The organism is Streptomyces aurantiacus (assembly GCF_027107535.1).
In the GTDB taxonomy this organism is placed as follows: domain Bacteria; phylum Actinomycetota; class Actinomycetes; order Streptomycetales; family Streptomycetaceae; genus Streptomyces.
The window spans coordinates 7,956,586-8,069,021 of record NZ_CP114283.1 but is presented as its reverse complement, the minus strand read 5'-3'; the positions used below and the strand labels follow the sequence as shown (position 1 = coordinate 8,069,021).

Here is a 112,436-nt window from a genome sequence, read left to right as displayed (position 1 = left end):
GGACGCCGGAACGTGAGCAGTACTTCGCCTGGCACCGCGCACACACATTCCGAAGCGCCCCAGCACCTTGAGTCCGCAGAGTTCGCGTTGCAGGCCAGGTGGCGTGCTGGACGTTCACGGACTGGCGCGTACCGCACCGGATGGAGCGGCAATCGAGACTCGAACTGAGACTAAGGTCTTTCTCAGGAACCCGAGGTCTGCTTAAGCCTCCGCCGCACTGTCGGCGTCCCCCGCCTTTCCCCTATACCGGGCGAGGTTGTGCCGGGTGGAGAGGGTGTCGGGGTGGTCTGGGCCCAGCACCCGTGTCTGGTCGCTCAGCAGCGCGACGAGCTCGTTGACCGCACCCTGAACATCCCCCGCCTCCCCCCGATACCGGGCGAGGTTGTGCCGGGTGGAGAGGGTGTTGGGGTGGTCTGGGCCCAGCACCCGTGTCTGGTCGCTCAGCAGCGCGACGAGCTCGTTGACCGCACCCTGAACATCCCCCGCCTCCCCCCGATACCGGGCGAGGTTGTGCCGGGTGGAGAGAGTGTAGGGGTGGTCTGGGCCCAGCACCCGGATCCGGTCGGGCAGCAGCGCGGCGAACTCGTCGACCGCACCCTGAATATCCCCCACCACTCCCCGCCACCAAGCCAGGTTGTGCCGGGTGGCGAGGGTGTCAGGGTGGTCTGGGCCCAGCACCCGTGTCTGGTCGGTCAGCAGCGCGACGAACTCGTCGACCGCACCCTGAGCATCCCCCACCACCCCCCGATACCGGGCAAGGTTGTACCGGGCCGTAAGTGTGCCGGGGTGGTCTGGGCCCAGCACCCGGATCCGGTCGGCCAGCAGCGCAGCGCCCTCGTTGACCGCACCCTGAACATCCCCCGCCTCCCCCCGATACCGGGCGAGGTTGTGCCGGGTGGAGAGGGTGTCGGGGTGGTCTGGGCCCAGCACCCGGATCTGGTCGGGCAGCAGTGCGGCGAGCTTGTCAACCGCACCTTGAACATCCCCCGCCTCCCCCCGCCACCAAGCCAGGTTGTGCCGGGTGGCGAGGGTGTCAGGGTGGTCTGGGCCCAGCACCCGTGTCTGGTCGGTCAGCAGTGCGGCGCACTCGTTGACCGCACCCTGAACATCCCCCGCCACCCCCCGCCACCAGGCGAGGTTGTGCCGGGCAGTAAGGGTGTCGCGGTGGTCCGGGCCCAAGTGGTGGGTGGTTGTGTCGGTGAGGGTGCGGTAGTAGTCACGGGCGGCGGTGACTTGCCCGGTCTGGCCGAGGCTTTTGCCGGCCTCGAACAGGACGGTGTGGGCGTCGGGGTGGTAAAGGGCCGGGGTCGTCCCCTCGTACAGGGCGGTGGCGTTGGCGCGCAGGGTCTGTTGCAGGGCCGGGTCGCGTCCGTGGCCCGGCCACAGGGCCGCTAGGGCGTCGGCGGTGCGGCGGGCGAGCGGGTGGCGCTGCTTCTCGGGGGTGGTGTCGCGGGCTGCTCGGGCGGTGAGGGCGTGAATGCGCACCAATCCAAGGTCCGAGCTTTCCCCGGGGGGCTGGTGGGTGGTCAGGCTGTAGCGGTCCAGCAGGAGCAGACACGTGCGTATTTGCTCGGCGTGCACCCCGCGTAGTCCGGGACTGGCACGGGGGATGTTGCGGGACGTGCGCGGGCGGCTCAGGCGCTGCCACCACCGGGGGCCTGGCCCGGTCAGGGCGGCAAGCGCCTCGGGATCGGTCCACAGGGCGGCGGGGGAGCCGTTGGGGTCCAGCCGGGCGACGGTGTCCAGGACAGCGCGGGCCAGTCCGGGGTGAGCTTCTTGGGCTTGGACGGCGTCGAGGTTGATAAGCATGGTGGTGTGCACGGCCCGCGCGTAGCCGTCGGCCCCGTCTCCGGGCAGCACCTCGGCCAGTATCCGGCCGGGTTCGGCGAGCATCCGCGCGTAGGCAGCGGGGGTGGTGTCGCGGTTGTTGTCCAGGTAGGCGGCCGCGTGCGACAAAGCCAGCGGCAGCCGCCCCAGCAGGCTGGCGACGGACGCGGCCGGGCACCGGCAGTCGCTGCAGGTGCCGGGGTGGTCGGGCAGGCCGGGGACACGCTGGTGCAGGTAGGCGTGGGCCTCGGCCTCGGTGAAGGCGTCCACGTCGATGCGGGTGCGTCCGGCGGCCAGGGCCTTGCGCTGGCGGGTGGTGGCCAGCACCCAACCACGAGGGTGGGGGCGGGGCCACCAGTCCAGTACCTGGTCCAGGTCCTCGACGTCGTCGATCACCACCAGCCAGCTGCGGTCGGTGGCCTGCAGCCACTCCAGCAGGGCCTGTGCGTCGGTCCGGTCGTCCTCGCCGTGCGCGCCCGGAGCCCGGATCCGGGCCGCGGCCTCCGCGAAGTCCGCGACCAGTTGCCCCGTTCCGCCCTTGGCCGTGGTCCACACCGCCATGTCCACGTCGGAGGCCAGGTAGTAGGAGGCGGCCAGTTGGGACTTGCCGACCCCGCCCTCGCCCACCAGCACTCGCCCTGACTCGGCCGGCCGCGCGAGCACCACGTCTTGGCCGTCCGCGAGGGCCGCCTCCACCAGCGCCCGCAGAGAGGGCCGGGGCTGGAAGGAGGATGCCAGCGGCGGCACCGCTCCCACCCTCAACGGCCACCGCCCCTCCGGCAGGACGTTGTTGACGGTGGTGCGGTTGACCACGCGCGAGCCCGGCGCAAGCGCGGCACCTTGAGCGTCACCGCCGACCGCGACCTCCCCGGCCCGGACATTCCGGCGGCTCATGAAACGGGGCACGCCGCCGGTGCCGTCCTTGTCGTCCATGCTGGTGCCCCTGCTCAAGAGCGGGTTCGCTTGGATCGCTTGCCCAACGCCGCGTCGTTCGCGTCGCCGCCAACAGCAATACCGTCCGGCCCCGACTCCACGTCCACCTGCGCCCCACCCGCACCGGGCCCACGAGCGGAAGCCGGCCCGACGACGTGCGAGTCCTCACCCAGAGCAGCGCCGTTCGCATCACCGGCAACCGCCACACTGCCACCCCGTACCCTCCGCACCGGCCCGGGAGCGGTACGGAAGAACGCCACGACCGACACCACCAGACCCGCCGCCGACAGCACGGTCCCCGCTACCCCAGCCACCTGCGAGGCCGCATTCAACCGACCCATCACCAGCATGACCGCCAACCCAGCTGTCACGAGCAGAGCCGCCACCGCGCACACCCCCAAAACCCAACGAGCCACAACCACACCCCCGAAACTCCCCAGCGCGCCCGAAATCGGGCACCACCAACGCAGTCTCCCAACCCCACCAACCCAATGTCAGCCACATGGCGCGTCCCGCAGATAGATGCCCCGCGCCTCGGGAACGACGAAAGGGCCTGCGATCAGCATTGCTGCTGTTCACAGGCCCTTTCGGTCGTGTGGCAGCGCCGCGATTCGAACCTGGGAAGGTGAAGCCGGCAGATTTACAGTCCGCTAGCTCTGTACCACCTGAACAGGCCTTTCTCTGATTCTGGGACCTTTGGGGGGACACCTGGGGGTAGCGCGCCCTCAAATCGGATAACCAGCCCGACGCCCTACGAGGGCACCGGGGGTCATTGCGGACGGGGGAGCGCCACCCGCTCACCTGCCGCACCCTGGCCAGTGCTAGTCGGAGCTCTTCGTCCCGCCGAGGTCCCTGCGGTCACCTCCCGCGCTCTCAGGGAGAACCCAGGCACCTGCACCAGGCGCGGCGGAGGCCTTGCGAGCAGTGACGATGACCCCCAAGACCGCAGCTCCGGTGCTGATTGGCGTGGCGAGTGCCGGGACAAGCCAGACGCTCAGGATCACGCCGAGAGTAACCAGACCTATCGCGAGTGCTCTGGTGAGAGGAGCGAACCTCTGGGCGCGTTTACCCCGGAGGCGTACATTCATAGAGACACCTTCTTCGTGTGACAACTGAAACGACTTGGGTGTGATCGCGGCCTCCCGTTGCCCCGGGGGGCCGCTTGTCGTTCCGACGTGCCTCAACCTTGCTGTACCGAACGCCACTCTGAGCGAATGCATCCCAAACCCTTTGGCCCGCATGTAGCTTGTTTGGTCGTACGATCAAATCCGCAGGTCAGCCCGCATATGACCTTGCGGGCCAAAGGGTTGCCACTTCTTTCGCCTACGCGGCAAACCCTTTGGCCCGCATGTAGCTTGTTCGGTCGTACGATCAAAACCGCAGGTCAGAGCCTTTCAATCATGCGGGCCAAAGGGTCGAGGAGAGCAAAGGATGCCCCGAAACGCTGAACGCCGAACGCGTCGATTAGAGGCCCTCGATGCCACCGAATCGCGTCTTGAGCAGGCGCTACCCGCGCTGCGCCGCCTTCATCGTCGTGGTGGACGCTGGCCAACTCAGGTCCGGATCAGGTCGGCCTTCTTCGCCGGCGCCCCAGGCGTACCTCCGCCGATAGCCCGTCTCTCCGCCCCTCGCGGCGTTAATCTTCAGGTTTACTTACTGGCTCTATTTGAAGCACAGACCAGGAAACGCCAAGGAGTGCCGGGGCCGTGCCCTATTCCCATTTCGGGCGCAGGTAAGCTTGAGGCATCCTGGACCGCCATGGTGGCCTCAGAAGCCGTGCAGAACACGAAAGCTAAGACGCCAGTCACCGCAACACAAAACCGATCCCGGCAGATCCGCTCATCGATAAAGCGACTCAGTGAGGAAAACCTCGCACTGAGAAATGTGGGAGACCCTAAAAACCCTTTCCCTCTGATGTTGCTGCACGAGTCAGGCTCCTCAGAGGAGGAGAAGTATGGTTACGTCATACCTGACACCTACGAAGGTCCACCATCGATCGTATCTTTGCCATACTTCTTCTTCACACGTGGATGGGTTTACCTCTTGACGGATTCAGAGATCCGTATGTATCTCATCCTAAAACACTTGGCAGGCAGGTTTCCCCGGGAGCACGAAGAAAGAGGCATTTACTGCACCGAACGCGACCGCGAATGGCTGTACGCTATTTCGCGAGACGTATACGAGTCTCACCTTGCGTTAGCGCGTTTTGGCCTTATTGAACTAATCGAGAACCCGATTCGACACAAGGATGGAAAGGTCGTCAACTTCGATTCCTTCTTGAAGAAGGGTGGATTAATCTCACCTCACAGGTTCCGGGTGCTGGATGACCAGGTTCTCCTAGACGAACCTGGACCGAAAATCAGAAGAGCCCTACTCAACTTTCCCCCTAGCCGGGCCCAGATGGTCAATCGGAAAACCCAAGTCGACGCTAGGAATTGATTCGAGTTGCATCAGTCATCCACTGGAATGCCGAGAAAGTTCCCTTTTGAATTTTCGACTTGCCATCCTGATCCGAGGGTGATCGAGTGCAGCTCGTTGCTTCTCTCTGCTGATTCCCAGTTCAGTCATAAGCACGAGGCAAAGCAACGCATAAGTGGTCTCCAAGAGCCAGTATGCCGGAGTGGATTCCGGATTCTGCGATACACGCTCATTGGCGTGCGCGAGATCGTTCCGGGCATTCCTGAGCATTTTCGCCCAGGACTTCCTGTCGGTGAGAAGCAGGTCAACTGCCTCCGAGTCAGGAATTGACGCAAGTTCGAGCATGCGCTCGTTGTACGTAGGATTGTTGCGAAGTCCAGTCTTGACAAACTCCTGAAGATCCTCAGGCTCATCGGCGATGGCCGCGAGCAACTTCCGCTTGAGGGACCTATATTGAGCTTTAGGTAGGGGTGTGCTCGCAGACCTTAGGGAAGCATGGATACTCTCCGCCGCCGATGCCACCCCTAGGAGCCGCGTCCCCACATAGCCGTTACTGATGTATCGCAGCCCGAATAGAATGTCGCATCCCATACGTGACTTCTCTTTGAGGGCAAGCCACCTGGGCGCCAATTCTGCAAAATCAACCTCAGCAAGCGTGAACAAGAAGTCCCGGGACTGCGACTCTTCTTTATCTTTCTCGGTGCGATAAACTTGACGCCCTATAACCTCGACTTCTTTCAAGCGTTGACTTGAGTTTGATGTCGCCTCAGGCAACTCGTAAACAAGAGATCGACCATGAGATCCGCACGGGGCGTAGGAGCAGAGCGTGAGAAGATCCTGCATATCCTTGTGTATTTTGTCAAAGGAGTTGTAAGGCGTCGGCTCAGGCGGACTGAATGTTAGGGCGGCGCGCTCCGTGGCCTTCAGCAACCGCTCGTTCGAGATCGGCTTATGCTGAATATTGAAATCGTCGGTGAGTAAACGCAGAGAAATATTCATGCCGTTGTGTACGGCTGTAACGGGCTCCACGGCGTGAGTGTCGACTTGCCTCTCGCCAGTTGCTTTTCCGTCTTCCAATAGACGCGACAGGTCAAAGCTAGACCGATTTGACCAATGCAGCAGACGCTCCAGCCGCATATGGCTTCGAATGAAGAGTGACTCTTCTAGGCTTGGAAGGTGCACGCCCCGTAGCGCGCGATTAGAGCTCCAGTTCTGCTCTGTAATTTCTCCGCCCAGGAACCCCGATCCGCGAGTGTGAATCGCATGATTGCCGAGCAGAGTAAATAGCGTACTGCCCGACGTTCCATGGATTATTGGAAAATCGCGGGAATCTTCGCTAATGCCATAGCCGTTGCCGCTGGGGAGTGGCGTACGAACCGTGACATCGAAGCCGCCTATGAGTTCTAGCCGCAAATAACCGCCGTCGGCACAATGCAGAGTGCCGGGGCACGTAACCTCCGGTTCCTCCGCCGACCACCATGTTCCTCGCCAACTCAGCTCAGCCATAGGTAGATACTAGTCTTGTCGCGCTCCTCGCGGGCTGAGGGCCTCGTAATTTCACTCGCCATCTCTCGCTCGTCGTTGCTATTTCCATCGAGTGGATTGGCCCTAGCGCTGCGACACGACATCGGCTTACAGGAAACACCCGTCGCACGGCCTGGCGGCAGTGCGCTCCTTGCCCGCTACGCTGGTACGCACCACCTCAGGATGGAGAGTGCCCCGGGAATGGGACCGAAGACGGCGAAGGTCTACGAGACGATTCGTGCACGGCTCGCCTCTGGCGAGTACGCCAGCGGCGACAAGATGCCTTCCGAACGCGCGCTCGTGGAAGAACTCAGCATCGGCCGCACTGCCCTTCGGCAAGTGCTGGCTCGGCTCGTGGCGGAAGGCGCCTTGGAAGTTCGTGGCCGGAGTTCGTATCGGGTGCCGGGGGCAGTGAGCGTTCAGGCGCCGGAAGGGCTGGAGCCCTGGCGTATCCACGGCGAGCGCGACGTCTACGACAACCGTTGGGTCAAACTCCAGCTCTGGGACGTGGAACCGCCCGGTGTGGAGCGCTTCGAGCATCATGTGGTGAAGCTCCACCACGTCGCCGTCACCGCGGTTCTGGACGATCAGGACCGCGTACTGATGATGTGGCGGTACCGCTTCGTCCCGCAGCAGTGGGGTTGGGAGCTCCCGGGCGGCATCGTGGACGAGGGGGAGGACCCCGCGGACACGGCGCTAAGAGAAGTCGTGGAAGAGACGGGTTGGCGACCGAAGTCCGTGGAGCACATCGTCACGTATCAGCCCATGGTCGGCATGGTCGACTCACCTCACGAGATCTTCGTGGGCCACGGAGCCGACCAGGTCGGTTCGCCGACAGACCTGGAAGAGGCAGGACACATCGAGTGGGTGCCCCTAGCTGATATTCCACGGCTCATGGCGCGCGGTGAGCTGATGGGCTCCGGCACTCTCGTGGCTCTGCTCCACATCCTGGCGAGCCGAGGCAAGCAGGGGCTTACAGCCGCGCACTGAGCAGGTCGACACGGCGGCGCTGCCGGACCGAACCGGTGCGGCTGGCCAACAGCCGCGCCTGCCTCAGGTGGGTGTTTGCGTCGTCGTACTCGGCTCGCGCCATGTGCGCCTGTACGAGGTCAGCGTGAAGTCCCGCCTGCGCTCGGACAAAGGACGGGTCTACTACGTCCAGGGCGCCGTACAGGCTGGTGACCGCCTCGTCGTCGCCCAGCAGGGCAAGGATGTTGCCGCGCCATCGAGCCAGGTGGGCACCGTTGAGGAAGATGCTCAGCATGTCGGGGTCTCGGTCATCGGAGCCGGGCGGAATCGTCGCCATGGCCGCATCGAGCGCCCGTCGGCAGTCATCAGGCATTCCGGCATGGGCGCACAACTCGGCTTCAGCGGCGTACAGCCATGCCCGGAGACGGGGAGATCCGGCCTGGCCAAGAACGCGTTGCGCATCGCGCACCAACTCGACGCCGAGAGACGGCCGGCCAGCTTCGCACAGTACGTACGCCTGCTCTGCCATCGCGTGCGCGAGGTACATCGGAGCCTCAGCGTCGTGCGCTGCCCGCTTCGCAAGTTCGTAGTGTCGCCAGGCCCGTTCGACCGCCCCCGAGTCGATCGCTTGCCATGCGGCAAGGGTTGACGCCCCCGCGAGCGCGAGCGCCACGGGGCGGCGCGTAGTGGGCAACACCGCGAAGTTCAGTGCGTCTTCGAGACGGGCGAGATGCCCCGTCATCTGGTCCACAAGGCCCGAAGCGCCCAACTGGCGGTCCATGGTGCGCAGTAGCTCGGTCTGATCGTTGAACGTCTTCACCATGGATTCGCTGACACTGCTGGCCGAATCGATCCTGCTCAGCAGTTCGTCGTACCCGTCGGCCATCGACGGAGCAACCGCGAGCGGACCACCCCTCAGCTCTGCGTCCGTGACGCCGAGAAGCTGCCGCAGGATCGTCGCGTAGCGGTCCGAGAGGGCGCGCTTGCCGTTCTCCCACTCGGACACATACACCCGCAAACTCGCTGTCGACGCGACGTCGGAGAGGTGTCGTCGGGCGTACTGCTCGATCTCGCGAACCAGTCGCTCTTGAGACCAGCCATGCGCCGTTCGTGCGCTCCGAAGTCCTGTGCTCACAGGCCACCGCCCGGCGATAGGTCCACTCACTGACCTTTCCAGCATGCCTCACATCGCCGCAGGTCAACAGGGGTTAACAAGACGGGAGTTAAGTCCTGTTGGCTACCGGCTCCCCCACCTGGACCGGTCTTCTAGAGATGCACCGCGGAGGGCAAACGCCGCTCGACTCAGTGAACGCCCTTGACTCTGGTGCGCACCAGATGCTTACCTTCTGGTGCGCACCAGATGACGGAGTCGCATCCGATTCGCGGTGTGCAAAGGGACCCGGGACAGAGCGGGTCGAGGGCACCGGACAGTCGTCTGCTTCGCGGCGGGCGATCCCTTGGCAGTCCGGATGGCAGACCGAAAGGTCAGGTCTCTGCCTACAACGGGGCCCTAGCGAGCTGTTCCTTGAACCGGCAGCCGCGTCCCCGAAAGAGACCACTCATCCACCGCAGCACGCTGCGGCCGGTTGCCTCCTTCGCCCGTCCGGTGCCGCGCCTGCGACGCCGTACGGGCGGGGCCGAGGGGAGCCGGATTCCACTGGTTCCACGACGGCGCGCGGCTCCCGGGTGGCACCCCGGGAGCCGCTGTTCGGGCCGTCCCACCTTCGAGAGGACAACGACCCATGGAACACATCGCCACAGTTCAGAAGCTTGTTACCACCGGCGAGTTCGACCGCGAGCCGACGGCCGCGGAGCTGGAGGCCATCGAGACCGAGATGCCGCTCATCACAGCGGAAGTCGAGTTGCTGGACGTCCGCATCAGCCTGCTGGACCGGCAGCCGACGGAGCTGGACCAGCGGCGTATCCGCCGCGCCCACAACAAGGTGCTGGCCGAGCGCACGGTGCTGGCCAACCTGCTGACCCCGGAGGAGGCGGCATGATCCGCATCGTCACCGCGGCCCGTCTGCGGGAGTTCCGCGAAAGCGCGACCCGGGCCCGTGCCCGTACTGCCGAGGTGCAGCGGCTGGCGGATGTCGCACTGGTCCGCCATATCCACCAGGTCTGGGAGCTGACGGCCCGAGCCGAGAAGGCCGAAACCGCCACTTCCAACGCTCGCTGGGATGTGGACCTGGCGCAGGCTGAGGCCGCGCTGCTGCGCGAAGAGCTGGAGGCCGTGCGGCGGGACGGGCGGTCGCTGGTGCTGCTGGTGCACTACGGAGTGCCGCACAGCATCCACCGGGGCCGGGAGGCCGCCGAGGCTTACGCGGCCACGCTCGGAGTCGACCGCCACGGCTGGGGACCGCTGACGGACCGTCCGGCGCGTGAGGTGGCCTGGCGGATCCTCGGCTTCACCGCGAAGGAGGGCAGCAATGACTACCTGGCTGCCTGATCTCCCCACCGGGCCCTGGACATGGCTGCTGCCCCTGCTCGGGGCGGTGCTGGCGCTTGCGCTCGCTGCCTGGGCGCTGGGCCGGCTGCGGAAGTCGTCGTGGCTGTCCGGGATCGGCCCGCAGGCCGTTGTCGCGCTCGGAGGCGTCGCGGTCAGCGTGCACGGGCTGTGGGGGTTCGCCACCCAGACCTGTGACCTGCCGACGGTGCTGGCGGTGGCGTTCATCGCGGTGTTCGACGCTGCGGAGATGACGCTGCTGGTCATGATGTACCGCTCCGCCGATCCTGAGGCCGGCTGGACGCGGGAGCTGCGGCTGATGCACCGCACCGCCTGGCTGCTGGTGTCGTTCTCCGCGGCGATGAACGGGGTGCACGCGCCGAACTGGTGGGCCCGCCCCGTGCTGGCCGCGGTGCCAGCGCTGGCCGCGTGGCTGATCGAGCTGCAACTGCGCGGCAAGCTGCACCACGCCCGCCCCGGCCGGGAGGAGGACGACAGCGCGCGTCCTGGTCCGGCCCGGCTGGTGGCGCTGCTGTGGCAGCACGCGTGGGCCGAACTGTTCGCCCTGCTCGGTCTCGACGCCCGCACCTCGTCGTCTGCGATCGCACGGGCAGCGATGGCGCAGCGGGCCGCACTGCGCGTCTACCGGCTGCGCCTGGCCCTGGAGGCCAATAGGCCCCGTCGGGTGCGGCGTTGGCGCCGCAAGGCTCAGAAGGCACTGGACCGTGCGGATATCGCGACCGACCGGAGCCAGGCGCTGGCGTTGGTGCGCCGACTGGCCGCGCTGACCCGCGCGGACGAGGTCGCCCGGCTCAACTACGCCAACCCGACGGCCGTTCTCACGCTGATCGAGGATCTCGCGGTGACGCCGTCTGTGGAGCGCCTGGAGGCCTCCGCACTTGTGGAAGAGGCGGAGGCTGCGCGGCAGCGCGCGGAAGCCGCGCGGGTGGACGCTGAGGGCGCGCGGCAGCGCGCGGCAGACGAACTGGCAGCCGCGCGCACCGAGCTGGAAGCCGTCCGCTCCGAGCATGCCGCCCTGCTGGAAGAGGGCGACACGGTGTCGGGGCGCGCGGAGGCTGCGCAGCAGCGCGCGGAGAGCGCGCGGCAGGAAGAACAGGCCGCGCGGCAGCGTACGGCCAACCTCCTCCGTGAGGCCGAGCAGCAGATCACCGAGCGGCAAACCCAGCTCGATGGCCTCACTGCGAAGGCGCAGGAGGCGGATGCCGCCTATCGCACCCGAGCGGGGTCCTTGGAGCAGCTCAACGGTCAGATTGCTGAGGCCGGCCTGCTGTACGACCGGCTGTGCGGAGACCTCGCCGCCCTGCACCCGCAGGCCCCGGAAGGTGTCGCGGACGGTGGTGAGCCGGGGTGGAAGTCGCCCGCGAAGCAGCAGGGATGGACCTACTACCTGGCCGCGCTGAGCAACAACGCCACCGAGGAGCCGACCGCATCGGACCTCGCGGACCGCTTCGGTGTCGACCCCGGAAACGCGCGGAACTGGCTGCGGGACTTCCGTGCCGCGCGCGCCGCGCAGCTTGCCGCGCGCACCAGTCCCCAGCCGCGCGCCCTGGCCACGGTGAACGGCACACCGCGCGCCTGACACGCCCACGCTTCCGGCCGAGGAGGCCTTGATGAGCCAGCCCACTCAGATCCGCTACACCAGCACGCTGCCCGACGGCACCCCGCTGACGATGGATCACATACGGGCCGATGACCTGGTCCAGATCTACGTCGGCTCTTGGCCCTACGACACGGCCTTCGCCGTGGTCCTGGAAGTCCGCGAGCGCGTGCTGTGCCGCTTCGAGGTCGGGGGTCAGACGCGGTGGACCCCGCGCAAACGCATCGCCAGCCTGCTGCGCGCCGACCCCGACGACCGGTCCGACGCCGGCCCGCTTCCGGCGTAGCGGAGCGTGTCGTGACCCGGCCCCCGATCGCCGCCTCTGCCGTATGGCAGGCCGTGATGGACAAGGCAGGAGGTCGCTGCCAGTGCCACGGCGCATGCGGCAGCAAGCACGATCCCAACCGCCGTGGCCGACAGCACCGCTGCCCGCACTTCAACGGCCAACACCTCAGCAAACAAGGCGAGGTCAAGCTGATCGCCGCACCCCGCGACCTCGCCAACGAAGGCGCCTTCCAGATCGCCGCGACGCTGCCCGCTGAGCGGCTGGTCGCGGTCTGCCCGGACTGCTACGACGCCGTGCGCCGCGCCGCGGCCCGGACAGCCAAGCAGGCACCCGCGCAGGAAGCGGAGCTGTTCGACACCGCGCCGTTCTACGTCTCGCCCGGCAGCACCAAGCAGGCCGACGTCGGCGCCGCCTGACCCTTCAACTCCCCTTGGAGATCCGCCGTGAACACCTCACAGACGCGGCGTCGCCGCATCGCGTCACTGCTCATCATCGCCTGCGCGCTCGCGGTGGGCGCTTCCACCGGCGTGCGGCTGGCCGCTTACGGTGTCCCGTTCGCCCTGCTCACCGCCTGTGTCCTGGGGATTGCGTCGTCGTCCCTGTGGCTGTACAGCCACATCGATGCAGCGCTGACGTCGACCACGCACCGCTGCAGGGCCCCCTACTGCACGGTCCAGGTGCGGATGCGGCACGTCAGCGCCGCCGATTCCCTTCGGTGGCAGGAGATCGCAGCCGCCCACCCCACCCACGACACCCGCTGACCCCGCAGCACCGTTGGAGGTTTCCGCATGCACGACAACAGCACCCGGTGGACGTCGGACCACCTGACCAAACCCGGCGGGACCGCGCTGTACGCGGCTCAGCAGCGCGAGCGGCTGCGGCAGATGGCCGACCAGGTCCAGGCCCTGCTGGGCGAGTACCAGGCCGACCTGGAAGCGGTCCGTATCGACGGTGACAAGCCGTTCGAGCGGCGCCTGCGCGCCTACTTCGCCTCCCGCCCGCTGGCCAATCTGGAAAAGTCCCTGCGCGCCGCCGTCAACGCGATCGGCAAGCTGGACCCCGAATTCCAGCGCCGGTTCGTGGAACTGCCCGCGAAGCGGGAGCAGAAGGCAGAGGCCAAGGCCCTGGAAAAGGCCCGTTCGTCCGGGGCCTCCAGTTCCCGCTCCGTGAATACTGCCGCGCACCTCCAGAGCCTCTCGCAGGGCCTGCAGGAGCCTGCAGCGGGTGGAACGGGACTGGCCGCCACTAATTCGCCGGAGGGAGCGGAGCCGACGTTCCTGGGCTTCCTGGAGAAGGGAGCGTAAGCGGTGCTTTCCCCGAAGCAAGTCGCCTACTGGGAGGCCCGGCTGGCGGCCACGGCGACGAACAAGGACCGGGCCCGCGCGCTGTGGGACCTGGCCCGGACCCTGGCCGGCGACGACGAAGCCAGGTGGGCCGATCTGGTCCGGATGCTCCAGGCTTGGACGCAGGCCCACACGTCGTAACGCTCCGCGCTCATCATCATCACTTCACCGCCCGTCATCGGGGGTCGCAAGGCGCGCGTGCGCGCGTACGCGTGCCGCTTTGCGATCTTGATAACGGGCGGTGATGAACCGAAGGGACGGCCTATGGCCGACGACGGCCCCGGAGGGACGGTCCTGCGGCTGAGGGTGCCCGGGGCGGTGGGAGACGATCCGCCGCCCGCCCCGGACGGCTTCCCCGCCCTGACCCCCCTGCCCGACCTCTCCCCGCCCGCTTCTCTCTCGCTCCCCGAGCCGGTGAATATCGCCGGCAATCTGCCCGCCACGCACCCTGATTCCGGAATGCCGGACGATTCCGATAGTCAGGGCCATGGTGTGGCCGCTATGTCGGTGGTCATGATGACCGGCATCACGGTGGCCGCGATGCGCGGCGCCTATTACGTGGCCGCCTATCTGAAGGCCCGCCAGGAACATCATCGGGCCATCGCCGATCAGCAGAAGGCGGCGGCCGGTAAAGCGAAACTGGACCTGGAAATGGCGCGCATAGCGGCCAACGGGACACGGCAGAAGGCGCGTATTCAGTCCGGACCGGAATTCGGTCGGTCCCGGAGTTCCCAGGGCGGCGCCGGCCGCCATGGCTCCGCACGGAGTGCCGCCCCGGCAGCCCTGCGGGCTCCTGCGCCGTCCAAGTCACCTACCGGTAGTACTTCCCGTGCGGGTGGCAAGACGGCCGGCGGCCCCTCAGGCGGGCGCTTGCCCGCTCCCAGGGATCGGCGCACGCCGAAGCTCGACAAGCCGCGCAGGAAGGATCCGGAGACCCCCGGCAAGAACAAGAACAAGGGCAAGACGGACAGGGGCTCGGGGATCAGATCGGCCATCCGGGACCGTGCGGCCGGCCGCATCCGCTCCGGACCGGTGGCCAAACCCGAGCGCACTCCGGGCATCACGGACGCGGCCCGTAGCCGGGTCGCCGATCGGCTTCGCAACGGCCCTGCGCCCAAGCCGGTCAAGCCGGAGCGGCGCCCCGGGATCCGCGACGCCGCACGGGCCCGCGTGGCGGACCGCATCACCAGAGGCTCCTGGAAGCCGACCGGCCCCAAACCCGACAAGGCCCCGAAGACGATCCGCGACGCGGTGCGCGCCCGGATCGCTGACCGGATCCGCACCGGCCCGAAGTCCACACCGGACGCCCTGAAAGCCGACCTCAAGAAGGGGCCCAAGGCCGGTCCGAAGGGCTCCACGACCGCCCCCGGGGCCGACACCAAGACTGCCCGCGGCAAGGCCCGCAAGGCCAAGAGCAAGCGGCCCGGTGGACCCGGCCCGGCATCAGCCGCTCCCGGCAGCAAGAGCAAACGGACGTCCACGGCCAAGGGCGCCAAGCGCAAGACCGATGGGCCAAAAGCGCGGGGCAAGGGCCGCTCGACTCGGGACCGGTGGGAGCGGACCGGCGCGCGGCGCACTCATGGCAAGACCACCGGGCCGAAGACTCCCGGCGCGTCCGGCGGCGCCTCTGGTACTGGGGCGTCTGCTGGTCCGCCGCCGGGATGGGGCCACGCGCAGGGCGTCACCTGGACGGTGACGCGAGATGACGCCGGGCCTGGAACCCAGGCCCGGCGCTGGGAGCCGCAGGCCGTCACCCGCGGCCGTGCGGCTCTTCCCGCAGGAACGACGAAAGGAGGGCCTATGACAGCCCCCGTGCCCGCCCAGACGCCCAACACCCAGTACGCGGACGCCGAATTGACGATCTATGACGTCATCGAGGCCGACGCCGACATGGCCGAGGAGATCACCCAGGGCGCGGAGGAGGCCCACCAGGCTGCGGAGGGCTGCGATGCCCTCAGGGAACGACTGGAGGCCCTACACGCCAAGATCCTGGAGCTGAAGGTTCCCGGGGTCCTGGAAGGCCTGGTGCTCCTGCTCTGGGAGAAGGCCGCCAACGTCAAGGCCCACGCGGAGGCCGTGGCGGAGAAGATCCCCGCCGCTTCCGAGGCCATCGCGCAGGCCGGCACGAACGCGGAGACACGCCACCGGCCGCTGGCCGATGCGGTCCGCGACGCCGGCCACACCGCGCCCGCCGAGCGCGACTACCACAACGAATAGGAGGACACTTCGTGTCCGATCTTGTTCCGCGTACCGCGGACGTCCTGGCCAAAGCCGGTGGCGTCATCGCCGAAGGCGTGCGCTACGGCGTCGTCATCGTCCAGCTCACCGCAGCTGGAGCCAAGTTGCGTGGCCTGTCCGAACAGGTCCGTTCCACCTACCGCTACGTGGAGAACTGCGCGCAGTCGGTGGACCGGCTGGCCGACCAGGCCGCCGCACTGAATGTGGATCCCGACACCGTCAGCGAGCACCGTGACGCGGCCACCCTCATGCGCTCGGTGCTGGAGGAGGCCGAGGCCATGGCCGAGGAGACGGAAGAGCTGTCGACGCTCTTCCAGGAGACCGCCGACGCCCACCAGGCCGACTACGGCCCGGTGGCGGAGACGGCCAGCTCGATGGACGTCCCGATGGCCGAGCGGGAGTTCTACAGCAACCGCTGACCACACCACCGCAGTTCAAGGGCGGCGGACCGCACTTCGTGTCCGCCGCCCTTGGCCTGCCCGCGCGGCAAAGGAGCCCGCTCATGATTCGTCTTGGACCTGTGCGCGGCGGCATCGCCGTGGCCCGCAACTGCATCGGCCGTCTCGCCACCCTGACCGGCGCCGCCGCCCTGACCACCTGCGCCTTCACACCCGATCTGTATGGCGCCTCGCTGGCCGCGGCGATGGCGGCGGCCGGCTGGGGAGCTGTGTGGTCGGTCACGCTGCCGCCCGGCTACATCCGGGAAGCCTCCGCCTCGCTCTACCTCGCCCCGTCCGTGTCGATGGCCGTTCTCCTGACGGTGGAGCGGATCGTGCCCGGGGTGCAGTGGTGGGAGCTGACGCTGGACGCGGTGTGGGCCGCGGCCGTCTGGTTCATCCGGCCCGCCCGCCTGGCCCGCGTCTGGGCAGGCCGCGAACCCTCCCTCAACCCCCACCTCCTCCCTGTCCCCAAGCCCGTCACCGTGGCGGCCGGCTCGCAGCACCCGATGTCGCTGTGGTGGGCGCAGCACGTGGCCGTGCAGGGCGGTGCAGCGCCGGGGACGGTGCTGGAGGCGGTGGAGCAGACCGGGCCGAAGTCGCTGCGGGCCGTCATCCGCTCCACGCTGCCCGGCCAGCCGGTGCCGGAGGTCTCCCCGCACCACCTGTCCGCGCTGCTCGACTGGCCCGAGGAGGAGATCAGCATCCGTCCCGTGCCCCGCCGCGGCGCCGGTGTGCGGCAGCTGACCGTCGGGCACGGCGCGACCGTCGTGGACCTCTACAGCCTGTGGGAGGAGCAGATCGCCCCCAAGGGCATGCCCGGAACCCGCATCACCAAGGTCCGCACCGTCAACACCGGGACGGAGCTGGACGGGTGAGCACCATCCACGAACTCACCGTGGAAGGCGCGCCCGGCGACATCATCACCTTCGACCCCGTCCGCCTGGCCGGCGCCCTGCACATCGATGATCCGTCCCGGCTGGCGGTGGAGACCGACGGCATGCACCGGGCGCTGGTGACGATCTATCCCGCCGATCCGCTCGCCCACGTGCGCCTGGACGATCCGGGCCTGCTGGTGATGGACCGCCACGGCCGCCTGCCGGTGGGCCGCTACCACAACGGCCGCCTGACCCGGATGCGGCTGTACGATCCGCACACCGGCTCCGCACAACGCTCCTTCCTGTTCGGCACCACCGGGGCGGGCAAGTCGACCGCCAACCACATCCTGCTCGCAGGGGAGAAGCGCTCCGGGGTCATCACGTTCCTGGCCGACCTCAAGGGCGGTCAGTCCGTCCCCGAGGCGCGCGGCAACGTCGACTGGTTCGTGCGCACTCCGCAAGGGGCAATGGCGCAGCTACGGACCGCGTGGCTGGTCATGCACGAACTCCAGGACATCTACGCCGGCATGGGCCGCTCCAAGTTCCTGATCAACCAGCCCTACCGGCTGCTGTCGGTGCGCATCGACGAGGCCAACCGGCTGCTGGAGAAGGGCTCCCCCTACCGGGCAGAAGCCACCTTCTACATCCGCGACCTGGGACGCACCGGCCGCTCCCTGGGCATCGGCATCCACCTGTCCGCCCAGGCCAGCCAGCTCGATGAACTGGGCGGCTCCGACACCCTGCGCAGCATGCTCAAGGACGGCGACGTGGTCCTGCTGCGCTGGACGTCCTCGATGATGCGGCAGATCGTCACCGACGGCCTGCTCCCGGCCGGGCGGACGCCGGCTCCGATCCCGAAGTACGCCGGATCGCTGCGCCTGGTCTCGCAGTTCGACGACGAGACCGACGACGAAGACCTGCCCAGCACCGCCGGCGGCGGCTACCTGCTGACCGGGCCGCGGCCCGTCTCGCGGATGCGGTTCTTCACCGTCGGCTCCCCGATGCCGACCACGGGCCTGGACCCGAACATCCTCGCTCTGTACGGCGATGGCCCTGTGGCCGGCCTGGATGCCTCCCTGCACAAGGCGGCCGGTGACGCCTACGAAGGGCGCTTGGACGGCCCGGAGGCCATGGCCGCCATCTTCCCCAGCACCGACCCCGACGCCCCCACAGCGGCCCACGGGCCTGCTCCCGCGGCGATGCGACCGGGCCGTGCGCTCACCCTCGCGGACCGCGTCACGGCTGTCCTGGAGAACGCCGACGGGCCGATGGACGCACGCGCAGTCCTGGACGCCGTCAACGCCGACGGCGGACGCACCGTGCGCCTCGGCAGCGTCCGCAACACCCTCACCACCCTCAAAAGCTGACCCTCCCCACCTGCGCAGGACTCGAAGGGAGCACGTCATGCACCACACCAACCCACCACCCGGACACCTCGCCCCGCACATCCCCGCCGACGCTTGGCGCCGCGCCGACGCCACCGGAGAACGCCTCGTCATCGTCGTCCAGCCCACCGGCCAGACCGGCATCCCGTGGCGCCGAGTTCTGGTCCCGTTCGCCATCGCCGGCGCCGCCGCCCTGGGCGGCTGGGGCCTGGTCGCCGCGCTGTGCGTGCTGCTCGATGCCGCCGCCCACACCGCAACCGTCATTGCCAGCGCAGCCGGACCCCTAGGCATCGGCGGCATCACCCTCAAACTCGCCCGCCCCAAGGGCAACTGATCACACCGACGGAAGGAAGCACATGGGCACCACTGTGAACTCCCCCTCCCTCCCGATCCCGGACGGGCCGATCGACACCGAACCCCTTCCGGCCCCGGGGACCGGCACGGCGACACTCCACTGCGCGCTGCTGAACGAACTGTCCCGGGCCGGCGTCGAACTGGGCCGCTACGACCACCGGATCGTGGACTGGTTCGCCCACTGGGACCCCGCCACGGTCGCGGTCGTGGCCAGCTTCATCCGCCGCGCCTCCCGCCACCAGGAGCGGACGCTGTGGGAGCACGTGGGCACCGTCGTGGACTGGCTGGACGCCTCCAACGGCACCAGCGCCCACGAAACCTCGATGCGCCTGCTGAAGGTCACCGAAGAAGCCGGCGAAGTCGCCCAGGTGTACATCGGCATGCAGGGCCGGAACCCCCGCAAGGGCACCACCCACACCCCCGGCGACGTCGCCACCGAACTGGTGGACGTCATCCTCGCCGCGATGGTCGCCCTCCACGAGTTCCACGACGACCCCGCAACCCTCCTCACCAGCGTCGCCAAACAGCGTCAGGAACGGCTGGCCGCACTGCTCGAAGGCCGCACCAACACCGGATCCGCCTCCACCCGCGCCTGACCTCGAAGGAGTCACGCATGGCGTGCGAAGAGCCCGAGACCAGCACCCAGGAACCGGCGGAGCATCGGGCACGCTGCCTGATCTGCCGCACCGCGATCACCTGGATCGACTGCCCCACCGGCGGCTGGTGGGCCCACGACACCCACCCCGGCGACGACCACAACGCCATCCCCATCCCCGTCTCGGACACCCCGCTGGGCGCCGCCGTGGCACGCGTGGACGCCGCCCTGACGGTGGAGGCCGACCATGAGCGGGCCGCGCGGCTCTACGCGCTGCTGATCCGTCTGTCCGCGGCCGAGTTCGAGTTCACCGACGGTGCCGCCCTCGTTCCCGCCCGCACCGCCCACCCCGAAGCCTGAGGAGTCCCGCATGTCGTTCGGAGAAACCCCGATCACTGTCATCGGCAACCTGACCGGTGACCCGGAGCTGAAGTTCACCGACTCCGGAGCCGCGCTGGCGAAGTTCACCATCGCCGCCACCCCGCGCACCTACGACAAGGACTCCGGCCAGTGGAAGGACGGCACGTCCACCTTCTTCCGCTGCGCCGCCTGGCGCTCCCTCGCTGAACACGTCGCCGAGTCCCTGACCAAGGGCTCGCGGGTGGTCGCCTCCGGCCGCATCCGGCAGCACGACTGGAAGACCCCCGAGGGCGAGAACCGCTCGATGCTCGCCCTGGAGATCGACGACATCGGCGCCTCCTTGCGGTTCACCACCGTCGGCATCAACGCCAAGCGGCCCTCCCAGCCCGGCCCGTCCGGTGACGACCCGTGGGCCGCCACCGACACCCCCGTCGGCAGCGGCAAGCCGGACGCCAAGCCCCCGTTCTAGCTGCGCCAAGGGCGGCCCCCACCTCTCGCCAAAGAACGCGGGGCCGCCCTTGCCAGCCAGCACCCTTGAGGGAGCGGCAGTATCCATACTGGCGCGGACACATACGTCCAGCCAGCCAGAGAGGGCCTGTGACGGGCGCGCATTCAGGGGGAGTTGTTCACTCCCAGGTCTGCCCGCATGACAGCGCGCATCTCTTTCCACCGCTCCCAGATCCACTGAAGGTACGCCTGGATCACGTCGAAGGAGTCGTCCGGGTCCGGGTTGCCTTCCTCCAGGCACTTGGTCCTGCGGTATCCCTCGGACAGTGCCTTGGCCACGTCATCGAGCTGGGCCAGCACGGCGGCCGAGGCGACCATCTGGGCTTCGGCGAATGCGGCGTGGTGTGCGTGGCGGGCTGCTTCCAGTGCTTCCTTGCCTGCCTCTGTGACCTCGTCGCGGTGTACGTGCCATAGGTAGTTCATCAACTGGATGCGGTAGCGGCGGTAGGCCGCATTCGTTTCGACGTAGCAGGTCCGGCGCGCAGCAAGTTCTGCTTGCCGCTGTTCGCGCTCCCACTGTGCCTGGGCTGCCTGCTGCTGGCGTTCGAACTCTGCCCTCTGTCCCTTTGCACTGGATCTCTGGGCTAGGACCGGCGCAAGCAGGGTTCCGGTGACACCCACGACTGCTGCGACCAGTGCGATGGCAGTGCTTCCCACGGCATCTCCCTGGTTCGTAAGGGCTATGAATCGGCCCTGTGCGTGTTCCAGTGCGCCGTCAGCCACAGCCGGTGCTCGGGACGCAGGCTCAGTTCGAGCGGCTTGCCGTGGAGCTCCGCATACGCGGGATAGGCGTCAAGTCCGGGGTCGGTATCCAGCAGATCCGTCTCCGGGTCGACCGCTATGCGGCCGCTGTCGAACAGCCGGTGCAGATCCCGGCGCAGGAGCAGCCCTCCGAAGTCGTGGTGCTCACCGGTTTCGGCGTAGCTGTACAGGTGCGCTGCCTCGAGCACGTCGGCAGGGGCCGGTCCGCTGATGGCGCACTGCTCGCCCTGCTCGCGCAGCAGCGCGGCCCGGAAGGCCGCCTGCCCGACCCGGGTGCGGACCTTGGCGAACCGGTGGCCGCCCGGGATGGGCACCCGCTTGTACTGCTGTCCGGCCAGGCCTGAGACTGCGTCCGCCTGCTCGGTCGCCAGCAGCGCATCGCGCAGCTTCTCCCAGCGGGCCGGGCGCATGCTCAGCTGCGAGTTCGGCGAGTCACACAGCGCCCGGAGCTCTGCCCCGGCCAGCAGGCCGCGGCCGTCAATCCAGGTTCGCCCGTGCCGGGACCGGTAGGTGGTGACTGTCTTCACCTTGTGCCCGGGTGTGTCGAAGGTGGCACCGCACTGGTTGCAGCGGCAGGCCGGGGTCATCCGAGACCGCCGCTTGAAGTCGGCTTTCTTGCACTGCGGACAGAAGTAGACGGTCTTGTCTGCCGTGCCGGTGTCGATGCCGTGGATGACCGAGACGCCGATCAGTTCCTTCTTGTCCCACAGCGCGATCACGTCCCCCACCGCCAGATGCGCGTGATTGGGCACGGTGCTGTCCCAGCTGTAGTGCTGTCGCGGGTTGTCGTCGTAGCCGTCGTTCCCGCCGTGCTGCCGCGCCTCGCCCACCGCCAGCACCAGCCACGCCGTCGTCATACCGCCCCCTCGTTCAGTCACAGACCGGGGCAGCCGCTCTCTCGCCAAAGACCGCGGCTGCCCCTTCTCCAGAACCCCTACAGGACCGGAGAGGACCAGCATGACCTACCCCACTGACAACCGGCGAGCCCTCGGCCCGCCGCCGGGGATTGTCGCCTTGTGCGCCGGCTACGGCGGACTCGAAGCAGCAATCCGGGCCCGGATCGGCGGCCAGGTCGCCGCGTTCGCAGAGAACGACCCGCACGCCTCTGCGGTGTACGCCGCACGTCATTCCGGGGTGCCCAACCTCGGGGATATCACGGCCGTGGACTGGCGCCAGGTCCGGGACCTGTACCGGCCGGACGTGGTCGCCGCCGGTTTCCCCTGCCGTAACACCTCCAACGCTGGACGAAGGGACGGGATCAATGGCAAGTGGTCGCGGGTCTGGAAAAATGTCGCTGAGGCTGTGGGCGTCCTTCGACCGCGTCTCGTGTTCCTGGAAAACGTGGCGGCGCTCCGCTCGCGGGGGCTGGACGTCGTCGCCGCGGACCTGGCCGCGCTCGGGTATGACGCGCGGTGGACATGCGTACGAGCTGGTGACCTCGAAACCGGCGCGCCGCACCAGCGCGACCGCTGGTTCTGCATCGCCCATCCCGCTGCTGAAGACCCCGACCTCTCAACTTGGGACGAATGGCGGCCCTCAGCCCCCGGCGAAGCGCAAAGCGGGCGGGCACGGTCCGACACTGGAGGACGAAGTGGTCTTCCTGCTCCCTCCGCAGGAGCTGAGGGACTAGAACTGCTGCCCACGCCGGCCGCCCGCGACTGGAAGTCCGGCGCCTCCAATCTGCTGGAGGTCAACTCCCGGCCGCTCAACGAGTTCGTGGTCAACCGGCTGCCGTGGCGTGGCGACTGGATCGCCACGAACGGAGTCGACTACGGGCCCGCAATCCGCCGCTGGGAGACCATCGTGGGCCGCCCGGCGCCCGAGCCCACCGAGCCCGGAGACCGCGGCAACCGCCGTCTGTCCCCGCTGTTCGCGGAATGGCTCATGGGTCTGCCCGCCGGCTGGGTCACCGCTGTCCCGGGCATTCCCCGCAAGGAACAGCTCAGGATCATCGGCAACGTCGTGATCCCCCGACAGGCCCACCACGCCTACGGCCTGCTCCTCAGCGCTCACACGACCGCACAGCGTGAGTGGAGGACGGCCGCATGAGCCACCTGCGGATCGCCCTGGAGCTGGCAGCGGCTGGGGTCCCGCCGTTGCCGCTGCGGGCAGGGAAGGTGCCGTTCGGTAACTGCCGCTCCTGCACCGGCGGCGCATGCGGCGGACGTCCACACATGAAAAGCGTGGGAGAGTGCCGCTGCCTGGACGTTTGCCACGGCTGGGCCGCGGCCACCACCGACACTGCTGTACTCACGTCCCCCGCGTGGGCGGCGGCATGGCGCAAGGCTCAAGCAGTCGCTTACCACCCCGCCGGGGCAGGGCTCGCCGTCGTGGACCTGGACGACGCTCATGCCGTCGCGTGGGCCCGTCAGAGCCTGCCACCGACCAGGACCGTGCTCACGACTCGCGGAGAACACTGGATCTACCTCGGGACCATGCCGTCAGCCAACTCGGTCCAGCCTGGCGTGGACATCAAATCCCGCAGGGCATACGCCCGCTGGCTCGGACCCGGCACCGGCACCATGACGCACCTGCCGTCGGCCGTCCGCGCCCTGGTCGTAAGGGAAGAGGCCACCCCCGCACGTGCGGGGGTGGCCTCTTCGTCCCCCGTGCGTGCCACCTGGGATCGAACCGTCGCGACCGGCTGCCGCCACACCGAGCAGTACGTGCGCATCGGCCTCCAACGCGGCCTCGCCATGGTCCGCAGCCACACCGAATCTGGCGCGGGATCACAGGCATTCCAGGTGGCCCGGTTCCTGGGAGCCCGGCACGCACAGTGCCCCGGACCGTGCGCACTGGACGTCATCGGGGCGCAGATCATCGCCGCCGCCGTCTCCGTCGGCGTCCCTGAGGCGTACGCGGAACGCGCCGTCACCAACGGCCTCAACGAGATCTCAGGGAGGGCCGCATGAACTTCCGTCCTCACACGCTGTACAACGCCAAGCAGGCTGTGCCCCGGACGACCGTGGGCGGCCGAAGGAAGGTCGCCGAAGGCGTCCCTTCTGGTCCTTTCCCTCAGCGATCCCCGTCCCTTTACGCACCTCGTGACGCTGGAAGGAGGAACGCCTCATGACCGCACAGCCTGTGGACAGCCCCGACTTGTGGGCCGACCTGCCGAGCCTGCTCGATGGAGCTCTGCCGGACGTATGGGAGGACCCCATTCCTCTCTCCAGTCCACGCAAGCTGGCCGCCTTCCCACTGGACGCGCTGCCGGACTGGCTTGCGGAGTTCGTGGCCGCGGTCGCGGAGGAGACCCAGACCCCGGCCGATCTCGCCGGCTGCCTGGCACTGTCCGTACTGGCCACTGCCGCCGGCGGCCGGTCGGTCGTGCAGGTGCGCGGCAACTGGCGCGAGCCGACCAACCTGTACGTGGCCGTGGCGCTGCCGCCCGCCAACCGCAAATCGGCTGTCTTCGCACTGCTTTCCGACCCGCTGTTCGACGCGGAGAAGCGGCTCAAGGAGCTGGCAGGCCCGGCCATCATCGAGGCGGAGCTGACGGCCAAGTTGGCCAAGGAAGCGGCCGACAAGGCCACTGCCAAGGCCGCCTCTGCCAAGCCGGACGAGCGAGACGACCTGATCGCCAACGCCCTCGGACTGGCGCAGACGGCAGAAAGCGTCACCGTGCCGGCCGTGCCGCAGCTCCTGGCGGACGACGCGACCGCGGAAACCGTCACCTCCCTCCTGGCCGAACAGGGCGAACGCATCAGCGTCATGTCTGCCGAGGGCGAGATCTTCGACATCATGGCCGGCCGCTACAGCAGCGGCTCACCCAACCTCGGCATCTTCCTCAAAGGCCACGCGGGCGACCGGCAGAAGGTCAACCGGCAAACCCGCAAGGAGTACATCGAACACCCCGCCGTGACCATGGGTATCTGCGTGCAGCCGCAAGTCCTGGAGGCCATCGGCCGCAACGAGGTCGCCCGCGGCCGGGGCCTGCTCGGACGCTTCCTATACGCGCTGCCCGAATCCCTGGTCGGACGCCGCGACGTCGACCCCGACCCCATCCCCGAACCAGTCAAGGAGACCTACCGGCGCAACGTCATCGACCTGACGCTGTTCCTCGCCGACTGGACCGACCCCGCCCTCATCCAGCTCGCACCCGAGTCCGTAGCGGCTCTGCGGGACTTCCAGCAGCGAATCGAACCCCGGCTCGCTGCCCGTAGCGGCCAGTTCGGACACATCCAGGACTGGGCAGGCAAACTGGCCGGCGCCACAGCGAGGATCGCAGCCCTGCTGCATCTCGCCGCGCACCTCAATCAGGGCCACGCACTGCCCGTCGGCGAGGCCACGATGCACAACGCCATCGTGCTCGCCGAGTACTTCGCTAGCCACGCGCTGGCCGCGTTCGATGCCATGGGCGCAGACCCCACCACCGAACGCGCCCGCACCGTCCTGGAAGCTCTCCAAACCCACCGCTGGAACGAGGTGAGCAAACGCGACCTGATGGTCAAGCTCTCCCGCTCCGAGTTCCCCACCGCCGCGGACCTGGACCCGGTCCTGACCCTGCTGGAAGACCACGGCTACGTCCGCGCGCAATCCGTGGCCCGCACTGGAGGACGCGGCCGGCCGCCGTCTCCCCGGTACGCCGTCCACCCTCGCCTGGCTGACCCGACCACCTAAGAACCGCCACAGAAACCACAGAATCACAGAAATACCCCCGACAAGCTCCTGACCAGCACCGACAGTCGTCTCAGGGGCTCGCGGAGCGCTGCCACAGAAACCAATTGAGAAGCCACAGAAATAGCCCGGCACCGGCCCCATCGGCCGGCCTCTTATTTCTGTGGAACTTCCCGCGATTTCTGTGGCAGCACCCGCCAAGCGGCATCGCCGCAGGTCAACCAGCCAATCCCGGGTTTCTGTGTATTTCGTGGTTTCTGTGGCGGCCTCTTTCCCTTGCTCTCTTGCTCAAGGACTCAAGGAGGAGTCGTGGCCAAGCCACGCGACGAGATGTTGACCATCCCCGAAGTCATTGAAGAGATCGGTGTGCCGCGAGCGACGTTCTACCGCTGGCGTCAGCTCAGGAAGGGCCCGAAGGCCATCAAGCTCCCAAACGGCGCGGTGCGAATCCGGCGGTCGGACCTGGAGCGCTGGATCGAGACCCTGGAGGAAGCCGCGTGAATCACCGCAAGTCCAGCGAGATCTCGGGCGCCCGCATCGGTGGGCGCCCGTCCGGCCCCGAAACGCCCACGCTTTCCACCGACGTACGGGTGTGGAAGGTCAACAGGGTGAAGAGCAAGAAGGCGCCTTACCAGATCCGTTGGACGGTTGCGGGGAAGGTGAAGACGGCCAGCTTCGCCACCGTGGCGCTCGCTGAGAGCCGCCGCTCGGATCTGTGGCAAGCCATGCGCAAGGGCGACGCATTCGATGTGGACACGGGCCTCCCGGAGTCCGAACTCCGGGCTGCAGCCGCGAAGGAGAGCACGAAGCCCGATCCGTCATGGTGGGACTTCTGCCGCGAGTACATGGCAACCCGCTGGCGGACCACAGCAGCGAAGACGCGCGAGGGCATCGCGGACAGCATGTCCACGGTAGCGCTCGCCATGATGGGCGAAGGCACGAAGGCGCCGACGCTGGAAGAGGTGCGGTTGGCGGTGCGCTGGGTTGTTGTACCGGCTCACGAGGGCGAGGATCCCCCGCCTGAGCTTGTGGCCGCCTGCGCGTGGCTCGCCAACCGCTCGCTGCCCCTGTCGGCCCTCACAGAGCCGAAGGTGCTGCGCGATGTCCAGTACCGGCTCTCCTTCAAGCTGGACGACACCCCAGCTGCGGGGGAGACGTACAAGCGGCGCCGCCGGGGCTTCAACACGGCCATGGAGTACGCGATCGAGTCGGGCTATCTGGGAGAGAACCCGCTCGCCAGCGTGAAGCGGGCGGGGTCCAGGGGCGACGACGTGGTGGACCCTCGGGTCTTGGTGAACGCGAAGCAGGGGACCCAGCTGCTCACCGCCGTCTCGTACGTGGGGTCCGTTCATCGCAACCGCGGGCGCCGACTGGTCGCGTTTTTCGGCTGCCAGCTCTACGCGGCGATGCGGCCGGCCGAAGCGGTCGGGCTACGTGAGAAGGACTGCTACCTTCCTGAGAAGGGGTGGGGAACCCTCACCCTCCGTGAGACGCGCCCCGTGTCCGGCAAGAAGTGGACAGACTCGGGCAGGCGCCACGACAAGCGGGGACTCAAGTCACGCGCGGCCAAGGCGGATCGGCCCGTGCCTGTACCACCGTTGCTGGTCGCGATGCTCCGGGACCACATCGCGGAGTTCGGCACGGCCAGGGACGGCAGGCTCTTTTTCAACGAGCGCGGCGACGTGCTCGGCACCTCCAGTTACTGGAGAGTCTGGCAGGAAGCGCGCCCCATCGCGCTACCGCCCGACAAGGTGGCGTCCCCACTCGCGCGCAGACCGTACGACCTGCGGCACACCTGCATCACGAACTGGCTGAACGCCGGAGTCCCAGTCGCCGAAGTCGCTCGCCGCGCGGGCAACTCGCCGGAGGTCATCCACCGCCGCTACGAGGGATGTATCGACGGGCACGAGGAGCTGAACAACAAGAAGATCGACAAGGCGATGGGATGGGGCAGCGATGCTGAGGAGGAAGACGTGGGGGAGCCCGATCAGTGAGCCGTGATCACGGTTGACACCTCACTCGCCACTCACTCGCGATCAGCGATAGAGAACGATAAAGAGCCGGACTCAGTAGGACTGAGTCCGGCTCTTTATGCATGGCATTCGCCCAGCTCAGCGCTTGATTCGACTGGCTGATCAGCGAGTGCCCCCGGCAGGATTCGAACCTGCGCACACGGCTCCGGAGCACAATCAGAGTTCGGCTTGCGAATGGGCCCTGACCAGTAGGTTCCATGATCCCTGGAGGTGTGTGGTGCCCTCTTGTATCGCAGATAGTGCGAAGTAGGAAGTCGCCTCCGGCTCCTGCGCCCGATGAGAGGTCGGCTTCGCCGACGGGCTGCAACATCCGGGGTGTTGCAGCCCGTCGGTAGCTGGACAGCCGGACGACATCGGGGTGCTGGCACCGAAGCGTGATTGAGCCGATCAGGACTTGCCCCAGGTCCGCGCCCTTCCCGAGGCTCGCAGGGACAGGAATGATCGGTCTGACCGATCCGGCTAGAGCTATGGAGCAGAGTGCATGACCGAGCGGACCATCCACCTTGTCGCTGATGCGAGTAGCCGGGACACACGGAGGATCCATATCCGGCCCTCACGCCAGTTCGCCATCATCCAGCTTGACCGAGACAGCTACGTCGATGCGGAATCCTCACGGGGCGGCGAAAAAGATCTGCCGGCAGACTACTTAGCAGCAGTCGACAGGGTGCGTTATGCGGCAATGAACCGGATTCGGTACGAGGGTTACCAAGGGACCTTCTTCTGGGGGAACGGCCCTCGTTGGCTCGACTTGTGCGCTCGGTTTCGAGACGTTGAGGCTACGGTCGAAGCTTTGCGGGCCGCAGAACTCGAAAATGACTACAGCAAACTGCACGCCATCGCCGAGCGGCTCGCGCTGCCCGTCGATGAGTGGCTTGCTCCTGGTGAGCGAGAGCTGATCCGCGGAGTCGACTTCGATTCACCCCCAGGAGTGTTTCTGAAGTTCCTGCGAGCTAAGGCAACGGACTCCGGCCTGCGCCTCAATGGTCGGGCGACAGCTGGCAGCGTCTGGGTTCGCCCCACACTGCCAGCGGTTCAGAAGCAGATTCGGGAGATGTTCCCCGAGCAGCATCCGGGGTGGGTAGACCGTTGGACCGGTTACGTCGAGTCGGATGATGCACCCTTCCGGCCTTGGGTAGGAGGCGGTGGCGAGGACCTTAGCCGTGGCGCGATCCCAGTCCAGTTCCAGCAGTTGGAGACACCGAGTAGCGACAAGTGCCCCTGTGGCATGCGTTTTCGGGATGTAGACGACGATGACAACGTCCACCGCGTGCATCATGCGTCTTGGGCCCTAGGTGTTCGAGTGCCGAAGGGACTTGACTGGTGGGGTGACCTGGCAGTTGTCGCGACGCAGTCACCGATTTCGTGGCGGAGATTGGCCCACCAAGTGGCGCGTATGCCGCAGAGGGAGGACAGCTACGACTTCCCGTCGTGGTCCCATGTCGGTGAACCTGAAGTGACTACGGACAACTATCGTGCGTATCTGTTGAAGGTAGACGAGTGCATCATTGGCTACGTGGCCGCCCAAGACACTAACGAGCACCGCCGTTGGGATCTCATCGACGGGTCCCCGTACGGCGATGAGGACGCCACCCTGCGCCCTCGAATCGTCCTAATTTGGGTAGCGGACGTCTACAGGCGTCGTGGCATTGGTGCCACGCTCGTACAGGCACTCGCCACTGACTTTGGATGCAAGGTTTCGGATGTGTCCTGGTCGACTCCCGTAAGCGCCGCGGGCCGGCGTCTTGCTCGCCGTCTCTCACCCGATGGCATATGGGTCAGCTGAACAGTCGTACAACACTCCGGAGAGATTGTGCCGTTCAATGCTGATGCCTCATCTGACCTGCAACGCAATGCGATCCAGGCTGCACGGTGGCCTTGGTTGTGTCGGAGGTGTGTCGCAGAAGCGAGGAGGAGACGCCGAGCGGTTTAAGAAGGGCGAGTCACACAGGGCTGCCAGCACTTGGACCAGCAGGCGGTATGGGGGGTGCGCCAGCCGAGGTGGCCGCGTTCATTACTGACTGATGTGCCCGTGCAACAGCTCGCATCTGTGAGGCGTCATTGCGGCGCAGCACAAAGACTGACGCCAGTGCAATGACGCTAGGGCCAGACAGAATGCCTGCGAGGACAGGCTGGTTGTTGCTCCCCACCACGACGGCGCCAGCCAGCATGCCGATGGTCACTACGAAACCGGCGATGAGGCCACACATGTACAACCGATGTGCGCGACCAGCTTCCGATTCTTGCGCGGCAAGGCGCATGTGTTCCATCTGCGCTTCGTGTTCTCTTTGAAGCTGCGGTTCCAGTGCTTCCAGAGCAATCTTTAGGTGCTCGGCTGGCAACTCAGCCCACTGCTTGGCTATTCCGAACCCGGCTGGTTCTTGCTTCCAGTCTCTCCAACTTGCTGTCACCGGACCCCACCCCCGTCCTTTGCGCCAACAGGCTGCACGGAGAGTGAATCAGGGGGCGGTCCGAGACGTTGGAACAGAGCCTCAAGGCCGTCAGCGATGCCCGTCGAATCAGGTGTCTCAACTGCGGCTAGGCCCACAATAGGAGCAACTTCCGTTCGAGCTGCCCAACTTCCTCGGGCGTATAGCCGCGGTGTACCCATGTCGAGATGGGCGGAGTGAGCATGGGAAATTTGGATCGCTTCCATGGTCATGTCGTGGCGCATCTCTGAGCGGCTCCAGGCGCGCTCGGCCAGCTCCCACATAGTCGTGAGATGGACAGGGTTGGTACCGGTCACTTCGGCCAGGGCGACAATCGCGCCCCTAGTACTCCAGCCGTAGATCGTGATCTTCACGTCTGGCTTGCGGCTTGCCTCCGGTAATGGCCGGCCCGAGCACGGGCCTGGTGGCGACGTCGCCAGGCGGACCAGGCGAGCCGGTGGGCCACGTCGTGCACGGGCCGGACGACCAGCATCGTGAACAGTCGCTGGATCTCGTTGCAGGTGAGGGGGATCAACCCGTCCGGGGTGGGATGGCGAACGTGTTCGTCAGCGCGGACCACGGCGAGGAAGGCGTGGGCGAGCATGGCCAGGGTGACCCAGCGTGACCACGAGGTATAGCGGCGGACCTGGTGTTCGTCCAGTCCGGCCAGGCCCTTTCCGGCCTGGAAAGTCTCTTCCACCCGCCATCTGGACCCGGCGACGCGGACCAGCGTGGCCAGGGGCACCGGGGCGGGCGAGAAGCAGCGGTAGTAGGCGAGTTCACCGGTGGTGCGGTTGCGGCGGATCAGCAGCTGGTGACTTCCGGGCCGTACTTCGGCCAGGTCGATGACGGCCCAGTCGTAGAAGCGGTGCCCCTTGGCGCCAGACCCTGCTGACAGCTTCTGCCAGGCTCGCTTCGGCACCTTCGCGGCCAGGGCGTCCGCACGGAACTTCCCGGCACCGGAGGTGACTTCGTGAGAGCAGGCGATGGCAAGCACGTAGCCGATGCCGCGCTCCTGCAGCGCGGACCGCAGCGTCGGGTTGCCGCCGTAGACCTCGTCCCCCGTGACCCAGCCCACGTGGTGCCCGGCGTCGAAGAACCGGCTGATCATGCGGGCGGCCAGTTCCGGCTTGGTCGCGAAGACGGTGTTCTCGCCCAGCCCAGCGGCCCTGCAGCGGTCCGGGTCGCACGTCCACGAGCGCGGGATGTACAGCTCGCGGTCCACCGCCGCGTGCCCGCGGCGGCCGGCGTACACGAGGTAGACCGCTACCTGTGCATTTTCGATCCTCCCGGCGGTTCCGGTGTATTGACGCTGGACGCCCACAGTGTGTGTGCCCTTCTTTACGTCCCCGGTCTCGTCGACCACCAGCACCGCATCCTCGTCGTGCAGATGCTCCAGCACGTACTCACACACGTCATCACGCACGCGGTCGGCATCCCACCTGGCCCGGCCGAGCAGGTGCTGCATACCGTCCGGGCTCGTCTGCCCAGCCCACTCGGCGATCGACCAGCAGTTCTTGCGCGGGAGGTCTGACAGCAGCCCGAACAACATGGCCTTCGCCTGGCGCCGTGGTTCAACCCGCGCGAACCGGCCCGATATCCGGCCCATCAGGGCCTCGAACGCGTCCTGCCAGCGGGCAGGGTCTACACCGTGGCGCGCGGCCACCGCACTATCTTGAAGAGTCCACACACCTCACCAAGATCACGCGGTGGCCGTCCTGTTCCCGCGGCGAACGACGAGATCACGGAGTCGTCCTGATACTTGGGCCCGGCCCCGGCGGATCCCGAGCAGAAGATTGCCGGACGCTGGCAATGTGCGAAGGTCCGCCGTACATGCATGCTGATGTCCGCCGACAGAAACGGGGGCGTCAGTGGAAGCAACCACAACCCGCAGCGTGGCACGTGCCCGCATCGGATCGGGCCTGGCGGTGACGGTTCTTCTGCTGCCTCTCGGTGGCTACGGGCTGGCCAGGGCGGGGGTAGCCCCGGACGGCGCACCCATCGTGCTTGGCCTGCTGTCCATGATCACCGGCTTCGTCCTCCTACCCGCGTTGTGCGAGGAGCGAGCCCCGTTCCGGCACTCATCGTCGCACCTGACTGCGCGCACCTTGACCGGCGAGCGGTCCGTCGATCTCAACCAGATCACCTCCGTCCGACTGCTGACGACCTTCTCGTACGGCAGCGCGTACCGGACGCTGTGGGTGCGCGACGCCGACGGTGTGCGCCTGGGTATCACGACCGAGAGAAGCCGCAGGAAACTACGCCGAGCGATCGAGAAGGCGGACGCGAACGCCGCGCGAGGTGTCACCGGGCCCCATGTGAGCCGTGCGGCCCGGGCGCATCTGGGCCTTGCTCCAGGGCGAGGGCTCGTCGCCCATACGGTTCTTTCTTTTCTGCTTCTGACCGTGGCCGGGAGCCTGTACGTGGTTGCTGTGCTCCAACTCGGCGGACAGTAAGCCCTCCCCGTAGTGCCTGACGAGCCCGCCACAGCCACGCGTGATCACGATCTACGGCTGGAGTACTAGGCGCAAGGAGCCGGCCGTTGAGATACCGCTCCCAAGACGCCTTGCTGTAGCCCGTGCGGTCGGCTACTGCGGCGATGCTCAGCCCGCTGCGATCGACGAGCCGACGCAACTGACCGGCGAATTCTTTGACCTGCGGATCAAGTTCATCCGGCAACGCCCTCCATCGAGGCACGCCCCACCTCACCTCTCAGCTCCCCCACACACTGTGGCCGACAATGCTGATCCAGGGAAGGGCGCGACACCTTGACCCTTCAGTGTTCGTACCCAAGCTGGTATCAGGCCGACCGGCTGGCCTCGCACCGTCATCGCCGACACGCGACCAGGCGGTGTGTGAATGTCTCGGAGTGATCGTGCCGTTCAGGCTTCCTAACACCTCTGACCTGCGGTGACGGTCCGTGAGGAGCAAGCTATGGCGCAAGGTGTGTCGGAACTTCCTGGATCGCCCCGCTTCGATGTCCGTCCTGTGAAGCAGGCTGAGCATGGATCGTTGTTCCGAAGCGCCCGTCAGGACACGAGGCCCGCTTCCGGCGCGGTGAACGTAGGGGAATTACAGACCCTCACTCCTACCACCGCAGCGGACAGTACGATCTTCGATCGGGTCGGATGAACCGTCGTCGCTAGGGGGTACACCGTGGCTACTTCAATCACTCCGTGGTGGGCAACGCCCGCGCTGGCTGGCATGCTCGCGCTGATCGGCGTAGCCATCGCTCAGGCCATTGCACTGCGCACGGAGCGGCGCCGTCGAGATCGAGAAGACCATCACAGGCTGGCCACGCCTCTCCGCGAGACGTCGTTGAAGTACATTTCAGCCTTAGGGTCGTATGCCACCTACATAACCAGTCTGAACGTCGGCCGCGTGTTGATCACAATGCAACCGGCAAAGGTGGACGACCCTTTTTGTGTATACAGCGAACGCTCGCGCGCGGTCCATGATGCGATCGCAGATCTGACGCTAACAGCCACCTCTAGCCTGATCGCTGCTGCGGAGAGATTCAATGAACCGTGGAGCGAGTTCAATCGTGCTGCTCAGGGTGTCCCTGTAACTGAGCAGATGAAATATGCCCATGCTGATGATATCTACAATCTGATCGCTCCGTTTAGAAATGCGGTTCGTTCCCATCTGGGGCTTGATGCGTTGTCTGAGGTTTCGCGCAGTAGTCTGGCCGCGCCAGCGCCTGAAGCGTAGCGTTTAACACGGAAATCGTGACGACCTGTGGTGTGTTGTAAAGGAGGGTTGTGCGGGAATGGTAGAACCGGGGAACGTCTCTAGTGGTGGTTCCACTACTGATGCGCTAATCGGGCATCGCCGCGAGATCGCTGATCTGTTGCAGCGCATCAAGAATCGCCGCCTTCAGGTCTTCGGGCTTTATGGCACTCCGGTTGTTCTCGTTGTTACGCTCCTAGTGTGGGCGGGTTTGAAGGTGTTCATTTGGTTGGACTCGAACATGCCATCCGCGATAAATGGAATATTTACTGGTGCCGCATTCATTTTTTTGATGGCTGCGGTAGCCCAGGCGGTGGCCGAATTCGCGGATAGCAGTCCCTGGACAGATTCTGAGACGTCTGTCAGAGAACTCAAGCTCGACCTCACCTTGGCTGAGGAACGCCACATCCTTGAAGCCAGACGGCACACCCCTCCCGCAATGGACCGGCAGGCGTCGTATAAGGAGAGAATCCCGGGCGAGATTGTGCGATTGCGTAAAGAGTCGCGTCACTATCGGCGATTACACCTGCTAATGCAGTGGCTTCTTTTTATTAGCTCTTCGGCGATTTCTGCAGTCACCGCCTGGTATGATCCGCCGCAACCGGCAAAGGGAGTTCTCATTGGCCTGGGTTTCACGGTTACGGTGATTACGGCGGCGACTGGATATTTCAAGCCTCGTGAGAGAGCCTTCAATCTTCAGCAGACCGCTGACAGTATCGAGCAGCACACTACCGCCCTCGAACTAGGGATCGCCCCATATGGTGCGGCTAGCGAAAATGAGAATCTTGGACTATTCGCTGCCACCGTTGAGGGAATGCGTGCAGAGCAGCGTATGCGAGAACAGCAACTTGATCAGCCGCAGCAAGGCCAGCAGCAGGTCATCTAGCTGCCTGAGTGTGACGCTGCACTGACCGCGGTGTTCGGAAGTCGTATCCGGCTCCTACGCCCATTGAGAGGTCGGCTTCGCCGACGTGCTGCAACACCCCGGGTGTTGCAGCCGCTTGTGCCTCAATTTGCCACTCGCGCAGTCGGGTAGATCCGCTTGCTGACAGCGTCGCTGTCAGTGCGGCATCGTACGATCCCTGAACACGTGGAGGTCAAATGCCTGAAGGATTAGGTGAGTTCAGATGGTGGTGGATCAAGATGAGGAACCCGAGAGAAGAGAAGTTCTTCCTCTACTACCCGAACAGTGGGGTTGCAGATTCCCAAGTCTTGCGAGTATGCGAGCGAGACGGCGTTGAGCATGCAATCTTGATCTGGAACATCTGCCATGTGTGCCGCTGTGGTGTGATCGCGAAAATTTCAATGATTCCTGAATGGCAGCGCCAGGGGTTGGGGCGCCGACTCGTGCAGTGGGCCCTACGCGGCGGCCCTGGTTACAAGTGGGTCACATCGAGCCAATCACCGGAAGGCCAACAGTTCTTCCCGGCTTTGGCGAGCGAGACCGGCACCGCCCTTACCAACAGGGGGGAGGCCTGCGCGCATATCGACATCGCGAACCGGTCGTTCCCCAGGCCCCAGCTCGTACGCAGTATTTGAGTTCGCCTCCGACCGGACACCCCGGACAGTCGCTGTAGTGGCTGTCCGGACCGTTTATGCAGGTGAGAGGCTTAACCGGACAGTCGGACAGGTGGGACACTATGGGTTCGTCTGCCGGGTAGTGGGACGCTAGTAGGGGAAGCAGCCGCGTAACTGGAAAGGAAGGCCACGTGCCGCAGGCCAGTCCGCGAGGTAGGTACTTGGAGGTCTCTGATTCTCTGCGCCAGGAGATCAAGGAGGGCAAGATCACCGAGAGCCTGCCGTCTCAAGCGAAGCTCATGGGCACGCACCGCGTGAGCCGCAGCACCATCGAGCGGGCTCTTGGTGTGCTTAAGGGTGAGGGCCTGATCGAATCCGTCCAGGGGGCCGGTTGGTACGTGGCGGGGAGTGGTGACCGTCGCCCGCTGGTTGAGAGGGTGACCGACCTCTTGCGGGCCGACAGCGTCGGGGTCGGGGACCGCTTCCCGACTGAGAAGGAACTGTGCGAACTGTTCGGCGCATCGCGGACCGCTGTCCGCTCTGCCATCGCGCAAATGGAAGGTCAGGGGCTCATCGGCAGGGGGGCAACACGAGGGCGGGAAGTACGCGCTCTACCCATCGGACAGGGGGACGAGACGGCATGACCACGAGTGAGCGCACCGTGTTCGACGCGGACGCGGCAGAAGACATCTTGCGGAGGGCGTGCGCCCTCGCCGATGTCGAGCCGGACGGTCTCAAGTTGCTGAGGTTCGGGGACCACGCAGTGTTCCGTATCGACGGCGGCCGGATCGTCTCCCGCGTTGGCCGTAGCCCCGACCGGCTGCCGTCTGTGCGGAGGGAGGTGGCCGTGGCGGGATGGCTCGCGGCCGAGGGGTATCCGGCGGCGCGACTTGTCACGGAGGCTGAACAGCCCGTCGTCGTCGCAGGCCACCCTGTGACCTTTTGGGAAGGGCTCGCCGATGGCGACACGTACGCCAGTACGCGCAAGATGGGCGAACTGCTGCGGAGGCTTCACGAACTGGTTCCTCCGTCCTTTTCGCTGCCTCCGCTTCGCCCTTTCGACAAGGTCGCCCAGCGCTTGGAGCGTGCCGCGATCCCGGACCGGACCCGCGCGTATCTCGACTCTCTGACGGAGGAATTGGCAGCCGAGTACGACCGTCTGCGGTTCGCTCTTCCAGCGGGCGCCTTGCACGGAGACTTCAACGTCGGCAACGTCCTGCTTGACGCTGCAGGGGGCGCAAAGGTCATTGACCTGGACGGCTTCGCCACAGGGCCGCGTGAGTGGGATCTCATGCAGACAGCGATGTACTACGACAGCTTCGGCTGGCACACAGAGGCCGAGTACGTCGACTTTGTTGAGAGCTACGGCTTCGACGTTCGGCAGTGGTCGGGGTACGCCGTACTCCGCAGCGTCCGCGAACTGCTCATGGTCACGTGGCTTTCGCAGAACGCCGGCACGAATCCGCGAGCGGCCGAGGAAGTTGAGAAGCGGGTGGAGAGCCTGCGCTCAGGCGGCTCGCGCCGCGACTGGGCGCCGTTCTAGAACTGCTTCCCGACCTGTTGCCAGAGGCGGAAGCTGCGGGCCTGTTCCGTGAAATCGCGGAACTCCGCGGCCCGCTGCATGCTGTCAGTGATGCGCCCCTGGAGCTCTCGTACGTACTGCACACAGCGCGCAGACTTCAGCCCTTCGCCGAGCCGTAGAGCGCTCAGCGCGATGTCGAAGCCTTGGCTGGCCTCGCCTTGGTTGATGTAGGCCTCAGCTTGCACCATGGTCGCGAAGAAGTCGCTGCGGTTGTTCAGGCCGTCGCCGAAGATGGAGCCCGCGCCCCGTTCCGTGGCCTGTACGGAGCGCCCGAGGTCGCGGAAGCAGTGCCCGAACTCGGCTGCCAGCTCCACTTCGTCGAAGTAAGCGATGTATGCCGGATCGCTGTCCGCGGTGCGCATGCTCAGCTGACGTTCCGCCTCGGACAGGGCGAGGTCGCAGCCCTCCGCGTCGCCCAAGCGCGCCAGAGCCCGTGCTTCCATCGCGCGGAACTGTGCAGCCATTGTAGGTGTGAGTGAGGTTCCCCCTGTCGGCCGGACAGCTTGATACTGGGACGGATGGTCCCGGAGGAAGCAGTCAGAGGTAGTGGGTAACAAGAGCAACATGAGCAAGCGGTACACGGCCGAGTTCAAGCGGGACGCGGTCGCCCTGGCGTTGTCCTCGGAGAAGACGGTCACTGAGGTCGCGCGGGATCTGGGCGTGAGTCCGGAAGGGCTGCGCGGGTGGGTGAAGCAGGCGAAGGCCGACCGCGGTGAGGGGCCCGCCGGGGCTTTGACCACTGCGGAGCGTGAGGAGTTGGTCCGGCTGCGGCGGAAGGTTCGCGAGCAGGAGGCCACGATCGAGGTTCTGGGAAAAGCGACCGCCTTCTTCGCTCAGGACAAGATGAGGTAGACACCGCGGCACGGTGTCGTTTCATCGATGCGGAGAAGGCATCGGAGGGTAATCCTGCAGGTCAAAGCATTGCGTTTCTGTGCCGTGTGCTGGGAGTGCCCCGTTCCACCTACTACGCGCACAAGGCGTCACGGCCGGCCCGGACGGTGCGGGAGCGGGCCGAGGAGGTACTGGTGGGCGAGATCCGGGTGTTTCACGCCGGATCTCGCGGTGCCTACGGGGCCCCGCGGATCCACGCCGCCCTGCGGCGGGCCGGGCGGGTGGTGAACTCCAAGAAGGTCGAGCGGTTGATGCGCAGGCACCGGATCGTCGGGATCACCCGCCGCCGGCGGCGGGGCCTGACCCGGCAGGCGAAGCGGGCGGTGTTCGCGCTCGACCTGATCGGCCGGGACTTCACCGCGCCCCGGCCCGGGATGCGGCTCGTCGGCGACATGACTGAACTCAGCACGCTGGAAGGGAAGTTGTATCTGGCGACCTGTATCGATCTCGCGACGCGGGAGGTGGTCGGCTGGGCGGTGGCCGACCACCACCGCGCCGAGCTGCCGGTCAATGCCCTGCGGATGGCGGCCGGGCGTGGCGGCCTGGAACACGGTTGCATCATGCATACGGATCGCGGCAGCGAGTACACGAGTGACGAATTCCGCACAGAAATACGCAAGTTGCGCATGAGGCAGTCGATGGGGCGCGTCGGTTCTTGTTACGATAATGCCGCCGCGGAGAGCTGGTTCGCCCTCCTGAAAGCGGAGATCGGGACGACCATGTGGGAGACCCGCGAGGCCGCCCGGGCCGACGTTTTCCGCTACGTCGAGGTCGAGTACAACCGCAGTCGGCTCCGTCGGCACCCCGACTACGGGTACGTCACCCCGCTCGAAACGAGATCCTTGCTCAGGCAGAGCCTCGTCCCGGCAGCGTAAACACCCGCTGTCCAGTTCGCGGGGGGAACTTCAGAGGCTCGCGGCCGGACCCGTGAGCGCGGCACGTGCCAGAGTTGCGGCCTCGCGGTAGCGGCCGACGAAGGTAGCTTGATGGCTCATTGCGGAGAGGATGCTGCCACCGAGTAGCCGGTCACCGGCCGCTTGGGCCATGCGCAATGCCTGGATGAAGTAGCGCTGGGCGATGCCGTGCAAGCAGCTGTCGTACGACATCCATCCGGCGAGCATGAGCGCTTCGGCTACTGCCGAGTGGAGTTGCTTGCCCACGGCGTCGGAGTACTTGCCGTCGAGCATGGGCCGTACGTCCGTGTGCAGGTACTGAATTAGCGCGCGTCGCGCGTGGCCCCCGCCGAACTTGCCGTCGAGCATGCTGAACGCGTCGGCCGTCGAGCGGATCATGTCGACGTCCACGGCGCCGACGGACCGGTTGCCCAACCGCGTGAGTTCGCCGTCCGGCGGAGAGACGAGCCACCGCAAGGAGGCTTCGTTCCACGCGGCGGAGTCCGGCAGCGCTCGAACCAGCGGTTCGGCTTCGGCGAGGTCGGCGCGCCAGAGGTCCGCCACGGTGGCGGTGACCGACTCGGGACGGTCCGCGAAGTCGAGGCCAAGGTCAGGTTGTACGGCGGAGACCGCCGCCTCGCCCATCCCGATGTCATCAATTGCGAGTTGGCACCCCAGCTTGCGCCCGATGGCATCGGCGATGAAGCGAGGCATGTCGCCGCGCGGGATAGAGCCCTTGAGCCATCGGCTCACGTAGGTGTGGTCACAGGTGATGTCGGCACCGGATCGGGCAGCAGCGACGACCACCGCGCGGGCGAGTGACTTGTGTGAGAAGCCGCCCTCATCCATGAGAGCGGCCAGTTTGGCATTCCTGTCTGCCACGGATCCCCCAGGAGCGGCCGAAGTCTCAGCTTGACTCACCGTCACTCTACGCAGGTCAGGTCAGGTGTGCAGAGGGTTCGCCCACAGGGGTGCACGAGTGCACCCCCAAGTGCACGCTCCCGAAGTCCCTCCCCTTTGGCGATGGTTGAGTCACCGCCGCGGGGCAGATCGGCGGTTCCGAGATCGAAAGCCAGAGCGCTTGACGACGCGGAATCGATCTGTCAGCTTGAGTGGTAAGTAATACACACCACGCATTGTGGGGTGTGGCCACGGCATCGGGACTCCCCAGCAAGGTCGCCCGCCGCCGCGGCTCTCCCTGTTCCTTCGACTCAGGAGAGCAACTTGCGCATCTACATCGGCCACCAACAGGCCATCTCTGTCGAGGACTTCGCGGAGTTGGCGCTGGGCACCCCGGTTGAGCTGTGGCTCGGGGTCGAGGGCGAGACGGACGAAGAGCGCGCGGCCCGTGAGGACGCGGCGCGCGACATCCTCGCCGAGAACCCGGACCTTCCCGACGGCTTGATCCGCATGGCCGCGCAGGTCATCGAGCAGAACCCTGACCTGTTCGACGTCATCCCGCTGACCCGCCCCACCCATCGCCGCACAGCGCGCAAGGGGGTGGCGGCATGACGACCGTGCAGACCATCGAGTCTTCAGCCGTGCCGCCGTTGACGAAGCCTGAGATGGGGCTCGCCGGTATCGGCGCGCTCGCGGCGGCCGGTGTCGGTGCGCTCGGTCTGATCTCCTCCTTCGACGCCGTGTCCGAGGCTGCGACCCGTTGGGGGTTCAGCGAGGCGTGGATGCTGCCGGTCGGTATCGATGTGGCTATCCCGGTATTCACTGTGGCCAACCTGCTGTTGATCCGGATGGACATGGCGCTGGCGTGGGTGCGGTTCGTGCCCTGGGTGCTCACCCTGATCACCTGCGGGCTCAACGTCGCTGCCGGACACGACGTGTGGGCGAAGGTCGCGCACGGCACGATGCCGTTGCTGTGGGTGGTGTTCTCCGAGATCGGCGCCCACATCTACGCCGTCCGGATCGGCGCCGCCACCGGCCGCCGCATGGAAAAGATCCGGTTCTCTCGCTGGCTGCTCGCGCCGCTGTCGACGTTCGCGCTGTGGCGGCGGATGACGCTGTGGGAGGTCACCTCCTACAGCGTGGCACTCGCCTGCGAGCGGGAGCGGCTGCTGTCCCGCGCCGACCTGCATGAGCGGTTCGGCTGGAAGTGGCGTTGGAAGACCCCGCGGCGCGAGCGCGTGATGCTGCGGACGGGCGAACTCGCCCCCGCCACCGACCAAGACACGCCCGTACCGCCCCCGGTGGGGAATCGGCCGGCACAACCGCCCGTGGTCACGCCGCGCCCGCGCCGTCAGCCCAAGCCGAAGGGCAAGGGCAAGGGCACTCCACAGCGTTCCTTTGAGGAGCTGCTGAGCGAGGCGCGCACGCTCACCGCGGAGTGGACGGATGCGGAGCTGAACGCGGAAGCGGTCCGTACCGCGGTGCACTGCTCGGCCGCCAACGCCCGCAAGCTGCGCGACGCGTTGAAGGCCGAGCGTGCCGACGGGCGCCCGCTGCACGCCGTAGAGGCCGCACCCGGGGCGACCGACGAAAGTGGCGAGGGGGCGGCGGCATGAGCACCCTGACCACGGTCCTGCTGTCCACGCTGCCCCTGGCCGCGGGTTGGGCGTTTCATGTCTGGTGGCTGCGCGCTCGCCTGCACACCGCCCGCCGTGACCCGCTCACCGGCTTACGCACCCGCGACGGGTTCACCCGCCGCGCTACGGCGCTCCTGAAGGACCCGCGCGCGGTGGTGGTGCTGGCCGACGTCGACCGCTTCAAGCAGATCAACGACACCCACGGCCATGACGCCGGGGACGCCCTGTTGAAGGCGACCGCGGCGCGCCTCGCCCACCACGTCGGCCCGTCCGGAGTTGTTGGACGGCTCGGGGGTGATGAATTCGCCGCCGTCGTCATCGACGACCACGGGACCGCGGCGGATCTGCTCGCCGTCCTGCACGGCGTGCTCGCGCGCCCGGTCGACGGCCAGGACCCGGACATACACACCACGGTCTCGCTCGGCTGGGTCCGCGCCGCCGACTTCCCTGCCAATGACCTGTCCGGTCTGTTGCGGCAGGCGGATGAGGCGATGTACGCGGCCAAGCAGGGCCGTGCCGGTCTGCGCCGCGCGGGACTGGGACGGCTGTTCGCCACCGTCACCGGCCGCCGCTCCGGCCGCACCGGCGCCCGCACTGCCGGCGAGCAGTATGGGGCGGTGGCCGCCTGATGTCCGCCGTCTACGGCAAGTGCTTCGACCCGACCGGCGCCCGCTACGGCGTGCCCACCTACCCGTGGCGCCTCGCCCCGGACGGATACGCCACGCGTCGGCAGCTCCGCGTGAAGGGGTTGCGGCCGGGCGGGCAACAGATACAGGCGCAGGTGATGCGGGCCAACCGGCGCGCCGGTGGCGTCCGCGTCGCGTACCTCTACCGCGTCGACCTGGCCAAGCCGGTCCGACCGATGACGTCGCGCAAGTGGGGCGCGCTCGCGCTGGCGATGCTCGCCCGCCGCACCTGCCCGCGCTGCCGGATCGATGTCGGCTACTGCATCCCGACCTCGTACGGCATCTGCGGTCTGTGCATCGCCCTCGAAGAACAGCGCGTCGCCTGACCAGACAGGAGCCCCGGCAGCCATGCCGCGAGGGCGCCGGATCGAATCCGGCCCGGGGCACGCACGAACCGCACCACACGGGCCCGACCGCTCACCTCTCACAGCGTCGGCCGGGCCCGCTCACCCTCCCTTTCGGAAGGAACCCCCTCAGTGAACCAGCCCGACGACAACGAACTGTTCAACCGGCTCGAAGCCGAGATGGGCGCCGACTCCGGCGCGGACGTGGTCGACCTCGACAAGGCTCGATCCGCCCGCGACCAGTCGACCAACCCAACCGTCGCCCCGTCGCCCGACTCCCGCACGACCGAGTCGGGTACGGGGTCGGCCGACCCGGACGATGAGGAGTCGGGCGACCGAGTCGCCCGACGGGTTCCGGTCGACCGGCCCGACCTTCCGGCGCCGGGGATCACCACCTACAAGCGGCGGCCGATTCTGCCGAGTTGGCTCACCTCGAAGCCGGGGTTCGTGTCGACCGCGCAGCGGGCCACCGGTAACGCCTTCTACGCCACCGCGTTCCACGGCATCCGTACGCCCTGGTACGCCCTGCAGCTCACCCTCAACTCGCCGACCGGGGCGGCCCGTTTCGTGCGGGACACCAACCGGTGGGTGTGGGACGCCGAGGGTGCCCCGCTGCGTGCGTACGAGGTACTGCACGAGAACACCGCCGAGTACCTGAAGCTCTCCCGCCAGCGCGACGGACGGGTGCGGCTGCGGGTCCTGGTCACCACGGTCGCGGTCATCTTCGGAGCTGCGTTCGCGCTGACCCTGTACGTGATGGCCCCGGTCTGGCTGGGGGTGCTGGCCGCGGCTGCGGTGCTGGTCGCCGGGTTCTGGGGACAGCCCGCGGATCATCCCGTGATCGGGCCCGCGGTCCTGAAGACCGAGATTCAGAAGCTCACCGGCCCGATCGTGCTGCGAGCGCTGGACAACATCGGCAACCCGAAGCTGACGGCCGCCATCAAGAAAGGCGGCGACATGAACGGCATGCGCTTCACCAGCGAGATCACCCGCGACGGACCCGGCTACCGTGCCGACCTGGACCTGCCCTGGGGTGTCACTCCGGAGGACATCATGGAGGCGCGTAAGCCGCTCGCGTCCGGGCTGCGTCGCAAGGTCGGTTGCGTGTGGCCGTCGGCCGATCCGGATGAGCACGAGGGTCGGATGATCCTGTGGGTGGGCGACAAGCCCATGAACGAGACGACCAAGCCTGCGTGGCCGCTGCTGAAGTCGGGCAGCGTGGATCTGTTCAAGCCGGTCGTGTTCGGCAACGACCAGCGCATGGGCGACGTGGACGTGACCCTGATGTTCGCGAGCGTGGTTGTCGGCTCGATCCCGCGCATGGGCAAGACGTTCCTGATGCGGCTGTTCCTGCTCATCGCCGCTCTCGACCCGCGCGCCGCGCTGTACGCGTTCGACTTCAAGGGCACCGGCGACTTCGGCGCACTCGAACCGGTCTGCCACCGCTACCGGGCCGGAGACGAGGACGAAGACATCCTCTACGTCCTGGAATCGCTGCGGGAGCTGCGCGCGGAGCTGCGCAGGCGGGCGAAGGTCATCAAGTCCCTGCCGCGCTCGCGCTGCCCGGAGTCGAAGGTCACCCCCGAGCTGGCCAACGACAAGTCCCTTGGGCTGCACCCGATCGTGGCCGGGTTCGATGAGTGCCAAGTCCCCTTCGAGCACGAGAAGTACGGCGCGGAGATCGAAGCCATCGCCACCGACCTGGGCAAGCGCGGTCCGGCGCTGGGCATGGTGACGCTGTTCGGCACGCAGCGGCCGGACGCCAAGTCACTGCCCACCGGCATCAGCGCCAACGCCGTGCTCAGGTTCTGCCTGAAGGTGATGGGGCAGCCCGCCAACGACATGGTGCTCGGCACCTCGATGTACAAGCCGGATACCGGGCCACCATGTTCTCCCGCTCCGACCGCGGAATCTGCTGGATGGCCGGCGAGGGCGATGACCCGCGCATCGTCGCCTCCGCGTTCGTCGACGCGGTCGGAGCCGAGAAGGTCGTGATCCGCGCCCGCAAGATGCGCGAGGAGTACGGCAACGTCACCGGTCACGCGATCGGCCAGGCACCCGAGAGCGGCGAAGCTGCCTTCGACCTGCTCGCCGACATCCTCAGGGTCGTTGCGGCCGATGAGGACAAGGTGTGGAACGAGAAGGTCGCCGCCCGCCTCGCCACGCTCCGGCCGGAGATCTACGGCGGCTGGAAGGGCGAGACGGTCACCTCGAACCTCAAGCCGCACGGCGTCACCGTCCAGGACGTGTGGGGCACGACCGACAAGGGCAAGGGCACCACCCGCCGCGGCATCGCCCGCGCCGACATCACCACTGCCATCACCCAGCGTGACGGAAAGCGGTCCGGAGGCTGACCGCGCACCGCTGCTAGGTCTAGCACCCGCCGCTGCTAGACCTAGCAGCCTCTCTAGCACCCCAAACCGGCTCTGATCAGCAACCTCGCACCTAGCACCCCACCTGCGAGAACACCCGGAAACCCGCCTGGAAGGGCACCCCATGACCCTGATCCTCCTTGCTAGCGCCTGCCTGCTCACCGTCACTCTTGGTTACGTCAGTCTGTGTGCGTCGAGCCCGTACGGCGACTGCCGCAAGTGCCGCGGCTTCGGCTTCGCGATGAAGACCGACCGCAAGGGACGGCTCAAGCGCGGCAAGACCTGCCGCCGCTGCAAGGGCCACGGCAAGCGCATACGCGTCGGCCGCCACCTCTACAACCTCTGGCTGCACGTCTACCGCGACGGCAGCACCACCCCCGCCCCCGCCGCTGCCAAGCGGCCCGCCCCGAAGGGATAACCCGATGGCCGTCACCGTCTCCCTGGTCGCCCTGTTCGGCCTGGTCCTGTTCTTCCTGCTCCGCTCCAAGACCCTCGGCTACGGCTCCGCGTTCATCGCCGTCATGTTCGGCTTCTACCTCGCCTCCACCGGCGCCTCCGGCCCCATGAACGAGCTGAGCACCGCCGTCGTCAACGCCCTCGGCAACATCTAGGAGCCCGCCGTGAACGAGCAGATCGTGGCGCGCCACTGGCTCGCCCTCATCGCCCCCAAAGCCGCACCCGCCATCGCCACGTCCACCGTGCTGATCCTGGCCCGGATCTGGAACGCGAATGGCGCCGAACACTCCATTGGCAACGCGGTGTTGATGACCGCGCTGTCCCTCGCCGCCGCGGCGGCCGGGGCATGCGCGAGCGTCGGCCGCGCCGGAGACCCCGTCATTGCTGGAACCGCGTTCGCCGCCTCCGGCGGGCTCGCTCTGGCGGGCGTGGGTGGGTACGCCGACGGGCTGTCGCTGCCGTTGCTGCTGTGGGTGCTCGCGACCGCCATCGCCTACGGGCTCGCCGCCCGGTACTGGCGACAGGACCGCCGCACGGCGCTGTCGTACGAGCGGCACGTGAGCGAGCGGCGCGAGGAGCACGCCCACATCGAGCGCGTGGAAACCATCCGCGGCACAACACAGATCGAGGTGGCCCGCACCGGCGCCGCCTACGCCGAACAGCTCGCCGCCGCGCTCACCGCCCGCGCGATGCTGCCCGGCTTCGACCCCACCGCGCTGGACGCGGCTGGCCTGCCGGAGCTACCGACGCACCACCGCGCCGCATGAACGCGGGCGCGATGCGCCTACTGATCTGGCGCGAGGCACTGCACTTCGACCGGTTCGAAGACCTTCCCTGCGTCCTGTGCCGCAAGCCCACGCCGATGCGCTCGCACGCCGACGAGCCCGTCCACAAGGTGTGTGCAGAGCGGTGGAACCACACCCACCCCGACGCACCCCGCCACCGCGCCGGCACTCGCGATCTCGGCACCCACCGCTTCCACGACGACACCCCCACACCCAGCAAGACCAACGTGCGGTACCTGCCCGAGCGGACCGCACCCACCTCCCTGCCACTCCAACTCGGCACCCCTGAAAGGAAGTCCGCATGAGTACCGCTCTGTGGCCCGCAACCCACCGCATCGCCACCACCCTCAACGAGGCCAACGGCACCGACGACAAAGAGATCTCCGCACGCCTGCTGAAGGTGACGGAGGAAGCAGGAGAGGCCGCCGCCGCATACATCGGCATGACGGGCCAAAACCCCCGCAAGGGCATCACGCACAGCCGCGCCGACGTGGCCGACGAACTCTGCGACGTCATCATCGCCGCCACCGTCGCCCTTCACTCCTTCACCGACGTTGCCCCCGCCGTGCTGGACGCCAAGCTGCACGCCGCAACGCGCCGTCTGCACGAGGCCGAGGTGTGGCTGACGGCCTGGCCGACACCGAAGAACGCCTACGCCACCGCCCCCGACATCACCGAAGAGATCGCATGGACCGCAGCAGCGGCCAGGACAGTGATCACCCACTCACAGGACGACGATGTGAGCCGTGAGTACTGGCTGCGCAAAGCCGCAGTGCTGGACCGCATCGTCCTGAGCTACGAGGCCGACGGAGTCCCCAACGGCAGCGACGACATCGCAGCCAATGCCGCCCGGCAGCTCATCGCGGCCGACCGGGAAGGCCACGGTGACTACTACGGCGACCCATACGGGCCCGACGACCCGGCCACCATCGCCCACCCGCGCGGCTACGTCCGCCAGGAATACGCCCGTTGGGCCAAGAACCAGTAGCAACGCCGCGGCGGCGGGACTCCCCAGCAAGGTCGCCCGCCGCCGCGGTTCTCCCTGCCAATCCGAAGTCAGAAACAGGAGAACCCCCAGCATGACCCATCCCACCGCCGTGCCACCGGAAGGCGGCAACGTCAGCTTTTGCACCGGCTCCGCCGCGCTGGATCAGGCCGTAGAAGCGGCCACCGGCCTGCCCACCGTCCTGGTCGGTGAGAAGGACCCGGCCGCCTCCCGGCTGCTGGCCGCGCGCCTGCCACACGCGCGGAACCTGGGTGACATCACCGCGGTCGACTTCGCGGCGCTGGCCGCCACGATGCCGCGCCCGGCGTCGTTGACCGCCGGCTTTCCCTGCCAGGACATCTCCAACGCCGGACCTCGGGGAGGGATCGCCGGTGACCGCTCAGGACTCTGGAAAACCATCGCCCAAGCCATTCGCCACCTTCGACCCCGGCTCGTCTTCCTGGAAAACGTCGCAGCCCTGCGAAGCCGGGGACTCGACGTCGTCGCCGCCGACCTGGCCGCGATCGGGTACGACGCGCGATGGATGTGCCTACGCGCTGGAGATCCCGAAGTCGGAGCCTGCCACCGCCGGGACCGCTGGTTCGCCGTCGCGTATCCCGCTGCTGAAGACCCCCACCTCCCAGCTCGGCAGGAACGGAGGACCGCAGCACCCGGACAAACGCAAAGCCGGCGGACACGGGCCCACGCTGGAGGACGAAGTGGTCTTCTTGCTGCCCCCGACCGAGGCTTGAGGCTGCTGCCGACCCCGACCCCGGCCGCCGCCGACGGAGCCGGCGGCCCCGGCACCTCCCCCAAACGCCAGGGCGGGATGAACCTGCGCACCGCCGTCACCCTCCTGCCCACTCCCGCCGCGCGCGACTGGAAGTCCGGCGCCTCCAACCTCCTCGGCACCAACTCCCGCCCGCTCAACGAGGTAGTGGTGAACCTGCTGCCGACCCCCAAGGCATCCGACGGACCGCACGGCGGACCCAACCCGCGCGACACAGCGGGCAACTACTACCTCCCCGGCCAAGCCGTGCGCCTGGACGGGGAATGGGTCGCCACCAACGGCACCGACTACGGACCGGCTATCCGCCGCTGGGAGCAGGTGCTGGGACGCCCCGCACCGGAGCCGACCGAGCCCGGTACCAAGGGCAACCGGCGCCTGTCCCCGGCATTCGTGGAATGGATGATGGGCGCCGATCCCGGCTGGGTCACCAGCCCGGAGCTGGGCCTCTCCCGCTCCGACCAGCTCAAGATCCTCGGCAACGGCGTCGTCATCCACCAAGCCGCCCTCGCCTACCGCACCTTGCTCGCCGCCGGCTCCGCAACCGCGGACCTTGGCCCGGCCCAGCTCGCCCTGGACATCGCCTAGCAACGCCGCGGCGGCGGGACTCCCCAGCAAGGTCGCCCGCCGCCGCGGTTCTCCCTGCCCATCCGAAGACAGAACAGGAGAACCCCAGGATGCCGTACTCCGACGGCCCTGCCCAGCTCGCCTCAGCGCTTGACGCAGCGTCGCGAGACTGGCACGTCTTCCCTCTCGTGCCTGGTGACAAGCGCCCCGCCATCTCCGCATGGGAACAGCACGCCACCACCGACTGCGAGCGCATCACCCGATGCTGGTCACGCGCCGCGTACAACGTCGGTATTGCCGCCGGGCCTTCAGGTCTGGTCACCATCGACTTGGACCGGCCCAAGCACGCCGCAGACACCCCGCCGGCCGATTGGGCCGAGCATGGGGTCACGGACGGAGCCGACGTGCTCGCCCTGCTCTGCGAGCGCCACGGCCAGCCCTTCCCCGCCGACACGTACACGGTCCGCACATGGAGTGGCGGCACTCACCTGTACTTCGCCGCGCCCGGGGGCGAGCCCCTGCGCAACACCGCCGGGGACAGCGCCCGAGGACTGGGCTGGAAGGTCGACACCCGCGCCGTGGGCGGACTCGTGGTCGCCGCAGGCAGCACCTTTGCCGGACGCACGTACGAGGTGGCCCACAACGCCCCCGTGGCGCCCTTGCCAGGCTGGCTCGCCGAACTCCTTCGGCCCGCCCCGCTGCCGCCACAGAAGCCCATCAGGGTCGCCCTCACCGGTCGCGGACGACGTGCGGCCTTCCTGCGGTCCGCGGTCAACGGTGAAGTGGCGCGGGTCGCCGAGTCCGGAGAGGACCAGCACAACAATGCGCTGTTCATCGCTTCGGTCGCCCTCGGACAGCTTGTTGCCGGGGGAGAGCTGAGTGAAGCCGACGTGAGTGGCTGGCTGCTGACCGCTGCTCTCCAAGTCGGCCAGGGCGAGCGCGAGGCGCACCGCACCATCGCCTCCGGGCTCAGGACCGGAGCACGGCGACCCAGGACGGTCGCCGCGTGAGCGCCAACCCGATCCCGCCCCTGCACCTGTACTCCGTGCCCAGCGACTCTCAGCCCTCGGCAGTGGCACCGCCGAAGCGGGAGCGCCCGCGGACCGCGTGGACGGCCGATCAGCTCATGGCCACGCAGTTCCCCGAGCCGAAATGGGCCGTGCCCGGCATCCTCGCCGAAGGCGTGAGCTTGCTCGCCGGACCGCCCAAGGTCGGCAAGTCATGGCTGTCTCTCGGGCTCGCCCTCGCGGTTGCAGCCGGAGGGCAGGCGTTCGACTCCGTGCCTGTTCCGGGCGGACCGGTCCTCTACCTCGCTTTGGAGGACACCCCGCGTCGCCTTCAGAGCCGCATGGGCAAGCTCCTGGGGGGACAGCCGGCGCCTGCCGGTCTGACCCTGGTCACCGAGTGCCCGCCCTTCCCCCAGGGCGGCACAGAGGCCATCGCGCAGTGGTTGGACCGCAACCTCGATGCGCGCATGGTCGTCATTGACGTGTTCGCCAAGATGCGCGGACAGGCCCCGCAAGGGGTTTCGGCGTACGACGCCGACTATGTGTCCGTCAGCTATGCGAAGCGGCTCGCTGATCACTACAGCGTGGCTGTCGTCCTCGTCCACCACGTGCGCAAGGCTGCTTCCGAGGACTTCCTGACGGAGGTCTCCGGGACCAACGGCATCGCGGGCGCCGCGGACGCCACGCTCGTACTGAAGCGGGCGCGCGGGCAGGCAGACGGCATCCTGCACGTCACCGGCCGGGACGTGGACGAAGCGGAGTACGCGCTTCAGTTCCAATCTGCTTCCGGAGCCTGGCACTTGCTGGACGGTCCTGCGACCGACCACACCGTTGGGGACACCCGAGCCGCGATTCTGCGCTATGTCCGTGCTCATCCCGGAGCGAAGCCCAAGGACATGGCGGGCGAGCTGTCGCAGGTCGACATCGACACGATTCGGCGGACGTGCTCCCGCATGGCCGAGGCGGGACAGCTCACCAGGGACGGCAGCGGCCGGTATTACCCGGACACCGAGACCCGGACACAGGGCGTACCGGAGGTGTCCGAGCTGTCCGACTGTCCGGCTACCTCACCTGACCAGCACGAATACCCCGGACAGTCGGAATTGGAGCTGTCCGGGCTGTCCGGGTCGACCGAGGCCGAAGGGACGGCGGTATGAGTTCCCGCGCGCTGGACGAGAAGTTGACCGTCGCGGAGGTCATCACTGATCTGAAGGTGGCTCCGTCGACGTTCTACCGGTGGCGCCAACTCGGGAAGGCCCCTCGTTCGATCAAGCTTCCCAACGGTGACGTACGAATCCGCCGATCCGAGTACGAGCGGTGGCTTGCGGCGCGGGAGGACGCCGCGTGAGCACGACAGAAGGCACCCCGGCTCGCCGCCCCCACGGGTCGGCCCGACCGGGGTACTCCCTCGATGTCCGACTCTGGAAGGTCACGAGGGTTGACCGGAAGGCGCGTCCGTACCAACTCCGTTGGGTCGTGGGCGGGAAGGTCAGCAGCGCGACGTTCGCCACCTCAGCACTTGCCGAGAGTCGACGCTCGGAGCTGCGTCAGGCCATGCGACGGGGGGAAGCGTTCGAGATCACAAGCGGGCAGCCTGAGTCCGAGGTCCGCGCGGCGGAAGCGGCGGCCACCGTGGCCGAGGCCAAGCCGTCGTTGCGGTGGTTCGAGTTCTGCCGGAAGTACATTGCCGGGCGGTGGCGTCTGAGTGCCGCCAAGACCCGAGAGGGCATGGCGGACGGACTTGCGGCCGTGGCGCTCGCCATGGTGAAGCGCGGGGAGAACACCCCTGACGACACGGATCTACGACTGGCCTTTCGGTGGGGGATCGTCCCCACGAACGCGGGGCAGGAACCGCCGGCCGAACTGAAAGCCGCGTACGAGTGGCTCACAACGCAGGACCGGCCGGTTGTCGACCTGGTCGACTCCGAGGTGTTCGAGGACGTGGTTTACCGGCTTAGCTATCGACTGGACGGCACTCCGGCGGCAGGCGAGACACACAAGCGGCGACGCCGCGCCCTGAACACCGCTCTCGAACATGCGGTGGCCGCCAAGGAACTCCCGGAAAACCCCCTCCAAGGGGCCCACAAGAAGCGCGTGGGCTCCGGCGCGGTGGTGGACCGGCGCGTCCTCGTGAACGCCGTACAGGGCCGCCAGTTGCTCACCGCCGTCTCCTACGTCGGCTCATGGGACCGCAGCCGCGGGCGGCGCCTGGTCGCGTTCTACGCCGTGCTCTACTACGCGGGTCTCAGGCCCGCCGAGGCGGTTGGACTGCGGCTGTCCGACTGCCACCTCCCGGACGTGGGTTGGGGCACGCTGACACTGCGGGAGACACGTCCTGTCTCCGGCAAGCAGTGGACAGACTCCGGGGAGCGGCACGACCGCCGGGGCCTGAAGGCGCGGGAGGCGGACACGGACCGTCCGGTCCCCATCCCGCCCGTCCTGGTCGCAATCCTTCGGTCCCATCTGAAGGAGTTCGGGACCGCCAAGGAGAACCGTGTGTTCGGGAATGAGCGTGGGGGAGTGGTCGGCTCATCCACGTACTGGCGTGTGTGGGAGGAAGCGCGGCTGTTCGCCCTCCCGCCTGAGCGCGTCGACTCGCCCTTGGCCGGACGCCCGTACGACTTGCGGCACGCATGCATTACGCGGTGGCTAAACGCAGGGGTTCCGATCGCTGAGGTGGCCCGAAGGGTTGGCAACTCCCCGGAGGTGATTCACCGCCGGTACCACGGCTGTATCGACGGGCACGAGGAAGTGGCCAACTTGAAGATTTCGACTGCTTTGGAGGCAGACGGCGATGTTGTTTAACTCGCAGGCCGCTCTTGGTCCTTGAATCGGGGGTTCGAGGACCGCCCCCGGTCGCCCGGAAAGATCCGGAGGTTTTTCGAGGGTCGACCCAACTGGCAGACTCATGCCATGTTGTTACTGATGGTCGCCACAGAGCAGCAGAGCACGCTGCCCGCCGCCGCTTTCGTCGGAGCCTGTGCCCTTGTGTTCACGGTCGCCTCGTTCTGGTGGCTCAATGCTCGACAAGGTCGGCTGAAGTCATGGGAGCCTCTCACCTTCGCTGGGGCGGTGACTGTCTCCCAGTCGCGTATCCGGTTCCCTGTTGTTTTCTACAACACGGGCGCCAAGCCGATTGTCGTCAGAGACTTGCGGATTTCCTTCCGTGACGACGACCTGGTGTCAACGACGCCTTTGCCGTGGACGTCGTCGAGGTCTCATCTCCGTCCTGAGGAAGACGATGGGGTGAAGCTGCCTGCTGCTTTTGCGGTACCTGGCAGGTCAGCAGAACAGTTGTTCATCGAGTTCGGTACGAGCAAACCTCGTTACTTCGTCCCGGAAGCGCGCCCATGTCAGGTCGCAATCGAAGCGCTCCTAGGGCACAAGGAGGGCTGGCGCGAGCTTGTTGTCTTCACATGGCACGCTGATCGCCTCGTGAACCCATCCGCCTACATTGCATACCGCAATCTCGCAGAGGCAGTAGAAGGCGATGGCTCGGATGTAGCGGTGGCGGCACTCGATGCGGTGGCTGCCAGCGTGATCGCGAAGGGCGGCACCCCAGACGGCAGGAAGCGGAAGGACCCCTGAGCACTGTGTCGGAGGCGTGTCGCGTGTATCGCAGATAGTGCGCGAACAGTGAGAGACAACGAGAAAGAGCGGGAGTCAGTGAGACTGACTCCCGCTCTTTCATGTCGGCATCCGCCCAGCTCAGCGCCTTGTTCTTGCTGGCTGTGTGGCGAGTGCCCCCGGCAGGATTCGAACCTGCGCACACGGCTCCGGAGGCCGTTGCTCTATCCCCTGAGCTACGGGGGCGTGTCGGGCGCTGTGATTGCGGCGACGGGTAGAACCCTACCAGCTCTTTCGGGGTCGTCATGAACGGGTTTTGGGGGTCGGGGGAGGCGTGTCGGAGGGTGGTTCGATCTTGTTGTGGGTGTGGAGTTGAGGGGCCGCGGTGCGTCGGGTCGGGCGTCGGCCGACGGGGCCCCGGTACAGGGACTGAAGTCCCCCGCGTGGGGTGGAAGTGGGCAAAAGCCGGACGCGGCCCCGGGCGCCGACCTACTCTCGACTTGTGCCAGGCGCGTCGGGTCGGGTGCTTGTTGTGGACGACAACAAGGTCATCCGGCAGCTGATCAGGGTCAACCTCGAGCTGGAGGGTTTCGAGGTCGTGACCGCGGCCGACGGTGTCGAGTGTCTGGACGTCATCCACCAGGTTCGGCCCGACGTCGTGACCCTGGATGTGGTCATGCCTCGGCTGGACGGGTTGCGTACCGCCGCCCGGCTCCGGGCCGATCCACGGACGCGCAACCTTCCCCTCGCCGTCGTGAGCGCCTGTACCCAGTACGAGGTCGAGAGCGGCCTCGACGTCGGCGTCGACGCCTTCCTGGCAAAGCCCTTCGAGCCTGCTGAACTGGTGCGGCTCGTACGCCAGTTGATGGAGCGGCGGGAGTCCGCGGCCACCCGTTCCGGCAGTGGCTCCGGCGCGTCCTTCGAGAGTGCCGAGAGCCTCTACGGATCCGGCGGGGCAGAGTGCGCCGGCCGGCCCAGCGGCTGAGGGAAGAAGGCAAGGGGAGGAGAAGGGGAAGAGGGAGTGCGTTCGAGGGCCCGTCCTGTCGGCGTCTTCGTGGATTTCTCTCTGCGGAGCCCCCTGTGCGGTCCCCCTCATTGAGTTCGCTCGTGAGGTGACCCCAGGGGCGTCACCCGTCCACATCCCGGACCCCCTCCCAAACCAGTTCGCCTACCCACCCCCCTCCTCCCCTACGCTTGTCCCGTGACCCCCGTCGAGCTCTCCCGTACCGTTCTGCGCGCCGTGCGCCGTGCGGTGGACGCCGGTGAGCTCTCCGTGCCCGTGCCCGAGAGGGCGCAGGTCGGGCCGCCCGGGCCCGGCGGGCGTGGTGACTACGCCACGAATGTCGCCCTGCAGCTGGCCCGCCCCGCCGGCCGGCCGTCGTGCGAGGTCGCCGAGATCCTGCGGCCGCACCTCTTCGACGCGGCAGGGGTGACGCGGGTCGACATCACCGGGCCCGGTTTCCTCAACATCAGCGTCAGCGGCAGGAGCCAGGCCCTGGTCGCCGAGATCCTGCGCTGCGGGGAGCGCGGGAAGCCGTACGGGTACGCCGCGCGGCCCACCGGTGAGCTGGTCCAGCTGCACCATCCCGGTGAGGTGCGCGCCGCCGTGACCGGGCAGGTTCTCGCCCGGATCCTCCGGTCCCAGGGCGCCCTGGTCCGTACGTCCTGCGAGACAGAGCCGGATCCGGCCTGGGCGGGGCCCCTCGGTGTCACCGTCGACGCCCATGGCAGGCCCGGCTCGCCCGTCCCCCTCGAGATCAACGTGCGGCCCGTGCCCGCCGGCCAGGACCCCACCCCCCTCGGCCGCGACGCCGCCCGCTGGGCCCTGCTGCACCCCGCACCCCACGACCGCCCCCGCATCACCGGCGAGCACCTCGTCCAGCGGGAGAGCAATCCGCTCTTCAGGGTCCGCTACGCCCACGCCCGCGCCCGGGCCCTCACGCGTAACGCCGCCGATCTCGGCTTCACCCGCACCACAGGAGACGCGGACGGAGGCGGAGCAGGGGCCGGGGTCGGTGACGGAGGCGTACCGCTGGACGACGGCGGTCTTGTCGACGCTCTCGACACGTATCCGCGTGTCCTCGCCGCCGCGGCGCGGCACCGCGTGCCCGACCGTCTCGCCCGGCACCTGGTCGTCACCGCCGACGCGATGCTCGCCTTCCAGCACACCGTGCTCCCGCTGGGGGGCGAGAAACCCTCGGCCGCCCACCGCGCCCGGCTCGCGCTCGCCGAAGCCGCCGGGACGGTGCTGGCCGGCGGCCTGACCCTGCTCGGCATCGACGCACCAGAACATCTGTAGAAGATCTCTGGCACACCTCTGAGAAAGCCCAACAGACATGAGCCGTTCCGCACACCCCGCCGGGCCCCGTCACGCCGATGTCCTGCCCGAGGGCCACTACTCCGCTCCGGCGGCCGACCTCAACGCCCTCGACCCGAAGGTCTGGGCCCAGACCGTCACCCGTACCGAGGACGGGTCGGTCAGCGTCGGCGGGATCGACGTGGCCACGCTCGCCGAGGAGTTCGGCACCCCCGCCTACTTCGTCGACGAGACCGACTTCAGGGCGCGGGCGCGCGCCTGGCGCACCGCCTTCGGCCACGACGCCGACGTCTTCTACGCCGGCAAGGCGTTCCTGTCCCGCGCCGTCGTGCGCTGGCTGCACGAGGAAGGCCTCAACCTCGACGTCTGCTCCGGCGGCGAGCTGACCACCGCCCTCTCCGCCGGCATGCCCGCCGACCGCATCGCCTTCCACGGCAACAACAAGTCGACGGAGGAGATCACCCGGGCCGTCGAGACCGGTGTCGGACGCATCGTCCTCGACTCGTTCCAGGAGATCGTCCGCGTCGCGCACATCGCCCAGTCGCTCGGCAAGCGGCAGCGGGTGCAGCTCCGGGTGACCGTCGGCGTCGAGGCCCACACGCACGAGTTCATCGCCACCGCGCACGAGGACCAGAAGTTCGGGATCGCGCTCGCGGACGGGCAGGCCGCCGAGGCCGTACGGCGGGCGCTCGCCCTCGACGGGATCGAGCTCATCGGGATCCACTCCCACATCGGGTCGCAGATCTTCGACATGGCCGGGTTCGAGGTCGCCGCACGGCGTGTGGTGTCCCTGCTCGCCGAGATCCGTGACGAGCACGGCGTGGAGCTTCCCGAGATCGACCTCGGCGGTGGGCTCGGCATCGCCTACACCAGCGACGACGACCCGCGCGAGCCCCACGAGATCGCCAAGGCCCTCGGCGAGATCGTGACGAGGGAGTGCGAGGCGGCCCGGCTGCGGACCCCCCGCATCTCCGTCGAGCCCGGGCGGGCCATCGTCGGGCCCACCGCCTTCACCCTCTACGAGGTCGGCACCATCAAGCCCCTCGAAGGACTGCGTACCTACGTCTCCGTCGACGGCGGGATGTCCGACAACATTCGTACGGCGCTCTACGACGCCGAGTACAGCGTCGCCCTCGCCTCCCGGACCAGCGACGCCGAGCCCATGCTGGTGCGCGTCGTCGGCAAGCACTGCGAGAGTGGCGACATCGTCGTGAAGGACGCCTTCCTCCCCGCCGACCTCGCGCCCGGTGACCTCATCGCGGTGCCGGCCACCGGTGCGTACTGCCGCTCGATGGCCAGCAACTACAACCACGCCCTGCGCCCGCCCGTCGTCGCGGTCCGCGACGGCGAGGCCAGGGTGATCGTCCGCCGGGAGACGGAGGAGGACCTCCTGCGTCTCGACGTCGGCTGACGGAAGACAAACAAGCCATACGGAGGAGGGCGGAAGATCTCCTGTCTTCCGCCCCCGCACAAATGAAATAGACATCTCACGATCCGGACGAAGGGCAGAAACTCCCGTCCGGTGAGTGAGACTGGTCCCACCGTGACGGTATGAGGAAACGAGGTCGGATGATGCGTACGCGTCCGCTGAAGGTGGCGCTGCTGGGCTGTGGGGTCGTCGGCTCAGAGGTGGCGCGCATCATGACGACGCACGCCGACGACCTCGCCGCCCGCATCGGTGCCCCCGTCGAGCTGGCGGGCGTGGCCGTGCGGCGGCCCGCCAAGGTGCGCGCGGGCATCGACCCCGCGCTCGTCACCACCGACGCGACCGCCCTGGTCAAACGGGGTGACATCGACGTCGTCGTCGAGGTCATCGGCGGTATCGAGCCCGCCCGTGCCCTCATCACCACCGCGTTCGAGCACGGCGCGTCCGTCGTCTCCGCGAACAAGGCGCTCCTCGCCCAGGACGGTGCCGCGCTGCACGCCCTGGCCCAGGAACAGGGCAGGGACCTCTATTACGAGGCCGCCGTCGCCGGTGCCATCCCGCTGATCCGGCCGCTGCGCGAGTCCCTCGCCGGCGACAAGGTCAACCGGGTCCTGGGGATCGTCAACGGAACCACCAACTTCATCCTCGACAAGATGGACTCGACGGGCGCCGGCTATCAGGAAGCGCTCGACGAGGCCACCGCCCTGGGATACGCGGAAGCCGATCCCACCGCCGATGTCGAGGGGTTCGACGCCGCCGCCAAGGCCGCCATCCTCGCCGGTATCGCCTTCCACACGCGCGTACGCCTCGACGACGTGTACCGCGAGGGCATGACCGAGGTCACCGCCGCCGACTTCGCCTCGGCGAAGGCCATGGGCTGCACCATCAAGCTGCTCGCCATCTGCGAGCGGGCCGCCGACGGGGGATCGGTCACCGCGCGGGTGCATCCCGCGATGATTCCGCTGAGCCACCCGCTCGCCTCCGTGCGCGGCGCGTACAACGCCGTGTTCGTCGAGTCGGACGCCGCGGGGCAGCTCATGTTCTACGGGCCGGGCGCGGGCGGCGCCCCCACGGCGTCCGCCGTCCTCGGCGACCTCGTCGCCGTGTGCCGCAACAGGCTCAGCGGCACGACAGGGCCCGGCGACTCGGCGTACGCCCAGTTGCCCGTCTCGCCCATGGGCGAGGTCGTGACCCGCTACCACATCAGCCTCGACGTGGCGGACAAACCGGGTGTTCTCGCCCAGGTGGCGACCGTCTTCGCCGAGCACGGCGTGTCGATCGATACGGTTCGCCAGCAAGGACGGCAAGACGGAGGCGGCGATGCCTCCCTCGTCGTCGTCACGCACCGCGCGTCCGACGCGTCCCTCAACGGGACCGTCGAGGCGTTGCGCAACCTCGACACCGTGCGGGGTGTCGCCAGCATCATGCGGGTTGAAGGAGAGTAACCAGCAATGACCCACCAATGGCGCGGAATCATCGAGGAGTACCGGGACCGGTTGCCGGTGTCCGGCACCACGCAGGTCGTGACACTCCGTGAGGGCGGTACGCCGCTCGTGCCCGCGCAGGTGCTCTCCGAGCGCACGGGCTGCGAGGTCCACCTCAAGGTCGAGGGTGCGAACCCCACCGGGTCCTTCAAGGACCGCGGTATGACCATGGCCATCACGCGGGCGAAGGAGGAGGGCGCGAAGGCGGTCATCTGTGCCTCGACGGGCAACACGTCTGCCTCCGCGGCCGCCTATGCCGTCCGGGCCGGGATGGTCTCCGCCGTCCTTGTCCCGCAGGGCAAGATCGCGCTCGGCAAGATGGGCCAGGCCCTCGTGCACGGCGCGAAGATCCTTCAGGTCGACGGCAACTTCGACGACTGCCTCACCCTGGCGCGGAGCCTCTCCGACAACTACCCGGTGGCACTGGTCAATTCGGTGAACCCGGTGCGTATCGAGGGCCAGAAGACCGCGGCCTTCGAGATCGTCGACATGCTCGGCGACGCCCCCGACATCCATGTCCTCCCGGTGGGCAACGCGGGCAACATCACCGCGTACTGGAAGGGGTACACGGAGTACGCCGCCGACAAGATCGCCGGGCGCACTCCGCGGATGTGGGGCTTCCAGGCGTCCGGGTCCGCGCCCATCGTGCGCGGCGAGGTCGTCAAGGACCCCTCGACGATCGCCACCGCGATCCGTATCGGCAACCCGGCCTCGTGGCAGTTCGCGCTCGCCGCGCGGGACGAGTCGGGCGGCTTCATCGACGAGGTGACGGACCGTGAGATCCTGCGCGCCTACCGGCTGTTGGCCGCTCAGGAGGGTGTCTTCGTCGAGCCCGCGTCCGCCGCGTCCGTCGCCGGTCTGCTGAAGGCCGCAGAGCAGGGGAAGGTCGACCCGGGGCAGCGCATCGTCTGCACGGTGACGGGGAACGGGCTCAAGGACCCCGACTGGGCCGTCGCGGGCGCCCCGCAGCCGGTCACGGTCCCGGTCGACGCGGCCACTGCGGCCGAGCGCCTCGGTCTCGCGTAACCGCACCACCCGACAGGGGGTGCACAGGGGGCTTACGACACGCATCGTGCGCCTCCTGTGCGCCCTATGTCGCCACAGAACCTTCCTTCGATAGGCTGTACCGAACCCGCCCGCCGCATATGCCGCGGTGCCGCGCCGTCCCTGCGGCCTCCGGGTCTTCCGCATTCTCCGTACGTCTCGCAGGATTTCGAAAATCTCGCAGCTCAAGCTCAAGGAGAGTCATCGAGCGATGGCCGGTCCAGCGTTCCGCGCCGCCGCCGTCCGGGTGCGCGTCCCCGCCACCAGTGCCAACCTCGGCCCGGGCTTCGACGCCCTGGGTCTGTCACTGGGGCTCTACGACGACGTGGTCGTCCGGGTGGCCGACTCCGGGCTGAACATCGACATCGCGGGCGAGGGAAGTGAGACGCTCCCGCGCGACGAGCGTCACCTCCTCGTACGATCCCTGCGCACCGCCTTCGACCTGCTGGGCGGACAGCCCCGCGGCCTCGAGATCGTCTGCGCCAACCGCATCCCGCACGGCCGCGGCCTCGGCTCCTCGTCCGCCGCGATCTGCGCCGGCATCGTCGCCGCACGCGCAGTGACCATAGGCGGCGACTCCAAGCTCGACGACACGGCGCTCCTGGAGCTCGCGACCGAGATCGAGGGGCACCCCGACAACGTCGCTGCCTGTCTGCTCGGCGGGTTCACGCTGTCCTGGATGGAGGGCGGCGCGGCGCGCGCGATCAGGATGGAACCCGCGGATTCCATCGTTCCGGTGGTTTTCGTACCGGGGAAGGCCGTGCTGACCGAGACCGCCCGCGGACTGCTCCCGCGCACCGTCCCGCACGTCGACGCCGCCACCAACGCGGGCCGCGCCGCACTGCTCGTCGAGGCCCTGACCAGGCGCCCCGAGCTGCTGCTGCCCGCCACCGAGGACCGGTTGCACCAGGAGTACCGCGCCCCGGCCATGCCGGAGAGCCTGGCGCTGGTGGAGCGGCTGCGTGCCGACGGAGTTCCCGCGGTCATCTCCGGAGCCGGTCCCACCGTGCTGGCGCTCGCCGACGAGGCGACGGCCGACAAGGTCGCACGACTGGCGGGCGAGGGCTGGGCGGCCAACCGGCTGGACCTCGACGCCACCGGCGCGAGCGTGCTCCCGCTTGCTCCGGTCAGCGTCCATTGACTACGTAGTGTTGCCGGATTTCGAGAGGGGGAATGTTTGTTGGATCCGGTAGTGTTAACCTCAAGTCTGCACCCGACCCCACCATGGCGAGGTGCTTCACGTCCCCGTCCGGGACAACCATTCTTCCGGGAGCCCCCCAAACTGCTTTGTGCCATGCATTGGGTGCTACGCGCTGAGCGGTGCTGAGCACGCTCCGGAACCGGCGTGACCGAGCCGATGGACACCGCACCTCAGTGCCACGGCCACGGGAAACGTCATCCCAGAAATTCCCTCCGCCTTTTGGCGGACCACCGCCCCGGCACGGTCCACACATGACGGACCACTGTCGGACAGCACAACCGGTCGCCGAGCCAGACAGGCCGACGTCCGCTCCAGGGAAGGACCCTTCGTGAGCGACACCACCGATCTGATGGGCGCACGTGTCGAGGAGACCGCTGCCGCGCCCGCCACGGACGCCTCCGCGCCTGCCACCGGTGCCGGCTCCCGTCGGCGCCGCGGTACCGGCCTCGAGGGCATGGTGCTGGCCGAGCTGCAGCAGGTCGCATCCGGCCTCGGCATCAGGGGCACCGCGCGGATGCGCAAGAGCCAGCTGATCGAGGTCATCAAGGAGGCGCAGGGTGGGGGTACCTCCCAGGCCGCTTCAGGCTCTGGGGGAGGGAGTGCCCCGGCCAAGGCCGCGGACGCCACCGAGACGAAGCCCAAGCGCCGGGCCACCTCGAAGGCTCGTACGGGTGACGAGGCCGCCTCCGCCGCCGACAAGAAGGCGGACGCCAAGGCCGAGAAAGCCGTGGCCCAGCAGCAGATCGAGATTCCGGGCCAGCCCGACGGAGGCCCCTCGCGCGCGAGCGAAGCCGACCGTGGGGGAGACGACGCCCCGGTCGAGCGCCGCAGGCGGCGCGCGACCGCCGACGCGGGCAGCCCCGAGACGGTCACCGCCGAGGCGAAGAGCGAGCCGAAGGCCGAGACGCCCGCCCAGTCGCAGAGCGACGCCTCGGACGGCGGCGCCGACGGCCGTCAGGGCCGCCGCGACCGTCGTGACCGCGGCGACCGTGGTGAGCGCGGCGACCGTGACCGTGGTGGCCGCGACCGCGACCGCCGTGGCAAGAGCGACGAGCAGCAGGGTGGCCAGGGCGGTCAGGGTGGCCAGGGCGGCGGCAATCAGCAGCGCCAGGACCGTCAGGACCGGCAGCAGCAGGGCGGCGGCCGTCAAGACCGCCAGGACCGCCAGGACCGCCAGCGTGACAACGGCCCGCAGGACGACGACGACTTCGAGGGTGGCCGCCGCGGCCGCCGCGGTCGTTACCGGGACCGCCGTGGCCGCCGTGGCCGCGAGGAGTTCGGCCCCAACGAGCCGCAGGTCGCCGACGACGACGTCCTGATCCCCGTCGCGGGCATCCTGGACATCCTCGACAACTACGCGTTCATCCGCACCTCGGGCTACCTGCCGGGGCCGAACGACGTGTACGTCTCCCTCGCCCAGGTCCGCAAGAACGGTCTGCGCAAGGGTGACCACGTCACCGGCGCGGTCCGTCAGCCCAAGGACGGCGAGCGCCGCGAGAAGTTCAACGCGCTGGTCCGCCTCGACTCGGCGAACGGCATGGCTGCCGAATCAGGGCGCGGGCGGCCCGAGTTCAACAAGCTGACGCCCCTTTACCCGCAGGACCGGCTCCGTCTGGAGACCGACCCGGGCGTGCTGACGACCCGCATCATCGACCTCGTCGCGCCGATCGGCAAGGGCCAGCGCGGTCTGATCGTGGCCCCGCCGAAGACCGGCAAGACCATGATCATGCAGGCGATCGCCAACGCGATCACGCACAACAACCCCGAGTGCCACCTGATGGTCGTCCTGGTCGACGAGCGTCCGGAAGAGGTCACCGACATGCAGCGGTCGGTGAAGGGCGAGGTCATCTCCTCGACCTTCGACCGCCCCGCCGAGGACCACACCACGGTCGCCGAGCTCGCCATCGAGCGTGCCAAGCGCCTGGTGGAGCTGGGCCACGACGTCGTCGTGCTGCTCGACTCGATCACGCGTCTGGGCCGTGCGTACAACCTCGCCGCCCCGGCCTCCGGCCGCATCCTGTCCGGTGGTGTCGACTCGACCGCGCTCTACCCGCCGAAGCGCTTCTTCGGTGCCGCGCGCAACATCGAGGACGGCGGCTCGCTGACGATCCTGGCCACCGCGCTCGTCGACACCGGCTCGCGCATGGACGAGGTCATCTTCGAGGAGTTCAAGGGCACCGGCAACGCCGAGCTCAAGCTCGACCGCAAGCTCGCCGACAAGCGCGTCTTCCCGGCGGTGGACGTCGACGCGTCCGGTACCCGTAAGGAAGAGCTCCTGCTCGGCAGCGACGAGCTCGCCATCACCTGGAAGCTGCGTCGCGTGCTGCACGCGCTCGACCAGCAGCAGGCGATCGAGCTGCTGCTCGACAAGATGAAGCAGACGAAGTCGAACGCCGAGTTCCTGCTGCAGATCCAGAAGACGACGCCGATGCCGGGCAACGGCAACGACTGAGGTCGCAGCCGGCTCGGCCGGACAGCGGTACCGCGAAGGGCCGCCCCCGTCACACACGGGGGCGGCCCTTCGCGTTGCCGTGTGCCGGGGGACAAGCCGGTGTCGCCAGGGGCCGCACGCGAGACCTTCACCACAGGTGTGAAGGGCGTCACGGGGCGTGGGAACCATCGCGTCCGCCCCCGAAAGCGCAGGTGAGCCGTCGGTGACCGCCTGCGCCACTCACTCACCGTTGCCATCGGCGCACCGTACGGTCACAGCCTGTTGTGCAACCCTTTTTTCGGTTTCAACGTCTGAACAGACGGGTCCTGACAGAGACGTCACGGCACTTGACCACGCCTGACCCTGACCGCAGGGGGTAACCGAGCCAGCGAGGACTGAGGAGCACATGTCTGCCGAGAGCATTCCGGAACCCGGTATCCCGGACGATTCCGGTACCACCGTCCCGCGCCACCGCGCCACGGGCCGCCGCCGCAAGCCGCGCAGCAGGCGCCACAAGGCGCTCCTCGTCACGGCCTGGTCCGCTGCGGGCGTCCTCGTCCTGGGCGGTACCGGTCTCGGGTACATGTACTTCAGCCTCAACGACAACATCAAGAGCGTCGACATCAACCAGGCACTCGGCACCGACCGGCCCCTGGACGTCGACAACGGCTCGCAGGACATCCTCGTGCTCGGCTCCGACACCCGCTCCGGCAGCAACAAGAAGCTCGGCGGCGGCATCGACGACGGCAGCGCCCGCTCGGACACGGCGATGATCGTGCACGTCTACGAGGGCCACAAGAAGGCCAGCGTGGTCTCCATACCCCGCGACACCCTCGTGCCCCGGCCCGAGTGCACCGACAGCCAGGGCGTCAGGCACGACGCCGCGTCCCTGGCGATGTTCAACTCGGCGTACTCGACGGGCGGCGCCGCCTGCGCCGTGAAGACCGTCGAGTCGATGACCGGCATCCGCATGGACCACTACCTGGAGGTCGACTTCAGCGGCTTCCAGAAGCTGATCGACGAGCTCGGCGGTGTCGAGGTCACCACGACCAAGAGCATCACCGACAAGGAGAGCCACCTCGACCTGGAAGCCGGCACGCACCAGCTCACCGGCAAGCAGGCGCTCGGTCTGGTCCGTACGCGCCACGGTGTCGGCGACGGCTCCGACCTCGGCCGCATCCAGCTCCAGCAGGCGTTCATCAAGGCCCTCGTCAACCAGGTCAAGGACATCGGCGTGCTGACCAGCCCGACGAAGCTGTACGACCTCGCCGACACCGCGACCAAGACCGTCACCACCGACTCCGACCTCGACTCGGTCAAGGACCTGGCGTCGTTCGCGGGCGGGCTCAAGGGGATCAGTTCCTCGAAGATGAACATGGTCACGATGCCGGTCCAGTACGACCCGGCCGACGCGAACCGCGTCCTCCTCCAGAAGACCAAGGCCGAGCTGGTCTGGGACGCCCTGAAGAACGACCGGGCGATCCCGAAGTCGGCGACCGAGAAGACGGCGAGCGGCGACGCCAAGGGCGTGATCGCCTCGTAGTCCCGCAAGGGGCACGGGCACACCGCACGACGGCCCGGGACCGGGCCCGCACCGGCCCACGGCGACACTCGGGCACCCCGGGGCGCACCACTCCCACCCCCGGGGAATACCCGACGCCGTCCCCCGGTTTTGGGAGATGGCACCAGTCCTGGCAGACTGGACAGTCGGCCCCGGTTCACGCACCCGCATCCCGCGGCGGCGACCCGGCGCCCTCCCGAAACTAGGAGACACCTTGAAGCGCGACATCCACCCCGAGTACGTCGAGACGCAGGTCAGCTGCACCTGTGGCGCGTCGTTCACCACCCGCAGCACGATCTCCAACGGCACCGTCCGTGCCGAGGTCTGCTCCGAGTGCCACCCGTTCTACACGGGCAAGCAGAAGATCCTCGACACCGGTGGCCGTGTGGCCCGCTTCGAGGCCCGCTTCGGCAAGGCCAAGGCTGCCGCTGACAACAAGTAGCGAGCTCGCAGCGCCGGTCTCCGGCGCCTCCGACCAGGGGGCGCCGGGACCGGCGCTTTGCGGTGCAGCCCCCTCCCCCGAGCTCTCGACCCCGATCGAGCGGGGGGAACCCCCAAGCCGTACCTACGTCCCCGAGCCCGTGACGAGCCGGGGGCAGCCCATTGGAGCCGGAGATGTTCGAGGCGGTCGAGGAACTCATCGGCGAGCACGCCGATCTGGAGAAGAAGCTCGCTGACCCGTCGGTCCACGCCGACCAGGCCAACGCGCGCAAGCTCAACAAGCGTTATGCCGAGCTGACCCCGATCGTCGCGACGTACCGCTCCTGGAAGCAGACCGGGGACGACATCGAGACGGCCAAGGGGTTCGTCGCCGACGACCCCGACTTCGCCGCCGAGGTCAAGGACCTGGAGAAGCAGCGCGAGGAACTGACGGAGAAGCTGCGGCTGCTCCTCGTCCCGCGCGACCCCAGCGACGACAAGGACGTCATCCTCGAGATCAAGGCGGGCGCGGGCGGCGACGAGTCGGCCCTGTTCGCCGGCGACCTCCTGCGCATGTACCTCCGGTACGCCGAGCGTGTCGGCTGGAAGACCGAGATCATCGACTCCACCGAGTCCGAGCTCGGCGGCTACAAGGACGTCCAGGTCGCCGTGAAGACCAAGGGCGGCCAGGGTGCCACCGAGCCCGGCCAGGGTGTCTGGGCCCGGATGAAGTACGAGGGCGGGGTGCACCGCGTGCAGCGGGTCCCCTCCACCGAGTCGCAGGGCCGCATCCACACCTCGGCCGCCGGCGTGCTCGTCACGCCCGAGGCCGAGGAGGTCGACGTCGAGATCCTCGCCAACGACCTGCGGATCGACGTCTACCGCTCCTCCGGGCCCGGCGGCCAGTCCGTCAACACGACCGACTCCGCCGTGCGCATCACGCACGTTCCCACCGGAGTCGTCGCCTCCTGCCAGAACGAGAAGAGCCAGCTGCAGAACAAGGAGCAGGCGATGCGTATCCTGCGCTCCAGGCTGCTGGCCGCGGCGCAGGAGGAGGCGGAGAGCAAGGCCGCGGACGCCCGCCGCAGCCAGGTCCGCACCGTCGACCGCTCCGAGAAGATCCGTACGTACAACTTCCCGGAGAACCGCATCTCGGACCACCGCGTCGGCTTCAAGGCGTACAACTTGGACCAGGTCCTCGACGGTGACCTCGACTCGGTGATCCAGGCCTGCGTGGACGCCGACTCGGCGGCCAAGCTCGCCGCGGCCTAGGACGCGCACCAGCACAGCCGCAGTACCCATCCGCTCGACGGACAACAGCTCAGCCCCGGAGGACCAGCGTGCAGCAACATTTTGGGGGGCGAACCCCAAACCCCCGCGGAGTGCTGCTCGCGGAAGTGGCCCAGGCCACCCAGCGGCTGGCCGACGCCGGCGTGCCCTCGCCGCGCAACGACGCCGAGGAGCTCGCCGCGTTCGTGCACGGCGTGAAGCGGGGCGAGCTGCACACCGTCAAGGACTCCGACTTCGACGCCCGGTACTGGGAGACGATCGCGCGCCGTGAGGCCCGTGAGCCGCTCCAGCACATCACCGGACGGGCCTACTTCCGCTACCTGGAACTCCAGGTCGGGCCCGGCGTGTTCGTGCCCCGGCCCGAGACCGAGTCGGTCGTCGGCTGGGCCATAGACGCCGTCCGTGCGATGGACGTCGTGGAGCCGCTGATCGTCGACCTGTGCACCGGTTCGGGCGCCATCGCGCTCGCCCTCGCGCAGGAGGTGCCGCGCTCCCGCGTGCACGCCGTCGAACTGTCCGAGGACGCGCTGCGGTGGACCCGTAAGAACGTCGAGGGGTCCAGGGTCGACCTGCGGCAGGGGGACGCGCTGGACGCCTTCCCCGACCTCGACGGCCAGGTGGACCTCGTCATCTCCAATCCGCCGTACATCCCGCTCACGGAATGGGAGTACGTCGCTCCGGAGGCCCGGGACCACGATCCCGAACTCGCCCTGTTCTCGGGGGAGGACGGCCTCGACCTGATCCGCGGCCTGGAGCGCACCGCGCACCGGCTGCTGCGGCCGGGCGGTGTCGTCGTCGTCGAGCACGCGGACACCCAGGGCGGGCAGGTGCCGTGGATCTTCACCGAGGAGCGGGGCTGGGCCGACGCCGCCGACCACCCCGACCTCAACAACAGGCCGCGGTTCGCGACCGCCCGCAGGGCGATGCCATGACCGCGGCGACTTCTTGCGTGGACGACGTGGACATCGTTAGACGCGCGGCCAACGGGGCCCGCGTGTTCGAGGAGGCTTGCTGATATGGCACGGCGATACGACACCAACGACGCGACCGACCGCTCGACGGGTCTGCGCGAGGCCGCGTCCGCCGTCCGCCGGGGCGAGCTCGTCGTCCTGCCGACCGACACCGTGTACGGGGTCGGCGCCGACGCGTTCAGCTCGGAGGCCGTGTCCGACCTGCTGGAGGCCAAGGGCCGGGGCCGGAGCATGCCCACGCCCGTCCTCATCGGCTCCCCGAACACGCTGCACGGCCTGGTCACGGACTTCTCCGAGATGGCGTGGGAGCTCGTCGACGCCTTCTGGCCGGGCGCGCTGACCCTCGTCGCCAAGCACCAGCCGTCGCTCCAGTGGGACCTGGGGGACACCCGCGGCACCGTCGCCGTGCGCATGCCGCTGCACCCGGTCGCCATCGAGCTGCTGACCGAGGTCGGCCCGATGGCCGTCTCGTCCGCGAACCTCACGGGACACCCGTCCCCCGAGGACTGCGACGCCGCGCAGGAGATGCTCGGCGACTCCGTCTCCGTGTACCTGGACGGCGGCCCCACCCCCGGCATCGTCCCCTCGTCGATCGTCGACGTGACGGGCAAGGTGCCGGTGCTGCTGCGCGCGGGGGCCCTGTCGGCCGAGGAGCTGCGGAAGGTCGTACCCGACCTCGAGGTGGCGAATTGACAGCCCCTGACGCGGGGCGTGGCATAGGTACGGGGACGGGGAACACGGGGGCTTACGGCGACGGGGCCTCGGGCGACTCCTTCTTTCGCATCCTCCACGTCAGCACCGGCAACGTGTGCCGCTCGCCGATCACCGAGCGGCTGACCCGCCATGCCCTGGCGGACCGCCTCGGCGACCCCCTGTGGGGCGGCCTGATCGTGGAGAGCGCCGGCACCTGGGGGCACGAGGGCGCCGCCATGGAGGCCAACGCGGAGACGGTCCTCGCGGACTTCGGCGCGGACCCCTCCGGCTTCGTGGGCCGCGAGCTGCTGGACGAGCACGTCATCAGGGCGGACCTGGTGCTCACCGCCACCCGCGACCACCGCGCCCAGGTCATCTCCATGGGCCACTCGGCGGGCCTGCGCACCTTCACGCTGAAGGAGTTCACCCGCCTGGTCCGGGCCATAGACCCCGCGACGCTCCCCCCTCTGGAGGAGGGCATGGTCGCGCGCGCACGGGCACTGGTCCGTGCTGCGGCGGCTCTACGCGGGTGGCTCCTGGCGCCGACGGCGGAGGCGGACGAGGTGTACGACCCGTACGGGGCGCCCCTGCCGTTCTTCCGGTCGGTGGGGGACGAGATCCAGCAGGCACTGGACCCGGTGGTCACGGCGCTGACAGGGGTGCCCGCGCGCACCTGACCGGGGCCCCGGGACGACGCGAGGGGCCAAGCCGTACGAGGCGCGCGCCGGGGGACGGGACACCGGCTCGGACGTAACACCGGGCGCGGTGGAGAACTCGGTTCTACATTGGACGTAGGTCCCCCCCGCCGAGGTCCGGAGTCAGCCATGCCGGTCACACACATGCTTGAAGGTCCGCCGTCGGCCGACGTGCTCGGCCGGCAGGATCCGGAACTGGCCGAGATCATCCTCGGCGAGCTGGAGCGGCAGACGACGACGCTGCAGCTGATCGCTGCCGAGAACTTCACCTCGCCGGCCGTGCTGGCCGCCCTGGGCTCGCCACTCGCCAACAAGTACGCCGAGGGCTATCCCGGTGCCCGGCACCACGGCGGCTGCGAACTGGTCGACGTCGCCGAGCGGGTCGCCATGGAGCGTGCGAGGGCCCTCTTCGGCGCCGATCACGCCAACGTGCAGTCCCACTCCGGGAGTTCGGCCGTGCTGGCCGCGTACGCCGCCCTGCTGCGCCCCGGTGACACCGTCCTCGCGATGGGCCTGCCGCACGGCGGGCACCTGACGCACGGGTCACCCGCCAACTTCTCCGGCAGGTGGTTCGACTTCGTCGGATACGGCGTCGACCCGGAGAGCGGGCTCATCGACCACGAGCAGGTTCGGGCGCTGGCCCGTACGCACCGCCCGAAGGCCATCGTGTGCGGGTCCATCTCCTACCCCCGGCACATCGACTACGCCGCCTTCCGCGAGGTGGCGGACGAGGTCGGCGCGTACCTCATCGCCGACGCCGCCCACCCCATCGGGCTCGTCGCCGGGGGAGCTGCCCCCAGCCCGGTCCCGTACGCCGACGTCGTGTGCGCGACCACGCACAAGGTGCTGCGCGGACCGCGCGGCGGAATGCTGCTGTGCGGGAGCGAACTGGCCGAGCGCGTGGACCGGGCGGTCTTCCCCTTCACCCAGGGCGGCGCGCAGATGCACACCATCGCCGCCAAGGCCGTCGCGTTCGGCGAGGCGGCAACACCGGCGTTCACCGCGTACGCCCATCAGGTGGTCGCGAACGCGCGGATGCTCGCGGGGAGCCTGGCCGCCGAGGGGCTCGCGGTCACCACCGGCGGCACCGACACCCACCTGCTGACCGTCGACCCGGCGCCGCTCGGCGTGGAGGGCCGCACCGCCCGCGGACGTCTCGCCGCCGCCGGAATGGTCCTCGACACCTGTGCGCTGCCCCACCCCGACGTGCGCGGACTGCGCCTGGGCACGGCCGCCGTCACCACGCAGGGCATGGGCGAGGCCGAGATGACCCGGATCGCCGCGCTGTTCGCGACGGCCCTGCGGGACGAGGCGGCCGGCCGTCGCGTGCGTGAAGAAGTGCGGGATCTGACCGGGAGATTTCCCCCCTATCCCGGCTAGCGGGGGGTAGGCGGCCACAGGGGCACAGCCACTCGTGCAACCATCGGCTCTACCCGGAAGTCCCCAACCCTATGCGCGCAAAGCTAGGGTGTGGGGCTGAGATGGCCAGCGAGACCTGTGGGGAAGCCCGTGCGTGAATACCTCCTGACGCTCTGCATCACGGCCGCGGTGACGTACCTGCTGACCGGGCCGGTGCGGAAGTTCGCGATCGTGGCCGGAGCGATGCCGGAGATCCGGGCACGTGACGTGCACCGAGAACCCACACCGCGGCTGGGCGGCATCGCGATGTTCTTCGGACTGTGCGCCGGCCTGCTGGTCGCCGACCATCTGACGAACCTCAACGAGGTGTTCGAGAACTCCAACGAGCCGCGCGCCCTGCTCTCCGGCGCCGCGCTGATCTGGCTGATCGGTGTCCTGGACGACAAGTTCGAGATCGACGCCCTCATCAAGCTCGGCGGCCAGATGATCGCCGCGGGCGTCATGGTCATGCAGGGTCTGACGATCCTGTGGCTGCCGATCCCCGGCGTCGGCTCGGTGTCGCTGACCCAGTGGCAGGGCACGCTGCTGACGGTCGCGCTCGTCGTGATCACCATCAACGCCGTGAACTTCGTCGACGGCCTCGACGGCCTCGCCGCCGGCATGGTGTGCATCGCCGCCGCAGCGTTCTTCATGTACGCGTACCGCATCTGGTACGGCTACGGCCTGGAGTCCGCCGCCCCCGCGACCCTGTTCTCCGCGATCCTCATGGGCATGTGCCTGGGCTTCCTGCCGCACAACATGCATCCTGCCCGGATCTTCATGGGCGACTCGGGCTCGATGCTGATCGGCCTGGTGCTCGCGGCCGGTGCCATCTCCATCACCGGGCAGGTCGACCCCGACGCGATGAACCTCTTCGCCGGGTCCGAGAAGGAGGCCGTGCACCAGACGGTGCCGGTCTACATCCCGCTGCTGCTGCCACTGACGATCATCGCCGTCCCGGCGGCCGACCTGCTGCTCGCCATCGTGCGGCGCACCTGGAACGGCAAGTCCCCGTTCGCCGCCGACCGCGGCCACCTGCACCACCGTCTGCTGGAGATCGGGCACTCGCACAGCCGGGCCGTCCTCATCATGTACTTCTGGTCGGCGCTCATCGCCTTCGGCGCCCTCGCGTACTCGGTGAACTCGGGTGCCATGTGGATCGTGCTCGGCATCATGGCGCTCAGCGCGGTGGGCCTGGTGCTGCTCCTGCTGCCGCGCTTCACGCCGCGTGCCCCGCGCTGGGCCGAGCACTTCGTGCCGCCCCGCTACCGCCGGCGCAAGGCAGTCGACGTACCCGCGGAGGCCGCGACGCCGACCGCGTGCGCGGCCGACGGAGGGCCGCACGGCGAGGCGGACGACGCCGGCGCCCAGGGTGAGGAACACCGCACTCCGGTGGCCGTGGGTGTGTCAGGAGTCAACGGGGCGACCGCCGTCGGCCCTCGTTCACGCGTCCTGGAAGAGCGCAGGACCGGAACGTCGCGCTGACGCCGGGTAAGAATCGCGCAAGAGCCGCCTGCTGGGCGGCTCTTGGAAAACGCCCTAATACCAGACAAGACGGTCGCCGGAGTGCACAGACGCGCGCGTTCACTCTCATGTGTGACTCCAGGCACACCAACCAGGTAAAGACCTCATCAAATAGTTTGTGATACGGTTCACGAGAACCCAGGACGGAGCCGAAGGACCGCAGTGCGACGGTTCATCGGCGTGAGGTTCTCTCTCTGTCCGGGACTACGCTCGTCCATGACGACACCTGCCCCCTTGAACAAGCGGAGTTGCCGCCATGCCCTCCAACGACGTCCGGATCCTCCTCCAGGCCGCTGTGCCCACAGCTGTCGTCGGCGCAGTCGCAGCCGTCGTCAGTGGTGTGGTTGCCGGTGGTGAGGGAGCGGTCGGGGCGCTCGTGGCGACGCTGGTCGTGATCCTGTTCATGGGTATCGGGCTGTACGTTCTGCAGCGCACCGCCAAATCGCTTCCGCACCTTTTCCAGGCGATGGGTCTGATGCTCTACACGGCACAGATTCTTCTGCTGTTCATCTTCGTCGCGGCCTTCAAGAACACGACGTTGTTCAACCCCAAGGCGTTCGCCATCACGCTTGTCGCCACCACGCTCGCGTGGATCGGCGCCCAGGCGCGTGCCCACATGAAGGCCAAGATCCTGTACGTCGAACCCGACTCCTCGAAGGGCGACAAGCCCGAAAAGACGGGGCACTCGTCGTGAGGGGTAGGGCCGGGATAAGCGCACGTTGGGGATCCTGCTATCGTCCGGTGCCAACTGCGGCATCGCGGGCGCGGGCATCTGAGCTGACGCCTGCTCTAGCGCGAGGCTCGATGCCCTCTTGCCGCCCCCACATCCGTAACACCAGTCCAGTGCCGAACCGCGGCTGTTCGCCGCGCCGACACAACGAGGTTGCCGTACCCATGCGCCACGCTGAAGGAGCCCGCGGTGAGTGCTGACCCGACGCAGGTGCTCGCCTTCGAGACCGACTGCCACATCTTCGACGGCTGTGGCTTCCCGGCTCCCGGCCTGCATTCGTTCCTGTTCGAGCCCCTGGTGGGCGATGCGGACAGCAGCGTCTATTTCAACAAGACGATGCTCCTGGCGCTGCTCGGCTCCGTCATCATCATCGGCTTCTTCTGGGCCGCCTTCCGTAAGCCGAAGGTCGTCCCGGGCAAGCTGCAGATGGTGGCCGAGGCGGGCTACGACTTCATCCGTCGCGGTGTCGTCTACGAGACCATCGGCAAGAAGGAAGGCGAGAAGTACGTCCCGCTGGTTGTCTCGCTGTTCTTCTTCATCTGGATGATGAACCTCTGGTCGATCATCCCGGTCGCGCAGTTCCCGGTTACGTCGATCATCGCGTACCCCGCGGTCCTCGCTCTGATCGTCTACGTCCTGTGGGTCTCGCTGACCTTCAAGCGGCACGGATTCGTCGGTGGTTTCAAGAACATCACCGGATACGACAAGTCGCTGGGCCCGGTCCTCCCGCTGGCCATGTTCATCGAACTCCTCTCGAACCTGCTCGTGCGGCCGTTCACGCACGCGGTGCGGCTCTTCGCGAACATGTTCGCGGGCCACACCCTGCTGCTGCTGTTCACGATCGCCAGCTGGTACCTGCTCAACGGCATCGGGATCGCCTACGCGGGCGTCTCGTTCGTCATGGTGATCGTGATGACGGCCTTCGAGCTGTTCATCCAGGCCCTGCAGGCGTACGTCTTCGTGCTCCTCACCTGCACCTTCATCCAGGGCGCGCTCGCCGAGCACCACTGAGCCACCCCTCCAGTAGAACCCCCTAAGCGTCCGGTGGCCAACCCCCGCCGGTCCGTACAGAGAAGGAAGAATCAGCATGGCTGCCACTGAGACCCTCGCCGCTGTCTCCGGCTCCCTCGGCTCCATCGGCTACGGCCTCGCCGCCATCGGCCCCGGCGTCGGCGTCGGCATCATCTTCGGTAACGGCACCCAGGCCCTTGCCCGTCAGCCCGAGGCCGCCGGCCTCATCCGCGCCAACCAGATCCTCGGCTTCGCCTTCTGTGAGGCGCTCGCCCTCATCGGTCTGGTCATGCCGTTCGTCTACGGCGTCTGACGTCGGATTCACGACAGACCGCCCACTAGACGAAAGGCACTGATATGAGCCAGCTGCTCACTGTCGCGGCCGAGGAGATGGAAAATCCCCTCATCCCGCCGATTCCCGAGCTGGTCATCGGCCTGATCGCCTTCGTCATCGTCTTCGGCTTCCTCGCCAAGAAGCTCCTCCCGAACATCAACAAGGTTCTGGAGCAGCGCCGCGAGGCCATCGAGGGCGGTATCGAGAAGGCCGAGGCCGCTCAGACCGAGGCCCAGAGCGTGCTCGAGCAGTACAAGGCTCAGCTCGCCGAAGCCCGGCACGAGGCCGCGCGTCTGCGCCAGGAGGCGCAGGAGCAGGGCGCCACGCTCATCGCCGAGATGCGCGCGGAAGGCCAGCGGCAGCGTGAGGAAATCATCGCCGCCGGTCACACCCAGCTCGCGGCCGACCGCAAGGCCGCCGCGTCCGCGCTGCGTCAGGACGTCGGCCAGCTGGCCACCGAACTGGCCGGCAAGCTCGTCGGAGAGTCCCTCGAGGACCACGCCCGGCAGAGCCGCACCATCGACCGGTTCCTCGACGGTCTCGACGAGACCGCTTCGCAGGCCGAGGCCACGCGATGAACGGGGCGAGCCGCGAGGCCCTGGCTGCCGCACGTGAGCGTCTCGACGCGCTGACGGACAACACGTCCGTGGACGCGGCGCAGCTCGCATCCGAGCTGGCCGCCGTCACCGCGCTGCTCGACCGCGAGGTGTCACTGCGCCGGGTCCTCACCGACCCGTCGCAGGCCGGAGAGGCGAAGGCCGAACTGGCCGGACGTCTCCTCGCCGGCCAGGTCAGCGGTACGACCGCCGACCTGGTGGCCGGCCTGGTGCGTGCCCGCTGGTCGCGCTCGCGCGACCTGGTGGACTCCATCGAGGAGCTGGCCGACACCGCCGATCTCACGGCGGCGCAGCGCGCGGGCAAACTCGACGACGTGGAGGACGAGCTGTTCCGGTTCGGCCGGATCGTCTCTTCCAGCACCGGACTGCGGGCCGCGCTGACCGACCGCGGCGCCACGACCGCGGCCAAGAGCGAACTGCTGCGCAGTCTGCTCGGCGGCCGGGCCGACGCCGTCACCGAGCGGTTGGTCACGCGCCTTGTGACCGCGCCCCGGGGACGTAGCCTGGAAGCGGGACTCGAGTCCCTGTCCAAGCTCGCCGCCGAGCGTCGTGACCGCATGGTCGCCGTCGTCACCTCGGCGGTCGTGCTGAGCCCGTCGCAGAAGCAGCGCCTCGGCGCCGCCCTCGCGAAGCTCTACGGCCGTCAGATGCACCTCAACCTCGACGTGGACCCCGAGGTCCTCGGCGGAATCCGGGTGCAGGTCGGCGACGAGATCATCAATGGCTCGATCGCGGACCGGCTCGCGGACGCCAGCCGCCGCATGGCGGGCTAGCAGCAACTCAATACGCGTACACGGCAGTACCTAAGAAGTACTTACGGCCCTGGTTGGGCCGTGCAGAGGATTCCTGGGGGCTGACCCCAGACCCCCCAAGAAAACTTCGGGCCCAACAAGGAGAGCAGGGAACCCAGATGGCGGAGCTCACGATCCGGCCGGAGGAGATCCGGGATGCGCTGGAGAACTTTGTCCAGTCGTACAAGCCGGACGCGGCCTCGCGCGAGGAGGTCGGTACGGTCACCCTTGCCGGCGACGGCATCGCGAAGGTCGAGGGCCTGCCCTCGGCCATGGCCAACGAACTGCTGAAGTTCGAGGACGGCACCCTCGGTCTCGCACTGAACCTGGAAGAGCGCGAGATCGGTGCGGTCGTCCTCGGCGAGTTCAGCGGTATCGAGGAGGGCCAGCCGGTCACCCGTACCGGCGAGGTCCTGTCGGTCGCGGTGGGCGAGGGCTACCTCGGCCGCGTGGTCGACCCGCTCGGCACCCCGATCGACGGTCTCGGCGAGATCGAGACGTCCGGCCGCCGCGCCCTCGAGCTGCAGGCCCCGGGCGTCATGGCCCGTAAGTCGGTGCACGAGCCGATGGAGACCGGCTACAAGGCCGTCGACGCGATGACCCCGATCGGCCGTGGCCAGCGTCAGCTGGTCATCGGTGACCGTCAGACCGGCAAGACCGCTCTGGCCGTCGACACGATCATCAACCAGCGTGACAACTGGCGCACGGGCGACCCGAAGAAGCAGGTCCGCTGCGTCTACGTCGCCATCGGTCAGAAGGGCTCGACCATCGCCTCCGTGCGTGGCGCCCTCGAAGAGGCCGGCGCGCTGGAGTACACGACCATCGTCGCCGCCCCGGCGTCCGACCCGGCCGGCTTCAAGTACCTGGCGCCGTACACCGGTTCGGCCATCGGCCAGCAGTGGATGTACGAGGGCAAGCACGTCCTCATCATCTTCGACGACCTCTCGAAGCAGGCCGACGCCTACCGCGCCGTGTCCCTGCTGCTCCGCCGTCCGCCGGGGCGCGAGGCCTACCCGGGTGACGTCTTCTACCTGCACTCCCGTCTCCTCGAGCGCTGCGCGAAGCTCTCGGACGAGCTGGGCGCGGGCTCGATGACCGGTCTGCCGATCGTCGAGACGAAGGCCAACGACGTCTCGGCGTTCATCCCGACCAACGTCATCTCCATCACCGACGGCCAGTGCTTCCTGGAGTCGGACCTGTTCAACGCCGGTCAGCGCCCCGCGCTGAACGTCGGTATCTCCGTCTCCCGAGTCGGTGGTTCCGCGCAGCACAAGGCGATGAAGCAGGTTTCCGGCCGTCTGCGCGTGGACCTCGCCCAGTTCCGTGAGCTGGAGGCGTTCGCCGCCTTCGGTTCCGACCTGGACGCCGCGTCGAAGGCGCAGCTGGAGCGCGGTCAGCGGATGGTCGAGCTGCTCAAGCAGGCTCAGTACCAGCCGATGGCCACCGAGGACCAGGTCGTCTCCGTCTGGGCCGGCACCACCGGCAAGATGGACGACGTACCGGTCAACGACATCCGCCGCTTCGAGAAGGAGCTCCTCGAGTACCTGCACCGCAAGGAGCAGGGCCTCATGACCTCCATCAAGGAGGGCGGCAAGATGTCCGACGACACCCTGCAGGCCATCGCCGACGCGATCGCGGACTTCAAGAAGCAGTTCGAGACGTCGGACGGCAAGCTGCTCGGCGAGGACACCCCTGCCGCTGCGGGCAAGTGACGACGGAAGGGACCTGACTCATGGGAGCCCAGCTCCGGGTCTACAAGCGTCGCATCAAATCCGTCACCGCGACCAAGAAGATCACCAAGGCGATGGAGATGATCGCCGCCTCGCGCGTCGTCAAGGCGCAGCGCAAGGTGGCGGCCTCCACGCCGTACGCGACCGAGCTCACCCGCGCGGTCACGGCGGTCGGGACCGGTTCGAACACCCAGCACCCGCTGACCACGGAGGCTGAGACGGCGACCCGTTCCGCGGTGCTGCTGCTCACGAGCGACCGCGGACTGGCCGGCGCGTTCAACTCCAACGCCATCAAGGCGGCGGAGAGGCTGACCGCCCGTCTCGAGGCCGAGGGCAAGGAGGTCGACACGTACATCGTCGGCCGCCGTGGTCTGGCCCACTACAACTTCCGGGAGCGCAAGGTCTCGGAGTCGTGGGCGGGCTTCACCGACGAGCCCTCGTACGGGGACGCGAAGAACGTCGCGGTCCCGTTGATCGAGGCCATCGAGAAGGAGACGGCGGAGGGCGGCGTGGACGAGATCCACATCGTCTACACCGAGTTCGTCTCGATGATGACGCAGACGGCGATCGACAGCCGTCTGCTGCCGCTCAGCCTCGACGAGGTGGCGGAGGAGACGTCCAACAAGGACGAGATCCTTCCGCTGTACGACTTCGAGCCGTCGGCGGAGGACGTCCTCGACGCCCTTCTGCCGCGGTACGTCGAGAGCCGTATCTACAACGCGCTGCTCCAGTCGGCTGCCTCCAAGCACGCCGCCACGCGCCGCGCGATGAAGTCGGCGACCGACAACGCGGGAGACCTGATCACTTCACTCTCCCGATCTGCCAACGCGGCCCGCCAGGCCGAAATCACCCAGGAAATCAGCGAGATCGTCGGTGGCACCGCAGCCCTCGCCGACGCGACCGCGGGGAGTGACAGGTAATGACGACGACAGTTGAGACGGCCGTTGCCACGGGCCGCGTCGCCCGGGTCATCGGCCCGGTCGTCGACGTGGAATTCCCCGTCGACGCCATGCCGGAGATCTACAACGCCCTTCACGTCGAGGTGGCCGACCCGGCCAACGCCGGCGAGAAGAAGACGCTGACCCTTGAGGTCGCCCAGCACCTGGGTGACGGTCTGGTCCGCACCATCTCCATGCAGCCCACCGACGGTCTGGTCCGCCAGGCCGCGGTGACCGACACGGGCACGGGCATCTCCGTCCCGGTCGGTGACTTCACCAAGGGCAAGGTGTTCAACACCCTCGGCGAGGTGCTGAACTCCGACGAGACGTACGAGGGCGACCGGTGGACCATCCACCGCAAGGCCCCCGCGTTCGACCAGCTCGAGCCGAAGACCGAGATGTTCGAGACGGGCCTGAAGGTCGTCGACCTTCTCACGCCGTACGTCAAGGGCGGCAAGATCGGTCTGTTCGGTGGTGCCGGTGTCGGCAAGACCGTGCTGATCCAGGAAATGATCATGCGTGTCGCCAACCTCCACGAGGGCGTCTCCGTCTTCGCGGGTGTCGGTGAGCGCACCCGTGAGGGCAACGACCTCATCGCGGAGATGGAAGAGAGCGGTGTTCTCGACAAGACCGCTCTTGTCTTCGGTCAGATGGACGAGCCCCCGGGCACCCGTCTGCGTGTGGCGCTGGCCGGTCTGACCATGGCGGAGTACTTCCGCGATGTGCAGAAGCAGGACGTGCTGTTCTTCATCGACAACATCTTCCGCTTCACCCAGGCCGGTTCCGAGGTCTCCACGCTGCTCGGCCGTATGCCGTCCGCGGTGGGTTACCAGCCGACCCTGGCCGACGAGATGGGTCAGTTGCAGGAGCGCATCACCTCGACGCGTGGTCACTCGATCACGTCGATGCAGGCGATCTACGTCCCCGCGGACGACCTGACCGACCCGGCCCCGGCCACCACGTTCGCCCACCTCGACGCGACGACGGTTCTCTCCCGTCCGATCTCCGAGAAGGGCATCTACCCGGCCGTGGACCCGCTGGACTCCACGTCCCGCATCCTGGACCCGCGCTACATCGCGCAGGACCACTACGACGCCGCCATGCGCGTCAAGACGGTCCTGCAGAAGTACAAGGACCTCCAGGACATCATCGCGATCCTCGGTATCGACGAGCTCGGCGAGGAGGACAAGCTCGTTGTCCACCGTGCCCGTCGCGTGGAGCGCTTCCTGTCCCAGAACACCCACGCCGCCAAGCAGTTCACCGGCGTCGACGGGTCGGACGTCCCGCTGGAGGAGTCGATCGCGGCCTTCAACGCGATCATCGACGGCGAGTACGACCACTTCCCGGAGCAGGCGTTCTTCATGTGCGGTGGCATCGAGGACCTCAAGGCCAACGCCAAGGAACTCGGCGTCTCCTGAACCTCGTGTTCTCGATGAGGGGGCGGGCCCGTCCCGCCCCCTCATCCACACCTGCGCTGCATATCCCGGGGACCACCCCCGGACCCCCGGCCGAGAGGCCGGGCGGGGCCCGGCACCTCCGGTGCCCGGAGCCCTATTAGACTTAGACCCAACACCCGGCGGCAACGGCCGGGTGGTGACCCGAGGAGCCCACCTTGGCTGCTGAGCTGCACGTCGAGCTCGTCGCCGCGGACCGCAGTGTCTGGTCCGGCGAGGCCACCCTGGTCGTCGCGCGTACCACGTCCGGCGACATCGGCGTCATGCCCGGTCACCAGCCGCTGCTCGGTGTGCTGGAGTCGGGCCCGGTGACCATCCGTACGAGTGATGGTGGAACGGTCGTCGCCGCGGTGCACGGCGGTTTCATCTCGTTCGCTGACAACAAGCTGTCCCTGCTGGCCGAGATCGCCGAGCTGTCGGACGAGATCGATGTCCAGCGTGCGGAGCGGGCGCTCGAGCGCGCGAAGTCGGACGCGGACGCGTCCGCCGAGCGTCGCGCGGACGTCCGACTGCGGGCGGTGTCGGCGCACTGAAACCGGCGCGCCACAGGAACTGACTCAGCCGCGGCCAGGACCGGAGCTTCTCCGGACCGGGTCGCGGCTGAGGCGATGCAGGTGCTTTTTTCCTTTCCGTTACCTAGGAGACGAGGAGGTCGGTGTCGATGGTCCTCGCTCTGACTGTGGCCGGGTCGGTAGTAGCGCTGGTGGCGATCGGACTCTTCGTCTTCGGCCTGCGTCGCAGAGTGATCCAGCGTTCGGGCGGCACCTTCGACTGCAGCCTCCGCTGGAACGTCCCGGAGAAGAGCGACACCAGCGGCAAAGGCTGGGGCTACGGCATCGCCCGCTACAACGGTGACCGGATCGAGTGGTTCCGTGTCTTCTCGTACGCCCTCCGGCCGCGCCGCGTCCTCGAACGTTCGGCGATCGAGGTGGCGGGCCGTCGCGCCCCCGACGGCGAGGAGGAGCTGGCGCTGCTCTCCGACGCGATCATCCTCGCCTGCGTCCATCGTGGTACGCGCCTGGAACTGGCGATGAGCGAGGACGCGCTGACCGGCTTCCTCGCGTGGCTGGAGGCGGCCCCACCCGGACAGCGGGTGAACGTGGCGTGACCACGTGCACCCGCTGAGTGGGGGTCCCGGGACGAGCCCCGGGGGAGCGTGCTACTTCAGGCCGTTGCTGACCGCGCTCACCAGCTCACCGCCCGTGGTGTCGCCGCTGAACTCCCAGAAGAACGCGCCGCCCAGGCCCTGGTTCTTGGCCCAGGTCATCTTCGTGCCGATGGTGGCCGGGGTGTCGTAGCTCCACCAGTTGCTGCCGCAGTGCGCGTAAGCCGTGCCGGCGATGGTGCCGGTGGCGGGGCAGGAGTTCTTGAGGATCTTGTAGTCCTCGATGCCCGCCTCGTACGTGCCGGGTGCCGCGCCGGTCGCCGTGCCGCCGGGGGCGGACTGGGTGACCCCGGTCCAGCCGCGGCCGTAGAACCCGATGCCGAGCAGCAGCTTCTTCGCCGGTACGCCCTTGGCCTTGAGCTTGGCGATCGCGTCGGCCGAGTTGAAGCCGGCCGCCGGGATGCCCGCGTACGAGGTCAGCGGGGAGTGCGGGGCGGTCGGGCCGGCGGGGGTGAAGGCGCCGAAGTAGTCGTACGTCATCACGTTGTACCAGTCGAGGTACTGCGAGGCGCCGCCGTAGTCGGCCGCGTCGATCTTGCCGCCGGACGAGCCGTCCGCCGTGATGGCCGCCGTGACCAGGTAGTTCGGGCCGAACTCGGTGCGCAGCGCCTGGCTGAGCGTCTTGAACGAGCTGAAGCCGGAGGTGTCGCAGCTCAGGCCGCAGGCGTTCGGGTACTCCCAGTCGATGTCGATGCCGTCGAAGACGTCGGCCCAGCGCGGGTCCTCGACGACCGCCTTGCAGGACTTGGCGAAGGCTGCCGGGTTGGCGGCGGCCTCACCGAAGCCGCCCGAGTAGGTCCAGCCGCCGAACGAGTACAGCACCTTGATGTGCGGGTACTTGGCCTTCAGCTGGCGGAGCTGGTTGAAGTTGCCGCGCAGCGGCTGGTCCCAGGTGTCGGCGGTGCCGCTGACGGACTGGTCGGCGGTGTACGCCTTGTCGGTGGCCGCGTACGCGTCGTCGAGGACGCACTTGCCGCCCTTGACGTTGCCGAACGCGTAGTTGATGTGGGTGATCTTCGACGCGGAGCCGGAGGTGACCAGGTTCTTCACGTGGTAGTTGCGGCCGTAGACGCCCCACTCGGTGAAGTAGCCGAGCTTGACCTTGTCGCCGGTGGGTGGCGGGTCGGTGGTCCCGCCGGTGGTGCGCACGGCGGTCGAGCCGCTCACCGGTCCCGTCTGGTCGGCGGTGTCACGGGCCTGGACGGTGTACGAGTAGTCGCTGCCGGCGGTCAGGCCGGTGTCGCTGTACGAGGTTCCGGTCACCGTGGCGACCTTGGCGCCGTCGCGCAGGACGTCGTAGTTCTTGACGCCCTTGTCGTCGGTGGCCGCGCTCCAGGCGAGCTTCACCGAGGTGTCGGTGATGCCGGAGGCGGTCGGCTTGCCCGGCGCCGAAGGCGGGTTGTCGCCCGGAACCGTGGGGCCGCCGTCACAACTGCCGCCGTTGAGCTTGCAGTTGGCGGGGGACCCGGAGCCCGAGCCGTTGAAGCCGAAGGAGAGGGAGGCGCCCGGTGCGAGGGTGCCGTTCCAGGACTTGTTCCTGGCGGTCCAGTGGGTGCCGGAGCTGGTGACGTCGGCGTCCCAGGCGGAGGTGACCGAGGTGCCCGAGGGGAAGTCCCACTCGACGGTCCAGGAGCTGATGGCCGTGGTGCCCGTGTTCTTGACGGTCCACTTGCCCTCGAAGCCGGACCCCCAGTCCTGGGTCTTGGCATAGGTGGCGGTCGCCGACGTGGCGGCGGAGGCGGGGCTCGCGAGCCCGACCAGGGCGGCGAACGGCAGCAGCAGGGTGGTGAGCCCTGCCACGGCTCTGTGTCCAAGTCTGTGTCCGAGGCGCATCCGCGTCTCCTTGGGGGAGTTTGATGAGGTGCGCAGGACAATAGAAAGGTCTGGACCATAGGTCAATAGGTCCAGACCATTGAGGCGTTCCGGGGTGGCTACTTGTTACACGCCCAACTCCTGCGCCAGCACGGCCGCTTGGACCCGGCTGCGCAGCTCCAGCTTCCCCAGGAGGCGGCTGACGTGGGTTTTCACCGTGGCCTCCGCCATGTCCAGGCGTACTCCGATCTCCGCGTTGGACAGGCCCTCGCCGAGGCAGGAGAGGACCTCCCGCTCCCGTCGGGTCAGCGCGTCGAGGACGGCCGGGTCGACCGACGGCTCGCGCACCGGCTTCGCGGCGAACTCCGCGATCAGACGCCGGGTGACCGCGGGCGAGATCAGGCCCTCGCCGCGCGCCACCGTGCGGACCGCTTCGAGGAGTTGACGGGCCTCCGTGTTCTTCAGGAGGAAGCCACAGGCGCCCGCGCGCAGCGCGCCGAACACGTACTCGTCGAGGTCGAAGGTCGTCAGTACGAGGACGTCGGCGAGGTTCTCGCCGACGACCTGACGGGTGGCGGAGACGCCGTCGAGCCGGGGCATCTGGACGTCCATCAGGACCAGGTCCGGCCGCAGCTCCCTGGCCAGGGACACCGCCTGCTCGCCGTCCGCGGCCTCGCCGACCACCTCGATGTCGGGGGCGCTGCGCAGGATGAGGACGAGGCCCGCGCGAACTGCGGACTGGTCCTCGGCGACGAGCACACGGATCATTCGGTCTCTCCTTCGGTGATCGGCAGGGTGGCGCGGACCGTCCAGATCTTGCCGCCCTCCAGGTCTTCGGGGCCTTCGGGGCCGGCCTCGAACGTGCCGTGCAGCAGGGCGACCCGCTCGCTCATCCCGACCAGGCCCGCGCCGGATCCCGGAGCGCGCGGGCCGCTGTCCCGGGCGCCGCCGAACGGGCTGGTGACGCGCACGTCCAGGGCGTGCTCGCGCTGGACGAGGGCGACGGTGACCCGGCCGGGGGAGGCGTGCTTGAGGGCGTTGGTCAGGGATTCCTGCACTATGCGGTAGGCGGCCATCTCGACCGGGGCCGGCAGCGACGTGTGCGTGCAGTCGAGGTGCACGTCGAGGCCGTTGGCGCGGGCGTGGTCCACGAGCGCGCCGAGCCCGCCGAGAGTGGGCGCGGCGACCGGCTCCGTGTCGCCGCTGCTGTCGCGCAGGATGCCGATGAGGCGGCGCATCTCCGCGAGCCCCGCGACGCTGTTCTCGCGGACGACACCGAGGGCCTCCTTCGAGGTGTCCGGGTCGTCGAGGGAGAGCGCCGCCGTGGAGTGGATGGCGATCGCCGACAGGTGGTTGGCCACCATGTCGTGCAACTCCCTTGCCATGCGCGCGCGTTCGGCGCTGACGGCCTGGCTGCGGTCCATTTCGGCGAGCAGGGCGGTCTGCTGGGCGCGCAGGCGGGCGGCCTCGGCGGCGTCGCGGTGGTTGCGGACGATCCAGCCGGTGGCGGCGGGCGCGAGCGTCACCAGGCCGATGATCACGCCGATCAGCACCGCCTCCGGGACACGCCACACGGCGGTGGGCACCACGGTGCCGATCACCGAGAGCAGCCCCATGATCCAGGGGATACGGCGGGCCGAGGCGGGCGGCCCGTACAGCACGGACGCGTACACGAGGTCCGTGAACATGACGACGGTGACCAGGCTGCCCTGCGTGACGGTGTCGCAGGCCAGGGCGACCGTGCCGACCAGGAGGACCGTACGCGGGCGGACCCGGCGCAGCAGTTCGCAGCCGGCCATCACACAGAGCGGCAGCAGGACCGGCCAAGAGCCGGCCCAGAGCACGATCGGCTCGTCGTCCGGCCGGGTGCCGAGACCGATGGCCCACAGCAGGAGGCCGCCGAGCAGACCCGCGAGCGCGATCCGCACGTCGTCGCGGTGGGGGCGGGGGAGTCGTACGGCCATGACTCCATCCAACACGCAGTGCGCGCCCGGCGCCTGATCCCGGGGGACGGTCCTCCGCTACATCGAAGGATGCAGTGCCGTTTCGTCACTGGCGACGACGAGCAGGGCCCGGATCGACGGGAGCCTGGAAGGGTGACCGAGAGGAGCGAGTCGTGATCGTCACGCTGATCATCGTCTGTGAAGTCGGCTTCTGGGTGCTGCTGGCCGCGGGTCTGGCCTTCCGCTACCTGCTGAAGATGCCCCGCACGGGTATGACCCTGCTGCTGTGCGAGCCACTGCTGGAGATCGTCCTGCTGGTGGTCACCGCACTGGACCTGAAGGACGGCGCCGAGCCGAGCTGGAAACACGGACTGGCCGCGCTCTACATCGGCTACACCGTCGGGCACGGCCACCGGACGGTGAAATGGCTCGACGGCCACGCGGCCCACCGTCTCGCCGGCGCCGAGCGGCCGGCCGGCCCGCCGAAGTACGGCATGGCCCGGGCCCGGCACGAGGGCAAGGTGTGGCTCGGCACGGTGACGGCCGCGGCCGTTGCGACCGCCCTGCTGCAGATCGCCATCTGGTACGTCGACGACCCGGGCAGCACCGGATCGCTGGAGAGCTGGCGGTACATGGCGTGGCGGGCCGCGGGCATCCACGGCCTGATCGCCCTGACGTACGCGATCTGGCCGAAGAAGGCCCCCGCGGGCACGGCTCAGGAACAGCCGGCCCGGACGCTGACCAAGCGCTAGCGCTCACCGCCCGGGACCCACAGCACGTCCCCGACCTCCTTGTTCGCCGTCCTGGCCAGGATGAACAGGAGGTCGGACAGGCGGTTGAGGTAGGTCGCCGTCAGCGCGTTCATCACCTCGCCGTGGGCCTCCAGCGCCGCCCAGGTCGACCGCTCGGCCCGGCGGACCACCGTGCACGCCTGGTGGAGGAGGGCCGCGCCGGGCGTGCCGCCGGGGAGGATGAAGGAGCGGAGCTTCTCCAACTGCCCGTTGAAGTGGTCGCAGTCCGCCTCCAGCTTGTCGACGTAGAACTGCTCGACGCGCAGCGGCGGGAACTCGGGCTTCTCGACGACCGGGGTGGACAGGTCGGCGCCCACGTCGAACAGGTCGTTCTGGACGCGGGTGAGGACCTTCACGACCTCCTCGTCGAGGCCGCCGAGAGCGATCGCCGTACCGATGACCGCGTTCGCCTCGTTGGTGTCCGCGTACGCCGAGATCCGCAGATCCGTCTTCGCGGTCCGGCTCATGTCGCCGAGGGCCGTCGTGCCCCGGTCGCCGGTCCTGGTGTAGATGCGCGTCAGATTGACCATGCGGCCAGCGTAGTTACGCCCCCGTCGTCCGGAGCGCAGGTGTGCCCACCGTCACGGCGAGGCAGCCGCCGCCGACGACGCCGAAGCGGACGGGGGACCGGGCGCCGCTCCTCCGTCCGAGGTGTCCCGGGGGTGTCGGTCCTCCTTGCGGACATGGGGGACCTTTTGCGTGAGAAGGTCCTCAACTACGCCGTACGGGCGGCGCAATGAGCCTCTCGGTGTGATGTCCGTCAGATGAGACGTGACGCGCGTTACTTCCCGGTCACACAGCCCCTCACGGACGCTAGGGTCCGCCGAAGAGGCAATTTGAACAGCGTGTTAAGGGGAGTCGGACTGTGGCACGGAAGCTCGCCGTCATCGGAGCCGGACTCATGGGTTCCGGTATCGCCCAGGTCTCGGCGCAGGCCGGCTGGGACGTCGTCCTGCGGGATGTCACCGACGAGGCGCTGACCCGTGGCACCGACGGCATCAAGGCCTCGTTCGACAGGTTCGTGAGCAAGGGGAAGCTGGACGCGGACGCGGCCGGGGCGGCGCTGGGGTGCATCACCACGACCACCGATCTGGACGCGGCCGCCGACGCCGACATCGTCGTCGAGGCCGTCTTCGAGAAGCTGGAAGTCAAGCACGAGATCTTCCGGACGCTCGACGGGCTGGTGAAGGACGAGACCGTACTGGCCTCCAACACCTCCGCCATCCCGATCACCAAGATCGCGGCGGCCACCGGGCGCCCGGAGCGCGTCGTCGGCGTCCACTTCTTCTCGCCGGTCCCGATGATGCAGCTCTGCGAGCTCGTCCGCGGCTACAAGACGAGCGACGAAACGCTCGCCACCGCCCGGGAGTTCGCCGAGTCGGTCGGCAAGACCTGCATCGTCGTCAACCGTGACGTGGCGGGCTTCGTGACCACCCGGCTCATCTCGGCCCTCGTCGTCGAGGCGGCCAAGCTGTACGAGTCGGGCGTGGCCACCGCCGAGGACATCGACCTCGCCTGCAAGCTGGGCTTCGGTCACGCCATGGGACCCCTCGCCACCGCCGACCTCACGGGCGTCGACATCCTGCTGCACGCGACGGGCAACATCTACACCGAGTCCCAGGACGAGAAGTTCGCACCGCCGGAACTGATGCGCCGGATGGTTGATGCCGGTGACATCGGGCGCAAGAGCGGGCAGGGCTTCTACACGTACTGATGCACGTACTGACTCTGTTGGTGATCTTCGACCGGTCACGGCGCCACTCGTAGGAGTGAATTCGGTATCGGTTCGCTCACAGAGGGCAACTTCTGCCCCGGTACGGCAGTCAGTCCTGGCAACACAGGGCACGACGAAGACGCTGAGTACGAATACGCACTCTCGGGGAGCGCATATGCACATCAGGGGCGACCACGCCGAGCTGGTCGTCGGGGGCCGCCTCGACGTCCGCAGCGCGGCGGACGCCCGTACGGTCCTGCACTCGGCCGTCGACGACGGAGCCGGCGACCTGGTGCTCGACCTGTCAGAGCTGGACTCCTGGGACGCCACCGGGCTCGGTGTCATCATGGGGGCCCACCGGCGGGCGGGGCGGTGCGGCCGGAGGCTTGTGCTGCGCGGCGTCCCGCCGCAGATGCAGCGCCTGCTGGTGGCCACCCGCCTCCACCGGATCCTGGCGATCGAGGGCGGAATCGGCGTCGAATCGCTGCCCCGTGTGTGATTCCGCCCCTCTCCGGATGTGACACGGCGTCACTGTCGCAAACGGCGAAGATCGGATAGGAAGCCGCGTACGAACCCGTACCCGGTGAACAATCCTCACGAAGCTGTGACGTCTCGGACGGCGCGGTACCCCGTGTGTTCGTAGATACTGTGCGAAGGTTTAGGGTTCGGCTGCCCGCGTAATGACGAACCCGTGAGCGGGCACCGGACCAGAAGCGACAGCGCAGTGTGCGGCAAGGCCGGGAGGGGCTCGGCACACGACGCTTTTGGGGGGCTTGGACCTATGGACCCGATGAACCGGGGACCCGAAGAGTACGGCCACGACGACTCGGCGCCGCGACAGCGCCCACCACGCGATCCTCTGACGCACGTGCTGGGGCAGGGGAGCGCCCCGCACACGCCGGCACTGGCCCGCACCGTGCAGCTCGTCGCGGGCGATCACCTGCTCACCGTCAACCCCGTCGACGGCAGCGAGATCGAGCTCTGCCCGCCGGGCGAGCGGCCGCCGCGGCCCACGAAGTTCAGCGCAGCCGAGCGGGCCGAGGCGGCCCGCTCGAACCGACCGCCCGTGCCCCCCGGGGCCTCGCCGGCCAGACTGCCGCTCCTGGAGCGCCAGGAGGAGCGCGAGAGGCTCGTACGCCTGCTCGCGCGGGGACGCTCCGTACGGCTCACCGGGCCCTCGGGCTCGGGCCGGACCGTGCTCCTGGACGCCGTCGCCGACGACTGCGCGGACCTCGCGCCCGACGGCGTGGTCCGCCTCAGCGGCCACCGCCGTACGGCGGACGACCTGCTGCACGACCTCTTCGCGGCCGTCCACAACGCCCCGCTGCACCGGCCGGAACAGGACGAACTGCTCGCCCTCGTCCACGAGATCGGCGCGGTCGTCGTCCTGGACGACGTGGAGTTCGGCGGCAGCGCGCTCGACGACCTGCTCGACGCGACACCCGAGTGCGCCTTCCTGGTCTCCGCGACACCCGAGATCGCCGCACCGTCCACCGACTCGCTCCTCGAAGAGGTCTTCCTGGGCGGACTCGGCCGCGGCGGCGGTCTCGAACTGCTGGAGCGGGCCGTCGGCCGCGTCCTGACCGAGGACGAGGCCAACTGGGCCGGTGACCTGTGGTTCGAGTCCGAGGGGCTCCCGCTGCGCTTCGTCCAGGCCGGCGCCCTGCTGCGCCAGCGCGACCAGCTGCGCGCCGACCCGAGCGCCTTCGACGAGTTCGGCTACTACGAGGACGCGCCCGTGGACGCGCCCTTCGACGCCGAGGACGGCCACGACGTGCCGCTGCCCTCGCTCGCCGAGGGTGCCGCGCCCGCCGCGCTGCTCGCCTCACGGCTCAGCGAGTCGGCGCGCGCGACCCTGCGCTTCGCCGTCGCGCTGGGCGGCGAGGTCCCGCACCAGGCGCATCTGCCCGCCCTCGTGGGGGACACGCACGCGGACGCCGCGCTCGCGGAGCTCGTCGGCTGCGCGCTCGTCACCCCGGTCGGCTCGCACTACCGGCTCGCGGCCGGCGTACAGACCCAGCTGGAAGCGGCGGGCTACGCCTCCGACGTCGGGGAAACGGTCCACAGCGCCGCCCGGCACTACGCCTGGTGGGCCGGGCATCCGTCCGTCACCCCGGAGCGGGTCTCCGCAGAGGCGGACGCCGTGCTCGCCGCGCTGACCGCCCTGGCGCCGGTCACCGTCCCGCCCGCCGAGGACGAGGAGAGCTCCACCGCGGTGGAGCTGGCCCGGACGGCCGCGCCCGCGTTCGCCGCGGGACTGCACTGGAGCGCCTGGGAGCGTGCGCTGCGCTCCGGCGCCGAGGCGGCCCGGCTCTCCGGCGAGGTCTCGGATCAAGCCTATTTCCACCATGAGTTGGGCATCCTGGCGCTCTGCGGCGGACAGCTCGACCGGGCCCGCGCCGAACTGGAGGCCTCCATCGGCCTGCGCGGCGCCCTCGCGGACAAGCGCGGCGCCGTCGCGGGCCGACGTGCCCTCGCCCTGGTCGCGGACCGCTCGGGCACCACACCTCCGGCGGGCGCCACACCCCCGGCGGGCATCGGCCCGACCGCGGGCGAGGAGGTGCCCGACGCGCGGTACGAGGAGTCGGCGTCACCGCCCGGAGGCGTGCCGGCCGCGTTCGCACCGGTCCCCTCGCTGCAGGGGCCCGGCGAGCCCGCCACACTGATCACGCACCGGACCGGGTCCTCCTCCTCGGCGAAGACCGGCGGGGTCAAGGGCCTGGTCCACGGCACCCGGCGCAATCTGGTGGCGGCCGGGGCGGGCGCTCTGCTCGCCGCCGTGCTCGGCACGGTGGTGACGCTCGGAGCGACCTCCAACCCGGACGACAACACCCCGTCGGAGAAGGTCGGCGTCAACCCGTCGGCCAGCGCGGGCGAGGGCGGCGACGGACTCGGCGCGGAACGGCCGAGGAAGGGCAGCAGCGACGCGGACTCGACGAACCGGCCGGCCGACCCGGGCGAGGACGGTGTCCTCGGGACCGACGACGACCCGACGCCGACTGCGAGCACCGAGCCGTCGGACGACCCGAGCGGGTCGAAGGAGCCGAGCCCGAGCAAGTCCACGACGAAGCCGCCGACCTCACCCAGGCCGCCGACCTCGCCGAAGCCGACGCCCACGCCGACGCCCACCCCGACCCCGACGCCGACTCCTACGCCGACCGGGCCCTCCGGGGAGCCCAGCGAGACACCGCCGTCGACCCCGGAGACCTCGGACTCGGCCAGCGGCCCGGCATCCAGCCCGGCCGAGACCGGCAGCGTCGCGAGCAGCCCGGCGGACACCGGCGCACCCGCCGGCTCCGGCACGGTCGGCACGTCGCCGGTGATCTGAGCGGCGGGGCACGACGACCGCGTACGTACGGCATGACAGTGGGCCGGGTCCCTCCACAGGACCCGGCCCACTGTCATGCCGTACGAGCGGCCTCGTGGCCGTCAGAACAGCCGCAGCTTGTCGTCCTCGATGCCCCGCAGCGCGTTGTAGTCGAGGACCGCGCAGCCGATGCCCCGGTCCGTGGCGAGGACGCGCGCCTGGGGCTTGATCTCCTGGGCGGCGAAGATGCCGCGGACCGGCGCGAGGTGCGGGTCGCGGTTCAACAGCTCCAGGTAGCGCGTCAGTTGCTCCACGCCGTCGATCTCGCCGCGCCGCTTGATCTCCACGGCGACGGTACGGCCCTCCGCGTCGCGGCAGAGGATGTCGACCGGGCCGATGGCCGTCATGTACTCGCGGCGGATCAGCGAGTAGCCCTCTCCGAGGGTGTCGATGCGGTCGGCCAGGAGCTCCTGGAGGTGCGCCTCCACGCCGTCCTTGATCAGGCCGGGGTCCACGCCGAGCTCGTGCGAGGAGTCGTGGAGGACCTCCTCCATGGTGATGATGAGCTTCTCGCCCGCCTTGTTGATGACGGTCCAGACACCCGCAGTGCCTTCACCGTCCCCCGGACCCTCCTTCAGAGTGCAGGGCGGCGACATCCAGTTGAGGGGCTTGTAGGCCCGGTCGTCCGCATGGATCGAGACACTGCCGTCCGCCTTCACGAGGATGAGGCGGGGGGCCGACGGGAGATGGGCGGTGAGCCGGCCCGCGTAGTCAACGGAGCAGCGGGCAATGACGAGACGCATGGTCGGCAACGCTACTCGACCGGAACGGGTCGGCGCGATCCGCCCGGGTGGCTCGTTGACCGCGACTCTTCCGGTCGCCCCTGTTTCCCCGGATAAGCCCTGTTCGAAAGTGGCCGGTTGTGTGCACGTTGGGACTGGCCTGGTTTCTCAATGTCCTGGTGCGGCCACGAACAGTTGCCTACCGTATAAACGGGAGGTCGCGACGCGTGTACTCAGCGTGTTCGGCGTCACGGTCTCCTTACCTGTCCGTCAACCCCCTCGGCCGAGGGGGTGCGAGAGGAGAACCCATGTCGCTGGACGTCTCACCGGCCCTACTCGAAAAGGCCGAGCGAGGCGAGGTCGACGAAGCGGAATTCGTCGACTGCGTCCGGACCTCCCTGCCCTACGCATGGGAGATGGTCAGCTCCCTGGTGGCTCAGCTGAAGGTGGACGGCGGCAACTTCGCCGACAACCAGACGCCTCCGCCGGACGAGCAGGCGCGTGGCCAGCTGCTGCGTGCGCTCGCGAGCGACGCGATACGCGGTGCGCTGCAGCGGCACTTCGGCGTACGCCTGGCCTTCCAGAACTGCCACCGGGTGGCAGTGTTCCCGCTGGACGGCTCGGTGGACGACACTCTGGCCCGCTTCACGTCGGTGCGCAGTCAGCTGCTGAACCAGTCGCCGGAGTTCCGGGACTGCTGAGGCAGTGGAGTCGCACGGCTTGCCGCTCCGTACGCGGGAGGTGTTCTGTACCGGGGCGGCAAGCTTCCCGCGGACCGGGCCTGTTCGGCCCGGTCCCGGGCAGGCTGAGCCGGCGCGCCGCTCCCTTCGGGGGGAGTGCGGGCCGGTTCACCTCAGCCGTGGCAGTACCTCGCCCCCCAGGCGCCGGACGTTCTCCTCCGTGGCCGCGAGATCACCGGTGCCTTCCACGAGGAGGGCGAAGCGGGTGATCCCCGTGCGCTCGGAGGTCGCCGCGAGGCGGTCGGCGCACAGGCGGGGGGTGCCCACCGGGTGGAGGCCGCAGAGCAGTTCGGTGTACGCCAGGGGATCGCGCATCGAACGCTTTCGGTCGTCCACCGTCACATGCGCGTCGAGCCCCTGCTTCAGCCAGCCCGGCATGGTCTTCAGGAGCGTCTCCACCGCGTCCGTCCGCCGGTCCGCGATCTGTGCGACCCCGGCCGAGACGTGGGCGGCGTCCGCGATGTCGTCGGGGGTGTGCCCCGCGGCGAGCGCGCACGAACGCCACAGCGCGACCATCTCGGCCTTCTCCTCGTCCCCTACGTGCATGCCGAGCAGCATCGGCAGTTTGCGCTCGGCGGCCAGCCGGACGCTCGCCGGGGAGGTGCAGGCCACGACGACCTCGGGGCCCTCGCCGCCCGACAGGGCCTCCGACGGCCGTGGCACGACGGGGACTTCGCGGAAGTCGAAGCGCTCGGACCCGCCCGCGACGGACGGCCGGCGCAGCCACCGCACCAGCAGATCGAGTGATTCCGGGAACCCCTGCTCGTACGCCTCCAGGCCCATCCCGAAGACCTCGAGGTCGACCCAGGGGCCCCCGCGTCCCACCCCGAGCGAGAAGCGCCCGCCGGACGTCACGTGCAGCAGCGCGGCCTGCTCGCCCAGCGCCACCGGGTGCACGGTGGGCAGCACGCTGACCGCCGTGCCCACGCGGATACGGCGGGTGCGGCCGAGCAGTAACGCCGCGAGTGTCACGGCCGACGGGCACGTCCCGTACGGCACGAAGTGGTGCTCGGCAAGCCATACCGTGTCGAGGCCGGCCTCCTCGGCGACCTCCGCGGACCGCACCGCGCGGTGCAGCGCCTCGCCCTGGCCCTGTCCTGGGAACTGGGCCGCCAGAACAAAACTTCCTACGCGCATCGCACTCCTGCCTCCTTGTGCCGACGCGGCTCCCCCACCTCGCATAACCGTCTGACACGTGCCAAGGACACGGCTTGGCGGGGAGATTGGCGGATTGTCTGCAGAATGAGCCGGCCGTGCGGTGGATCTGTGGGGATTGGTGACGTCCGCGTACCCCTGGGCGCTCCGCGTAGGCTGGACGCCCCGTGCTCCCTGTATAGCTCCGTGAGGTGTCCCGTGTCCCCGCGTCGCAACCGTCCCAAGGGCGCGGACGGCTCCGGTCGGAGCGCGTCCGCAGACGGATCGGACCCCTCCGACCGCTACGGGGGCTGGCAGTCCTCGGAGAGCTGGCGGGGCGACTCGTGGAGCGTGCGGCACGTGGCGGGGGCGAGCGCGCAGGGCAAGACGTACCGCTGCCCCGGCTGCGACCAGCAGATCCCCTCCGGTGTCCCGCACGTGGTGGCCTGGCCCGAGCACTCCGGTGTCGACGACCGCCGTCACTGGCACAAGGCGTGCTGGAACGCGAAGGACCGCCGCACCACGCGGGTGCAGCGGTCCCGTAACGCGCCGAGGTTCTAGCCCCCGGTCCATGTCCCGCGCCTACACGTCCCGCCGCTCCAGCAGGACGTAGGCGCCCGCGATGGCCGCCGCGGTCACGCCGGCGAGCAGGGCGAGCTGTGAGCCGCCGCCCCCGTTCTCGCTGTCGATCTCGAAGATCTGGGCGAGCGCGTTCGGAGCGTTGTACTCCATCATCTTCTCGCCGATCGTGCGCATGCTCTCGGACATCAGCAGGAACGCGGGCAGGATCGCCGGCACCAGGACCACACCGAGCATCGCGGTGATCGCGCCCGCGGAGTGCCGCAGCATCGAGCCCACGGCGAGCGCGAGCACGCCGAGCAGCGACACGTAGAGCGAGCCCTTCAGGACGGTCCCGCCCCACTCGTTGTCCGACGACCCGCCGTGCATGCCCGAGGTGGCGAGGCCCACGAACCCGATGGCGAGGGCCGACACGACGAACGCGACGACGAAGAAGACCAGCAGCTTGGCGGTGAGCACCCGGTGACGCTGGGGCGAGGCCGTGAACGTCGTACGGATCATGCCCGTGCCGTACTCGGACGAGATCACCAGCACACCCAGGGTGATCAGGCAGATCTGTCCGAGGATCAGTCCGAAGAAGGCGGGGATCGTGTACGGGACGTTCCGGTAGTCCTCGTCGGTCGTCTGGGCGGCGACGAGCAGGCCGATCCCCACGACCAGGAGCAGGAAGACCCCGAGCGTCCACATCGTGGAGCGCACCGACTTGATCTTCGTCCACTCCGAGGTGAGCGCGTGACCGAGATGGGTGCGCGTGATCGGGATCGGCGAGGTGTACGAAGTCCCGGGCGCCGACTGCCAGTTCGGGGCAGGGGCGGCCTGCTGGTGCGTCTGCGGCTGGGGCGTGCTCATCGGGCGTCCTCGGGCTTGGTCAGGTCGGGGGCGGCGGCGGGCTGTGCGGGGGCGGCCGCAGGCGCCGCGGGAGCGGCTGCGGACTGCGCGGGGGCGGGCTGGGTGTACGGATTGGGCTCCCCGGCCCCGGGGGCGCCCGGAGCGCCGTACGGGCCCGCCGGGGGCTGTCCCTGCGGCATCGCGAACGGATGCCCGCCCTGCTGGGGCGGCGGCGGGGCGTACCAGCCCGGCTGGCCCTGTCCCGGCACCGGCATCTGCGGCGGCGGCACGGCCCCCGGCGGCAGCTCCTGCTGCAGGCCGGCGCGCTGGTCGATGCTGGAGCGGTAGTCGACGGCTCCCTGCGTCATCCGCATGTACGCCTCCTCCAGCGAGGCCTGGTGCGGCGAGAGCTCCCACAGGCGTACGTCCGCCTCGTGCGCGAGGTCGCTGATGCGCGGCAGCGGCAGACCGGTGACACGCAGTCCGCCGTCCTGCTCCGGCATCACCTGACCGCCCGCCTCCGTGAGCGCGGACGTCAGCTTCTCGCGCTGGTGGGGCTCGGTGTCGGGGGTCCGCACGCGCGCGAAGTCGGCGGAGTTGTGCGAGATGAAGGCGCCGACGCTCATGTCGGCGAGCAGCTGACCGCGGCCGATCACGATGAGGTGGTCGGCGGTGACGGCCATCTCGCTCATGAGGTGCGAGGAGACGAAGACGGTCCGGCCCTCCGCGGCCAGCGACTTCATCAGGTTGCGCACCCACAGGATGCCCTCGGGGTCGAGCCCGTTGACCGGCTCGTCGAAGAGCAGCACCTGCGGGTCGCCGAGCAGCGCGGCCGCGATGCCGAGCCGCTGGCCCATGCCGAGGGAGAAGCCCTTGGAGCGCTTGCGCGCCACGTCCTGGAGCCCCACGACACCGAGCACCTCGTCCACCCGGCGTGCGGGGATGCCCGACAGCTGGGCCAGGCACAGCAGGTGGTTGCGGGCGTGCCGACCGCCGTGCACGGCCTTGGCGTCGAGGAGCGCGCCGACCTGGCGGGGGGCGTTGGGCAGCCTGCGGTACGGGTAGCCGCCGATCGTCACCTGGCCGGAGGTCGGGTTGTCGAGCCCGAGGATCATCCGCATGGTCGTCGACTTGCCCGACCCGTTGGGGCCGAGGAAGCCGGTGACGGACCCCGGCCGCACCTGGAAGGAAAGGTTGTGCACGGCTGTCTTGTCGCCGTAGCGCTTCGTCAGGCCGACTGCCTCGATCATTCTCCGCACCCATCGAAAGCTTCAGGACGTCGGGGCACACGCCCCCGTAAGGGTTAGGAGGATATCGGGGCGCTGACGGTTCCCTTCAAGAGCGGGTAAAAAGACACTCCTACGCGTCTCTCCTCTTGAGCAGCACATACCCGCCGGCCACCGCGAGGACCACCCACAGCACCATGATCCCGAGGCCGCCCCAGGGCCCGTACGGCACCTCGTCGTCGACCGGGGTCACCACCTGCATGATCTTGCTGCCCGCCTGGTCGGGCAGGTACTGGCCGATCTTCTTGGTGGCCGAGACGTTGCCGAGGATGGCGGAGATGAGGAAGAAGAACGGCATCAGGATGCCGAGGGAGAGCATCGGACTGCGGAGCATCGTGGCGACGCCCATCGAGAAGACCGCGATGAGGGTCATGTAGAGACCGCCGCCGATGACCGCGCGCAGCACGCCCGGGTCGCCGATCGACGCCCGGTGGGAGCCGAGCATCGCCTGGCCGAGGAAGAACGCGACGAAACTGGTCACGAGGGCGACGAGGAAGGCGAGCCCGGTCGCCACCGCGATCTTGCTGAAGAGGAACGTGCCGCGCTGCGGGACGGCGGAGAGCGAGGTGCGGATCATGCCGGTGCTGTACTCGTTGGACACCACCAGCACGCCGAACACGATCATCGCCAGCTGACCGAGGCTCATTCCCGCGAAGCTGATGAACGTGGGGTCGAAGGAGAGCCGGTCCTTCGGGCTCAACTTGTCGAACTCGTTCTTGGACAGCAGCGAGATCAGCACGCCGAGCACGACGGTCACCACGGCGGCGAGACTCAGCGTCCACACCGTGGACGCCACGGACCGGATCTTGGTCCACTCGGAGCGGACGACCTGCGTCGCGGCCATGGGTTCAGCCCTTCTTCCAGTCGGTGCCCCACCGCGGTCCCCGCTGCTCGCCGGGAGGGGGCGGCGGCGCGGCGGCGAGCGGCGTGTCGGCGTGCGCGTGGTACTCCACCGACTCCGCCGTCAGCTGCATGAACGCCTCCTCCAGCGAGGCCTGCTGGGGGCTCAGCTCGTGCAGCACGATCCCGTGCTGTGCGGCGAGCTCACCGATGTGCTCCGACTTCGAACCGTCCACCTCCAGCGTCCCGTTGCCCGTCTCGACGACCGTGACCCCCGCCGAGTGCAGCACGTCGAGCAGCGATTCCCGCTGAGGCGACCGGATCCGCACGTACGACCGGGAGTTCTCCCGGATGAAGCCGGCCATGGAGGTGTCCGCGAGCAGCCGGCCCTGACCGATCACGACGAGGTGGTCGGCCGTCAGCGCCATCTCGCTCATCAGGTGCGAGGAGACGAAGACCGTACGGCCCTGGGCGGCGAGGGACTTCATCAGGTTGCGGATCCAGTGGATGCCCTCGGGGTCGAGCCCGTTGACCGGCTCGTCGAACATCAGGATCCGCGGGTCGCCGAGCAGTGCGCCCGCGATGCCGAGCCGCTGCCCCATACCGAGGGAGAAGCCCTTCGCCTTCTTCTTCGCCACCGCCGTGAGACCGACGGTGTCGAGGACCTCGTGCACCCGCGACCTCGGGATGCCGTTGCTCTGCGCGAGGCACAGGAGGTGGTTGAAGGCACTGCGGCCGCCGTGCATGGCCTTGGCGTCGAGGAGACCCCCGATGTACTTCAGCGGATCCTTGAGGCGGTCGTAGTGCTGCCCGTCGATCCGGACGTCACCCGCGGTCGGCCGGTCGAGGCCGAGCATCATCCGCATCGTCGTGGACTTCCCGGCGCCGTTCGGCCCGAGGAACCCGGTGACGACCCCGGGCCGCACGGCGAACGTCAGCTGGTTCACCGCCATCTTCTCGCCGTACCGCTTGGTCAGCCCCTCGAGCTCGATCATGGGCCCACGCTAGAACGCGACAAAGCCCCCTGCCACCGGAGTGGCAGGGGGCTGTGCGCTCGGTTCAGGAAGGCGCCCCCGTGAGGGGCGCGGGGCGGTGTCGATCTGCGGCTTCGCCGCGTGGGCGCGAGCAGCCACAGCCGGCCCGCGGACCCCCGACAACCGTTCCTGTCGCTCCGGTGCTATCGGGACTGCTGAGCCGGCACCCCACGGGTGATCGGCTCGTCCTCGGCGGGCGACCCGGCGGCGGCCACGGCCGCACCGGTGAGCGTCGCCAGCATCTCGCGCACGTTCGTCAGCTGGGCGTTGATCGAGTCGCGGCGGTTCGTGAGGGCCGCCAGCTCGCGCTCGGACTCCGAACGGATCCGGTCCGCCTTGGCGTTCGCGTCGGCCACGATGTCCTCGGCCTGGCGCTGAGCCGTCTCCACCGTCTGACGGGCGCGGCGCTCGGCGTCCGTACGCAGCTTCTCGGCCTCCAGGCGCAGCTGCTCCGCACGGTGCTCGATCTCCGCGAGACGCTTCTCGGCCTTGGCCTGACGCGAGGCCAGGTCACGCTCGGACTGCTCACGGCGCTTGGCGAGGTTCGTCTCGAAGTCGGCGGCGGCCTGCGCGGCCTTCGCACGGGTCTCCTCGAAGAGGGCGTCCGCCTCCTCACGCTTCGACTGCGCGTCCTTCGTCGCCTCCTGGCGCAGCTGGGAGGCGTCGGACTTGGCCTTCTCGACGATCCGGACGCCCTCGTCCTCGGCCTTGGACTTGCGGTCCGCAGAGAACGATTCTGCGTCGTTGCGCACCTGCTGGGCCGCCGACTCGGCGAGCTCACGGTGCTGTTCCGCCGCGCGACGGGCCTCCTCGCGCAGGTCCTTGGCCTCCTCCTCGGCGAGGCGGAGGATCTTCTCGACGCGCGCGCCGAGGCCGGCGTACGACGGCTCGGCGTCGCTTACCTGGGCCTGGGCGTTCTGCGTTTCGAGATGAAGTTCCTCGATGCGCTTCTCGAGAGCAGTGATACGGGCCAGAGCGCTGTCACGGTCGGAGACGAGCTTCGAAATGCGTTCGTCCACCTGAGCGCGGTCGTACCCACGCCGCACAAGCTCGAAGCCGTAGGGGGAAGTGTCGCTCATGGGGTTCCTGTCGAATGAGACCGGTGAGGTGATAGATGGAATCCTAGGGGCCAGAACGGTGTGTCATCGAGCAGTAGCCCGATTGATATGGAGAATGACACCCTTTTCGGTGGCTAACTGCCGGACCGCTTGCCAGAGACTTTGCTGAGCGCCCCTGACAAGCACGGAAGTTGGCTCTTGGCTAGCCCTCCGACGGCTTCCCACCCGAACGAGTCGCACCGGCCGCAGCGCCCGCCTTGACGCCCCCGTCCTTCGTGCTCGACGGGGCCTCAAACGACTCCAACGCCTCAAGGACGTCCTGGACACGGGAGATCTCGGCATTGATGTCCTCGCGGCGCCGGACCAGCACCTCCAGCTCGCGCCTGCCCTCCTCGACCGCGGCCCGCGCCTCACGGACCGCCTCGGACCTGATCGCCTCGGCCTCGGAGATGAGCGCGGCCTTCTTCTGCTCGGCCTCCTTGAGGAGCCCCTCCGCCTTCTTCACGGCGGCGATACGGACCTTGCCCGCTTCGGAGTTGGCCTCCGACACCAGGTCCTTGGCCTTCGCCTCGGCTTCCCTCAGCTGGTCCTCGGCGGCCTTGATGAGCGCGTCGCAGCGGTCGCCCGCCGCCTTCATCGTCTCGGCGGACTCCCGGCGGGCCCGGTCGTGCAGATCCTCGATCTCGCTGGTGATCCGGTCACGCAGCTCCTCGGCGCGCTCCCTTATGGCCGTGGCGTCCCGGCGCGCGCCGACCAGCAGCTCGTCCGCGTCCGTCCTGGCCCGCTCCACCAGCGAGTTGCCCTCGACCGTCGCCTCGGAGAGCAGCCGCTCCGCCTCGTTGCGAGCCGCGCCCACCATCGAGTCGGCCTGCGTCTCCGCGTCGGCGGTCGTCTTGTGCGCGCTCTGCTGCGACTCCGAGAGGAGCTTGTCCGCCTCCGCGGTCGTCTCCGTGATCAGCTTGTCGACCTGCTCGGCCGCCTCGGACCGCCGCTTGTTGGCTTCCTTGCGCGCCTTGTCCAGCGTGTCGTCGGCCTCGTCGCGGGCGTTCGACATGAGCCGGTCGGCCTCCGCGGCGGCCTCGGCCTTGACGCGCTGCGCCTCCGAACGGACCCGCTCGGCGTGCTGCTGCGCGGAACCGACCGTGTCGGCCGCCTCGGCGCGCAGCCGCTCCGCGTCGCCCGTCGCGTCCGAGATCAGCTTCTCGGCCTTCGCCACGGACTCGGCGCGGACGCGCTCCGCCTCCTGGTTCGTCTCCGCGATGAGCCGCTCCACCTCGGACGTCGTCTCCGTGAGGAGGGTGTCCGCCTGTGTCGCCGCGTCCGACCGGATGCGGTTGGCGTCCTCCCGGGCGTCGGCCCGGGAACGCGAGGCGTCCTGCTCGGCCGACGCGATGGCGTCCGAAGCCTCCGTGCGCGCCCGCTGGACGTACTCCGACGCGTCCGAACGCAACCGCTCGGACTCGGCGATCGCCTCCGAGACCGTGCGCTCCGCGAGGGACTTGGCGGCCTCCGACGCCTCCTGCGCCTCGCGCCGGATCCGGTTGCCGTCCTCGCTCGCCCGCTCCCGCTCCGCGTACGCGTCGGCGCGGACCCGGTCGGCCTCCTGCTGCGCCTCCGTGCGCATGCGCTCCGCCACGTGCTCGGCGGCGCTGCGCAGGCCGGTGATCTCCTCCTGGGCCTGCTCGTGCAGCCCGGCCACGGAGTCCCGCACCTGCTGCGCGGTCTGCTCGGCGGCCGACACCATCTCGGTCGCCCGGCGGTCCGCCTCCTCCACCAGCCGAACAGCCTCGGTCTGGGCCTCCTCCACGCGCTTGCGCGCCGAGGCCAGCAGCTCCTCGCTCTGCTCGCGCGCCCGCTCGCGCTCCTGGTCGGCCTCCTGGCGCGCGGCGCCGAGAAGCTCCTCGGCCTCGCGGCGACGCCGGGCCGCCTCCTCCTGGGCCGCGGACAGGGCCTCCGCGGCCTCCGTGGCGAGGCGCTCGGCGGCGGCCTGCGCCTCCGCCCGTACGCGGTCGGCGCTGTCCTGTGCCTCCGACTTCAGCCGCTCGGCCTCCGCAGCGGCCTCCGAACGCAGCCGCACGGCGATCGACTCGCCCTCGGCACGTGACGCGGACGCGTCGGCGGCGGCCTCCGTGCGAAGGCGCTCGGCCTCCGTCTCGGCCTGCGCCTGGAGCGTACGGATCCGCTCGGCGGCCTCGCCGCGCAGCCGGTCGATCTCCTCGGCGGCCTCACGGCGGATCCGCTCGGCCTGTGCGCGCGCGTCGGTCAGCGCCTGCTCGGCGGAGGCGAGACGCTCCTCCGCCTCCGTGTGCAGCCGGGCCAGCCCCTCGGCGGCCTCGGCCTGCCGGGCCGCTATGGCCCGCTCGGTGTCCTCGTGCAGTTCACGGGCGGCCCGCTCGGCGTCCGCCTGGATCTCCTCGGACTGCTCGACGGCCTCCGCCCGGTGCCGCTCGGCCTCCGCGCGGGTGCGCTCCAGGGTCTCCTCGGCCTGGCGGCGCAGTGTGGTCGCCCGCTCGATGGCCTCGGTGCGGACCCGCTGGCTCTCCGTCGTCGCGTTCGACCGCAGCTCGTCCGCGTCGGCCTTCGCCTTGGAGAGCAGCTCCTCGGCGGTCTTGGCCGCCTCCTCGATCTGCTGGACGGCCTCGCGCCGGGCCTCGGAGCGGATCCGCTCGCCCTCGGCGTTGGCGTCCGCGCGCAGCTGCTCGGCGTCGCCGCGCAGCCGGCGCGCCTCCTCCTGCAGCTCGACCGTCTTGGCGCGGTACTCCTTGGTGTCGTCCTTCGCCGTGCCCTTGAGCTGTTCGGCGATGTCGTGCGCCTCGGCGCGCAGCCGGTCCGCCTCGGCCTCGGCCTCGGCGCGGATCCGCTCGGCCTCCTCGGACGCGGCCTTGGTGGTCGACTTGGCTTCCTCGGACGCCTTGTTCAGCACGTCCTCGGCCGTACGGGCCGCCTTGGACAGCTGGGAGGCGGTCTCCTCGGCGGTGAGGCTGCGGGCGTTCTCCTCGGCCTCCGCGATGATCTTCTCGGCCTTGGTACGGGCGTCCGCGACGGCCTGCTCGGCCTCGGACTTGGTGGCCTCGGCCTCCTTGGTGGCCTCGCTGACCAGCCGGGCGACCTGTTCCTTGGCCGTGCGGGTGCGCTGCTCGTTCGCCGACTCGGCGCTGGAGAGCGCCTTGGCGGCGGCCTCCTTGGCCTCGGTGAGGACCTTCTCCGCCTCGGCCCGCGCCTCGCGCAGAGCCGCCTCGGCCTCCTGGATGCGCTGCTCGGCGGCGCGGCTCAGCTCGCCGGCCTGGCGGCGGGCGTTGTCCGAGTCGGACGCGGTCGAGGTGCGCAGCTGCTCGGCGTGGTCGGCGGCCTCCTGGGCCTGCGTCGACGCCGCGTTCAGGAGCCGCTCCGCGTCGGTGCGGGCCCGGCGCAGCAGCGCCTCGGCCTCCGCGCGGGCCTGCTCGGCGTCGCTCTGCAACCGCTGGCGGGCCTCGGCGGCGACCCGCTCGGCCTCCGCGCGGGCCGCGGTCAGGGCCTGCTCGGCCTCCGTGCGCGACTCGTCGACCAGCCGACGGGCCTGCTGCTCGCTGCGGGCCCGCAGCTGCTCGGCCCATGCCACGTTCTCGTTGACGTGGGACTCGACGCTCTGCCGGCGCTCGGACAGCTCCTGGTCGAGCTGCTGGCGGCGGGTGACCGCCTCCTGGTGCAGCTCGGCCTGGAGCCGGGCGGCCTGCTCGGCGTGCTCCTGGAGGATGCGCTGCGTCTGCGCGCGGGCCTGGCTCAGCTCCCGCTCGGCGTCCTGGCGCAGCTGATCTGCCTGGATCTGCGCGTTACGGAGCATCTGCTCGGCCTGGTAGCCGATGTCGGCGCTGTCGTAGGCAGGCCGGGTCGCCAGAGCGCGCCGCGCCTCGTGCAGCTTGGCGCGCAGCACCTCGACCTGATAGCCGAGGTCCTCGGCGTGCTGGACGGCCTTCTCCCGCTCGGTCTTCAGCCGTTCCATCTCGGCCTCGAACCGAGAGAGGTGGTCGACGTCAGCCGCCGGCTCTCGCTCCTGGCGTTCGTAGCCCCGCACTGCGCGGTCCCATCCGTCCCCTGGTCGCAAGTCTCTCCAAACGAGCACCGTCCATCCGCCGGACGGGGCCCCCGGGGAATGGTGTCAGATCAACGAGGGAGCACGGGCTGCTCCCCCGACGCTCGTCCCCCGAAACCTGGACCCCGGCCCTCGGATCCTGACGATGAGGACCCGGACCGCCCCGAAGAGGCGACGGCCGTGCCCAACCCTACCGGCCCAGATATACGGAGGTCAGTGCTCAGGTGACTCAACTGGTGCCGAAGTGACCAGTTCTGTCAGGACGCCATGGCAATCCTTGGGGTGCAGAAAGGTGATCCTGGAGCCCATCGAACCCCTGCGCGGCTCGTCGTACAGCACCCGTACGCCCTTTTCCCGGATGTCGGCCGCGTCGGCGTCGACGTCCGCCGTGCCGAAAGCGATGTGATGCACGCCCTCGCCGTTCTTGGCCAGCCACTTCCCGACGGCGGAGTCCTCGCGGGTGGGCTCCAGGAGCTGGAGGTAGGAGGCGCCGCCGTCGGACGTCTCGTTGATCTTGAGCATGGCCTCGCGTACGCCCTGCTCCTCGTTGACCTCGGTGTGGAACACCTCGAAGCCGTAGGTGGCCCGGTAGAACTCGACGGTTGCGTCGAGGTCGGAGCAGGCGATCCCGATGTGGTCGATTCGCGTCAGCATGGTGTCAGTGCAGCGCTCCGGGGACGGTTACGCAACGTGCGCGCGATCACACTTCGCGGCGGATGACGGGTGGCGTACCGCTCAGTACATTCTGAGTAAACCCTCGTTCACTCCTCAGCTGTGCAAGCTGGAAGGGGATCGCTCCTCATGTCCGGAACGAACAGCACGACCTCCGTCATCGTCGCGGGTGCCCGCACCCCGATGGGACGGCTGCTCGGCTCTCTGAAGTCCTTCTCGGGAGCCGACCTCGGTGGATTCGCGATCAAGGCCGCCCTCGACCGTGCGGGAATCGGTGGCGACCAGGTGCAGTACGTGATCATGGGCCAGGTGCTCCAGGCCGGCGCGGGGCAGATCCCGGCGCGCCAGGCCGCGGTCAAGGCGGGCATCCCGATGAGCGTGCCCGCGCTCACGATCAACAAGGTGTGTCTCTCGGGCCTCGACGCGATCGCGCTCGCCGACCAGCTCATCCGCGCGGGTGAGTTCGACGTCGTGGTCGCCGGCGGGCAGGAGTCCATGACCAACGCCCCCCACCTGCTGCCGAAGTCCCGCGAGGGCTTCAAGTACGGCGCGATCGAGATGCTCGACGCGATGGCGTACGACGGGCTGACCGACGCGTTCGAGAACATCGCCATGGGCGAGTCGACCGAGAAGCACAACACGCGCCTCGGCATCCTGCGGCCCGAGCAGGACGAGTTCTCCGCCCTCTCGCACCAGCGGGCCGCCGCCGCGCAGAGGAACGGCGTCTTCGAGGCGGAGATCACACCGGTCGACGTCCCGCAGCGCAAGGGCGAGCCCGTCGTCTTCAGCAAGGACGAGGGCATCCGCGGGGAGACGACCGCCGAGTCGCTCGGCAGGCTGCGGCCCGCCTTCGCGAAGGACGGGACGATCACGGCCGGCTCGGCCTCGCAGATCTCCGACGGGGCGGCCGCCGTGGTCGTCATGAGCAAGGCCAAGGCGCAGGAGCTCGGCCTCGAGTGGATCGCGGAGATCGGCGCCCACGGAAACGTCGCCGGACCCGACAACTCCCTGCAGTCGCAGCCGTCGAACGCGATCGAGCACGCGCTGAAGAAGGAGGGCCTGAGCGTCGGGGATCTTGATCTGATCGAGATCAACGAGGCCTTCGCCGCCGTCGCGGTCCAGTCAATGAAGGATCTCGGGGTGTCCACGGAAAAGGTGAACGTCAACGGCGGCGCCATCGCCCTCGGCCACCCGATCGGCATGTCCGGCGCCCGGCTCGTCCTGCACCTCGCCCTGGAGCTGAAGCGGCGCGGCGGTGGCGTGGGCGCGGCGTCGCTGTGCGGTGGCGGCGGGCAGGGTGACGCGCTGATCGTGCGGGTACCCAAGGGCTGACACGCGTTCCCTGACCGTGTGTGCCGCCCCCGGTGACCCGGTGACCGGACGACCCCGTGACCGAGTGACCAAGTGAACGGAGCTGTGATGCAGGACGTCGCCTCGCTGGTGGCCGCGGCCAGGGAAGGCAGGCCACGGGCCGTGGCCCGGCTGATCTCCCTGGTGGAGGGGGCGTCCCCGCAGCTGCGTGAGGTCATGGCCGCGCTGGCCCCGCTCACGGGCAACGCGTACGTCGTCGGACTCACGGGATCACCCGGTGTCGGCAAGTCGACGTCCACGTCGGCCCTCGTGAGCGCCTACCGGCGGCAGGGAAAGCGGGTCGGCGTCCTCGCCGTCGACCCGTCGTCGCCGTTCTCCGGCGGGGCGCTGCTCGGCGACCGCGTGCGGATGTCCGACCACGCGTCCGACCCGGGTGTCTACATCCGCTCGATGGCCACGCGCGGGCACCTCGGCGGCCTCGCCTGGGCCGCGCCCCAGGCCATCCGGGTGCTGGACGCGGCCGGGTGCGACGTGGTGCTCGTCGAGACCGTGGGGGTCGGCCAGTCCGAGGTCGAGATCGCCTCGCAGGCCGACACCTGCGTGGTGCTGCTCGCGCCCGGGATGGGCGACGGGATCCAGGCGGCCAAGGCCGGAATCCTGGAGATCGGGGACGTGTACGTGGTCAACAAGGCCGACCGGGACGGGGCCGACGCGACCGCCCGCGAGCTGAACCACATGCTGGGGCTCGGCGAGTCCCGCGGGCCGGGGGACTGGCGGCCGCCCATCGTGAAGACGGTGGCCGCGCGCGGAGAGGGCATCGACGAGGTCGTCGAGGCACTGGAGAAGCACCGGGCGTGGATGGAGGAGCGGGGCGTGCTCGCGGAGCGGCGGCTCGCGAGGGCCTCGGGCGAGGTCGAGGCCATCGCGGTCACCGCGCTCCGCGAGCGCATCGGCGATCTGCACGGGGACCGTCGGCTGAGCGCCCTCGCCGAGCGGATCGTCGCCGGCGAGCTGGACCCCTACCGGGCGGCGGACTCCCTGGTGGAGGGCCTGACGGAGGGCTGAGCCCCGCGTCTCCCCGCCCTCTGCCAGGCCTCCACCGCCGTCACCCGTACCCGTCACTTCCTCGGGGCCCCGGCCCCGAACCCCCCGCGCCGCGGACGCCGGCAGGGGCTGCTTCCCGGCTCAGCGGCCTGGTCGGCCGCACGGGCCGCTGATACCTTGATCCGCGTGTTCCTCCTCTTGGCATAGGGCCCGCCCCGGCCCGCGACGGGCAGCGCAGCAGGCGCGACCGCCGCGGCCCACAGGCGTCCCCGTAGCCAGGGCGCCCGACGAGGCGCCCCCTTCCTGAGGAACTCTTCGCATGTCTGCGTCTTCCACGCGGCCTTCGTACGCCGCGGTCCTGCGCATGCCCCACGCCACCCGCACCTTCACCGCGGCCCTCGCCGGCCGCCTGTCGTACGGAATGGTCTCGCTGGCCGTGCTGCTGGCGGTGAGCCGCGCCACCGGCTCGTTCGCCGCGGCCGGTGCCGTCGTGGCGCTCTTCGGCGCCGCGAACGTGTTCCTGTCGCCCCTGCGGGCGGCCCTGGTCGACCGGTACGGCCCCCGCCGCGCCCTGCTGCCGATGGCCTCGCTGTACGCGGGCCTGCTGTGCGTGCTGGCGGAGGTGAGCCGGCACCCGGGAGTGCCGGTGCCGGTGATCGCGGCGGTGGCCGTCGCCGCGGGAGCCTGCGCCCCGCCGCTCGGTGCCGCCATGCGGGCCGTCTGGAGCGAGCTCGTCACGGACCGGCGGCTGCTGCAGCGCGCGTACAGCCTGGACGGGGTCGCCGAGGAGCTGCTGTTCGTCTCGGGTCCCCTGCTCGTGGGGCTGGTCGTGGGGTTCGCGTCCCCGGCCGTCGCGGTCGTCGTGAGCGCGCTGCTGGTGGGGCTCGGCACCCTCGCGTTCGTCGCGTCCCCCGCGGTGAGGGGCGTCACCGTCCGCGCCGTACGCACCGGCCGGCGGACGCGTCCCGGGCGCGGGCTCGTACAGCCGGTCGTCGTCGCCGCGGGGGTGGGGCTCTCGCTCGGCGCCGTCGACCTGCTGGTGCTGGCCTTCGCCGAGCAGCGGGGCCATGGCGACGGCACCGTGGCGTGGATCTTCGCCGCGCTGTCGGCGGGGAGCGCCGTGGGCGGGCTGCTGTACGGCGCCGTCGAGTGGCGCGCCGGAGCCCGGCGGCGGCTGCCGGTGCTGACGGCGGGTCTCGGCCTCGCCCTGGCCGTCGCCGGGCTCGCCCCGGGCCTCGTGGCGCTCACCGGCGCCGTCGTGTGTGCCGGATTCTTCGTCGCCCCGGCACTGACCACCGCGTACCTCGTGGCCGACGAGTCCGCCGCGCCGGGCGCCCGCGTCCGGGCCGGCGCCTGGGTCAACACCGCGGTGAACGCGGGCGTTTCGGCGGGTGCGGCAGCCGGCGGACTGCTGGTGGACCGGGTGCCCCCGGAGGCGGGGTTCGCCCTGGCCGGCGGGGCGGCGCTGCTCGCGGCAGCCGCCGTCGGCATCGGAGCTGTGCGGCCCCGCGCGCTGCCGCAGGAGCAGGAGCAGGAGCAGGAGCAGGAGCAGGGGCAGGGGCAGAAGGGAGAGCAGGGGCGAGAGCAGGAGGCGGGTCCCGTGGAACAGGCTCCCGAACGCCGGTAAGGGCACCCGGAACCGGGTGCCCTTGCCTGAGGGGGAGGGGAGGAAACGTCAGTCGTTCGAGCGGTCCGCCGTGATCTTGCCGGAGTCGGGGGCGACCCTCCAGTCACTGCCGGTGCCGTTCGCGGAGGTGGTGTCGACCTCCCAGGCCTTGTCCCTGCTCTCCTCGTCGAGGTCGACGGAGGTGACCGTGCCCTTGGCGGCGCCGGCCTCCGCGGCCTCGGCGGCCGTCACGGAGCTGCCCTTCAGAGCGGCACGGATCTGCGCGGTCTCGGCGGCGTCGTCACCGTCGTCGTCCCGGTCGGTGTGGGAGCCGATGACCTTGCCGGTGGCGGGGTCGATCTGGACGCTGTGCCAGGCACCACCGTTGGTGAGGATGTCGACGTCCCACACGTGCTTGGTGCCCTCGTCGTCCAGGTCGGCCGAGACCGCCGTACCCTTCGTGTCCTTCAGCGCCGCCTTGATCGCGTCGGCGGCCGTGACCTGCGCGGCCTTGGCGTCGCCGGCGTTCTCGGCCCGGTCCTCGGCGTCCTCGCCGTTGTCCTTCGCGGCCTTGTCCTGCGCCGCGTCGGCCTTGTCCTCGGCCCTGTCGTCCGCGTCGTTGTCGTCCGCGTCGTCCGTCTGGGCGTCGTCGTCGCGGCCGGTGTCGTCGTTCGACGCCTGCACGCTGGACTTCTTCGCCGGCGCCTCCTCGTCACCCGAGACCGCGATGGCGGTCGCGGTGCCGCCGCCGATCAGGGCCGCTGCCGCGATGGTGGCGATGACGATGTTGCGCTTCATGGGATTCCTCCAGAATGCGACTGGTTGCAACCAGTAACGGGTGGTGTCGCCGGTTGCAGCTGGCTTGTGTGCCTCTCTGCTGTCGACAGGAACCAATCTGGACGACCGACGCTGAAGCGGACCTGAAGCCCCCTGAAGGTGTCTTCAGGTTCGGTTTGCCAAGCTGGGCGCATGCGCCTGTTGATCGTGGAAGATGAGAAGCGGCTCGCGGTGTCGCTGGCCAAGGGGCTGACGGCCGAGGGCTATGCCGTGGACGTCGCCCACGACGGCCTGGAGGGCCTGCACCGGGCGAGCGAGGGGACGTACGACCTCGTGATCCTCGACATCATGCTCCCCGGCATGAACGGCTACCGGGTGTGCGGCGCCCTGCGCGCCGCAGGACACGACGTGCCGATTCTGATGCTCACCGCCAAGGACGGCGAGTACGACGAGGCCGAGGGTCTCGACACGGGCGCCGACGACTATCTGACCAAGCCGTTCTCGTACGTCGTCCTCGTCGCCCGGGTGAAGGCGCTGCTGCGCAGGCGCGGCCCGTCGGGCGGTGCCTCGCCCGTGCACGAGGTCGGGAACCTGAGGGTCGACACCGCCGCCCGGCGCGTGTTCCTCGCGGACGACGAGATCACCCTGACCACCAAGGAGTTCTCCGTGCTGGAGCAGCTCGTCGTGCGGCCCGGGGACGTCGTGTCGAAGGCCGACATCCTGGAGCACGTCTGGGACTTCGCGTACGACGGAGACCCGAACATCGTCGAGGTCTACATCAGCACGCTGCGCCGCAAGCTGGGCCCCGCGCTCATCAAGACCGTACGCGGGGCCGGATACAGACTGGAGGCACGGACATGAGGCGCCGCATGAGGTCGGTACGGGCCCGGGCCACCCTCGCCGCGACCCTCGTCGTCGCCGTGGCCCTGGTCGCCGCGGGCGCCGCCGTGCTGCTCGCGCTGCGGTCCAGCCTCATCGACCAGGCGGACACCGAGGCCGACTCGGTGGCCCGCAACGCCGCCTCGGCGCTGTCGAACGGGTTCGCGTACAACGACCTCGACCTGCCGGACGGCGACGAGAACCCCGTCGAGGTACTGGACCGGAAGGGGAAGCCCGTCGCCGTCGCCGAGGACGTCGAGGACATGAGCCTGAGCGCCAGCGCCTCGGACCGGCTGAACTCCATCGCCAACGACGACGCCGGTGACACGGACGAAGGGGTGGCGGACGAGGAGGACCCCCTCGGCGCCGGCGACATCGCCGACGAGACCTGGTACGGCGAGGGCACCGCGACCGTCGAGGGGGAGAAGGACGACTACCGGTTCGCCGGGGTCGACGTGGTCACGAAGGGCGGTGTCCCGCTCACCGTCTACGCGGGCGCTCCGCTCTCCACCGAACACAACGCCGTCGGCACGGCGCTGACGGCCATGCTGATCGGCCTGCCCCTGCTGCTGGTGACGGTCGGCGGGATGACGTACCTCGTCACCAGGCGGGCCCTGCGCCCCGTGGAGGGGATCCGTGCCGAGATGGCCGCCATCACGGCTTCCGAGGACCTCTCGCGGCGCGTCCCCGAGCCCGCCACCCACGACGAGATCGCCCGCCTCGCCCGGACGACGAACGAGACGCTCGCGGCCCTGGAGACCTCGGTGGAGCGCCAGCGCGCGTTCGTCGCCGACGCCTCGCACGAGCTGCGCAGCCCCATCGCCTCGCTGCGCACCCAGCTCGAAGTGGGCGCCGCGCATCCGGAGTTGCTCGACGTCGAGGGCGCCGTCGAGGACACCGTGCGACTGCAGCGGCTCGCCGCCGACCTGCTGCTGCTCGCCCGGCTCGACGCGGGGGAGCGGCCGGCGGACGCGCGCTTCGACCTGGCGGCGCTCGTCGGACAGGAGACGGCGCAGCGGAGCGGGGACCGGATCGTCGCGTCCGTGACCGCGGAGCCGGTCGAAGTGGCCGGTTCCCGCCGGCAGTTGGCGAGGGTGCTGGGCAACCTGCTGGACAACGCGCAGCGGCACACGCGGTCGTCGGTCGCCGTGACCGTGCGGCGCGCGGGGAAGCATGCGGTCGTCGAGGTCGGCGACGACGGAGCGGGGGTGCCCGCCGCCGAGCGCGAGCGGATCTTCGAGCGGTTCGTACGGCTCGACGAGGCGCGGACCCGCGACGAGGGCGGAGCCGGTCTGGGCCTCGCCATCGCCCGTGACGTGGCCGTACGGCACGGTGGATCACTCACCGTCCGGGAGACGCCGACAGGCGGAGCCCTGTTCGAGCTCCGCCTGCCTGCCGTCTAGATCACGCCCGGACCCCGTAGGTCACGGACGTCCCCGCTGCCCCCGCAGTTGCTCCGCGATCGGGGTCAGGGACTTGTGGAGATCCTCCAGCGCCTCGGGCGACAGGAGGTCGATGAAGTGCCGCCGCACGGACCCCACATGGTGGGGCGCGACCTTCTGCATGGTCTCCATACCGTGGTCCGTGAGCACCGCGTACAGCCCACGGCGGTCGGACTCGCAGTTCTCGCGCCGGACCAGGTCCGCGTTCTCCATGCGGGTGATCTGGTGCGAGAGGCGGCTCTTGGACTGGAGGGTGGCGGACGCGAGGTCGCTCATCCGCATCCGAACGCCCTCCGACTCGGAGAGGTTCACCAGGATCTCGTAGTCGTTCATCGTCAGGCCGTACGGCTGGAGGTCCCTTTCGAGCTGATACGTCAACAGCCTGTTGACCTCCAGGTGGGTGCGCCAGGCGCACTGCTCCGCATCGGTCAGCCAGCGGGTGGCCGTCTCGGTCTCCATGAATGAAGTCTACCTAAAATGTTGAAAGGCGAACTAGTGAGGGTGGCGTGACGACGCGCACACGTTCGACGTCACACTCCGCAGACTACCGCTCACAGCCCGAAGCGACGCTGGAGGTCCCCCAGCTGTCCGGGAAGGCGCGGTGTGCCGGCCTGCTGTCCCTGGCGGCCGGGTACCCCGCCGCCGGGTACTCCCGGTTCGTTCGGGACCATGCCCGCCGCCTGCTCGGCCATCAGTACCTCGCTGGACTGCAGGAGTACCGTGCCGGCGCCCACGAACTCGAACTGGTGCTCCTCGCCGGAGGCTCCGCCCAGGCCCGTAAGCGCACGTAGGCCGCCCATCAAGCCTGTCATGTACCCGTGGTCGTAGTGATGGCACGGCGAGGGGCAGTCCGCCCAGCCGACCAGGGCCTGCGGGTCGACCCGGATCGGGGGTTCCATGAACACCACCGGGCCGTTCGAGGCGGCGACGAACTTGCCCGTCCCGATCAGTGTCAGAAAGCCCGGCACGATCGACTGCTTGAGGGCGAGACTTGGCTGAAAAGCGAGGAGATTGCCCGAGCGAATGGTCAGGTTCCCCTCCTCCAGGTCGAACGAGTTCACGTCGAAGGCCCGGTCGGCGAGGAGCATCTTGCCCGAGCCGGACGCCACGACCCAGTCGCTCGCGTGCAACGGCGAATGGAAACTCGTCCGCACCAGCCGGTCGAGACGACCGTGCCCGATGCCGTTGAACTCCATCGAGCCGTAGTAGGCGATCATCTTGCCCTTCTGCAGGAACCACTCGCTCCCCTTGAGCTCCACACAGAAGGTGTACGCGTTCACGTTGTCGTCGACCGGCAGGGTCGACGGGTCGTGGATCACGGGGCCCGCGCCCGGGTGGGTGGTCACAGCTTCTCCTCCGACGCCTGCACGTAGACCGCGCCACTGCCGCTCAGCTCCAGCTGGAAGGCCTCGCCCGAACCGCGGCCCACCAGGTCGCGCAGGCCCAGCGCGCTGGACAGCTTGTTGCGTACGTCGCCGTGGTGGGCCACGTACGCCTGCGGGTCGACATGGACCGGGCGCTGCGGGCCGATCGGCACCTCGATGACACCACCGTGCGCCATGACGGCCACCGCGCCGTGGCCCTTGAGGGTCGTGGTGAACAGCCCCTGACCCGTCACCTGGCCGCGCACCATGCCCATGACCCCGCCCTGCGAGCCCATGAACATCGTGCCCTGGTCCAGCGTCCCGTCGAAGGCGAGCAGCCGGTCCGCCTCCACGTACAAGGTCTCGCCGGTGAGGTTGATCACCTGGATGTGGTGGCCGCCGTGTCCGAACAGGACCGTGCCGGAGCCTTCGACGGACATCAGCGGTGTCGCCTCGTCGGCCACCCGGCGCCCGATCATCGACATCACCCCGCCCCGGCCGCCCTGCATGTTCGGGGTGAAGGACACCTCGCCCCGGTAGGCGAGCATCGCGCCGCGCTGGCTGAACAGCCGCTGCCCCGGCGTCACCGTGGCCTCGATCATCTTCGAGTTGATCTCACGGAAGGGCATGTCACACATCTCCCGCGATCGAGTTGCGCTCACTGGGCTGGACGTAGACGACACCGTCGCCCTCGAAGCGGATCTGGAAGGCCTCGCCGCCGCCCTCGCCCAGGAACGTGCGGAACGTCACGCCGGACTGGAAGGACTGTCGCAGGCTGCCCTGATGGGCGATGTACGCGCCCGGGTCGACCGTGAGCGGGTACTGCGAGCTGACCCGCAGCACCACCGCCGGCCCGTCCGACGTGATCGCCGCCTGGCCGTGGCCCTCGATCGTCGTCGTGAAGAGCCCGTTGCCCTGCGAGGCGCCCCTGAGGCCGGTGAAGGACGTGCCCGTGCGCAACCCCGAGTCGGTCGCGAGCAGATTGCTCGACTCGACGAAGAGCTTGTCGCCCCGGAGGTCCACGAGGTTGATCTCGCTCGCCCGGTCGGCGAACCAGCAGGTCCCCTGCCCCCTCACCTCCATGAGGGTCATCTGCTCGCCGGTGATCCGGCGCGTCACCATGCCGCGGACGCCCTCGCCGCCGCCGCTGAGCTTCTTGAAGGCCATCTGACCGTCGTACGCCACCATGGAGCCGTTCTTCGCCTTCACGGCGTCGCCGGTCATGTCGACGGCCAGCACCTTGCTGCCTTGGAGTCGGAACATCGCCACGGTCCGACGGTAGCCGTCGGCCGGGGCCACCGACAGATCCTCCGGGATGATCCGACCCCGAGAGGACCCCGAGGACGCCCCGGGACCCCGTGCCCGGGCGGCCGGGAACCGGATGCTTCAATGGAAATGCTTGTGCGCACGTTCACAAACCCGTGCCCGCACGGCAAAATCTCTCTTCCGCCCCCACCGGCCCGGCTCTGTGGCCCTCTCCTCACGAAGGTGACTCGTGGACATCAAGACCGCCTCCGCCCTCCGCCGACTCCGCCTG

110 protein-coding genes, 1 tRNA gene and 1 pseudogene (2 of these 112 only partly in view) are annotated in these 112,436 nt (G+C 68.9%); 84 read left to right on the top strand and 28 right to left on the bottom strand.

The genetic code is table 11. The features are described from left to right. On the top strand, positions 1-71 hold the 3' end of the coding sequence (locus tag O1Q96_RS37580) for a hypothetical protein (RefSeq protein ID WP_269252370.1). The gene continues 922 nt to the left of window position 1, outside the view; 71 of the gene's 993 nt are visible here — the last part of the coding sequence; the start codon falls outside the window, past its left edge; the stop codon is at positions 69-71. A 130-nt stretch (positions 72-201) separates the two neighbouring features. Here the strand turns inward: O1Q96_RS37580 and O1Q96_RS37575 are convergent, their stop codons facing one another. After that, positions 202-2,760 carry a tetratricopeptide repeat protein gene (locus O1Q96_RS37575; protein ID WP_269252369.1) on the bottom strand — a complete coding sequence of 853 codons (2,559 nt, stop codon included), beginning with the start codon at positions 2,758-2,760 and terminating at the stop codon, positions 202-204. Positions 2,761-4,518: 1,758 nt separating this feature from the next. On the opposite strand from O1Q96_RS37575, the gene O1Q96_RS37570 reads away from it, so the two are divergent. Then, positions 4,519-5,199, top strand: a complete 681-nt coding sequence (locus tag O1Q96_RS37570; protein ID WP_269252368.1) for a hypothetical protein — start codon at positions 4,519-4,521, stop codon at positions 5,197-5,199. A gap of 15 nt (positions 5,200-5,214) precedes the next feature. Here O1Q96_RS37570 and O1Q96_RS37565 read toward each other — a convergent pair whose 3' ends face one another. After that, a complete protein-coding gene (locus tag O1Q96_RS37565) occupies positions 5,215-6,684 on the bottom strand; it encodes an ApeA N-terminal domain 1-containing protein (protein WP_269252367.1) in 1,470 nt (489 codons plus the stop codon). A gap of 219 nt (positions 6,685-6,903) precedes the next feature. Between O1Q96_RS37565 and O1Q96_RS37560 the strand changes: the two genes are divergently transcribed. Beyond that, positions 6,904-7,692: an NUDIX domain-containing protein gene (locus tag O1Q96_RS37560; RefSeq protein ID WP_269252366.1), complete on the top strand. Its 789-nt coding sequence runs from the start codon at positions 6,904-6,906 to the stop codon at positions 7,690-7,692. Here the strand turns inward: O1Q96_RS37560 and O1Q96_RS37555 are convergent. Then, complete coding sequence (locus tag O1Q96_RS37555; protein ID WP_269252365.1) at positions 7,676-8,683, bottom strand: NsdA family TPR-like regulatory protein; 1,008 nt, start codon at positions 8,681-8,683, stop codon at positions 7,676-7,678. The two genes, O1Q96_RS37560 and O1Q96_RS37555, sit on opposite strands and share 17 nt — an antisense overlap. Positions 8,684-9,413: 730 nt before the next feature. On the opposite strand from O1Q96_RS37555, the gene O1Q96_RS37550 reads away from it, so the two are divergent. From O1Q96_RS37550 to ssb, 16 genes are all read left to right on the top strand, one after another. Continuing rightward, positions 9,414-9,671, top strand: coding sequence for a DUF6284 family protein (locus tag O1Q96_RS37550; RefSeq protein ID WP_269252364.1), 258 nt, complete (start codon positions 9,414-9,416; stop codon positions 9,669-9,671). Next, positions 9,668-10,120: a hypothetical protein gene (locus O1Q96_RS37545; protein ID WP_269252363.1), complete on the top strand. Its 453-nt coding sequence runs from the start codon at positions 9,668-9,670 to the stop codon at positions 10,118-10,120. Before O1Q96_RS37550 ends, O1Q96_RS37545 begins: the two co-directional genes overlap by 4 nt. Further along, positions 10,101-11,717, top strand: a complete 1,617-nt coding sequence (locus O1Q96_RS37540; RefSeq protein ID WP_269252362.1) for a hypothetical protein — start codon at positions 10,101-10,103, stop codon at positions 11,715-11,717. The genes O1Q96_RS37545 and O1Q96_RS37540 overlap by 20 nt, the downstream gene beginning before the upstream one ends. A gap of 31 nt (positions 11,718-11,748) precedes the next feature. Continuing rightward, positions 11,749-12,021, top strand: coding sequence for a hypothetical protein (locus O1Q96_RS37535; RefSeq protein ID WP_269252361.1), 273 nt, complete (start codon positions 11,749-11,751; stop codon positions 12,019-12,021). An 11-nt stretch (positions 12,022-12,032) separates the two neighbouring features. Continuing rightward, positions 12,033-12,437, top strand: a complete 405-nt coding sequence (locus O1Q96_RS37530) for a hypothetical protein (protein ID WP_269252360.1) — start codon at positions 12,033-12,035, stop codon at positions 12,435-12,437. A 27-nt stretch (positions 12,438-12,464) separates the two neighbouring features. Beyond that, complete coding sequence (locus O1Q96_RS37525; RefSeq protein WP_269252359.1) at positions 12,465-12,782, top strand: hypothetical protein; 318 nt, start codon at positions 12,465-12,467, stop codon at positions 12,780-12,782. A 27-nt stretch (positions 12,783-12,809) separates the two neighbouring features. Next, the gene (locus O1Q96_RS37520) at positions 12,810-13,325 is read left to right on the top strand and encodes a hypothetical protein (protein ID WP_269252358.1); all 516 of its coding nucleotides are present in this window, start codon (positions 12,810-12,812) and stop codon (positions 13,323-13,325) included. A gap of 3 nt (positions 13,326-13,328) precedes the next feature. Next, positions 13,329-13,505, top strand: coding sequence for a hypothetical protein (locus O1Q96_RS37515; RefSeq protein WP_269252357.1), 177 nt, complete (start codon positions 13,329-13,331; stop codon positions 13,503-13,505). 57 nt (positions 13,506-13,562) lie between these two features. Continuing rightward, on the top strand, positions 13,563-15,581 hold the full coding sequence (locus O1Q96_RS37510; RefSeq protein WP_269252356.1) for a hypothetical protein: 2,019 nt from the start codon (positions 13,563-13,565) through the stop codon (positions 15,579-15,581). 11 nt (positions 15,582-15,592) lie between these two features. After that, a complete protein-coding gene (locus tag O1Q96_RS37505) occupies positions 15,593-16,021 on the top strand; it encodes a hypothetical protein (protein WP_269252355.1) in 429 nt (142 codons plus the stop codon). 83 nt (positions 16,022-16,104) lie between these two features. Continuing rightward, positions 16,105-16,917, top strand: a complete 813-nt coding sequence (locus O1Q96_RS37500) for a hypothetical protein (RefSeq protein ID WP_269252354.1) — start codon at positions 16,105-16,107, stop codon at positions 16,915-16,917. Beyond that, complete coding sequence (locus tag O1Q96_RS37495) at positions 16,914-18,284, top strand: transfer protein (RefSeq protein WP_269252353.1); 1,371 nt, start codon at positions 16,914-16,916, stop codon at positions 18,282-18,284. Before O1Q96_RS37500 ends, O1Q96_RS37495 begins: the two co-directional genes overlap by 4 nt. Before the next feature lie 37 nt (positions 18,285-18,321). Further along, a complete protein-coding gene (locus tag O1Q96_RS37490) occupies positions 18,322-18,636 on the top strand; it encodes a hypothetical protein (protein ID WP_269252352.1) in 315 nt (104 codons plus the stop codon). A 22-nt stretch (positions 18,637-18,658) separates the two neighbouring features. After that, complete coding sequence (locus O1Q96_RS44370) at positions 18,659-19,252, top strand: MazG-like family protein (protein WP_331276088.1); 594 nt, start codon at positions 18,659-18,661, stop codon at positions 19,250-19,252. 17 nt (positions 19,253-19,269) lie between these two features. Then, entirely contained in the window at positions 19,270-19,611 is a 342-nt protein-coding gene (locus O1Q96_RS37480; RefSeq protein WP_269252351.1) for a hypothetical protein, read from the top strand. Between the two features lie 10 nt (positions 19,612-19,621). Continuing rightward, positions 19,622-20,080, top strand: coding sequence for a single-stranded DNA-binding protein (ssb, locus tag O1Q96_RS37475; RefSeq protein ID WP_269252350.1), 459 nt, complete (start codon positions 19,622-19,624; stop codon positions 20,078-20,080). Between the two features lie 143 nt (positions 20,081-20,223). Here ssb and O1Q96_RS37470 read toward each other — a convergent pair whose 3' ends face one another. Together O1Q96_RS37470 and O1Q96_RS37465 are read right to left on the bottom strand one after the other, a co-directional pair. Next, entirely contained in the window at positions 20,224-20,775 is a 552-nt protein-coding gene (locus O1Q96_RS37470) for a hypothetical protein (RefSeq protein ID WP_269252349.1), read from the bottom strand. 23 nt (positions 20,776-20,798) lie between these two features. Next, positions 20,799-21,737: an HNH endonuclease gene (locus O1Q96_RS37465; RefSeq protein WP_269252348.1), complete on the bottom strand. Its 939-nt coding sequence runs from the start codon at positions 21,735-21,737 to the stop codon at positions 20,799-20,801. A gap of 100 nt (positions 21,738-21,837) precedes the next feature. Between O1Q96_RS37465 and O1Q96_RS37460 the strand changes: the two genes are divergently transcribed. The 6 genes from O1Q96_RS37460 (at position 21,838) to O1Q96_RS37435 (ending at position 29,313) form a co-directional block, all read left to right on the top strand. Next, a complete protein-coding gene (locus O1Q96_RS37460) occupies positions 21,838-22,929 on the top strand; it encodes a DNA cytosine methyltransferase (RefSeq protein WP_269252347.1) in 1,092 nt (363 codons plus the stop codon). Beyond that, positions 22,926-23,792: a bifunctional DNA primase/polymerase gene (locus O1Q96_RS37455; protein WP_269252346.1), complete on the top strand. Its 867-nt coding sequence runs from the start codon at positions 22,926-22,928 to the stop codon at positions 23,790-23,792. The genes O1Q96_RS37460 and O1Q96_RS37455 overlap by 4 nt, the downstream gene beginning before the upstream one ends. Before the next feature lie 157 nt (positions 23,793-23,949). Continuing rightward, complete coding sequence (locus O1Q96_RS37450) at positions 23,950-25,500, top strand: YfjI family protein (protein ID WP_269252345.1); 1,551 nt, start codon at positions 23,950-23,952, stop codon at positions 25,498-25,500. A gap of 306 nt (positions 25,501-25,806) precedes the next feature. Continuing rightward, positions 25,807-25,998, top strand: a complete 192-nt coding sequence (locus tag O1Q96_RS37445) for a helix-turn-helix transcriptional regulator (protein WP_269252344.1) — start codon at positions 25,807-25,809, stop codon at positions 25,996-25,998. Then, a complete protein-coding gene (locus O1Q96_RS37440; RefSeq protein ID WP_269252343.1) occupies positions 25,995-27,491 on the top strand; it encodes a tyrosine-type recombinase/integrase in 1,497 nt (498 codons plus the stop codon). The genes O1Q96_RS37445 and O1Q96_RS37440 overlap by 4 nt, the downstream gene beginning before the upstream one ends. 520 nt (positions 27,492-28,011) lie before the next feature. Next, on the top strand, positions 28,012-29,313 hold the full coding sequence (locus O1Q96_RS37435; RefSeq protein ID WP_269252342.1) for a GNAT family N-acetyltransferase: 1,302 nt from the start codon (positions 28,012-28,014) through the stop codon (positions 29,311-29,313). Between the two features lie 1,013 nt (positions 29,314-30,326). Here O1Q96_RS37435 and O1Q96_RS37430 read toward each other — a convergent pair. Both O1Q96_RS37430 and O1Q96_RS37425 read right to left on the bottom strand, forming a co-directional pair. Beyond that, positions 30,327-31,565 carry an IS701 family transposase gene (locus tag O1Q96_RS37430; protein WP_269253880.1) on the bottom strand — a complete coding sequence of 413 codons (1,239 nt, stop codon included), beginning with the start codon at positions 31,563-31,565 and terminating at the stop codon, positions 30,327-30,329. Positions 31,566-32,260: 695 nt separating this feature from the next. Next, entirely contained in the window at positions 32,261-32,653 is a 393-nt protein-coding gene (locus O1Q96_RS37425) for a helix-turn-helix domain-containing protein (RefSeq protein ID WP_269252341.1), read from the bottom strand. Positions 32,654-33,112: 459 nt separating this feature from the next. Between O1Q96_RS37425 and O1Q96_RS37420 the strand changes: the two genes are divergently transcribed. From O1Q96_RS37420 to O1Q96_RS37405, 4 genes are all read left to right on the top strand, one after another. Next, positions 33,113-33,667, top strand: a complete 555-nt coding sequence (locus O1Q96_RS37420) for a hypothetical protein (RefSeq protein WP_269252340.1) — start codon at positions 33,113-33,115, stop codon at positions 33,665-33,667. A 58-nt stretch (positions 33,668-33,725) separates the two neighbouring features. Continuing rightward, positions 33,726-34,571 carry an SLATT domain-containing protein gene (locus O1Q96_RS37415; RefSeq protein ID WP_269252339.1) on the top strand — a complete coding sequence of 282 codons (846 nt, stop codon included), beginning with the start codon at positions 33,726-33,728 and terminating at the stop codon, positions 34,569-34,571. 823 nt (positions 34,572-35,394) lie between these two features. Next, on the top strand, positions 35,395-35,847 hold the full coding sequence (locus O1Q96_RS37410) for a GntR family transcriptional regulator (protein ID WP_269252338.1): 453 nt from the start codon (positions 35,395-35,397) through the stop codon (positions 35,845-35,847). Beyond that, entirely contained in the window at positions 35,844-36,746 is a 903-nt protein-coding gene (locus O1Q96_RS37405; protein ID WP_269252337.1) for a phosphotransferase enzyme family protein, read from the top strand. The genes O1Q96_RS37410 and O1Q96_RS37405 overlap by 4 nt, the downstream gene beginning before the upstream one ends. On the opposite strand, the gene O1Q96_RS37400 is transcribed toward O1Q96_RS37405, so the two are convergent. After that, positions 36,743-37,351 carry an NsdA family TPR-like regulatory protein gene (locus O1Q96_RS37400; RefSeq protein ID WP_483409986.1) on the bottom strand — a complete coding sequence of 203 codons (609 nt, stop codon included), beginning with the start codon at positions 37,349-37,351 and terminating at the stop codon, positions 36,743-36,745. The two genes, O1Q96_RS37405 and O1Q96_RS37400, sit on opposite strands and share 4 nt — an antisense overlap. On the opposite strand from O1Q96_RS37400, the gene O1Q96_RS37395 reads away from it, so the two are divergent. Together O1Q96_RS37395 and O1Q96_RS37390 are read left to right on the top strand one after the other, a co-directional pair. Next, positions 37,350-37,637, top strand: coding sequence for a transposase (locus tag O1Q96_RS37395; protein WP_269246258.1), 288 nt, complete (start codon positions 37,350-37,352; stop codon positions 37,635-37,637). The genes O1Q96_RS37400 and O1Q96_RS37395 overlap by 2 nt on opposite strands. Before the next feature lie 23 nt (positions 37,638-37,660). Then, positions 37,661-38,551, top strand: a complete 891-nt coding sequence (locus O1Q96_RS37390) for an IS3 family transposase (RefSeq protein WP_269253549.1) — start codon at positions 37,661-37,663, stop codon at positions 38,549-38,551. A gap of 30 nt (positions 38,552-38,581) precedes the next feature. Here the strand turns inward: O1Q96_RS37390 and O1Q96_RS37385 are convergent, their stop codons facing one another. Further along, positions 38,582-39,451, bottom strand: a complete 870-nt coding sequence (locus O1Q96_RS37385) for an NsdA family TPR-like regulatory protein (RefSeq protein WP_331276087.1) — start codon at positions 39,449-39,451, stop codon at positions 38,582-38,584. A 342-nt stretch (positions 39,452-39,793) separates the two neighbouring features. Between O1Q96_RS37385 and O1Q96_RS37380 the strand changes: the two genes are divergently transcribed. The 16 genes and pseudogenes from O1Q96_RS37380 (at position 39,794) to O1Q96_RS37305 (ending at position 52,683) form a co-directional block, all read left to right on the top strand. Further along, a complete protein-coding gene (locus tag O1Q96_RS37380) occupies positions 39,794-40,081 on the top strand; it encodes a hypothetical protein (protein ID WP_269252335.1) in 288 nt (95 codons plus the stop codon). After that, positions 40,078-41,085: a DUF2637 domain-containing protein gene (locus O1Q96_RS37375; protein WP_269252334.1), complete on the top strand. Its 1,008-nt coding sequence runs from the start codon at positions 40,078-40,080 to the stop codon at positions 41,083-41,085. Before O1Q96_RS37380 ends, O1Q96_RS37375 begins: the two co-directional genes overlap by 4 nt. Beyond that, positions 41,082-41,735 (top strand): GGDEF domain-containing protein, encoded by a 654-nt coding sequence (locus O1Q96_RS37370; protein ID WP_269252333.1) that lies wholly within the window; start codon positions 41,082-41,084, stop codon positions 41,733-41,735. The genes O1Q96_RS37375 and O1Q96_RS37370 overlap by 4 nt, the downstream gene beginning before the upstream one ends. Then, positions 41,735-42,118 (top strand): RRQRL motif-containing zinc-binding protein, encoded by a 384-nt coding sequence (locus tag O1Q96_RS37365; RefSeq protein ID WP_269252332.1) that lies wholly within the window; start codon positions 41,735-41,737, stop codon positions 42,116-42,118. The genes O1Q96_RS37370 and O1Q96_RS37365 overlap by 1 nt, the downstream gene beginning before the upstream one ends. A 150-nt stretch (positions 42,119-42,268) precedes the next feature. Continuing rightward, positions 42,269-44,490: pseudogene (locus O1Q96_RS37360) on the top strand (cell division protein FtsK). A gap of 142 nt (positions 44,491-44,632) precedes the next feature. Next, positions 44,633-44,926 carry a hypothetical protein gene (locus O1Q96_RS37355; RefSeq protein ID WP_269252331.1) on the top strand — a complete coding sequence of 98 codons (294 nt, stop codon included), beginning with the start codon at positions 44,633-44,635 and terminating at the stop codon, positions 44,924-44,926. A gap of 4 nt (positions 44,927-44,930) precedes the next feature. Further along, positions 44,931-45,119, top strand: a complete 189-nt coding sequence (locus tag O1Q96_RS37350) for a hypothetical protein (protein ID WP_269252330.1) — start codon at positions 44,931-44,933, stop codon at positions 45,117-45,119. A 9-nt stretch (positions 45,120-45,128) separates the two neighbouring features. Further along, positions 45,129-45,731, top strand: a complete 603-nt coding sequence (locus tag O1Q96_RS37345; protein WP_269252329.1) for a hypothetical protein — start codon at positions 45,129-45,131, stop codon at positions 45,729-45,731. Continuing rightward, on the top strand, positions 45,728-46,054 hold the full coding sequence (locus O1Q96_RS37340) for a hypothetical protein (RefSeq protein ID WP_269253983.1): 327 nt from the start codon (positions 45,728-45,730) through the stop codon (positions 46,052-46,054). Before O1Q96_RS37345 ends, O1Q96_RS37340 begins: the two co-directional genes overlap by 4 nt. Next, complete coding sequence (locus tag O1Q96_RS37335; RefSeq protein ID WP_269252328.1) at positions 46,051-46,737, top strand: nucleoside triphosphate pyrophosphohydrolase family protein; 687 nt, start codon at positions 46,051-46,053, stop codon at positions 46,735-46,737. Before O1Q96_RS37340 ends, O1Q96_RS37335 begins: the two co-directional genes overlap by 4 nt. A 91-nt stretch (positions 46,738-46,828) precedes the next feature. Further along, positions 46,829-48,109, top strand: coding sequence for a DNA cytosine methyltransferase (locus O1Q96_RS37330; protein ID WP_269252327.1), 1,281 nt, complete (start codon positions 46,829-46,831; stop codon positions 48,107-48,109). A 167-nt stretch (positions 48,110-48,276) separates the two neighbouring features. Then, positions 48,277-49,098: a bifunctional DNA primase/polymerase gene (locus O1Q96_RS37325; protein ID WP_419587012.1), complete on the top strand. Its 822-nt coding sequence runs from the start codon at positions 48,277-48,279 to the stop codon at positions 49,096-49,098. Continuing rightward, entirely contained in the window at positions 49,095-50,252 is a 1,158-nt protein-coding gene (locus O1Q96_RS37320; RefSeq protein ID WP_269252325.1) for an AAA family ATPase, read from the top strand. Before O1Q96_RS37325 ends, O1Q96_RS37320 begins: the two co-directional genes overlap by 4 nt. Then, on the top strand, positions 50,249-50,443 hold the full coding sequence (locus O1Q96_RS37315; RefSeq protein WP_269252324.1) for a helix-turn-helix transcriptional regulator: 195 nt from the start codon (positions 50,249-50,251) through the stop codon (positions 50,441-50,443). Before O1Q96_RS37320 ends, O1Q96_RS37315 begins: the two co-directional genes overlap by 4 nt. Then, positions 50,440-51,900, top strand: a complete 1,461-nt coding sequence (locus O1Q96_RS37310) for a tyrosine-type recombinase/integrase (protein ID WP_269252323.1) — start codon at positions 50,440-50,442, stop codon at positions 51,898-51,900. The genes O1Q96_RS37315 and O1Q96_RS37310 overlap by 4 nt, the downstream gene beginning before the upstream one ends. Positions 51,901-52,020: 120 nt before the next feature. Continuing rightward, positions 52,021-52,683 (top strand): hypothetical protein, encoded by a 663-nt coding sequence (locus O1Q96_RS37305; protein ID WP_269252322.1) that lies wholly within the window; start codon positions 52,021-52,023, stop codon positions 52,681-52,683. Between the two features lie 153 nt (positions 52,684-52,836). Here the strand turns inward: O1Q96_RS37305 and O1Q96_RS37300 are convergent. Then, positions 52,837-52,908 (bottom strand) — tRNA-Arg (locus O1Q96_RS37300). A gap of 202 nt (positions 52,909-53,110) precedes the next feature. Here O1Q96_RS37300 and O1Q96_RS37295 point away from each other — a divergent pair. From O1Q96_RS37295 to O1Q96_RS37175, 25 genes are all read left to right on the top strand, one after another. After that, the gene (locus O1Q96_RS37295) at positions 53,111-53,647 is read left to right on the top strand and encodes a response regulator (RefSeq protein ID WP_269252321.1); all 537 of its coding nucleotides are present in this window, start codon (positions 53,111-53,113) and stop codon (positions 53,645-53,647) included. A gap of 216 nt (positions 53,648-53,863) precedes the next feature. Next, entirely contained in the window at positions 53,864-54,961 is a 1,098-nt protein-coding gene (nrtL, locus tag O1Q96_RS37290) for an ArgS-related anticodon-binding protein NrtL (RefSeq protein ID WP_269252320.1), read from the top strand. 37 nt (positions 54,962-54,998) lie between these two features. Next, positions 54,999-56,390, top strand: coding sequence for a diaminopimelate decarboxylase (lysA, locus tag O1Q96_RS37285; RefSeq protein WP_269252319.1), 1,392 nt, complete (start codon positions 54,999-55,001; stop codon positions 56,388-56,390). A gap of 161 nt (positions 56,391-56,551) precedes the next feature. After that, positions 56,552-57,850 carry a homoserine dehydrogenase gene (locus tag O1Q96_RS37280; RefSeq protein WP_217456847.1) on the top strand — a complete coding sequence of 433 codons (1,299 nt, stop codon included), beginning with the start codon at positions 56,552-56,554 and terminating at the stop codon, positions 57,848-57,850. A gap of 6 nt (positions 57,851-57,856) precedes the next feature. Further along, positions 57,857-58,915, top strand: coding sequence for a threonine synthase (thrC, locus tag O1Q96_RS37275; protein ID WP_269252318.1), 1,059 nt, complete (start codon positions 57,857-57,859; stop codon positions 58,913-58,915). 229 nt (positions 58,916-59,144) lie between these two features. After that, entirely contained in the window at positions 59,145-60,074 is a 930-nt protein-coding gene (thrB, locus tag O1Q96_RS37270; protein ID WP_269252317.1) for a homoserine kinase, read from the top strand. A gap of 388 nt (positions 60,075-60,462) precedes the next feature. Next, the gene (rho, locus tag O1Q96_RS37265) at positions 60,463-62,586 is read left to right on the top strand and encodes a transcription termination factor Rho (RefSeq protein WP_269252316.1); all 2,124 of its coding nucleotides are present in this window, start codon (positions 60,463-60,465) and stop codon (positions 62,584-62,586) included. Between the two features lie 385 nt (positions 62,587-62,971). After that, positions 62,972-64,108, top strand: coding sequence for an LCP family protein (locus O1Q96_RS37260; protein WP_269252315.1), 1,137 nt, complete (start codon positions 62,972-62,974; stop codon positions 64,106-64,108). Between the two features lie 232 nt (positions 64,109-64,340). Further along, on the top strand, positions 64,341-64,568 hold the full coding sequence (gene rpmE, locus O1Q96_RS37255; RefSeq protein ID WP_269252314.1) for a 50S ribosomal protein L31: 228 nt from the start codon (positions 64,341-64,343) through the stop codon (positions 64,566-64,568). A gap of 173 nt (positions 64,569-64,741) precedes the next feature. Beyond that, complete coding sequence (prfA, locus tag O1Q96_RS37250) at positions 64,742-65,818, top strand: peptide chain release factor 1 (protein WP_269252313.1); 1,077 nt, start codon at positions 64,742-64,744, stop codon at positions 65,816-65,818. Between the two features lie 110 nt (positions 65,819-65,928). Then, the gene (gene prmC, locus O1Q96_RS37245; RefSeq protein WP_217456831.1) at positions 65,929-66,768 is read left to right on the top strand and encodes a peptide chain release factor N(5)-glutamine methyltransferase; all 840 of its coding nucleotides are present in this window, start codon (positions 65,929-65,931) and stop codon (positions 66,766-66,768) included. 84 nt (positions 66,769-66,852) lie between these two features. Further along, positions 66,853-67,500: an L-threonylcarbamoyladenylate synthase gene (locus O1Q96_RS37240; protein WP_269252312.1), complete on the top strand. Its 648-nt coding sequence runs from the start codon at positions 66,853-66,855 to the stop codon at positions 67,498-67,500. Further along, positions 67,497-68,177, top strand: a complete 681-nt coding sequence (locus O1Q96_RS37235; RefSeq protein WP_217456829.1) for an arsenate reductase/protein-tyrosine-phosphatase family protein — start codon at positions 67,497-67,499, stop codon at positions 68,175-68,177. Before O1Q96_RS37240 ends, O1Q96_RS37235 begins: the two co-directional genes overlap by 4 nt. A 147-nt stretch (positions 68,178-68,324) precedes the next feature. Further along, on the top strand, positions 68,325-69,575 hold the full coding sequence (locus O1Q96_RS37230; protein WP_269252311.1) for a serine hydroxymethyltransferase: 1,251 nt from the start codon (positions 68,325-68,327) through the stop codon (positions 69,573-69,575). A 129-nt stretch (positions 69,576-69,704) separates the two neighbouring features. Beyond that, positions 69,705-71,078: an MraY family glycosyltransferase gene (locus tag O1Q96_RS37225; protein WP_269252310.1), complete on the top strand. Its 1,374-nt coding sequence runs from the start codon at positions 69,705-69,707 to the stop codon at positions 71,076-71,078. Positions 71,079-71,373: 295 nt separating this feature from the next. Next, a complete protein-coding gene (locus O1Q96_RS37220; protein WP_269252309.1) occupies positions 71,374-71,811 on the top strand; it encodes a Cg1360 family ATP-synthase-associated protein in 438 nt (145 codons plus the stop codon). A gap of 225 nt (positions 71,812-72,036) precedes the next feature. Continuing rightward, positions 72,037-72,858 carry a F0F1 ATP synthase subunit A gene (gene atpB / locus O1Q96_RS37215; protein WP_269252308.1) on the top strand — a complete coding sequence of 274 codons (822 nt, stop codon included), beginning with the start codon at positions 72,037-72,039 and terminating at the stop codon, positions 72,856-72,858. Between the two features lie 76 nt (positions 72,859-72,934). Beyond that, positions 72,935-73,171: an ATP synthase subunit c family protein gene (locus O1Q96_RS37210; RefSeq protein WP_067273352.1), complete on the top strand. Its 237-nt coding sequence runs from the start codon at positions 72,935-72,937 to the stop codon at positions 73,169-73,171. Between the two features lie 44 nt (positions 73,172-73,215). Further along, positions 73,216-73,770 carry a F0F1 ATP synthase subunit B gene (locus O1Q96_RS37205; RefSeq protein WP_217456825.1) on the top strand — a complete coding sequence of 185 codons (555 nt, stop codon included), beginning with the start codon at positions 73,216-73,218 and terminating at the stop codon, positions 73,768-73,770. Then, positions 73,767-74,582, top strand: a complete 816-nt coding sequence (locus O1Q96_RS37200) for a F0F1 ATP synthase subunit delta (protein ID WP_269252307.1) — start codon at positions 73,767-73,769, stop codon at positions 74,580-74,582. The genes O1Q96_RS37205 and O1Q96_RS37200 overlap by 4 nt, the downstream gene beginning before the upstream one ends. A gap of 137 nt (positions 74,583-74,719) precedes the next feature. Further along, the gene (gene atpA / locus O1Q96_RS37195) at positions 74,720-76,312 is read left to right on the top strand and encodes a F0F1 ATP synthase subunit alpha (RefSeq protein ID WP_269252306.1); all 1,593 of its coding nucleotides are present in this window, start codon (positions 74,720-74,722) and stop codon (positions 76,310-76,312) included. 20 nt (positions 76,313-76,332) lie between these two features. Then, positions 76,333-77,250, top strand: coding sequence for a F0F1 ATP synthase subunit gamma (locus tag O1Q96_RS37190; RefSeq protein ID WP_269252305.1), 918 nt, complete (start codon positions 76,333-76,335; stop codon positions 77,248-77,250). Beyond that, complete coding sequence (atpD, locus tag O1Q96_RS37185; RefSeq protein WP_269252304.1) at positions 77,250-78,686, top strand: F0F1 ATP synthase subunit beta; 1,437 nt, start codon at positions 77,250-77,252, stop codon at positions 78,684-78,686. Before O1Q96_RS37190 ends, atpD begins: the two co-directional genes overlap by 1 nt. A 194-nt stretch (positions 78,687-78,880) precedes the next feature. Next, on the top strand, positions 78,881-79,255 hold the full coding sequence (locus tag O1Q96_RS37180; protein WP_217456820.1) for a F0F1 ATP synthase subunit epsilon: 375 nt from the start codon (positions 78,881-78,883) through the stop codon (positions 79,253-79,255). Positions 79,256-79,383: 128 nt separating this feature from the next. Further along, the gene (locus O1Q96_RS37175; RefSeq protein ID WP_269252303.1) at positions 79,384-79,830 is read left to right on the top strand and encodes a DUF2550 domain-containing protein; all 447 of its coding nucleotides are present in this window, start codon (positions 79,384-79,386) and stop codon (positions 79,828-79,830) included. Between the two features lie 51 nt (positions 79,831-79,881). Here the strand turns inward: O1Q96_RS37175 and O1Q96_RS37170 are convergent, their stop codons facing one another. The 3 genes from O1Q96_RS37170 to O1Q96_RS37160 form a co-directional block, all read right to left on the bottom strand. Beyond that, the gene (locus tag O1Q96_RS37170) at positions 79,882-81,720 is read right to left on the bottom strand and encodes a glycoside hydrolase family 18 chitinase (protein WP_269252302.1); all 1,839 of its coding nucleotides are present in this window, start codon (positions 81,718-81,720) and stop codon (positions 79,882-79,884) included. Positions 81,721-81,825: 105 nt separating this feature from the next. After that, a complete protein-coding gene (locus O1Q96_RS37165; RefSeq protein WP_269252301.1) occupies positions 81,826-82,467 on the bottom strand; it encodes a response regulator in 642 nt (213 codons plus the stop codon). Further along, positions 82,464-83,663: a sensor histidine kinase gene (locus O1Q96_RS37160; RefSeq protein WP_269252300.1), complete on the bottom strand. Its 1,200-nt coding sequence runs from the start codon at positions 83,661-83,663 to the stop codon at positions 82,464-82,466. The genes O1Q96_RS37165 and O1Q96_RS37160 overlap by 4 nt, the downstream gene beginning before the upstream one ends. Before the next feature lie 152 nt (positions 83,664-83,815). Here O1Q96_RS37160 and O1Q96_RS37155 point away from each other — a divergent pair, with 152 nt between their 5' ends. Next, on the top strand, positions 83,816-84,394 hold the full coding sequence (locus O1Q96_RS37155) for a hypothetical protein (protein WP_269252299.1): 579 nt from the start codon (positions 83,816-83,818) through the stop codon (positions 84,392-84,394). Here O1Q96_RS37155 and O1Q96_RS37150 read toward each other — a convergent pair. Further along, positions 84,391-84,963, bottom strand: a complete 573-nt coding sequence (locus tag O1Q96_RS37150; RefSeq protein ID WP_217456814.1) for a cob(I)yrinic acid a,c-diamide adenosyltransferase — start codon at positions 84,961-84,963, stop codon at positions 84,391-84,393. The genes O1Q96_RS37155 and O1Q96_RS37150 overlap by 4 nt on opposite strands. Positions 84,964-85,298: 335 nt before the next feature. Here O1Q96_RS37150 and O1Q96_RS37145 point away from each other — a divergent pair, with 335 nt between their 5' ends. The 3 genes from O1Q96_RS37145 (at position 85,299) to O1Q96_RS37135 (ending at position 89,475) form a co-directional block, all read left to right on the top strand. Continuing rightward, entirely contained in the window at positions 85,299-86,147 is an 849-nt protein-coding gene (locus O1Q96_RS37145; RefSeq protein ID WP_269252298.1) for a 3-hydroxyacyl-CoA dehydrogenase family protein, read from the top strand. A gap of 175 nt (positions 86,148-86,322) precedes the next feature. Continuing rightward, a complete protein-coding gene (locus tag O1Q96_RS37140; RefSeq protein ID WP_003997851.1) occupies positions 86,323-86,646 on the top strand; it encodes an STAS domain-containing protein in 324 nt (107 codons plus the stop codon). A 282-nt stretch (positions 86,647-86,928) separates the two neighbouring features. Then, on the top strand, positions 86,929-89,475 hold the full coding sequence (locus tag O1Q96_RS37135; RefSeq protein WP_269252297.1) for an ATP-binding protein: 2,547 nt from the start codon (positions 86,929-86,931) through the stop codon (positions 89,473-89,475). A 101-nt stretch (positions 89,476-89,576) separates the two neighbouring features. Here the strand turns inward: O1Q96_RS37135 and nucS are convergent, their stop codons facing one another. Beyond that, on the bottom strand, positions 89,577-90,257 hold the full coding sequence (gene nucS / locus O1Q96_RS37130; protein ID WP_217456811.1) for an endonuclease NucS: 681 nt from the start codon (positions 90,255-90,257) through the stop codon (positions 89,577-89,579). A 287-nt stretch (positions 90,258-90,544) separates the two neighbouring features. Here nucS and O1Q96_RS37125 point away from each other — a divergent pair, with 287 nt between their 5' ends. Then, positions 90,545-90,937, top strand: coding sequence for an SCO5389 family protein (locus tag O1Q96_RS37125; protein ID WP_269252296.1), 393 nt, complete (start codon positions 90,545-90,547; stop codon positions 90,935-90,937). A gap of 147 nt (positions 90,938-91,084) precedes the next feature. Here O1Q96_RS37125 and O1Q96_RS37120 read toward each other — a convergent pair whose 3' ends face one another. After that, entirely contained in the window at positions 91,085-92,113 is a 1,029-nt protein-coding gene (locus O1Q96_RS37120; RefSeq protein ID WP_269252295.1) for an LLM class flavin-dependent oxidoreductase, read from the bottom strand. Between the two features lie 216 nt (positions 92,114-92,329). On the opposite strand from O1Q96_RS37120, the gene O1Q96_RS37115 reads away from it, so the two are divergent. Continuing rightward, positions 92,330-92,671 carry an ATP/GTP-binding protein gene (locus tag O1Q96_RS37115; RefSeq protein WP_269252294.1) on the top strand — a complete coding sequence of 114 codons (342 nt, stop codon included), beginning with the start codon at positions 92,330-92,332 and terminating at the stop codon, positions 92,669-92,671. 21 nt (positions 92,672-92,692) lie between these two features. On the opposite strand, the gene O1Q96_RS37110 is transcribed toward O1Q96_RS37115, so the two are convergent. From O1Q96_RS37110 to mce, 7 genes are all read right to left on the bottom strand, one after another. Next, positions 92,693-93,538, bottom strand: coding sequence for an ABC transporter permease (locus tag O1Q96_RS37110; RefSeq protein WP_269252293.1), 846 nt, complete (start codon positions 93,536-93,538; stop codon positions 92,693-92,695). Further along, positions 93,535-94,767, bottom strand: a complete 1,233-nt coding sequence (locus tag O1Q96_RS37105; protein WP_269252292.1) for an ABC transporter ATP-binding protein — start codon at positions 94,765-94,767, stop codon at positions 93,535-93,537. The genes O1Q96_RS37110 and O1Q96_RS37105 overlap by 4 nt, the downstream gene beginning before the upstream one ends. Before the next feature lie 109 nt (positions 94,768-94,876). Then, positions 94,877-95,647 carry an ABC transporter permease gene (locus O1Q96_RS37100; RefSeq protein WP_269252291.1) on the bottom strand — a complete coding sequence of 257 codons (771 nt, stop codon included), beginning with the start codon at positions 95,645-95,647 and terminating at the stop codon, positions 94,877-94,879. A 4-nt stretch (positions 95,648-95,651) separates the two neighbouring features. After that, positions 95,652-96,638, bottom strand: coding sequence for an ABC transporter ATP-binding protein (locus O1Q96_RS37095; RefSeq protein ID WP_269252290.1), 987 nt, complete (start codon positions 96,636-96,638; stop codon positions 95,652-95,654). Positions 96,639-96,820: 182 nt separating this feature from the next. Beyond that, entirely contained in the window at positions 96,821-97,756 is a 936-nt protein-coding gene (locus tag O1Q96_RS37090; RefSeq protein WP_269252289.1) for a coiled-coil domain-containing protein, read from the bottom strand. A gap of 181 nt (positions 97,757-97,937) precedes the next feature. After that, positions 97,938-101,786: a polarized growth protein Scy gene (scy, locus tag O1Q96_RS37085; RefSeq protein ID WP_269252288.1), complete on the bottom strand. Its 3,849-nt coding sequence runs from the start codon at positions 101,784-101,786 to the stop codon at positions 97,938-97,940. A 231-nt stretch (positions 101,787-102,017) separates the two neighbouring features. Then, positions 102,018-102,458, bottom strand: a complete 441-nt coding sequence (gene mce, locus O1Q96_RS37080) for a methylmalonyl-CoA epimerase (RefSeq protein ID WP_217456802.1) — start codon at positions 102,456-102,458, stop codon at positions 102,018-102,020. A 147-nt stretch (positions 102,459-102,605) separates the two neighbouring features. On the opposite strand from mce, the gene O1Q96_RS37075 reads away from it, so the two are divergent. The 3 genes from O1Q96_RS37075 (at position 102,606) to O1Q96_RS37065 (ending at position 106,458) form a co-directional block, all read left to right on the top strand. Next, on the top strand, positions 102,606-103,808 hold the full coding sequence (locus tag O1Q96_RS37075) for an acetyl-CoA C-acetyltransferase (protein ID WP_269252287.1): 1,203 nt from the start codon (positions 102,606-102,608) through the stop codon (positions 103,806-103,808). 87 nt (positions 103,809-103,895) lie between these two features. After that, positions 103,896-104,852, top strand: a complete 957-nt coding sequence (meaB, locus tag O1Q96_RS37070) for a methylmalonyl Co-A mutase-associated GTPase MeaB (RefSeq protein WP_269252286.1) — start codon at positions 103,896-103,898, stop codon at positions 104,850-104,852. A gap of 298 nt (positions 104,853-105,150) precedes the next feature. Continuing rightward, positions 105,151-106,458, top strand: a complete 1,308-nt coding sequence (locus O1Q96_RS37065; RefSeq protein WP_269252285.1) for an MFS transporter — start codon at positions 105,151-105,153, stop codon at positions 106,456-106,458. Between the two features lie 48 nt (positions 106,459-106,506). On the opposite strand, the gene O1Q96_RS37060 is transcribed toward O1Q96_RS37065, so the two are convergent. Next, complete coding sequence (locus O1Q96_RS37060; protein WP_269252284.1) at positions 106,507-107,235, bottom strand: PepSY domain-containing protein; 729 nt, start codon at positions 107,233-107,235, stop codon at positions 106,507-106,509. Between the two features lie 171 nt (positions 107,236-107,406). Here O1Q96_RS37060 and O1Q96_RS37055 point away from each other — a divergent pair, with 171 nt between their 5' ends. Beyond that, positions 107,407-108,075 (top strand): response regulator transcription factor, encoded by a 669-nt coding sequence (locus O1Q96_RS37055; protein ID WP_269252283.1) that lies wholly within the window; start codon positions 107,407-107,409, stop codon positions 108,073-108,075. Continuing rightward, complete coding sequence (locus O1Q96_RS37050; RefSeq protein WP_269252282.1) at positions 108,072-109,496, top strand: sensor histidine kinase; 1,425 nt, start codon at positions 108,072-108,074, stop codon at positions 109,494-109,496. Before O1Q96_RS37055 ends, O1Q96_RS37050 begins: the two co-directional genes overlap by 4 nt. Before the next feature lie 21 nt (positions 109,497-109,517). Here the strand turns inward: O1Q96_RS37050 and O1Q96_RS37045 are convergent, their stop codons facing one another. The 4 genes from O1Q96_RS37045 to O1Q96_RS37030 all read right to left on the bottom strand — a co-directional run bounded on the left by O1Q96_RS37045 (position 109,518) and on the right by O1Q96_RS37030 (position 112,162). Further along, positions 109,518-109,994, bottom strand: a complete 477-nt coding sequence (locus tag O1Q96_RS37045; RefSeq protein ID WP_269252281.1) for a MarR family winged helix-turn-helix transcriptional regulator — start codon at positions 109,992-109,994, stop codon at positions 109,518-109,520. A 92-nt stretch (positions 109,995-110,086) separates the two neighbouring features. After that, a complete protein-coding gene (locus O1Q96_RS37040) occupies positions 110,087-110,881 on the bottom strand; it encodes an AIM24 family protein (protein WP_269252280.1) in 795 nt (264 codons plus the stop codon). After that, positions 110,878-111,528 carry an AIM24 family protein gene (locus tag O1Q96_RS37035; RefSeq protein WP_217456793.1) on the bottom strand — a complete coding sequence of 217 codons (651 nt, stop codon included), beginning with the start codon at positions 111,526-111,528 and terminating at the stop codon, positions 110,878-110,880. Before O1Q96_RS37035 ends, O1Q96_RS37040 begins: the two co-directional genes overlap by 4 nt. Position 111,529: 1 nt before the next feature. After that, positions 111,530-112,162, bottom strand: a complete 633-nt coding sequence (locus tag O1Q96_RS37030) for an AIM24 family protein (protein WP_269253879.1) — start codon at positions 112,160-112,162, stop codon at positions 111,530-111,532. A gap of 232 nt (positions 112,163-112,394) precedes the next feature. On the opposite strand from O1Q96_RS37030, the gene O1Q96_RS37025 reads away from it, so the two are divergent. Then, positions 112,395-112,436: the start of a DUF3817 domain-containing protein gene (locus tag O1Q96_RS37025; RefSeq protein ID WP_269252279.1), read on the top strand. It continues 303 nt past the right edge of the window; the window shows 42 of its 345 coding nt (coding positions 1-42); the start codon lies at positions 112,395-112,397; the stop codon falls past the right edge of the window.

Excerpts from the sequence above, each read along its gene's own strand:
- O1Q96_RS37575 (WP_269252369.1), bottom strand. The coding sequence starts at position 2,760 with ATGGACGACAAGGACGGCACCGGCGGCGTGCCCCGTTTCATGAGCCGC.
- O1Q96_RS37570 (WP_269252368.1), top strand. The coding sequence starts at position 4,519 with ATGGTGGCCTCAGAAGCCGTGCAGAACACGAAAGCTAAGACGCCAGTC.
- O1Q96_RS37565 (WP_269252367.1), bottom strand. The coding sequence starts at position 6,684 with ATGGCTGAGCTGAGTTGGCGAGGAACATGGTGGTCGGCGGAGGAACCG.
- O1Q96_RS37560 (WP_269252366.1), top strand. The coding sequence starts at position 6,904 with ATGGGACCGAAGACGGCGAAGGTCTACGAGACGATTCGTGCACGGCTC.
- O1Q96_RS37550 (WP_269252364.1), top strand. The coding sequence starts at position 9,414 with ATGGAACACATCGCCACAGTTCAGAAGCTTGTTACCACCGGCGAGTTC.
- O1Q96_RS37545 (WP_269252363.1), top strand. The coding sequence starts at position 9,668 with ATGATCCGCATCGTCACCGCGGCCCGTCTGCGGGAGTTCCGCGAAAGC.
- O1Q96_RS37540 (WP_269252362.1), top strand. The coding sequence starts at position 10,101 with ATGACTACCTGGCTGCCTGATCTCCCCACCGGGCCCTGGACATGGCTG.
- O1Q96_RS37535 (WP_269252361.1), top strand. The coding sequence starts at position 11,749 with ATGAGCCAGCCCACTCAGATCCGCTACACCAGCACGCTGCCCGACGGC.
- O1Q96_RS37520 (WP_269252358.1), top strand. The coding sequence starts at position 12,810 with ATGCACGACAACAGCACCCGGTGGACGTCGGACCACCTGACCAAACCC.
- O1Q96_RS37500 (WP_269252354.1), top strand. The coding sequence starts at position 16,105 with ATGATTCGTCTTGGACCTGTGCGCGGCGGCATCGCCGTGGCCCGCAAC.
- O1Q96_RS37490 (WP_269252352.1), top strand. The coding sequence starts at position 18,322 with ATGCACCACACCAACCCACCACCCGGACACCTCGCCCCGCACATCCCC.
- O1Q96_RS44370 (WP_331276088.1), top strand. The coding sequence starts at position 18,659 with ATGGGCACCACTGTGAACTCCCCCTCCCTCCCGATCCCGGACGGGCCG.
- O1Q96_RS37480 (WP_269252351.1), top strand. The coding sequence starts at position 19,270 with ATGGCGTGCGAAGAGCCCGAGACCAGCACCCAGGAACCGGCGGAGCAT.
- ssb (WP_269252350.1), top strand. The coding sequence starts at position 19,622 with ATGTCGTTCGGAGAAACCCCGATCACTGTCATCGGCAACCTGACCGGT.
- O1Q96_RS37465 (WP_269252348.1), bottom strand. The coding sequence starts at position 21,737 with ATGACGACGGCGTGGCTGGTGCTGGCGGTGGGCGAGGCGCGGCAGCAC.
- O1Q96_RS37460 (WP_269252347.1), top strand. The coding sequence starts at position 21,838 with ATGACCTACCCCACTGACAACCGGCGAGCCCTCGGCCCGCCGCCGGGG.
- O1Q96_RS37455 (WP_269252346.1), top strand. The coding sequence starts at position 22,926 with ATGAGCCACCTGCGGATCGCCCTGGAGCTGGCAGCGGCTGGGGTCCCG.
- O1Q96_RS37450 (WP_269252345.1), top strand. The coding sequence starts at position 23,950 with ATGACCGCACAGCCTGTGGACAGCCCCGACTTGTGGGCCGACCTGCCG.
- O1Q96_RS37435 (WP_269252342.1), top strand. The coding sequence starts at position 28,012 with ATGACCGAGCGGACCATCCACCTTGTCGCTGATGCGAGTAGCCGGGAC.
- O1Q96_RS37430 (WP_269253880.1), bottom strand. The coding sequence starts at position 31,565 with ATGGGCCGGATATCGGGCCGGTTCGCGCGGGTTGAACCACGGCGCCAG.
- O1Q96_RS37415 (WP_269252339.1), top strand. The coding sequence starts at position 33,726 with ATGGTAGAACCGGGGAACGTCTCTAGTGGTGGTTCCACTACTGATGCG.
- O1Q96_RS37405 (WP_269252337.1), top strand. The coding sequence starts at position 35,844 with ATGACCACGAGTGAGCGCACCGTGTTCGACGCGGACGCGGCAGAAGAC.
- O1Q96_RS37395 (WP_269246258.1), top strand. The coding sequence starts at position 37,350 with ATGAGCAAGCGGTACACGGCCGAGTTCAAGCGGGACGCGGTCGCCCTG.
- O1Q96_RS37400 (WP_483409986.1), bottom strand. The coding sequence starts at position 37,351 with ATGTTGCTCTTGTTACCCACTACCTCTGACTGCTTCCTCCGGGACCAT.
- O1Q96_RS37375 (WP_269252334.1), top strand. The coding sequence starts at position 40,078 with ATGACGACCGTGCAGACCATCGAGTCTTCAGCCGTGCCGCCGTTGACG.
- O1Q96_RS37370 (WP_269252333.1), top strand. The coding sequence starts at position 41,082 with ATGAGCACCCTGACCACGGTCCTGCTGTCCACGCTGCCCCTGGCCGCG.
- O1Q96_RS37365 (WP_269252332.1), top strand. The coding sequence starts at position 41,735 with ATGTCCGCCGTCTACGGCAAGTGCTTCGACCCGACCGGCGCCCGCTAC.
- O1Q96_RS37355 (WP_269252331.1), top strand. The coding sequence starts at position 44,633 with ATGACCCTGATCCTCCTTGCTAGCGCCTGCCTGCTCACCGTCACTCTT.
- O1Q96_RS37350 (WP_269252330.1), top strand. The coding sequence starts at position 44,931 with ATGGCCGTCACCGTCTCCCTGGTCGCCCTGTTCGGCCTGGTCCTGTTC.
- O1Q96_RS37340 (WP_269253983.1), top strand. The coding sequence starts at position 45,728 with ATGAACGCGGGCGCGATGCGCCTACTGATCTGGCGCGAGGCACTGCAC.
- O1Q96_RS37335 (WP_269252328.1), top strand. The coding sequence starts at position 46,051 with ATGAGTACCGCTCTGTGGCCCGCAACCCACCGCATCGCCACCACCCTC.
- O1Q96_RS37330 (WP_269252327.1), top strand. The coding sequence starts at position 46,829 with ATGACCCATCCCACCGCCGTGCCACCGGAAGGCGGCAACGTCAGCTTT.
- O1Q96_RS37315 (WP_269252324.1), top strand. The coding sequence starts at position 50,249 with ATGAGTTCCCGCGCGCTGGACGAGAAGTTGACCGTCGCGGAGGTCATC.
- O1Q96_RS37305 (WP_269252322.1), top strand. The coding sequence starts at position 52,021 with ATGGTCGCCACAGAGCAGCAGAGCACGCTGCCCGCCGCCGCTTTCGTC.
- lysA (WP_269252319.1), top strand. The coding sequence starts at position 54,999 with ATGAGCCGTTCCGCACACCCCGCCGGGCCCCGTCACGCCGATGTCCTG.
- O1Q96_RS37280 (WP_217456847.1), top strand. The coding sequence starts at position 56,552 with ATGCGTACGCGTCCGCTGAAGGTGGCGCTGCTGGGCTGTGGGGTCGTC.
- thrC (WP_269252318.1), top strand. The coding sequence starts at position 57,857 with ATGACCCACCAATGGCGCGGAATCATCGAGGAGTACCGGGACCGGTTG.
- thrB (WP_269252317.1), top strand. The coding sequence starts at position 59,145 with ATGGCCGGTCCAGCGTTCCGCGCCGCCGCCGTCCGGGTGCGCGTCCCC.
- O1Q96_RS37260 (WP_269252315.1), top strand. The coding sequence starts at position 62,972 with ATGTCTGCCGAGAGCATTCCGGAACCCGGTATCCCGGACGATTCCGGT.
- prfA (WP_269252313.1), top strand. The coding sequence starts at position 64,742 with ATGTTCGAGGCGGTCGAGGAACTCATCGGCGAGCACGCCGATCTGGAG.
- O1Q96_RS37240 (WP_269252312.1), top strand. The coding sequence starts at position 66,853 with ATGGCACGGCGATACGACACCAACGACGCGACCGACCGCTCGACGGGT.
- O1Q96_RS37230 (WP_269252311.1), top strand. The coding sequence starts at position 68,325 with ATGCCGGTCACACACATGCTTGAAGGTCCGCCGTCGGCCGACGTGCTC.
- O1Q96_RS37220 (WP_269252309.1), top strand. The coding sequence starts at position 71,374 with ATGCCCTCCAACGACGTCCGGATCCTCCTCCAGGCCGCTGTGCCCACA.
- O1Q96_RS37210 (WP_067273352.1), top strand. The coding sequence starts at position 72,935 with ATGGCTGCCACTGAGACCCTCGCCGCTGTCTCCGGCTCCCTCGGCTCC.
- O1Q96_RS37205 (WP_217456825.1), top strand. The coding sequence starts at position 73,216 with ATGAGCCAGCTGCTCACTGTCGCGGCCGAGGAGATGGAAAATCCCCTC.
- O1Q96_RS37200 (WP_269252307.1), top strand. The coding sequence starts at position 73,767 with ATGAACGGGGCGAGCCGCGAGGCCCTGGCTGCCGCACGTGAGCGTCTC.
- atpA (WP_269252306.1), top strand. The coding sequence starts at position 74,720 with ATGGCGGAGCTCACGATCCGGCCGGAGGAGATCCGGGATGCGCTGGAG.
- O1Q96_RS37190 (WP_269252305.1), top strand. The coding sequence starts at position 76,333 with ATGGGAGCCCAGCTCCGGGTCTACAAGCGTCGCATCAAATCCGTCACC.
- atpD (WP_269252304.1), top strand. The coding sequence starts at position 77,250 with ATGACGACGACAGTTGAGACGGCCGTTGCCACGGGCCGCGTCGCCCGG.
- O1Q96_RS37175 (WP_269252303.1), top strand. The coding sequence starts at position 79,384 with ATGGTCCTCGCTCTGACTGTGGCCGGGTCGGTAGTAGCGCTGGTGGCG.
- O1Q96_RS37170 (WP_269252302.1), bottom strand. The coding sequence starts at position 81,720 with ATGCGCCTCGGACACAGACTTGGACACAGAGCCGTGGCAGGGCTCACC.
- O1Q96_RS37165 (WP_269252301.1), bottom strand. The coding sequence starts at position 82,467 with ATGATCCGTGTGCTCGTCGCCGAGGACCAGTCCGCAGTTCGCGCGGGC.
- O1Q96_RS37160 (WP_269252300.1), bottom strand. The coding sequence starts at position 83,663 with ATGGCCGTACGACTCCCCCGCCCCCACCGCGACGACGTGCGGATCGCG.
- O1Q96_RS37150 (WP_217456814.1), bottom strand. The coding sequence starts at position 84,963 with ATGGTCAATCTGACGCGCATCTACACCAGGACCGGCGACCGGGGCACG.
- O1Q96_RS37140 (WP_003997851.1), top strand. The coding sequence starts at position 86,323 with ATGCACATCAGGGGCGACCACGCCGAGCTGGTCGTCGGGGGCCGCCTC.
- O1Q96_RS37135 (WP_269252297.1), top strand. The coding sequence starts at position 86,929 with ATGGACCCGATGAACCGGGGACCCGAAGAGTACGGCCACGACGACTCG.
- nucS (WP_217456811.1), bottom strand. The coding sequence starts at position 90,257 with ATGCGTCTCGTCATTGCCCGCTGCTCCGTTGACTACGCGGGCCGGCTC.
- O1Q96_RS37125 (WP_269252296.1), top strand. The coding sequence starts at position 90,545 with ATGTCGCTGGACGTCTCACCGGCCCTACTCGAAAAGGCCGAGCGAGGC.
- O1Q96_RS37120 (WP_269252295.1), bottom strand. The coding sequence starts at position 92,113 with ATGCGCGTAGGAAGTTTTGTTCTGGCGGCCCAGTTCCCAGGACAGGGC.
- O1Q96_RS37110 (WP_269252293.1), bottom strand. The coding sequence starts at position 93,538 with ATGAGCACGCCCCAGCCGCAGACGCACCAGCAGGCCGCCCCTGCCCCG.
- O1Q96_RS37105 (WP_269252292.1), bottom strand. The coding sequence starts at position 94,767 with ATGATCGAGGCAGTCGGCCTGACGAAGCGCTACGGCGACAAGACAGCC.
- O1Q96_RS37100 (WP_269252291.1), bottom strand. The coding sequence starts at position 95,647 with ATGGCCGCGACGCAGGTCGTCCGCTCCGAGTGGACCAAGATCCGGTCC.
- O1Q96_RS37095 (WP_269252290.1), bottom strand. The coding sequence starts at position 96,638 with ATGATCGAGCTCGAGGGGCTGACCAAGCGGTACGGCGAGAAGATGGCG.
- O1Q96_RS37090 (WP_269252289.1), bottom strand. The coding sequence starts at position 97,756 with ATGAGCGACACTTCCCCCTACGGCTTCGAGCTTGTGCGGCGTGGGTAC.
- mce (WP_217456802.1), bottom strand. The coding sequence starts at position 102,458 with ATGCTGACGCGAATCGACCACATCGGGATCGCCTGCTCCGACCTCGAC.
- O1Q96_RS37075 (WP_269252287.1), top strand. The coding sequence starts at position 102,606 with ATGTCCGGAACGAACAGCACGACCTCCGTCATCGTCGCGGGTGCCCGC.
- meaB (WP_269252286.1), top strand. The coding sequence starts at position 103,896 with ATGCAGGACGTCGCCTCGCTGGTGGCCGCGGCCAGGGAAGGCAGGCCA.
- O1Q96_RS37065 (WP_269252285.1), top strand. The coding sequence starts at position 105,151 with ATGTCTGCGTCTTCCACGCGGCCTTCGTACGCCGCGGTCCTGCGCATG.
- O1Q96_RS37060 (WP_269252284.1), bottom strand. The coding sequence starts at position 107,235 with ATGAAGCGCAACATCGTCATCGCCACCATCGCGGCAGCGGCCCTGATC.
- O1Q96_RS37055 (WP_269252283.1), top strand. The coding sequence starts at position 107,407 with ATGCGCCTGTTGATCGTGGAAGATGAGAAGCGGCTCGCGGTGTCGCTG.
- O1Q96_RS37050 (WP_269252282.1), top strand. The coding sequence starts at position 108,072 with ATGAGGCGCCGCATGAGGTCGGTACGGGCCCGGGCCACCCTCGCCGCG.
- O1Q96_RS37045 (WP_269252281.1), bottom strand. The coding sequence starts at position 109,994 with ATGGAGACCGAGACGGCCACCCGCTGGCTGACCGATGCGGAGCAGTGC.
- O1Q96_RS37035 (WP_217456793.1), bottom strand. The coding sequence starts at position 111,528 with ATGCCCTTCCGTGAGATCAACTCGAAGATGATCGAGGCCACGGTGACG.
- O1Q96_RS37030 (WP_269253879.1), bottom strand. The coding sequence starts at position 112,162 with ATGTTCCGACTCCAAGGCAGCAAGGTGCTGGCCGTCGACATGACCGGC.